Consider the following 114230-nt stretch of genomic DNA (forward strand, 5'->3'; position numbering starts at 1 on the left):
TTCGGCGACTGGGATGGTCCGCCTCAGCCGGCAGAGAGACCTGCTTCGCGGAACCAGGTCTGGGCATCGGCGCCGGCGGCAATCCGCATCGGCGCATCAGGTTCCGTCACCGCACGCCAGACAGCCTGCGCCACATCTCCTGGCGTCGTTACCTCGCTTCCGGAGCGCAACTCCTGGAGATAGTCGTGAACAAATGCCCTGTAAGGCTCGGGAATATCCATTCCCATGCGCGCCACGGCATTCTTCCCGAACCCTGTCGTCGGCGCCGAACCGGGCAACACAAGCCGCGCACGCACACCGAACAGTGCGGCCTCCAATGCCAGGCTCTCGGTAAAGGCGTTCAATGCAGCCTTGCTGGCGCTGTAGACGGAAAGCGCCGGCAGCGGTCTGATGGTGACGCTGGAACTGACATTGACGATGACGCCTGAGCCGCGGGCGCGAAGCTGCGGCAGGACGGCCTTCGTCATGGCGATCGCGCCGAAGACGTTCGTCTCGAACAGCTCGCGGACTTTCCCCATGTCGGCACCCTCCAGGACGTTCAGCATGCCGACCCCGGCATTGTTGACCAGAGCGTCGATGGCGCCCGCCGCCTCCACGGCCTTCGCGATGCTATCCGCGTCCGTGACGTCCAGGGGAAGGATGTTAAGCCGGTCGTGGCTCGGCAGCAGGTCTTCGCGCGGTCTCCGCATGGTCGCGACGACCTCCCATCCCCCAGCAAGAAAGGTCTCCGCGATGGCGAGACCAAAACCGGAGGAGCATCCTGTAATGAGTATCTTGGACATCTGTTCTTGTTTCCCGATGATGTGTGCCCTGAAGAGATGGACCGATCGACATGGACTTTCTATATTCAATGATCCGACATTGATTAGTGAAAGTCCGAATTATGTCCGACCCTCTCGCTGAAGTGGTTTCCCTGCTGAAGCCGAGCCCGTCGATATCGAAGCTGGTGACCGGAGGCGGTCGTTGGATCGTCGAACGTACCGAGCTCGGAAGTCCCTTCTACTGCGCCGTCGTCGAAGGACGTTGCCGCCTCAGCGTCGCCGACCGCCAGCCGATCCTGCTCACCGCGGGCGATTTCGTCCTGGTGCCGGATATCCACTCGTTCACGATGAGCAGCATGGACCTGCCATCTCGCGCTGCACCCCCGCAGCGTCTCGAGACAAGTCCGGGCGTATTCCGACTGGGGGATCCCGAGGCTCCGGTCGAGGTCAGGGCCATGGTGGGGCATTGTGCATTCGTCGCTCGCGAGCGAACTCTGCTCGTCTCGCTGCTGCCGGAGGTAATCCATGTTCACGGCGAGGATCGGCTGACCACGCTGGTCGGTTTGATTCACGATGAAACACGCAGCGGCCGCGTCGCCCGCGACATGGTGCTCGGTCGGCTGCTCGAAGTACTGCTGATCGAAGCTCTTCGCTCGGTCGGCGGTGAAACGGCTCCGCCGGGCTTGTTGCGCGGACTTGCCGATCCGCAACTGGCAGCCGCATTGCGTCGTCTTCACGACGATCCGGGCGGCAACATAACAGTGGCGGCCCTGGCGCGGGATGCGGCCATGTCGCGGTCCACTTTTTTTGACCGATTCCGATGCGAGATCGGTGTAGCACCGATGGAATATGTAACGACCTGGCGCATGGCGCTGGCAAAGAAACTTCTTCGCCGCGATATTGCCCTGGCCGACATCGCCCGACGCGTCGGCTACGGCTCGGCAAGCGCGTTCAGCGTGGCGTTCAGCCGGCATGTCGGCACGTCGCCCGGAGCCTATTCGCGATACGCTCCGGATGAATGAAGGCGGCGGTACCTGGCATTAATCGCGCGCTCCGGGAGCCTGCTTCCAGCCATCGACCGCCCTTTTCATCAGTTCCGGATGCAAATCGTTGCCCTCCGCCGGAACCCGAACCTGGTGGCAGGGTAAAAGACAGCAACCGAGCGAAGCCGGCTCCTTCGGCGGCCACCAGCGGCGGGCTTTCACTAGCGTCAGCTAATCCCGAGCCCGGCGTCCCTTCGGGGCAAGGAGTTGCCTTGTGTGGTCTTTCGGGACTAAACACAGCCGGATGTCATACGAATGGACATACGAACTCAAATCCAAGCGCCGGTCCCATGAAAGAAAAATACAGCACTGCTACGGTCATCAAGCGGGTTCTCGCAGAAAATGCCCGGGAATATGCAGGCCGCTATCTGCTTGCTGTCGCGTGCCTTGCAACGCTTTCATTATCGACAGCGTTTACCGCTTGGATAATGAAGTGGGTGGTCAATGGAGCCTTCGTTGACCGCCGTCCCGATCTCGTATGGGCGACCTGTATCGCCATCTTTTTTGCGTTCTTTCTCCGGGGCCTTGCGAATTACGGCCAAGCCGTAATCTTGTCGAAGATTAGCAATAACATTTCCGCTCGCTATCAAATGCTCGCTTATAGCCATTTGATGAGTTGCTCCGTTGAGTACTTTAATCAGATACGCTCTGGTCAAATCGTATCGCGGATAAATTATAGTATACTCGGCGTCCGCAATATTATGAATATTGCCGTAACTTCATCCGTCCGGGACATTCTTACGTTCTTATCCTTGATCGGAGTAATGTTTCTTCAAGAACCGTTACTCACACTTTCCGTTTTCATAGGCTCTCCACCCCTGATTTTTGGCCTGCGCTACCTTTCCAAACGGATTCGGAGCGCAACTCGAGATGCCGTGCAGACTGGGGGTCATATCTTCAGCGCCATGCAAGAGACAATGCAGGGCATATCTGTGGTCAAAGCCTTCACTATGGAAAATGCTCTGGAGAAAAAGGTCGGGGACCTGATTGAGACGGCTGAGCGCCGTAACAACCGCATCGTCCGCATATCCGAGCGCACCGCACCGCTGATCGAAATATTCGCGGGCTTGGTTGTGGCGAGCATCGTGGCCTTTGCCGCATACCGTTCCATTTATTACGACGTTCCTCCCGGTGGATTCATGTCGTTCTTGACGGCACTTCTGCTCGCGTATGATCCCGCAAAGCGAATTGCGCGCCTGCCGACTCAGCTGCAGAATGCTGTGACCAGCGCAGAGATGATCTATGAATTTCTAGACATGGAACCCCGGCAGCTGGATAAGCCGGAAGCGAAGCCCCTTATCGTGACACAAGGGCAGATTGAGTTCAGAAACGTTACTTTTGGCTACGGCAACGATAAAGTCCTGCGAGACATCAATTTTATAGCCGAAGGCGGCAAAGCAACTGCGCTCATCGGTCCGTCCGGGGCGGGAAAGTCGACGATTATTACGCTAATTCCTCGCTTTTTTGATCCCGAGGCAGGCTGCATATTGATCGACGGCCAAGATATCGCAGGAGTGACCAAACAATCTCTACGGGAGCAACTGGCCTATGTGTCGCAGCAGGCTTACATGTTTGCGGGCACGATCAGAGATAATATCCGCTATGGCCGACCTGAAGCAACTGATGCGGAGGTGGAGCAGGCGGCTCGCTTAGCCTTCGCACACGACTTCATCCTCGCACAATCAGAGGGTTATGAGACGCAGGTCGGCGAGAACGGCGTCACTTTATCGGGCGGTCAAAGGCAGCGGCTTTCGATTGCTCGCGCGCTTGTGCGCAATGCGCCTATTTTACTTCTCGATGAAGCGACATCGGCGCTCGATTCTGAATCAGAGGCATCTGTGCAGAGGGCGTTGGATCATGTGATGATCGGCCGCACCGTGATTGTGATAGCGCATCGACTGTCTACGATTAGAAGCGCAGACAAGATCATCGTCGTTCAACAAGGCCGCGTGCTGCAGGTCGGAAATCACGAGAGCCTGTCAAAAGAGGAAGACGGGCTTTATGCGCGGCTGCAGAATATTGGCAAGGAAGCCGTATAGCTGCGAAGTCGCTACGTTCGTAAATGCAGGATGGGCGCCGTTAATTGGCCGAGGCCCGTAGAGGCTGGCTGTCAGTTTCTGAAAACGAAAATTGCAATGGGAACTACGCCGTTATCCAATGCGCCGATCATTTTCCTGGACGCAGTCGGTGGAACCTCTGGTCGTACTTGAATGCGAAAATGATGAGCTATAAGAACGTTCCGTAGCGAGGGTCGCGGACAACGGCGACTGATATTAGCGACCGAAAGGCCACAAGATCATGAATAAGGTGCTCGTGACGGGGGCGGATGGCTTCATCGGCTCCCATCTGGTCGAGACGCTCGTAAAGGCCGGCGTTCACGTTCGCGCTCTCTGTCAATACAATTCGTTCTCAAGCTGGGGATGGCTGGATCACTCCGCCCATATCGGCGATTTTGAAGTTGTTCTTGGCGATGTCCGTGACCCCGCTCAGATGCGTGCCGTTACAAAGGGAATCGATACGGTATTTCATCTAGCTGCGCTGATTGCGATACCCTATTCTTACCAAGCGCCCTCAAGCTACGTGGAGACCAACGTCCAAGGCACATTAAACGTGCTGCAGGGAGCCCTCGACGCGGGAGTGGAGCATTTCGTTCAGACTTCGACCAGCGAAGTTTACGGAACGGCGCGCTCTGTGCCGATCAGCGAAAGCCATCCTCTGCAAGCGCAATCACCGTATTCTGCGAGCAAGATAGCTGCCGATGCAATGGCATACAGCTTCCATTCTAGCTTCGATATGCCCGTGGTCATTGCCCGTCCGTTCAATACGTTTGGACCGCGGCAGTCTGCGAGAGCGGTGATTCCAACAGTGATAACCCAGCTTTTGAGCGGTAAAAAGTCGATAAAATTAGGCTCGGTATCTCCGACGCGAGATTTTAATTACGTTCAGGACACCTGCGATGGATTTATAGCCTTGGCCCAATGCAAGGATGCGATCGGGAAGACCGTGAACATCGGATCCGGCCAGGAAATTTCGGTTCTGGACACTGTTAATATGATTGCTCGACTGATTGGCACCGACGTAAGTATTGAGTGTGACGAACAAAGACTTCGGCCGACCAATAGTGAAGTCGAACGGTTGTTGTGCGACAATAGTCTCATCCGCAGCCTCTCGGGCTTCGTGCCACGCTTTTCGCTCGAAGAGGGATTAAATGCGACTATCGAATGGATGCGCGATCCCAAAAATTTGAGCAGATACAAGGCTGATCGATACAATGTCTAGGCGGGCAGTAATTCTGGCGGGCGGACAAGGGACGCGGCTGAGGCCGTACACTATTGTTCTGCCGAAGCCATTGATGCCGATCGGGGAATATCCGATCCTCGAAGTCATCGTTCGGCAACTCATCGCAGCCGGCTTCGGCCACATCACCATGGCGGTGAACCACCAAGCGGAGATCATCAAGGCATTCTTTCAGGATGGAGCGAAATGGGGCGTCCGTATCGATTATTCGCTCGAAGACCGCCCTTTGGGTACAATGGGGGCTCTCACGCTCATTCCTGATCTGCCTGAGAACTTCCTCGTGATGAACGGCGACATTCTGACGGATCTGGATTTCGCCGATTTTCACGACGCTCACGTGCAGAAAGGCGACATATTCACGATCTCCGCCAAGACTAGGGAACATCGCATCGATTACGGGGTGCTCGACACGGATGAGCAGGGTATGCTGTCGGGGTTCCGCGAAAAACCGAAGGCGACTTATCAGGTAAGTATGGGGGTTTACATGCTCGCGTCGAGAGCGCTTTCGCACTTCCCACCCGCAGGCGCGTACGGTTTCGATCAGCTGATGCTCGATCTCCTCGCCGCCGAAGACCCTGCATACGTTCGAAACTTCGATGGGTACTGGTTGGATATTGGCCGGCCCGACGATTACGCGCTTGCTATTGAGGAATTCGAAGCGATGCGGCATAGATTCTTGAATGATTGACGCGGTCGTTACAGGCGCGGGCGGGTTTATAGGTCAAAGGCTGATCCGCGGGCTTAAAGCCGCAGGCATCAATGCTTTTGCCGTCGAACGCATAAGCGACATCTGCGACGCGGACATGTGGCGTGGCCTGCCCTCCGCTCCCGTCCTTTTCCATCTCGCCGGTAAAAGCTACGTCCCGGAAAGCTGGAGCAACTCTTCGGCCTTCATGGCTACCAATGTCGTAGGGACGCAGAATGCGCTGGATTGGTGCAAGCGTCACGGCGCGCGCATGATATTTGCCAGCGCCTACGTTTATGGTGCTCCCACCCGCCTTCCAATCCAGGAAAGCGACCCGGTCAACCCGAACAATCCTTATGCAGTCTCTAAAAGGCTCGCCGAACAGTTGTGCGAGTTCGCAGCCGCTCACGAGCATGTACCTGTTACCGCTCTTAGGATATTCAATGTTTATGGTGCGGGGCAAAGACCTGAGTTCTTGATCCCTACGCTAATCTCGCAGGTCGGATCACGATCGCCAATCAATGTGATGGACCTGACGCCTCGACGGGACTTCGTCTACGTCGATGATGTCGTCGCTGCGTTCATCGGCGCCCTCCGAGCCCCGGACGGCTATAATTGTCTCAATATCGGGTCCGGTATATCCTTGTCGGTGCAAGATATTATCGATGTCATTCAGGAGGTATGCGGGACGAGCCTTCCCGTAGGTTCGTCTTGCGTGGCTAGGCGGAATGAGATACTTGACGTTCGCGCTGACATAGGGCGCGCAGAGAAGCTGATCGCATGGCGTCCGAAATGGAATTTTTCAGCGGGCATCAGAGCTATGATAACGGAGCTTTAGATTGACGGAGCGCAACGTCCCGATCAACAAAGGCAACTATTCCATGGATACCGAAGAGCGCGAAGCCGCGTTCGAGAAGTATCGAGGTGAAGGTTGGGAAACTGAATACGCTATCTATCGCAAAAGATGGGCCGAGTACGCCAAGAATCAGGAGGTTTCCGAATATCCCCTTCTGGTTGATCTGGAGCTTGCGTCGATCTGCAATCTTCGCTGCCCGATGTGCTATACAATCAGCGACGAATTCAAGAAAAGCGTCAACACGACGCGTATGGACTGGGATCTGTATCGTCGCATTATCGATGAGATAGGCGGCAAGGTTCCGGCGATCCGTCTCTCATTGCGCGGCGAAGCGACCCTTCACCCGCGGTTTGCGGACTGTGTCCGCTATGCCAAAGACCACGGAATCAAGGAAGTCTCGACGCTTACTCACGGCTTTAAGCTGAATCGCAAGTACTTCGAGCAGATCGTCGATGCCGGAATCGACTGGATCACGATTTCCATCGACGGAACCGGGCAGACTTATGAGAACATCCGCAAGCCGATCAAGTTCAACGATCTGCTCGAAAAGGTCAAAGGCATCAAGGCCTACAAGGAAGAGCGCGGTCTTAATCGGCCGGTGATCAAGGTGCAGGGCATATGGCCTGCTATCAGGGAAAATCCAGACCTCTACTATGAGACTTTTGCACCTTACGTCGATCTCGTAGCCTTTAATCCGTTGATTGATTATCTCGGAAACGATACTGACGTCGAATACCTCGATAATTTCACGTGCCCTCAGCAGTATCAGCGCCTCGTCATCGGTGCCGATGGTCTTGTCATGAAGTGCTCGAACGACGAGGAAAACCGGGAGGTCATTGGTGACGCCAAAGATCAGACCGTGCATGAAATTTGGCATGGAGAGAAGATGAATGCAGTGCGGGCGCTTCACAAGGAGCCACAAGGTTTCCTAAAGAGCGAAGTCTGCAGACGTTGCTATCTTCCGCGCCTCACGAACGACGAATCTGCCGAAATTGGCGGACGTAAGGTAATTGTCCACAACTACGTAAATCGCAGCCAAGAAATCGGGATGTAAAGTGTTGGCCATGACCGATCGCGCCTCGTACCGAAACAGGGGCGGTCTCTTTCAGAAGATAGTTTCCTTCTACAAAGAGAAGCGCTATCTTTCAAAGTGCGGTGCTGACTTTGTCTGCAAGTCTAGCGCGGAGTTCCGGATGGTCGGTCACGCCCTACTTGAAGTAGGCGACGGAGTCACAATCCAAGATTATTGCTTCTTCCAGCTGACGATGCCCCACCCGCATGTCGTCATCGGAAGCAATACGGTTATCGGCCGCAGGAATATTATAACGGCCAAGAACCGCATCGAGATTGGCAGCAACGTTCTCATTGGATCGGATGTGCAAATCATTGATCACAGCCACGGAGTTGCGCGCGATCGCCTCGTTCGCGAACAACAGGCGGAGATTGGGCAGGTCGTCATAGGAGACGACGTGTGGATCGGCGCGGGGGCCAAGATACTGATGAACAGCCGTGTCGGCAAAGGTGCCGTCATCGGGGCAAACGCGGTGGTAAGAGGGGAGATTCCTGACTATGCGATCGCAGTTGGCGTTCCCGCTAAGGTCGTAAAATACAGGGAGTAGTCGATGTTCCGCAACTATCGCGCCGATCGAGCATACATCATTGCTGAAATTGGGGGGAATTTTACAACCGTAGATCAGGCCATCCGTCTGATTGACGAGGCTAAGGCCACAGGTGTGGATGCAGTTAAACTCCAGACCTATCGGGCCGAGACGCTATCGACGCGTGGCGCTATCTTTGACATGGAGAACACAGGAGTGACGTCCCAGTTCGAGTTGTTCCAGCGCTACGAGGTCGATGAAAGCGTTCATGAAGAAGTCTTCAAATATGCCGAAGCACAGGGGCTGGATTGGTTCTCCTCTCCCTCTCATCAGTCTGACGTCGATCTGCTAGAGAGATGTGGCGTCGGCGCGCACAAGGTAGGTTCCGACGATGCCGTGAATCTTCCACTCCTCCGCTACCTTGCCAATACCGGAAAGCCGATCATTCTATCGACAGGCATGTGTACCCTGGATGAAGTTCGCGAATCGGTTGGCGCCATCCAAGAACAAAGCGATAGCCGGATTATTCTACTGCATGCTGTTACGAGCTATCCGACTCATCCTGAGAACGTCAACCTTGGCGCTATGCAGTCGCTCATGCGGGAGTTTCCGGGCTTGGACGTTGGCTATTCTGACCACACGCTGACGCCTGTTGCCTGCCTGTGTGCCGTTGCCATGGGTGCTCGCGCCATCGAACGCCATTTCACCTACGATAAGAATGCCGACGGGCCTGACCATATGCTCTCGGCGGATCCAGATGAGATGAAATGGCTGGTAGATGCCATTCGCGCCTTTGAAATCATGCGTGGATCAGGTGTGAAAGAACCCGCCGCGAGCGAGCGAGTGACCCGTATCAACAACAGGAAGAGCATCGTGTTGGAACGCGATATGAAGGCCGGCGATGTGATTTCTGAAGCGGACATCGCGGTCAAGCGTCCAGGCACTGGTATATATCCGAAACACCTTGAAGATGTGATCGGCCGCAAGGCAGCCTCCGACCTCAAGGCAGATACGGTATTGCAGTGGAGTAATCTTGCTTGAAATTGGGAGTAATAATCCAAGCGCGGATGGGGTCAACGAGGCTGCCTGGGAAGGTTTTGACTAACATCGGAGGGAAACCCCTGCTCTCTCATACCGTTGGGCGGCTTGCAATGATGCGCAATAGAGCGGAGATCGTTGTTGCGACCTCAACTGCTTCCGAAAATGATTCCATCCAAACTTGGTGCGCAGATAAGGAAGTGGCGGTTTTTCGCGGGGATGAACTGGATGTTCTCGATCGTTACTATCAATGCGCAACCGCTTTCAGTTTCGACAATATTGTCCGCTTGACCGCCGACAACCCTTTTACGGATATTGAGGAACTCGACCGCTTAATCGACTTCCATGTTGATGGAGCCTATGATTACACTCATGCGTTCGGTCAGCTCCCTGTAGGAGTCGGGGCGGAAATCTTTACTTTCGAGGCTCTTGCCCTGAGCCATCGCGACGGGCATCTGCCGCACCAGCGAGAGCATGTGAACGAATACTTCACCGACCATCCGAGGCATTTTAGGATTGCAGAGCTTCCGATACCGGAGGCAAAGAGAGCGCCGGGCCTTCGTCTCACCGTTGACACTTATGAAGACTGGGAACGTGCTGACAACCTTGTGAAACTGGCTTCCCAGGAATGGTTGGGCACCGAAGAAGCGATCCGCTTATGTTCGTATTCTGCATAGAGAGTTCACATACGCGAGGCTTAGGACATCTCTATCGGTCGCTAACTTTGGCTGATGAGTTGGCGCGTAGAGGCCGGAGTGTCTGTTTCGCTGTGAACCGCCACCAAGCCTCACACGATATCATCAAAGCGCGCGGCTTCGCCGTTTATGGCTATGATATGTCCGCCGAAGCCGGAAGCTGGGAACTCGAACTTATTCGATCTCTCGGTTCCGCTAAAATCTGGATCAATGACCGCTTGAACACGCAGCCAGCACACGCCAAGGCTGTAGTAGCGGCAGGGCTAAAGCTTGTGACGTTTGACGACAGGGGGGACGGCGCGGCGCTTGCCGATCTAAACATATCAGCGTTGGTATTCGAGGATATTGCCGAACTGAAGGGTAAGGATGTCCGAAGCGGCGTCGAGTTCATGATCCTCAACCCCGAGATCGAGTTGTATAGACGGCACCGCGACAACTTAACCTCGGTATTGGTTACCATGGGCGGCGCCGACACTTATGGCGTTACGATAAAGGTGGCCCAGTGGCTTCGTGATAATTCAATGTGCGCCACGATCGTCACTGGGCCGGCCTTTCAACATAAAGGTGAACTTGACGCCATCCTCACTGACAAAACCGAAGGAGTTCTAACTCATTTAGGCGCTGTTGCCTCCCTTGCACAGGAAATGGCTCGCCACGATCTTGCTATAACGGGCGGCGGAGTGACACCATTCGAGGCCTGCGCAGGCGGCCTTCCCTGCATTGTCATAGCCAATGAGGATTTTGAGATCCCCGTCGGATGGGCTTTAGAAAAGCTCGGCTGCGCGCGATTTGCAGGACACCACCGCACCTTTGATCTCGCCCCTGTTTTCGAGGACCTACCTATAAGAACGATGAGTCTGGCTGCTCTCGATGCCGTCGATTTGGAAGGCGTTCGTCGCGTTGGCGGCTTGATCAGAAGGTTAGAGATTTGATGCGGACAGCCGTCATTCATCAGCCGGACTTTGCGCCATATCTCGGCTTCTTCCAACGATTTCAGCATGCTGATCTTTATATTGTGCTCGATCACGTCCAGTTTGTTCATGGTACCAGCAAAAGCTGGACGCACCGTGACAAAATCAAGACGAGTGAGGGAGAGCGTTGGCTGACGCTCGGAATTCGCAAGCCGAAGTTAGGCACCCCGATCAATCAGGTGGAACTCATGCCTGATTCCGAATGGGTAGAGAAAAATCTGGCGCTGCTAAGGGAAAACTATCGGAAATGTCCGGGTTGGAATGAGGTTTTTCCAATAGTCGAAAGCCTCTATTCTGAGCGTTGCGATCTCCTCGTCGATTTTAATCTCCATTTTCTCAAAGCGATTATGAAGATGCTCGACATTCAAACCCCAATGGTTCGCTCCAGTTCGCTAAAAGTGGATGGTAGCAAAAACGAGTTGCTGATCAATCTTTTGCAGGAGGTTGGCGCAAACTGCTACTTGTCGGGCACTGGCGCGAAGGATTACATGCGGCCCGACCTATTTCAAGCTGCCGGTATAGAGGTGGTCTGGCAGAAGTTCACTCACCCTATTTATCGACAACCATTCGGCGACTTCATGCCCTATCTCAGCATCCTGGACCTGCTGTTGAATTGTGGTATTTCGGAAGCGCGCGATGTGCTGAGGAGTTGCAAATGAATATTCTGGCGATTGGTGCGCATTTTGATGACGTCGAACTGGGCTGCGGCGGGGCGCTCGCTCGTCACACCGCGAGCGGCGATACTGTTTTTGTCTACGTAGCCACTGTGTCGGGGTTCTCCAATCAGTACGATCAGTCGGTTCGCAGTAGCCAGGTCGCTCGTGCGGAAGCCGATGCAGCAATGGAAATTCTCGGCGTCGAAAAGATGTACTGCGGTGACTTTAAGACGCTGGAAATCGAATTTGTCGACAAACTCAACATCGAGATCCTCAAACTTGTCCAGGATTTGAAGATCGAGCTGGTTTACACCCACTGGAGTGGGGATATTCATCACGATCACCAGGCTTTGTCGCGTGCATCGCTTCATAGTTGCCGCCACGTTCCCCGGCTCCTGATGTATCGCAGCAACTGGTATCATTCGACGGTCGATTTCCGAGGCAATTTTTACGTCGACATCACACCTCACTGGTCCCAGAAGGAACGCGCGATCCTTGCGCATGAATCTGAAATGGAGAGGACCGGACGCAAATGGGTGAGTTTCTTCCGCAACGAAGCCGAAAATGCTGGTCAGCGTATAGGTGTCCAATATGCCGAGGTATTTGAGATCGTGAAATGGCTTCAGCGCTGAAAAAGATAGGTTTTCTTTTTTCCCTTTTCGTGCCGAGCGGTGTTGATGTTTTTAAACAATGGCGCAAAGACCGGGCGGCTTCGTCTGCGGAAATCGTGGGTCTGTTAAAGGCCAATCGAGACCTTGCAAACAGACATCAAGGCGAGCGCTGCTTTATCCTCGGCAATGGCCCAAGCGCGAAAAAACTTGATCTCTCCAAGCTGAAGGGGGAGACAGTATTCAGCGTGTCAAATGGCTATCTGTTTCCAGGCTATGGTGAATTCTCACCTAGATATCATTGCGTTCCCCAAATTACCTATGGACTGATGACCGAGGAGGACACGGTCAGGTGGTTCAATGAGATGCATGAAGGCTTGGGGAACGCCGAGCTGTTTCTAAGTTCGAATGAGGCAGCTCTCGTGCGGAATCAACATCTGTTTCCGGGGCGCAACGTGCGGTACCTGAGCCTGAGCGGAAGCTTTGATGAATGGCCGGACGAAGATCTCGTCGATATCTCAAAAGCGGTACCCGCCGTCTATTCGGTGCCGGTTATGGTGTTGATGATCGCACTGTATATGGGCTTTAAGGAGATCATCCTGCTGGGTGTCGATCATGATCAATTTCTGACATCGAGATATGATTATGCCTTTGATCTCAAAATCCAAAAGGGCAAGGACATCACGTTGAATAAAGACGGGAGCTCCAGCTTTAGTCGATATGAAGAATTCCGTGGTCTCTTTCGGTTGTGGCATCAATATCGGAGCATAGATAAGATCGCCCGGAAAAATGGCGTTAAAATCTTCAATTCAACCCCAGGCGGGGCATTGGACGAGTTTCCCAGGAAAGATTTTAACGAATGGTTTGCGGTGAAGTAGAAGCCTATCCAATGCCGAGCGAACGTCCAAAGGACCAATGGCTTGTATTTTGCCGCGCCTTCCGACAGATAGATAATCGACTACGGCGGCTGTAGGTGCCGTTTATCGTGCGTGAATCGTGTGGCGGTGGAGCAGGAATACACCAATGTCCTTATTTAGACGACTGAACCCAAAGGCCCAGCCAAAGACCAAAACGCACTCGATTGGCAGCGTCGAAATCACTTTGAATGAAGGCCATCAACTGCCAAAATATGAGGCGAAACACCCTCTGTACGATCGCTTTCTCCCGGTACTCGCAAGCGTACTTCCCGACGACGGAAGCTGGATCGTCGACGTTGGCGCCAATGTCGGCGACACTGCCGTGGCACTCTACCAAAACTGTAAAAATCCCATCCTTTCGATCGAGGGGGACGCTGAGTTTTATTCGCTACTCCAGCGCAACGTTCAGCAGCTCGGCGGCCGAGTTACCCCCATTCAGGCCCTGGTCGGCACAGGCTCGGTCACAGGCGATCTCGTACGAGACGGAACGACGGCGACAAGAAAAGGCGACGGACAGGGCTCGACAGTCACGCTCGACAACGTATTGATGCAATATACCGTTGAAAAGGTAAGCCTACTCAAAACCGACACCGACGGATTCGATGCCGATATTATTAAATCGGCGCCAAATTTGCTGAAAAGCTGCCGCCCACTTCTCTTTTGGGGAAAACGATTTTCAGTCGAAGGAACAACGCGACGACCTGGAGAGTGGGTACGATTTCCTAAGAGATCTCGGATACTCCAGAGTTTGGATTTTCGACAATTTCGGCTTTCCGATACTGTCGGACATCGATTTTTCCGCACTCACACAAATCAATGACTATATCCATTCCACGGCAGCAATGGGAAAGCCCAAGACGATCTTTTACACGGATGTGCTTGCGGCAACCCCGGAGAACGAAGGCCTAGCCCGCAAGGCGCTCGCTAAATATCGCGAACTGATCCCCGCCGCCTGATGATTGGGCTGCGCGCGTGAGGTCGGCGAAGCCTCGATTGGGGACCGACGCTGGGTGAAATTAGCGGCAGATCACCGTCGAACAATCGACAGAGAAATCGACGGCTGAGCGGCTATCGCTACCGCCGAGCGCGTCCCTAGAAATGTGACGGCGGAACAACCTGTCGAAGGACGGATGCAGTAACCCGCATGATCGCACGCGAAGTCGAGGGCGCGATCTGCAGGCAAAGTCTGAGGCGCAGGCCGTGCATGGAGGTCTTCAGCCGGATCGGCGGCGTTCGCAGCAAACCCATCCAGGCTTCGCCGGGATAGGGGGCAAGTGTCCCCTCCCCGAGATCGAAGGGCGCCAGCGCCCGGGCAGTCAGCCCTTCCGGCGCCTGGTCTTGAAGCTCCAGCGAAATCTCGCGCCAGCCGTCATGCGCGTCGACGTCCACGAGGACGCTTGCCTGAACCCAGGCGCCGGCCGGTAGTGGGTTGCGGTCGTCACGATCGAGAATATCGATGGAGGCCTGGCCTTCGGAAAGCGAAACATGCCAACCGTCCTGGCCGTCCGTTGATCCGGCCAGTCGGTCGACCACCACATTGGATCCGGAAACGCTGACCCCGTCGCGAAGCGATCCGATGCTGCAGACAGAAGGGTTGGACAGAAGATTGCCCAATGGATTGTTGACCGGATCGAACCGGTCGTCCGGTGCCGGGCGTCCGGCGCTTGGCGGAGGGAGGAAACCCGCCAGATAGGCGGCCAGCGCCTTGCCGACGGCGTAACCGCCGGGCACCGAGAAATGCGTCCCATCGTCGGAGAACCCGGTCTGCGGAACCCCGTCGACCGAACTCCAGTCGACCCATGGCTCGTTCCAATCGAAGACATGGCAGCCTGCCCGTTGCGCCGCAAACGTCAGGGTCTTCTGGTTGATCCAATGCGCCTTTGCCCGTTCCGGACCACCGGCGGCCCATTTCTGCGTGCCGCGGGCGAGAATAGGCAGAAGGACGACCAGCTTGCCGGCGCAGAGCAGCCGGTCGACGATCATCTCGCGGGTTGCCTGGATCACTTCCTTGGTTTCGACCATCATGTCGTTCGTGCCGGCATCGACGATGATGAGGTCGAAGTCGAGCTTGAGCACGTCGTCCAGTCGAAGGGCGATGTCGCGGGCCTTCTGGCCCGAAACGCCCGCGTTCAATCCACCGAAACCGCGGGTGGCGCCGACCCTGCCGCTCGGTTCCCAGCCCGGATGCACGAGAGGATCGTGAAACACGCCGATGTCGAGCCGGCCCGCCAAAAGCACCTCTGCCCAGGTGGCCCAGCCGCGTGCCGACGACCAGATGTGTCGTTCGCCGGCATGGTGGTTCTGCTGGACGAGCGATGTTCCAAGCAACGCGATGCGGCGGCCGTTGATCGGGCCATTGATCGGGAATGTGGGCATGTTTGCCGGCCTCACGAGAACAGGGTGCCGCCGTTGACGTCGTAGCAGGCGCCGGTAATGAAGGCTGCATCATCCGACACCAGGAAGGCGACGAGGCTTGCGACCTCTTGCGAACTGCCTTCGCGTTTCAAAGGCGTTGCGGCAGCGACGCGCTCACGCACTTCGGGCTTGGTGAACGTATCGTGGAAGGTTGTGGAGATCATGCCGGGGCAAACCGAATTGACCCGGATCTTTGGACCGAGTTCCTTTGCGAGTGCCCGCGTGTAGGTCATCACCGCGCCTTTCGAGGTCGCGTAGGCCAGCGCGCCGGGGCCGCCGCCGTCGCGCCCTGCCTGCGAGGCAAGGGTCACGATCGCGCCGTGGCCTCCCATCGCGGCCGTGGCCGCCTTCGTGGCGTTGAACAGCGAGGTGAGATTGAGGTCGATGACCTCCTGGAAAAAGGCTTGATCCATGTCTGCCAATGTCTTGCGCGCGACGATGCCCCCAGTGACGTGGACCAGCCCGTCGAGCCTGCCGAAATCCGACAGCGCCTTGTCGACGGCAGCCTGCGCATCCGCAGCCTTGGTCATGTCCGCCTTGACTGCGACGGCCTTGCCGCCTGCGGCAGCAATGGCCGCGATGCTGGCCTGTGCCCCGGCGGCCGAGCCGAAATAGGTGACCACCACCTGCGCGCCCTCCTCGGCCAGCCGTTCGGCACAGGCCCTGCCGATGTCGCGTCCGCCGCCGGTCACCAGGATGACCTTGTCTTTCAATCCGTTCATGGGAAATTCCTTGCGCAATCAGAAGTTCTTCGGGATGACGATCCGCAGCTGGTTGTCGTCGACATCGGTGAAATAGATGTCGGCGCTGAAGCCCTGGTCGTCGATGAAGTGGAAGACCCGCCTCGGTTCGTTCAGCGAATAAGGGACGAGTAGGGTCACGAGCGTGTGCTTGGTGGACGGGGGAAGGCTTGCCTCGATATGGAATTGCGTTGCCAGCCCCTCGACTTCGACCGGATCGACGCCCTTGAAGCCTTCCACCAGCCGAACTTCGGGCGCTCCGGACGTGGAATGGACGAACTGTCCGTAGAGCCCGGCGCGTTCTCCGGTCAGCCGGAAGCTGTTCGATCCGACATCCATGGATCGGGTGGCATGGAACAGCCACTGTATCGACTTGGCCGTCGCGCATTCGACGCGGTCGACGATCACCAGGAAATCGCTGTGCGAGAAATAGATATCTCGCTCGGCGCGCAGGACATCCGGATCGGCGGCCTGGTAGGCGGCCGTCGCATCGCCGCTGATGAAGACATGTGTCTTTTCTTCCCGGACCGCGAGGATCCGGCCGCCGGCCTTCTTGGCGATCGTCTTGTCGCCGTCCGCATACTGGCCCCTGCCTTCGATCAGGACGGCGTTCTTGGAGATCGTCTGGCGCCGCCAGTTGCGGTGCATGGTGGAGTTGAAGGCGACATAATAGCCGCTCTGGATCGCCAGGTCCTCGCCGAAGGCATAAAGAAGGAAGGCGTTCTGGTCGCCGTGGCTGTGACTGAGGGAGCCGAAGGAACTGCTCTTGAACAGGAACTGGATATGTCGAGCAGGGTCGTCCATGTGTTTTTGGACGGCGACCCAGCCGATGTCCTTGAACCACTTGACCGGCGGCAGGTCGGATGGCGCCCTGGCTTCGACCGGCGGATAATCGTGGCGATAGACGAGATCGTCGAAATTGAGATCCCACCAGCCATAATTATAGAATTCCATCGCGGTGCCGGCCGCCCCCGCGTTCAGGCGTTCGTAATACCATTGGTAATAGGGAATTGCCCGTGACCCCGGCGAACTGACGGACATTGTATCCGACCTTGAGACCCGGCGGATCGCCAAGTGTCGAGTCATCTCCGAAACAGGCGCGGCGCGTCCCCGGCGCCTTTGTGTAAAGCGGAAAATCGCCGGTCTTCTGGAAGAACGGCCGCTGGTAGAGATCGACCTTGAGAAAGGCGCGGATCAGATTGGCCGCCTCGGTCAGATAGGCGATCCCGGTCATCCAGTAATGCGGCCCCTCGGCCCAGCCGCCATCCTTGCCGCCCCAGGGGGAATAAAGGGTGAAGAGGAATTCGACCGTATAGTCCAGCCAGTCCTCCGCCTCCTTCTCCTCGCCGGCCAGCGCGATGCAGGCGGCCGTCAATGCCGCCGAAAGGGAGCGTACCGCATGGCTGTCATAGGGAAAGACATGGATGCGCGCGCGCCACAGGACATGGTCGGCCACTTCGCGGGTGCGGGCAAACAGCACATTTCGGACCTGTTGGCGCTCATCCTCATCCAGATGGTCGTGTAGCCAGTCGTAACCCCAGGCGAGCGCGGTGACGACGCGGAAGGCCGCCTCGTCGTTGTAGGAGCGGCTCGTCGCGCCTTTCGGATCCCATGCGGCAACGGACAGAAGCCAGGTCTTGGCCATGGCAATCAGGGCGGGGTCATTCAGGATCACGCCGCCAATGGCCAGATGGCGGATGGCATAGATGACCTCCTGGCAGTCGATATACATCTGCCGCCACAGCGTTGCGATGCGGATATTGTCCGGATAGGGGGAAGGCTCGGAAATTATCGCGCGCGATAGCCAGGGTTCGACGGAATTGTTGAAGAAATTCTGCCAGCCGCAGTGATCGGGTGCCGACTTGAGCTTCTCCCGAAAGGCGATCACCCCATCGGGATTGAGCCATAGACGGGGATGGCGAAGGTCTCTCGCCTGAAGCCGGGCTTCGGCGCGCGGCAGCTGCGTTTGCGGCAGGTCGGGAGTGATGTCGAACGACCGGACGCTGCTCCACGCTGAGGCGACGCGTTTTGCTTTGTCGTCCCAGAGCGCGAACGCCCAGGAATAGGAGCCGGGCTCGAATATCACGTCGGGCGTGAAGAAGTTCCAGGTCAGATTTTCAAAGACGTGCGTGACCCCGGGCGCGAAGTCCGGATCGGGCGAGACCTTCAGAACGTAACGGGCATCATCGTCAAGCGCCGGCAGCCAGCTGAAGCGCGGCGGGTTCTCCTGGATGGGGGCGCCGTCCGGCTGGTATGTGATCGTCAGCGTGCCGGGCTTCGGCTCGTCGAGATACTGCAAACGGGGGGCTTCGGCGATTTTGGGCATCGCAGTGAGATCCTTTAAATCTATGGAGAAGAGGGGCGCGGGCCGGCCGCGCCCGGAGGTGTCAGTTCTTGCCGTACTGGCGGTCGTAAGCCGTCTGCATGACCTTGATCACCTTGGAGAGGCCAAGCTGTTCGAGACGGGCCTGGTAGGCGTCCCAGGATGCCGCGACATCTTGTGCACCCAGCACCCAGGTCTGCTGCATCTCGGTCATGTAGGTAAGCAGGCTCGGCCAGTACTTGTCGTAGGTGGCACGCTCCTTGGCATCCATGGAGACGCCGGTGAATTCCGGCTGCAGGAGGCCAGGCTCCTTTTTGTACATGGCGATGCCGTCGAGGGCCATCTTGTTGGTCCACTGCTCCTCCGACGGATAGGAGGCCCAGTAACCGCGCGGTACGCCGGCGCCGATCTCCCACATCTGGGCGTTTACGGGCTTCGGATTGTGCAGCACGCTGTCCTTGTAGAGCGGCTTGCCGTCCTTCATGTCGTAATTGACGCCCTCGATACCCCAGTTGGACAGGATGCGGCCCTTCTCGGAGAACCAGAAGTCGAAATATTTGATCGTCTCGACCGGATGCTTGTTGCTGTAGGAGATCGCCCATCCGGCCGGCTGCACGGTGGCGCGGCGGCTGTCTTCGAACCGCTTGCCGGAAACCGTTTTCGGCGGCAGCATCGGCGCAAAATTGATGCCGGGAACGCTGTCCTTCAGAGCTTCGGTATAGTTCGAGGTGCTGGCGAACCAGTCATGCGTCATGCCGCCGATATTGTTGCCGAGCATGTATTCCCGGTCACGCGCGCCGCGCGTGAAGATCTCGGTATCGATGAGGCCTTCCTTGAACCACTGGGCGACTTTGGAAATCCCTGTCTTGTAGTTCGGCGTCGTCCACGGATGGACGATCTTCCCGTTCTCGACCATGAAATCGCCATAACGCTCCGACCCCGAGACGCGGGCATCCCACATGTTGATCAACCGCACCGCCTCGATCGGCTCGCGGGCGAAATACGGTACCTCGTCCTTCTTGCCGTTGCCGTTCGGGTCCTTCTCGCGAAACGCCTTGAGCACCGTGTAGAGCTCGTCGACATTGCCGGGCTCCTTGAGGCCCAGCTTCTCCAGCCAGTCCTTGCGGATGAACCAGGCGCGCGAATATTCGCCCTCCGGGACGTAGGGAATGAAATAGATATGGCCATCCGGCGCGCTGATCGTCTGGCGCACGACAGGATGTTCGTCGAAGAACTTCTTCAGATTGGGGGCATGTTCCGCGATGAGGTCGTCGAGCGGCTGGAATGCTCCTTCCATCCCGTAACGGATGAAATCGTCCTTCAGGCCGCCGGTGACGTCGCCGCCGACGATGTCCGGCAGGTTCCCGGACGCCATCAACAGGTTGAACGCGTCGCGGCTGTTGCTGGTGGCGAGGGACGCCACGTTCTTGACATGGATGCCGGTCCATTCGGCCGCCTTCTTCTCCACCGGCCAATTTTCCGTGTAGACGTATTTGTCACGAAAATGAAAGTGGATCGTCAGCTCGAGTGGATTGGTAACAATCTTGGTCGAGGCGTCCTGCGCATGGGCTCCGCCGACCTGCAGCAAGGCGCATGTGGCCAGCAGGGTAAGGCTTTTTCGAAAGTGTCTCATCCATTTCTCCTCCTTAAACAGAATTGGCTTTGACGGCGTTATTCCTTCACTCCACCAAGGGTGATGCCCTTGTTGAAGTACTTCTGGATGCTCGGATAAATGAGCAGGACCGGGATGATCGAGGCGATCATGATCGCCGCCGTCACCGTCTCGAACGAGTAGCGCGACGTCATCAGACTGCTGGCGAACTCGTCGTTGGCGCTCAGGTCGACGATGATGCGCTTCAGGTAGAGCTGCAGCGGGATCTTCTCTTCGCCGCGCAGGAGCACCATGGCCCAGAAATAACTGTTCCAGCGCGACACGATGCAGAACAGGCCGACCGTGATGATCGCCGGCTTGGAGAGCGGAATGAAAACCTTCCAGAGCAGCTGGAACTCGCTTGCGCCGTCCATCTTGGCGGCTTCCTCGAAGGATTTCGGGACGGCCTCGAAAAAATTGCGCAGCAGAATGACGTTGAAGGCGTTGCAGGCAAAGCCGATGATCAGCCCGAAGCGCGAGTCCAGCAGGCCGAGATCGCGCATGTTCAGGAAGAACGGGATCATTCCCGCATTGAACCAGAGCGTGAACGCCACCATCAGGTTCAGGAACTTGCGGCCGCGCAGCCGTGAGCGGGACAGGGCATAGGCGCCGGGGATCATGATCGCGAGGCTGACCGCCGTGCCGCCGAACGTGTAGATGAAAGTATTGCCGTAGGCGATCCAGAACAGCCGGTCCGACAGCACGAACTCGTAGGCCGCAAGTGTCAGGTCCTTCGGGAAAAGGATGACCTGCCCCGAGGTGACCGCGGCGCCCGAGGAGATCGATACCGCCAGAATGTAAATGAACGGATAGAGCGTCGACAGGACGAAGATGCCGATCAGCGCCGCATTGGCATATCCGAAGATCCGGTCACCCCGGGAATAGAGGTTGAAATGGGCCATGACATCACCAGAGCGAGGTTGACGAGACCTTCCGGCTGATCCGGTTGGCCGTGAAGACGAGAGCGAAGGCGATGACGGCGTTGAACAGGCCGGCCGCGGTTGCGAGATCGTATTGGGTTCCCTGCAGGCCGGTCCGGTAGACGTAGGTCGAGACGACGTCGGCGGTGCTATAGGTGGCCGGCTGATAGAGAAGGATGATATATTCGAATCCGACCTCGACGAGATTGCCGATGCGGATAATCAGCATGATGATGATCGTCGGCAGGATGCAGGGCAGCGTGATCCGCCATATCATCTGCCACCGCGAGGCGCCGTCCACCCGCGCCGACTCGTAGAGCGTCGGGCTGACGCCGGCGATCGCGGCCAGGTAGACGATCGATTCGAAGCCCGCCTCTTTCCAGATGTTGGAGCCGATGAACACCGACCGGAACCATTCCGGCTGGGTGAGGAAATAGACCGGTTCGAACCCCAGGCTGGATATGATGAGATTGATCACACCCGTCGTCGGAGACAGAAGATTGATGACGATGCCGGCGACGATCACCACCGAGATAAAGTGCGGCAGGTAAACGATCGTCTGGGAGAACCGTCGGCCGAACTCGTTCTGCAGTTCGTTGAACATCAGCGCCAGGATGATCGGCACCGGGAAAGCGAAGATCAGCCCGAGCCCGCTGATGGTGATCGTGTTGATGAAGGCGCGGATGAAGATCTGGTCTTCGAGAAGGGTGCGGAAGTTCTCAAGCCCGACCCAGGGACTGCCGGCGATGCCCCGGAAGGGGCTGAAGTCCTTGAAGGCTATCTGCAGCCCTTCCATCGGCTTGTAGAGAAACAGCAGAAACCAGACGATCATTGGCAGGGCGAGCAGATAGAGCTGCCAGTCCCGGCGAAGATCTTCGCCTATGCCTTTCAGATAGTGGGTCACCCTCGAAGTCATCATCCACCTCACGAACGGCCGTTGACGGCACGGCCGGTTTCCAGGTCGAAAATGTGAAGCCTGTCGGTCGGCATCAGCAACTGCCGGACCTCGGCGAGCTTCTGGACATCGGACGGCGTGTCGACCTTGGCGACGACCGGCTGGCCGGCGATCCGGCAATGCAGCAGGGCTTCGGAACCAAGCGGCTCGACGAGATCGACTGTCGTCGGGATGTTCTGGACATCCGCGACCGTGCCCGTCCCGATCTCCAGATGCTCCGGCCGCAGACCGACGAGAATGCGCTGGCCCGCGTCGAGGGCGCCGCCGCTCCAGGCGGGGAGCGTGAGTTGCGCCGGATTGTCATCGGTCCCGTCGATTCGTGCGACGGCCACGCCGTTCGCAGCGGTCACGGTTGCTTTCAGCAGGTTCATGGGCGGCGAGCCGAGGAAGCTCGCGACGAAGGCATTCGCAGGATTGAGAAAAAGCTCCATGGGAGAGCCCACCTGCTCGACGCGCCCGCTGTTCATCACCACGATGCGGTCGGCGAGCGTCATGGCCTCCACCTGATCGTGGGTCACGTAGATGCTGGTGACGCCCATGCGGTTGTGCAGCCGGCGGATTTCGGCGCGCATCTGGGTGCGCAACTTGGCGTCGAGGTTCGAAAGCGGCTCGTCGAAAAGAAAGACCCTCGGCTTGCGCACGATCGCCCGTCCCATCGCCACCCGCTGTCTTTGACCGCCGGAAAGGTCCGCCGGCTTGCGCTTCAGGTAGGGCGTGAGATCGAGAATCGTCGCCGCCTCGCTGACGGCCGCCTCGACGACTGCGTTCTTCTCGCCGCGGACGCGCAGGCCGAAGGCGATATTTTCCGCGACATTGAGATGCGGGTAGAGCGCATAATTCTGGAAGACCATCGCGACATCGCGATCCTTGGGCGCCATGCGGTTGACGACGCGCCCACCGATGGAGATCGTGCCGCCGGAGATATCCTCAAGCCCGGCGACCATGCGCAGCGTCGTCGACTTGCCGCAGCCCGACGGGCCGACCAGGACGACGAATTCTCCCTGCACCACCGACAGATCGATAGAATGCACGACTTCAAGTGCGCCGTAGCGTTTCACTACGTCGTTCAATTCCACTGCAGACATTTCAGTTTCCTCCCGCTGCGTCCGCCTTCAGGTCAGACTGCGCCGCGGCCTCCGTTTTTCCGTCGTTGTTGCATTGATGGATTCGATGTAGCTCCACAGCTTCGGATCTTTTGAAAGCTCCGTGATCTTGCTTTCCAACGAACCCAGATGCCGGGTCATCGCCGCCACCGCCGCATCCGGGGACGCAGCCCCGATGGCCTCGACAATGGCACGATGTTCGTCGATGACCTCGCCGGTGCGGCGCACCCCGAACACCATCTTCAGATGACGCATGCGGTCGATTTCACCCTTCGCCTGATTGACGAAAGACCAGACGCCGCTAAGGCGCGCCGCCGCAAAGATCGCCTTGTGAAAGCTCTCGTCCAGTTCGAAGAAGCTGGTGTAGTCCTCGCTCTCGACGGCCTCGATCTGCTGGTTGAGCAGGAGTTCCAGGCGGCCGAGATCCTCGAATGTATGGCGCTTGGCCGCTTCGGCTGCAGCTCCCGCCTCCAGACGGAACCGGATAAAGCAGGCCTCGATGTAACGCTGTACCTCGATCGTTGCGACGAAGGTGCCCCCTTGCGGGACGACCTTGATCAGGCCCTCTTCCGAAAGACGAATGATCGCCTCACGCACCGGCGTCTTGCTGACATGCAGGATCGCCGCAACCTCCTTTTCGGGAAGGGCGCGGCCGGGAAGCAGCCTGATTTCGACGATAAGCTGCCGCAGCAGGCGATAAACCTTGTTGGTCGTATTGCCCGTGCCTTCCATCAGGAACGGCCGGAGCAATTCCTCAAGGGGAAGAGCAGGAATCTGCACCACTTCAGACATATCTATTCACCAACTGATATCTTAGTTGTCAGATTGATGTCCTAACTGAGAATTGTCAAGTCCGTATCTTAAAGATTCTCCAGCGCCAAAAAGACCGTAAGCGCTGTTTTGGTCCCACCTTCCGGATTGACGTTTGATCGTTGATGTTGTGCTCAAACAGGGCTTCGACATATGACGATTACAGGGTTTACGCATAGCACCAAGGCCGATGAGGGTGTGCAGCGGTTTGAGGTTTTCACTGGCGCGGGCCGCCGTCGTGATTGGAGCGACGAGGAGAAGCACCAGATTGTCGCGGAGAGTTATAGCGGCGAGGTGTCGGTGAGTGCTGTTGCTCGACGGCATGGTTTATTCACCTGGCGTCGACAGTTGCGAGAGCAGCCGGAGCGTTGAAGACATCTTCCAAGCTCTCCGCTGACGAGACAACGGCACCCGTGCTTGATCCGGGACGCGGCAAGACCAAGACCGGGCAACTCTGGACCTATGCGCGTGATGACCGACCGTGGCAGGGGAACGATCCACCGGGTGTCGTTTATGTCTACGCACCGGATCGCAAGGCCGAGCGCCCGATGGCGCATCTCGAAGGCTTCGTCGGCATTCTCCAGGTCGACGGGTACAGCGGCTATCGCCCGTTGGCTGCTAAGAACACCGTCTCTCTGGCTTTCTGCTGGTCGCATGTTCGTCGGCGCTTTTACGAACTGGCCGCCGCCGGTCCCGCACCCATTGCCACCGAGGCGCTACGGCGCATTGCCGAACTCTACAGAAACGAAGACGAGATGCGCGACCGGACGCAAGATGATCGTCGTGCCATCAGACAAGAGAAGAGCCGTCCGATCACCGACAGCCTTGCCCCCTGGCTCACCGAACAGCTCGGCCTCATCAGCCAGAAGACAAAGCTGGCCGAAGCAATCCGGTACGCTTTGTCACGCTGGGATGGGCTGACCAGGTTCATCGACGACAGTCGTATCGAGATCGACTCCAACACCGTCGAGCGATCCATCAGGCCAATTGCTCTAAATCGAAAGAACGCGTTATTTGCAGGCTCTGATGCCGGAGCCGAACACTGGGCGACCATCGCGTCGCTCATCGAGACCCCCAAGCTCAATCATGTCGAACCACTTGGCTATCTCGCCGACGTGCTTACCAGGATCGTCAACGGCCATCCAAACAGCCAAATTGATGACCTTTTACCCAGGGCCTATCCCTCTGAGCTCAACCTGAGAGCCTTAAAATGAAAGCACCGCGACAAACCGCTAAGCTTTCGTTCCACTGTACACGATGATACCAATGGGAAACGAGCTAGGTTTGACTATGCTGCTGTTGGGGTTCTAGGGATTAGATGGCGGGACTTTTTAAATCGTTGAAGAGAGTGCTGACTGGAAAGATAATCCGGCAATCCGACGTTCACATTATGAACGGCAGTTGCGTTATGTCCTTACGTATTAAACGCGATAGCGGAAGCGGTGGCGTCTATGTAGTGTTAGCCTCTAAAGCATCGGGCAACTATCAATATTACCCTTTCGATGAAGAAGAGTTCGACAGGTTCGTTGATGCTGCTATCGAGATCAAGAAAGCCTTACGGGCCGATGGATTGGCTAGTATCGGTGAAGCCTAAGCCAGCGTAAAGCCGGTATCGGCGAAACCGACCACGTCGGAAATCCAGCTCTTTTCCCGGCAAGGCGCCTCGTCCAGCGCCCGCAGCGTGAACCAGGCATCGCCCTCGCGCGGCAAAAAGGCGGCGCGGTACATGGTTTCGGAGACGGTGTAGCCGGTCAGCCAGGCCAGCAGCTCGCCGCTATCGACGAGCAGCAGATCGACGCCGGCGGATGCCATGGCGTCCCGGGCGCATGCGATACGGCGATCGAATTCCGCCCGGGAGAACATGATCAGGCAACCTCGCAGATATCGAGGATGGTCAGCATGTAGACGCGGATCATGTCGAGATAGTCGATGATGTCGACACGCTCGTCGGGCATGGTGTTGTAACGGCCGCCGGGGCCGCACACGATGCCTTCCATGCCGAGTTCCTTGTAGAGATGGCCGGCATCGGTGCCATAGAAGCGGGTCGGCGTGATCGCGCCGGTCGGCTGTTTTTCGCCGCGCACGGCTTCATAGGCCGCGTTGATCGACTTGACGATACGCGATGTCGGCGAGACCTCGAAGGGCGGCATCAGTGGGCGGCCCTCGATCAATTCCGGAACCAGCTTTGCCTTGAGGCCGGGGAAGCGGCCTTCAAGGGCCACCAGTTCCTTTTCGAGATCGGCCAGCACGCCCTCCTGCGTCTGCCCCGGCGCATACCGGCACGAGCCCTTGAGGCGGACGAAATCCGCGACCTGCGGCGGGCGCCATTCTTCGAGACCGCGCCCGAGCGCACCATGGACGACGCCGACATGGCCGCGGTTGATCGACCGGTGCACGTCGCTCCTGGCGCCGCTGAAGGTCATGGCGTTGATGCGTGGGATGATGTCGCAAGCTGCGGCGATCGCGTCGACGGATTCCTCGCGCTTGGAGAGATGGCGCGTGTCGCCGGTCAGCTCGATGACATAGCTCAGAGCTGCCGCGTGCATGGTGACGGCGACGAGATCGCTCGGCTCGCTGTTGATGAAATAGTCCGCCTTGACGCCGTGCCTGATCGCCGCAAGCGTGCCCACGCCGCCCTGCAGTTCGCCGACCACGAAGGTCAGGATAACGTCACCCTTGAGCCTGATGCCGGCATCGAGCAGCGTCTTGACCGCGCAGAAATAGGCGGCATCGCCGGCCTTCATGTTCGACACGCCGATACCGTAGATGAACTTGTCATCGACAAGGCCGGCATAGGGATCGACTGTCCAGCCTTCGGTAACGGGGTTGGTGTCGAGATGGCCGTTGAACAGCAGGCTTTTGCCGCCGCCGGTACCCTTGAGGCGTCCGATCGTGTTGAAGCGGCGGCCTTCGTCGAACGGCTGTAATTCGGCTTCGACCCCGATCTTTTCCAGTTCGCCGGCCATGTAACGCGCAAGATCACGCTCACCATCGGTTTCCGAATGGCTCTTGTGCTGGACCATCTTCGACAGGAAATCGAGGCAGGCCTTTTCGTCGATCCGATCCACCAGGGATTTCGGGTCCATTGTCATACTCCTTGATGCATTGTCATAGGTATTGGCCGGCCGCGCGCGGCACCGCCTCGATCAGGCGGCGGGTATATTCGGCGCGATCCTGGCTATCGATGTCTGCTGCGGGTGCGATCTCGACGAGATTGCCGCGATACATCACAGCGATCCGGTGGGCGATCTGGCGGATGAGGTTGAGGTCGTGGGTAATGAACAGGTAGGCGGTGCCGCTGGCCTTCTGCAGTTCCAGCAGCAGCTGGACGATGGACGCCTGCACCGACACGTCGAGCGCCGAAGTGATCTCGTCGCAGATCACCAATTTCGGCTTGGAGGCAAATGCACGGGCGATCGCCACCCTCTGTTTCTCGCCGCCCGACAGCTGATGCGGATACCGCTGGGCATGGGTGCGCGGCAGGCGCACCTGCTCCAGCATGTCGCCGACCTTCTGGTCGAGATGAGACGCGTCCCCGAACAGCTTCAGCGGCCGCGACAGGATCTCGCTGATCTTCTGGCGGGGATTGAGCGAGGCGTCGGGGTGCTGGAAGATGATCTGCACGTCCTTGCGATAGGCATTGTCCATGTCGCCAAGGTTCCTGATCTCGCGGCCGTCGAACCAGATCTTGCCCTCGAAGCGGTTGAGACCGGTCATCGCTTTTGCCAGGGTCGATTTACCGGAGCCGGATTCACCGACGATGCCGAGAATTTCCCCCGGATTGATGCTGAGGCTGATGGCATTGTTGCCGGCGACACGTTCGGTGGCGCGGCCGGTCAGTGCTGCCAGAAACGGCTTGCGCCCATAATGGACACTGACGTTTTCGATACGCACCAGCGGCTTGTCCGCGTCAACGACGATGTCGCCGACCAGCCTGCGGGCCGGATCGGGAACCGCCGCAATCAGCTCGCGGGTATAATCCTGCTGCGGCTTGGCAAAAATATCGCGCACCGGGCCCTGCTCGACGATGTCGCCGCGCCGGATGACCGCTACACGGCTGGCGGTGCGCGACACCAGCGCCAGGTCGTGGGAAATGTAGAGCGAGGCGACACCGGTCTCGGCCTGCAGTTCCACGAACAGGTCGAGGATTTGGCACGAGGTGATGACGTCGAGCGCCGTCGTCGGTTCGTCGAAGATGATACATTCCGGATTGCACGCAAACGCCGATGCGATGACGACACGCTGCTTCTCGCCGCCCGATGCCTCGTGCGGCATGCGGTTCATCATCGCGGCCGGCGTCTTCAGGCCGACGCGGTCCAGCATCGCCTCGCCTTCCTTCCAGGCCTGCTGTCGTGTCAGCCCGCGGTGACGGACCAGCACCTCGGCGAGCTGGGTGCCGAGCGACAGGGTCGGGTTGAGCGACGTGCTCGGATCCTGGAACACCATGCTGATCCGCCGGCCGCGAAAGGCCTCGATCTGGGCATCGGTCTTTTCGAGCAGGTTCTCGCCGCTCAGCAGGATGCGGCCGCCCGGTTCGCGGGCGTTCTTGGGCAGATAGCGCATGATCGACCAGGCAAGCGAGGTCTTGCCGGAACCGGATTCGCCCACCAGGCCGAGGATCTCGCCGCGGTGGACGGAAAGGTCGATGTTCTTGAGCGCATGGAAGACGCCGGAGGCCGTGTCATAATCCAACGAGTAGTTCTCGATCGCGAGAACCGGAGTAGCGGGTTTTGTCGTCATGGTGGTGGCCTCAGGTTCGCGGATTGAGGGCATCGCGAAGACCGTCGCCCAGGAGGTTGAAGCCGACGGCGACGACGGCGATCGCCACGCTCGGCCAGATCAGGATGCCGGCACTCAGGTGCATGTAGCGGCGTGCTTCCGAGACCATCAGGCCCCATTCGGCCGCCGGCGGCTGCGCGCCGAGGCCGAGAAAACTGAGCGTCGCAAACAGCATGACCGCAAAGGAGATGCGGATGGTCATCTCGACGATGATCGGCGCGATGACGTTCGGCAGCATTTCCCGCAGGATGATGTAGGCGGAGCTTTCGCCGCGGGCGACCGCCGCATTGACGTAATCCTGCTTGCGAACCGACAACGCGACGCTGCGGGTGATGCGGGCCATGCCCGGCGCGAACGCGATGGCAACGGCGATCAGCGCGTTGACCGTGCTGGAGCCCAGGAGGTTGACCACCAGAAGTGCAAACAGCAGGCTCGGGATCGACATGACGGCATCGATGGTGCGCATGATCAATTCATCCGCCCGGCCGCCGAGGAAGGCGGAGGTGGTACCGACGAAGGCGCCGAGCAGCGTGCCGGCGATGGTTGCGAGCACGGCCATGACCACGGTGGCGCGGGCGCCGATCAGCAGGCGGCTGAAGATGTCGCGGCCGTATTGATCCGTTCCCAGCCAATAGGCAGCGCTCGGTCCCTTGTATCGCGTAAGCGGCGCAAGAGTTTCCGGGTCGTGCGGCGCGAGCATTGGTCCGAACAGCACTATGACCAGCACCAGCAGGACAAGCAACATGCCGATCGCGCCCTGCGGCGTGCGCAGCAGGCGTTTGATGAAATCAGTCATACTGGATCCTCTTGTCGAGCCAGGCATAGAGGATGTCGGCGATGAAATTGACGATCGAATAGGTGGCCGCCATGATCAGCACGCCCGCCTGGATGGCCGGCAGGTCACGCGCCTGGATCGCCACGATCAGCTGGCGGCCAATGCCGGGAATGGCGAAGATCTCTTCGACGACGATGACGCCACCGAGCAGGTAACCGACATCGAGCGCAACGATGGTGATGGTCGGCAACAGCGCATTGCGCAGTGCGTGGCGACGAAGGACTTGCCCGCGCGAAATCCCCTTCAGCCGGGCGGCACGGATATAATCGGTGTGCAGCACGTCGACGAGTTCCGAGCGTACCATCCGCGAGACGTGGGCGATCAGGATCACCGAAATGACGCAGACCGGCAGGACCAGATGCGCGATGCCGCTCGAGAAATTCTCAGTGAGCGGCACATAACCGGTCGGCGGCAACCATTTCATCAGGTCGGCGAAGACGAGGACGGCGACCGTCGCCGTGACGAATTCGGGAAGCGCCACGCCGGCATAGGAGATCAGGCTGACGACCATGTCGGCGATCTTGCCGCGACGGACGGCGGCGATGATGCCGAGCGGAATGGCGAGAACCAGCATCAGGCCGATCGACAGGAAGGCCAAAAGCAGCGAACGCCCGAGCGCCTCGAACATCACCGGGCCGACAGGCTGGCCGGTGCGTAGCGAGGTGCCGAGATCGCCCCGCAGCACGTGGCCGAGCCATATGGCATATTGCTGCCACACGGGAGCGTTGAGCCCCATGTTTTGACGCAGCGCAGCGAGGGCGTCCTGTGTCGCATTCTCACCCAGCATCATGACGGCCGCATCGGCCGGCAGGATCTGGGTGATGGCGAAGACGATGAGCGATACGATGAAGAGCGTATAGACGATCATCACCAGCCGCTTGGCTATATAGTTCGGGGACACGGTCGTGTTCCTTGTTCCACCAGCCGGACGCTCAATGAGCGTCCGGCATTGTTCGGGATCAGCCGCGCTTGGGCGCCTTGTCGGTCAGGGAGGCGTAGTCGAGGCGGAAGACCGAGGCGCGCGGATGCGCTTCGTAACCCTTCACCCAGCTGCGCTTGGCCGACAGCACGTCGAAGAAGGACGGGATGATCGAGGGTACTTCCTCGTTCATCAGTTCCTGCGCCTTGGTGTAAAGCTCGGTGCGCTTGGCTGCGTCGATCGTGCCGCGAGCTTCGGCGACCAGGGCGTCGAAGGCCTTGTTGTTCCAGCGCGTCTCGTTCCAGGAGGCATCCGAGGTATAGAGAAGCTTGAAGATTCCGTCCGGGGTCGGCTGCATGTTGTAGAAGCCGACGTAGAAGCTGCCCTTCTTCCACACCTGCTCCAGATAGGTGGCGTGCGGCATCGTCTGGACGTTGATGGTAATGCCGGCCTCCTTGGCCATTTCCTTGAGGGCGACGGCAAGCTGGGTGCGCACCGCCGGGCGGTCGGAAGCGATGAGCGTCGCTTGCAGGCCATTCGGGAAACCGGCTTCCGCAAGCAGCTTCTTGGCTTCCGCGATATTCTTCTGGCGCTGTTTGGCGGCCTTGAAGAACTGATAGGACGGGTTCAGCGGCGTGTCGTTGCCCGGCGTGCCAAAACCTTCGGTAACGAAGTTGACCATCGCCTCGCGATCGACCGTGAGCGCGATCGCACGGCGGACGCGCGCGTCGTTGAACGGTGCGGTGTCGCAACCGAAGTTGATGTTGCAGAACTGGCCGGACGGTGTGCGCAGGACCTCGACGCCGTCATTGCCGTCAAGCCGCAGGTATTCGGTCGGCTGCAGCGTCGAGATGATGTCGACGTTGCCGGCGATCATCGCCGAACCTTCGGCGGAGATATCCGGGAATACCTGGACCTCGATACGATCGAGATAAGGGCGTGCCGGGTCGTAATAGTTCGGGTTGCGTTCGACGACGATCAGGCGGTCCGGCTCGTAGGATACCAGCTTGAACGGGCCGGTACCCACAGCCTTGGTGGCAAGACTCTTGAGGTCGCCGGTGGCGATCGAGGCGGGAATGATGCGAGCGTTGGTGTAGGCCATGGCGACCGGCAGGTCGGCATAGGCGCCGGAGAGCTTGAACAGCACCGTCGTATCGTCGACGGCGACGATGTCGGAGATCGGGCCGACATTGTTGCGGCCGGGCGACGCGGTTGCCGGATCGAGGATTGCCTTGAAGGTGGCGACGACGTCCTTTGCCGTGAACGGCGAGCCGTCATGGAAGGTCACGCCCTTGCGCAGCTTGAACGTCCATTCGGTCAGGCCATCGTTGGGCGTCCAGCTTTCGGCCAGATCCGGCTCTACCGACATGTCGACCTTCAGGCGTGTCAGGTTGCTATAGAGCAGTTCGGTCACCAGGTATTCCGGGTTGACGCGGGTCAAAAGCGGATGGATGACGCTTGCGGCCTGGTCGACGGAGATGCGCAGCGTGCCGCCCTTGGCCGGCTTTGCGGTCTGCGCCAGGCCAAGCGCCGGTGCAGCAAAGACGGCGGCGGTGCCGGCGAGGAAGAGGCGACGTTTCATTTCCAGCATTTTTCAGTTCCCTTATGGTTCAGGCGCGGTTTTCAGGAATGGCGTCGGCGGCAAAGTCCGCCGCGAGATAGGCCAGTATGCTTTTCGCCAGGGCGATGATGTCCTGGCGGGTGGTATGCTCTTCAGGACTGTGGATGCAGCTTTCCGGGCGGCCGAGCCCGCCCAGCAGCACCTCCTGGGCAAAACCGGACTTCTGCACGTAGCCGAAATCGGAGCAGCTTGCGGCGCCCCATTTTTGAAAATCTTCCGGCTTGTAACCGAAGCCCAGCGACAGCGCTTTTTGCCAGCGTGGCCAATGCGGACCTTCCGGATCGCCCGTCGGGATGAGGTGTCCGACCAGATCAATTTCGAGCTTCAGCCCGGTGCCGGCAACGCTGTCGCGGATCACTCTTTCGATCTCGGCGCGCGCATCCTCATAGTTTTCTTCCGGAGCGTAACGGCGGCTCACGAGAATCTTGATCTCCGCCGGCACCTGTCCGCCGGCGGTGCCGCCATTCACGGCCGAAATCGAAAGCTGCGGTCGCAGCGGACCTGACGCGTGCGGCGGCGGCGCCAGCGCGGATGCCCGGCTGGCCACGTCCGGCTTCAAGACCATCAAGGCATTGAGCAAGGGCAAGGCGCCTTCGATAGCATTGATGCCAGCGCCGGTGCGATTGCCTTCGCCTGCATGAACGGCGTGCCCCCTGATCGTCACCTGCAGATGGAAGACACCGAAGCATCCAGCCCAGATGCGCGGCGCCGCGGACCCGTTGAAATTGAGGATATGACCTTTCAACTTGCCCTGCTCCGCCAGATAGCGAATGCCGGGATATAGGCCCCCTTCCTCATCGGTGCACAGCAGCAGCATCGGATCGTAATAGAGAGGCAGCCCGCATTTTTTGGCGGCGCGCAATGCCAGCAGAGTGGCTGCGATCGTGCCCTTCATGTCCGCTGCGCCGAGCCCGAACAGATCGTCACCCTCGACCGTCAGCTTCAAAGGATCGCGTGCCCAGCCAGGCGCGACCGGGACCGTGTCGACATGATAATAAAGACCGCAGACGGGCTTTCCCGTTTCGCGGGTGGCAATCAGGTTGGTCCGCTCGCCGGATGCCGGCCCACCGGCCACGTGCCAAAGATCACGCGGCACGACCACCCGCTCGAACTCGAACCCCAGGGGCGAAAGGAGTTCGGCCATCAGATCGGCAAAAGCATCATAGCCCAGACCCGGCGGGAATGAGGTGTCAACTTCGATCATCCGGGCCAGATCATCGACAGCAACCTCGACATCCCGCTCAATCGCTGCCATGGCAGATCCAAGGACCTGTTGCGAAGAAGCTGGCTGCGGCGTGTTCATGGCAGTGTCCTCGGTACCCGTCGCGCCAGCCTCCCCAGCTTGCGCTTTAATATAAACTATATAGTAATACTGCGTAGATCGAGACCCTGAGTCAACTCCAAAGAAGAGGCAAATCATTGCCGGAACTGCCCAATAATTCATCAGGAGTGATCAAGCTGACGGAATTGTCGTTGCCGCTCTATGAAGTGGTCAAACGACAGATCACCGAAGCGATCATGCTCGGCAAACTGGAACCGGGTGCGGTTCTGCCGAGCGAAGTGGCGCTGTCGCAAACCTATGGCGTTGCCGTGGGCACCATCCGGCGGGCGCTGATGGATCTCACCAATGATGGCCTTCTCAGCCGCCGTCGCAAGACCGGCACCGTCGTGACCGGCCGCAAGCCGCAGCACAGCCTGCGTCTGTTTTTTCAGTATTTTCGACTGCACGGTCTGGATGGTTCGCTCAGCAAATCGGTCACCAAGGTGACTTCGCTCGACAGGAGCACTGCTTGCGCGGCCGATGCGCGAAAACTTCAGATCGACGAGGGATCGCCGATCGTCACCTTCCACCGGGTGCGTTACGTCGACGAGCGGCCAATCATGCATGAGACGCTGACGCTTTCCCGCGAACGGGTCCCCGACTTCCCCGAAAGGCCGGAGGAAATCCCTCAGCTCTTCTACCTGCATCTGCTGGAAAATTATGGGATCCGCATCTCGGCCATACGCGAGCAGATCGGTGCCGATCTTGCGAACGATTCCGATGCCCGGTGGCTGGATCTGGCTCTACCCGCTGCCGTTCTGACGATCGACGAGGTCGCCTATGATCAACTGGCGGTTCCGGTTCTCATCTCCGCCCATCGCGCGACGACCGCGCACCATCGGTATGTCAACGAGGTTCAATGAGAATGTGGCCGTTGACGGTGGTGGACGACTATCCTGAACGGGAAGGTCGTCCATCCTGCCGACGTCAGTTCTCCAACGCCTGCATGACGAGATGGCTGTCGACATATTGGACCATGGTGGCGATCTTGCCATCGGATACGCGGTAGAGATGGGCAAAGCTCGCGGTCATGGACTTGCCCGTGGCCTTGTAAGTGCCGGAATAGACGCCGAAGGCGGCTACGCGATCGCCGTCTTCCAGATAGGTGTGGACTTTGGCGCTGTATCCGATCCATTCGGTGGCGAGCCTGTGGAAGACACCGGCGATGATGGCGTCGGTTCCGACATAGGTGCCGGCATAAGGAAAACCTTCGGCTTCCGTCCAGGTCGCATCGGGCGCCAGGGCCGCAACTAAGTTGCGGCCATTATCTTCCGAGGTGCCCTCATACGTGGCACGGATGAGATCGAGATTTGCACCCATGACCGGTCAGCCCCACTTCATCTCGCCCGTGGCGACCTTGGAGCCGATGTCCAGAGCAATGCCCATGCCGAGGCCCGGGAAGCGCGCTTCCATCGCCGCCTTGAGCCCGGCTGAGCCCTTGGCCTTGGCCAGTTCTTCCTCGAACGCCTTCAGATAGGCAAGGGTATGCGCGACACCTGAAAGGTCAGTCGACGCTTCCAGGGTCATATGGCCGGCGACCACGATTGCCGGTTTGCGGGCTGCGATCTTCTCGAGATTGGCGATCCAGGCGGCCCGCAGTTCGGCACTGTTGGTGTCAGCCGTCCAGACATGGACGCCATTGAAGATCAGCACGCCGCCGAATACGGCGTTCAGCGACGGAACGAAGAGATAGCGCCGGTTGGACAAGCCTTCGGCTTCGACGATCTCGATCGTTTCGCCGTCAACCGTCAGCGTCTTGCCATCAAAGGTTTCCGGAAGAACGACGTCGGCCAGTGTCTGCGGGCCATCTTCCTTGAGCTGCGGCCCCCAGACTGCAAGCTTCTTCTCGACACTGCCCTTGATGGCAGCGACGGTTGCCGAGGCGGCAATCACTTTCGCATCTGGGAAAGCCGCCTTGATCGGCCCAAGGCTGAAATAATAATCCGGATCGGACTGGCTGATGTAGATCGTAGTGAGCGTCTTGCCAGTCGCCTTGATCGCGTCCGCCAGCGCCTTGCCGTCTGGGAGCGTGAAGCCGCCGTCGATCAGTACGGCTTCCGTCGCACCGGAAACCAGAACGGGAGCGCGGAAAAAGCCGTTCTGCCCGGCGGGGAAATGCTTCCAGGTCAGGGTTCCGGCTGCATGGCCAAGTCCTGCAGGCGCAAAAACGGCGGTGGCGCCGGCGGCGAGAGTGGTTTTCATGATCGTTCTCCTTGTAAACATGGAATGTCTCCGGGGGCTTCGTTCGCTATCTGGGACTGAGAGATGGCTGCCTTGCAGGTTTCGCCTCTCCTGCCTCGCTCCTTGTGAAGCCAAAGATGACACGGCGAGATAGAACGAAGAAGACCAACAAATACGACAGAATGTATGCTATAAGTTGACAGTCACGCGGGGGCTTTCATGCAAGAAGCGAGAAATCTCAACCGGCTCGCCTATTTTGTCGCTGTCGTCGACGCGGGATCTTTCACCCGGGCGGCGGAGTATCTCGGCATTACCAAGGCAGTCGTCAGCCAGCAGGTTGCCAGGCTCGAACAGGAGGTCGGCACCACGTTGCTGATGCGCACGACGCGGCGGGTCCAGCCTACCGAGGCAGGACAGATGTTTCACGCCCGTTGCGTGTCGATCCTCAGAGAGGCCGAGGATGCGCTGGGGGAACTGGCTCAAGCCAGGTCGGAACCCAAGGGCCTGTTGAGGATCACCGCACCCTACGACTATGGCACGTCGGTAGTCGTGCCTTTGGTCACCGCCTTCACGTCCCGCTATCCGGATTGCAGGGTGGAACTCAATCTCAGCGACAGGATGGTCGATCTGGTCTCTGAGAACATGGACCTCGCCGTTCGCGTCGGGTGGCTGGCCGACTCAAGCCTCCAGGCCAGACGGATCGGCTTCTTTCGACAATATCTTGTCGGCCCGCCTCAGTTTGCCGCACGACTAGCGGAATTAAACGGGCTCGCCGATTTGCCCGCCCTGCCCTTCGTTGCCAATAACGCGCTGCGAGAACCTTTGGAATGGACGTTTACGCGCGGTGATCAGGAGGCACTCACGGTGCGGTTCAAGGCGTCTATAGCCATCAATACCACGCCGGCGGTCATGGAAGCGGTAAGGCAAGGTGGCGGATTGTCCGTCCTGCCGGATTTCCTCGCGACTGCTGACTTGGCCGATGGACGCCTTGTTCACGTCCTGCCTGAATGGCAGCTGCCGTCGGGCGGCGTGTTCACGGTCTATCCGGCTGCACGTTTTCGCCCGCCTAAGGTTTCCGCATTCGTGGACATGCTGATAGCGGCGTTGAGAACGGAAACACCGCGCGCGGAATAGGCAGATGGACACTTGACAGATTTTTCAATTAACCCATAGTAGAAATTGGTCAGACAATCTGACCGCTTGCGCATCATAGGAGTGATGCGCTCGGAGGAGTTCGATGTTCGTGGCCTTGGAGCCGCGCCGGCTTTATCGCCAGGTTGCGGAGCAGATTCGTACGCTGATCGATACGGGGGAGTTGAAGCCGGGTTCGAGGCTTCCGCCCGAACGAGAGCTTGCCGAGCGATTTTCCGTTTCACGGCCGACGGTTCGCGAGGCTCTGATCGTGCTCGAGGTCGAAGGCCGGATCCAGATCCGGATGGGATCCGGCGTCTATATCAGCAGTACTCCGCGACAGCCCGCCAGCGTCCTGCCGAACGACGAAGGAGGCGGCCCCCTGGAAATCCTTCAGGCGCGCTGTCTGATCGAAAGCAGCATCGCGGAAGAGGCCGCGCGTCTCGTGACGCCCGACGGCATCGCCCGCATCGATCTGCTTTTGGAGCGCATGGAGCAGTCGCTGGACGACGGCCCGGTCGCTCTTGCCTGCGACCGCGATTTTCACACGGCGATTGCCGACATTATCGGCAATTCGGCCCTTAAGCACTTCACCGGGCTGATCTACGATACGCGGATGTCGCCCTATTTCACGAAGCTCGCCAGCTATTTCGAAGGGCCGCACACATGGAAGCTGGCGCTTGAGGAGCACCGCATCATTCGTGACGCCATTGCAGCGGGAGACCCTGCCGCGGCACGCGAGGCCATGCGCCGTCATCTGACGCTGGCGCAAAAGAGATTCTCGGAAAGCTTCGAGGAGGAGCAGACCAGAGAAGACTGACCTCCACCACTGCGGTGGGGTCGACCATACAGTTCCGTTTCACTGGGAGGAAAGAATGAAACACCGATTGAAGACATTGCTTGGCGCCGCCGCAGTCATCATTGCATCGACGCTTTCGGCGCATGCCGAAACCGTGCTGAAATGGGCTCATGTCTATGAGACATCCGAGCCTTTCCACACCGACTCCGTCTGGGCCGCCGGCGAAATCGCCAAGCGGACCAATGGCCGCTATAAGATCGACGTATATCCGGCTTCACAGCTTGGAAAAGAAGCCGACATCAACCAGGGCCTCAAGCTCGGCACCGTCGATATCATCATCTCCGGCTCCAGTTTTGCGGCGCGCGATTACAAGCCGATCGGCGTCACCTATTATCCCTATATCTTCCGCGATGCGAGCCACCTGATCGCCTATACCAAGAGCGACATCTTCAAGCGTCTTGCCAAGGGCTATGAAGACAAGACCGGCAACCATATCGCCGCCGTAACCTATTACGGAACGCGCCACACCACATCCAACAAGCCGATTTCCAAGTGCGCCGACCTGCAGGGCGTGAAGATGCGCGTGCCGGATGTTCCGGCCTATCTCGCCATGCCGCGAGCCTGCGGCGCCAATACAACGCCGATCGCCTTTGCCGAAGTTTACCTCGCCCTGCAGAATGGCACGGTCGACGCGCAGGAAAATCCGCTGACCACGATCGAGGCGAAGAAGTTTTATGAGGTGCAGAAGAATATCGTCCTGACCGGCCATATCGTCGACCACCTCAACACGCTGTTCTCGAAGAAGCTCTGGACCAGCCTGTCAGACGAGGACAAGAAGATCTTCTCCGACGTCGCGCAGGAAGCCAGCGTGCGTTCGTCGAAAACGATCGACGCCCGTGAAAAGGAACTGGTCGACGAGTTCAAGAAGAAGGGCCTGACCGTGACGGAAGTCGACAAGGCGGACTTCCTGAAGAACGTCGTCGAAAAGGTCAAGCTCGAAGAATTCGGCTATGAAAAGGCCGACTGGGAAGCAATCCGCGCAATCAAGTAAGCCCGTGGCGCGGTCTGCGGACCGCGCCTGTTCGACAATTCCTTCCATTGCGCATGGGACCTGCCGTGTTGGCTGGTTATCGGGCACGCTCGCCGCACCTTCCTGAAGGCTGCGGCGGCTCGCCCGGCCGACGAACGTTTTCCCGGCGCAGTGAGGTTCATATCCGGACAGGATGCTATCGATGTCAGCGTCGCAGGAAATTCATACCAAGGTCACGCCTGAAGAACTTGCCCATACATTTGACGAGGCGCCAACCGAGGCCAATCTCAGCGCCTATGCGTTCGAGGACTGGATCACCCTGGCCCTTTTCTGGCTGATGACGGGTTGCGTCTTCCTCCAGTTCTTCACCCGCTACGTCCTCAACAACAGTTATGCCTGGACAGAGGAAATCGCCGTCAACTGCCTGATCGGCGTGGTGTTCCTGGGTGCTGTGATGTGTGTGCGCACATCACGCCATATCCAGGTGGATGTCCTCTATCATTACCTGCCCGCCCGCGTGACCCGCGTGATGGCGACCGCGGTGGATCTCATCCGCATCGGCTTCTTCCTCTACGGATCATGGCTGATGTGGCGTTACATGGAGATCGTGGCGGACGAGGAGATGGTGACGGTGCAACTGCCGCGCAACATCGTCTTCTATTCCGTGCTTGCCGCCTTCGTGCTGATGCTGATGCGCTCGATCCAGGTCTTCATCGCCAACATGCGCCGGGGTTACTCCGTTCTGGAGCGACCGGAAGCTTTCCAGAGCGTGGAGGATTGACGCCATGTTGCTGCTCATAGGCTCGTTTCTTGTCCTGATGCTGATCGGACTTCCGGTCGCCGTCTCCATGGCCGTGTCGTCGGTCCTGTACATTGTCATCTATGACGTCGCGCCCGACATCATTGCCGCGCAGCGGCTGATTGCCGGCGTCGAAAGCTTTCCGCTTCTGGCGGTTCCCTTCTTCATCCTCGCCGGCAACCTGATGAATATCGCCGGCGTCACCGGCCGCATCTACGCCTTCGCCGTTGCCCTTGTCGGCTGGATGAAGGGGGGCCTTGCGCAGGTGAACATCATCGGCTCGGTGGTGTTTTCCGGCATGTCGGGCACGGCACTGGCAGATGCCGCGGGCATCGGCACCATCGAGATCAAGGCCATGCGCGATCACGGCTATCCGGTGGAAGCGGCCGTCGGCGTTACCGCGGCCTCTGCCACGCTCGGGCCGATCTTTCCGCCATCGCTGCCCTTCGTCATCTACGGCATGATGGCGAATGTCTCGATCGGCGCCCTCTTCATGGCCGGCATCGTGCCCGGCGTCGTCATGACGGTGCTGATGATGGTCACCGTGGCGATCTTTGCCTATGTCAAACGCTGGGGCTCGGATGCCCCATTCAGCATCAAGGGCCTGATCGGCGCGTCGTCGGAGATCCTCGTCGTCATGTTGGTCCCGGCCACCATCTGGGTTCTGCTGACGCTCGGCCTATCGCTCAACTTTGCCATTTTCATTGCACTGGCCGTGCTGCTGATATGCGACTGGTATTTCAACTTTTCCGCGGTGATGGCGCTGATGACCCCGGTCATCCTGATCGGCGGCATGACCATGGGCTGGTTTACGCCGACGGAAGCAGCCGTCGCGGCCGTTCTCTGGTCGCTGTTCCTCGGCATGGTGCGCTACCGGACCATGACGTTGAGGACGATCGCAAAGGCGACCTTCGACACGATTGAAACGACGGCATCGGTCCTGTTCATCGTAGCCGCAGCCTCCGTGTTTGCCTGGCTGTTGACCGTCAGCCAGACGGCGCAACTTCTGTCGGATGCGATCCTCTCCATCACCAGCAACAAATGGCTCTTCCTCATCCTGGTGAACCTGCTGATGCTGTTTGTCGGCTGCTTCCTCGATACGATTGCGGCGATCACCATCCTCGTCCCGATCCTGCTGCCGCTGGTCAAGCAGTTCGGTATCGATCCTGTGCATTTCGGATTGATAATGACGCTGAACCTGATGATCGGCCTCCTGCATCCGCCGCTCGGCATGGTGCTCTTCGTTCTGTCGCGTGTGGCGCGACTGTCCGTCGAGCGTACGACGATGGCGATCATTCCCTGGCTGGTGCCGCTCATCATCGCCTTGCTGCTGATCACCTTCATCCCGGCCATCACCCTCTGGCTGCCGACGGAGATGGGACTGATCCGCTGAAACCCGGTCCCGTACGGCTTTCTGACGCGTACGGGGCACGATCTCTCTGAAAGAGAAAGGCATCGCATGAAGACGCGCGTCGCTCGTCTCCACGGTATCCGTGACATCAGGATCGAAGATCTTGATTACCGCAAGCCCGGTCCGGGCGAGGTGCTGCTGGCCATGGCGGCGGGCGGCATCTGCGGCTCGGACCTGCATTATTATCAGGATGGCGGCTTCGGGCCGGTGCGGGTTCGCGAACCCATCATCGCCGGCCACGAGGCCTCCGGCTTCGTCGAAGCCTTGGGCGCAGGGGTTTTAGGGCTCGAGCTCGGGCAACTGGTTGCGGTCAATCCATCGCAGCCCTGCGGCGATTGCCAATACTGCCGGACCGGCCAGCCGATCCATTGCCTCGACATGCGTTTCATGGGCTCGGCGATGCGCCTGCCGCACGAAAACGGCATGTTTCGTGAAAGGCTGGTCGTCCCTGCGATCCAGTGCCATCCGGTGGGACGTGACGTGTCGCCGGGCGAGGCTGCCTGTGCGGAGCCGCTTGCGGTGTGCCTGCATGCCGTCGCCCAGGCCGGAGACCTGTCGGGTCGCAACGTGCTGGTCACGGGGGCAGGCCCGATCGGGCTTCTGACGGTTGCCGCAGCCCGGCATGCGGGCGCCGCGAGGATCGTGGTGACGGATCTGGCTGACGCAGCCCTGTCGCGGGCGCCGTCGATGGGAGCGACCGAGACGATCAACGTGGCCTCCGATCCGGACGGGCTTCTCCCCTTCCAGGAGAACAAGGGCAGCTTCGATGTGGTGTTCGAATGCTCGGCCTCGGGGCCGGCTCTGCGATCGGCATTTGCCGCGATCAAGCCGCGCGGAACCCTCGTCCAGGTTGGCGTGACCGGTGACATGACCATCCCGCTCAATGCGCTGGTCGGCAAGGAGATCGTCTGGCGCGGCTCGCAGCGTTTCCATGCGGAATTCGCCGAGGCGGTCGATCTGATCGCCACGCGGCGCATCGACGTGCGGCCGATCATCTCGCACAGTTTCCCGCTTGATGCGGCGACCGCGGCTTTCGAACAGGCCGAGGACCGTTCCAGGGCCTGCAAGGTGCAGATCACATTTAAACAAACTGACAAAGCGTGAAGGACGAGACATGAGACATACGTGGCGCTGGTTCGGCCCGGTCGACAAAGTGAGCGTAAGAGACGCGGCGCAGGCCGGCGCGGAAGGCATCGTTTCGGCGCTCCACCACATTGCGACCGGCGAGGTCTGGCCGGTCGACGAGATTTCCAGGCGACACGAGGAGATCAAGGCCGGCGGCCTGGTGTGGGATGTCGTGGAGAGTGTTCCGGTTTCCGAAGACATCAAGACGCAGACCGGCGACTGGAAGCGCCATATCGCCAACTGGCAGGAAACGCTGCGGCGTCTTTCGGCCTCCGGCATCCGCACGGTCTGTTACAATTTTATGCCGATCCTCGATTGGACACGCACGGACCTGCGCTGGGACATGCGCCATGGCGCCAAGGCCATGCGGTTCGACCTGACGGATTTTGCCGCCTTCGATATCCATATCCTCAAGCGTCCCGAGGCTTACAGTGATTACCCGGAATGGCTGCAGGAGGGTGCGGCAGAGCGGTTTTCCGAGATGGCAGATGCGAAGATCGCCGCCTTGGGCAAAAACATCGGGGCGGGGCTGCCGGGCTCGGCGGACGGCTATACGCTCGACCAGCTGCTGGAAAAGCTTCGCTCCTACCAGGGTATCGACCGGGAACGGCTGCAGCAGAACCTCGTCGATTTTCTGACTGAAGTCACGCCCGTGGCGGAAGAGGTCGGCATCAATATCTGCGCTCACGGCGACGATCCGCCCTGGCCGTTGCTTGGCCTTCCGCGCATCCTGTCGACCGAGGCTGATTACGCACATATGCTGGATCAGGTCGGTGCGCGCGCCAATGGCGTGACGCTCTGCACCGGCTCGCTCGGCGCCAGGCCCGATAACGATCTGCCCTTCATCGCCTCGCGCTTTGCCGACCGCATCCATTTCGTGCACCTGCGGAATGTGACGCGGGACACCGACACGGTCCCCTGCTCTTTCTTCGAGGACGAACATCTGGAAGGCGGAACGGACATGGTTGCGGTGATCGCCGCGCTGCTTGCGGAAGAGGCTCGTCGGCGCGGGGAAGGCCGTGAGGATCACCGCATCCCGATGCGGCCGGATCACGGGCAGGAAATCCTCGACGACCTGACGCGCGGAGCTCAGCCGGGCTATCCCGCCATCGGACGTCTCAAGGGGCTGGCGGAGCTTCGCGGCATCGAGAGAACTCTGATACATGCCCGCTACGGCTTGCGGGCATGATCATGAGCCACTGGTTCGGCATCGCATGTTTGCGGCCGATCTCCGGCGGTTTTCACGGATAGGCCGTCGAGCCGTCCGGCTTGCGGGTGATCTTGCGCTCCCAGTGGATGTAATCGTCCTTGGCCAGCACTTTTTCGTCGATCTCGATGCCCCAGCCGGGGCGGTCCGGGCGCAGGTTCATATATCCGTCCACCGGCATATAGGGGTCGAGCGCCCAGGGCGCGTGCACATGCGGCTTGAACTCCAGGATCTTGAAGTTCGGCTGGGCGGCGGAGAAGTGGATGTTCACCGCGGTTGCGAGCGGCCCCATCGGGTTATGTGGTGCGACGGTGACATAGTGGGCTTCCGCGATCGCCGCGATGCGGCGCATTTCGCTGACGCCGCCGACGACGCAGATGTCCGGCTGGATGATGTCGGCGCCGCGGGCGGAAAGCAGCGCCAGGAACTCGAAGCGGTTGTAGAGAGATTCGCCGGTCGCCAGCGGCACCGTTACCTTCGACTTCAATTCCGTCCATGCGGGAATATGTTCAGGCCGTATCGGCTCTTCGTAGAAAAGCGGATCATAGGGTGCGATCGCCGCAGCCAGCTGGACGGCCTGGTAAGGTTCGTAGATCTTCGCATGCGCATCGAAGGCAAATTCGAAATGTGAAGGGGTGATCTCGCGGATCTTGCCGAAATAATCGCCCGTTTCCTTCACCAGTTCGCCCCAGCGGCTGTTGTGAAGATCGCGGCGATAGGGGCTCAGCTTGAACGCGGTATAACCGTAGTCTTCATGGAGCTTGAGCGTCTGATCGAGCGCGTCCTGCGGATCCGGTGCGGTATAGACGCCGCAATAGACGCGGACGCGGTCACGCACATTGCCGCCGAGCAGCATGTAGACCGGCAGACCCGCAGCCTTGCCGGCGATATCCCACAATGCGTGATCGATTGCGGAAATCGCGGCAAGGCCGAGCGCCCCGGGAGGAAACCGGCACTGTTGGTTGAGCTTCAGGACGAGGAATTCCACGCGGCGCGGGTCTTCGCCCTCGATCTGGTGGAAGAAGTAATCGAGAAGCGGCGGAAGCGCCCAGTCGGGGCCGTGATTGTAGCATTCGCCCCAGCCGGAAATGCCTTCGCTGGTCTCGATCTTGAGCAGCAGGCGAGGACGGTCGTCGACGCGCTGCATGTATGTCTTTATTCCGGTAATATGCACCTTGGTTTCCTCCTCAGGCGGCAAGCGTTTCGGTTTTGACGCGATCGACAATGGCGCGCAGGATCCGCCGCTCATCCTCGTTGAGAGCGACGACGCCCGGAATGCGCACCGGTCCGACATCGGTGCCGAGCATGCCGAGCGCTTCCTTCACAACCGTCACGTTGGCGCCGTTATTGTATTTCGTGCGCAGCGTTTCGAAGCCGGCGATGCCGTCGATCAATTCTCGCGCCGTCGCATAATTGCCCGCCTCCAGCGCCCGATGGATGGCGTGCGAGCGCTCGGGGAAGACGTTGACGAGACCCGAGGTAAAGCCCTTGGCGCCCATGGCGTAAAATGCCGGCGCCCAGCCTTCGGCCAGGCCGCAGACCCAGATCGCCGGAGCATCACGGGTGGCTCGAATGACTTCCGCCAGCAGCATCAGGTTCGACGAGGCGAACTTGATGCCGGCAATGTTCGGATGCAGTGCGAGTTTGCGAAAATCCTCGACCGAAAAGCTGTCGCTGCGCACATAGGCGATAACCGGTACGGTGCAGAACTCCGCCAGTTCCAGGAAATAGCCGGCCTGATAGGACGGCCCGGCAAACGGATCCATGGGATGATGGCCCATGATCGCATCCGCACCTTCGGCAATCGCGCCCTTGGCGAGCGCCTTTGCTTCGCTCAGCGAGCGACCGACGGCGGCGCTCACCAGCGACATGCCGTCGGCCGCCTTGATCGTGGCGGCATGCACGATGCGAACTTCGTCCACAGTGAGCGTGAAGAACTCGCCGGTATTGCCGGCCGCCATCAAGTTGTGGACCTTGGCAACCGCCAGGCGCCTGATCAGCTCTCCCAGCTTTTCGACGTCGACAGTCCCGTCTTGCCGGTAAGGCGTCACCGGAACACCGGAAATACCGGTCAGCGCCTTTCTTACAGTCTGAAGCCTGTCATTCACGTCCGATATCCTTTTTGCTGCCGAAAACGATGTTCAAATAGGTTTCGCCGGAGCGCACGACGTGGTTGCGCATCTGCCGCTCGGCGAGATCCGCATCACCGGTGACGATAGCCTTGGCGATGGCGGTGTGTTCTTCGAGGGCTTTTTGCCGCTCGGCGGGATCCATGTGGATGACGCGGCGGATGCTGGCGTCATAAAATTGCTGCCGCTCGATCAGTTTCGCCAGATAACTGCAGCGCGAACTGCGGTGAATGTGCTCGTGGAATTGCTCGTTGAGGGAAATGAGGCTGTCCGCATCCGCCGAGGTCGTCGCCTTTGCCATCAGGTCGGCTATTGCCGTCAGCTCGGCGCCGGCAGGCTTGCCGATGCGCTTGGCGGCCAGGTGCGCAATCATCGATTCGAGCGCCGCGCGGGCAAGAATCATCTCCTCCGCCCATCCCATATCGAACCGGATGATGACGCCGCGCCGGGGCAGAGCCTCGACCAGGCCTTCCGTCTCGAGTTGCCGCAGCGCCTCCTTGATCGGCGTGGTACTGACGCCGAATTGTTCGGCCAGGCTGCGCTCGTTGACCTTCTCCCCCGTCGCGAACCGCCCCGCGAGGATGGCAGCCCGCAAGCTGCGATGGACGTGATCGCGCACCGTCATCTGAAATTTCGGGTCTATCTTCGCAAACACTTCGGACCGTGGGCTTCCAGTGGGCTCAGGAATCATTTTTTGCGAGATCCGTTGACGAGGCGGTGAGAGTACAGCGTCTGATATACCAGATTTCAGATCTATGTCGATACGGGTCGCGTTCTGCTTCGCGGGCCGCTGTGTGCGCCGTCGATCATCATCCGCCCGACCCTCAACATGTCGGGCATCATCCTGACGGCCGCCGATCTCGGCTTCCTCGGCCTCAGCGCCCAGCCGCCCATGGCCGAATTGGGGGCCATGGGCGCCGCCGGTCGCAAATATGCCACCAGGGCGCAACTGGTCGTGGGAACCACGCCGACATCAACGACAATCTTCGGCAACATCATATAACAACTATAAACAATCATTCGCGCCGAAGTCGCTTAGACCGTCTCCAGATTATCGATGGAGCGGCATGTTGGTTACGATTGTTTGCATGAAATGGGGCACGGCTTTCACCGCCAGCCATGTCAATGCTCTTTATGCCGGTGTGCTGCGCAACATGGAGGAGCCGTTCGAGTTTGTCTGCCTGACCGACGATCGTCGCGGCCTTGCTTCCGGCATTCTCACTCGTCATATCCCGAATCTCGGCTTGCCTGAGCAGGCGTGGAGACGAGGGTGCTGGCCCAAGATCGGCGTGTTTGCCCCGGGTCTTTTCCCGCCCGGAGACGTCGTGCTTTTCCTCGATCTCGACGTCATAATCCAACAATCACTCGCCCCGCTGGTCGGCGTGCTTCGGGAGCGCCGTCATTTTGTGATCCAACGGGAATGGAATCCGGATCTCTGGAGCCTTCTCCCAAATAGCTTCAGGCCGGACAGGGGTGCCCAGTCATCTGTCTTTGGATTTCATGCAGGACATGTCGATGGAATTTACCACGACTTCGTAGGCAAAGCTGAGGCGATCATCGCGCAATTCAAAAACGACCAGTCCTACCTGACGCAGGCGGTGCCGCAAAAAAGTTACTGGCCGACAGGTTTCTGCGTCAGCTTCAAGAGAAGCTGCACAAAATACTTTCCGATCAATCTGCTCCTGCCGAGGATCAGGCAGCCGCGGAACGCAAAAATCATCGTCTTCCACGGGAAGCCGAGGCCTTGGGATACGATGGTCGAAAAAGGCCAGCGGTGGGGATCGAAAAGGCGATTTGGCGTCGGCCCCGTCCCATGGATCAAACAATATTTCAACCAGGCGGACGCGATGTTGGCTTCCCTCACCAATGCTGCAGACAATTTCGACGCGGGCGCCCATGCCTCCGCAGCAAATGCCGGCCCAGAGCGGGCAAACCCGCCGAGTTATAGCCATAGCTGAGGTGGTCACCGCGCAGATAGGCGAAGCAAGAAGGATGCCCGCAGGCGGATTAAGGCCATACGCGCAAGCCTTCACCGCACCTGTGCGGTAATGCCGTCAGCCTGGAGATCTGCTGGAAACGTTAACCGCGCCAAGAGGCCGGATGGCTCCCCGTCCAACAGTTCCAGCGTTCCTCGGTGAGCTTGCACGATTTCTCCAACGATGGACAATCCCAGCCCGAACCCGGCGTTGCCATCAGTCCTCGCCGCATTCAGCTTGAAGAATGGCTCCAACACCTGCGCACGTGATTGCTTCGGTATCCCGGGGCCATTGTCCGATACGTCGACAACGACCTTGTCTCCGCTTCGCTTCAGCTCGATTGCGACCTTGTCGCCAAATTTCACAGCGTTTTCGCAAAGGTTGGTCACTGCACGCGTTATCGCGAGAGGCTTGCAATTGGCGGACAGATGATTGGGGCCGATATAGTCGACCTTGTGGCCCACATCGTCAAACTCGCTGCAGATCGTCTGCAGCGTCGTTGCCAGGTCAATCGTTTCTACCTGCTCACGATGATGGTCGTCACGCAGATAGCTGAGGCTCTCTTTGAGGAGACTATCGATGCGAGAGATATCCGCCAGCAACATATCGCGCAATTGCCCGTCGCCGACCCGCTCTATTCGAAGTCTTAGTCTCGTCAATGGCGTGCGCAGATCGTGGCTCACCCCACGCAGCATCCGCGTCCTGCCGTGGATCATATCGGTGATACGATCGCTCATCCCGTTCAAGGAGCGCGCAACAGCGACGATCTCCACGCTGCCTTCCTCTTCGAAGATTACCCGACCAGACGTGATGTCAGCGTTCGCAGCCGCGGAAGCAATCTTCCGTAGCGGCCGCGTGATTGCCCAGACCCCGAACGAAGAAAACAGCACGATCAAAGTAATAACCGCCACCAGATAATCGAGGACCTCGCTCCAGAACGCCGTGTTGGGAAGGCCGCCCAAAACGAGGATTGTTTTATCGTCAATCTCGGCTGAGACGACGCGCTTGTCATCAAGAAAGGTTTTCCAGCCGCCGAGTGGCGTCTGCCTCCCATCGGGCGAAAAAAGCCAGTCTATCGTAGCGTCCAGGACGCTTTCCTCCGGCGATGAGCTCTTGAACGTTTCCGCCAAGGCGCGAGGTCGCAGAGTGAAGTGCCAACCGGCACGATTGGCTGCTTGAAGAACGATGTCGCGCTCTTCGGGCGTGGCCGTTTTGAGGATGGAGCTTATCGTGAACACACTGTCGGCGAGTTCCTCAACATCAACTAGCGAGTATCCGGTTTCAACCCGCTGCTTGAGAAAAGAGCCGCCTAAAACGGTGATGGCGAGGCTGAGAAGAATGACGCCCGTGATCTGACTATGGATCGTCGATAGGCCTGGAAGCCGGCGAAAGAACATGAGCACCCTTTTGGAATTGAGAAGCGCGCTTGAGCCGAGGCCGCTCGGCGAACCGGAAACATAGTCGAACTCCCTCACAAGATCCCGTGTTTCCTGCTGCGCGATTATTACGTTTTGTTACGGCGGGGCCGCCTCGTTGCCGATCGCGGCGGGCTGCAACAAAGTGCAACAAAAAAACACGCAACCGAGGGCTCCAGCATGAAACACAAGCCATCGCAGGCTCCTCTGTTGGGGGGACTGATAACCTGTTCTGGAGCCCTTATGCTACATCTTAAAAAAGCCAAGCGGCGTCTTTCGCCCCTCGCCTTATGCGCCGCATTCAGCGTTGCGGGATTTTCTCCAAACGCCTATGGCGCCGACCAGACCGCCACCGAGCAGACGCCGGAGCCACCTTTCGACAAGCAGCGTTTCGACAAACGCCAACCGGAGCGCAATTGGAGCCTGATCCTTGGCGCAGGCGCTTCTTACGAGCCTAAATACGAAGGGAGCGACGAATTTGAAGTCAGCCCCATTCCCTTCGTCGTGTTTACCTACGGCAAATGGTTGGAAATCGATCCAGGTGGGATCAGCGTCACTGTCCTGGATCAAGGCGGATTTTCCATTTCCGCTGCGGTTGGCTACGAATCAGGGCGGGATGAGGGTGACGGTGATCGCCTCCGCGGCCTCGGCGACATCGACTTCGCCGCAACAGTCGGCGCAAAAGTCGGCTATGATTGGGGTCCGGTCAAAATCTATGCGAGCGTCGACCAGACCATCAATGGCAGTGAAAGCCTGATCGGAAAGTTTGGGGTAGAGTACTCGGCCCCGGTCACGGAGCGTCTCATTCTGGGCGCACGCGCCGAAGCCACCGTGGCCAATGACAAACATATGCAGGCTTATTTTGGCGTCGATGCCGCTCAGTCGGCACGTTCAGGCCTGCCTGAATATAAAGCAGAAGCAGGCTTGAAGCGTGTCGATTTTTCTGCCTCCGCCACATACGCACTGAGCGATCATTGGTTGGTGCGTGGTGAAGCAGGCATCGGAGTGCTCACCGGAGATGCCGCGGATAGCCCGATCGTCGAGAAGAAGATCCAGCCTTCCGTTTCTGCTTTTGTCGGCTACAAGTTCTAAAGCCGGCGAGCGAAAATAAATGGCGTGTCGCCTGCACGGATCGCATCCGATCCGCAGGCGACATGCGTTGCCGTGCGCAATATGGCAGTTGCGGCGCCGGAGAAAGATTGGGGCCTCTGTTTCAGACTTCCTCTACCGACGCGGTAAAAGTATATCCTCCCAGCCTGACCGTCTGCAGGAGCGTTGGCTCGCGAGGATCAGCCTCGATCTTTTGACGGAGGCGGCTGATATGCACATCGATACTGCGCTCGATCGGCCCAGCCAGCCCGGAATGGGTAAACAAGAGCAGCTCCTCGCGGGTGATGACCCTGCCCGGATTTCTGCAGAACGCCAGCAGAAGATCGAATTCCGTTGTTGTCAAAGCGATGCGAGCGTTGCCGGGGTCGTGAAGCCGGCGCCGCATCGGGTCAATCACCCATCCGTCAAACCGCAGCTTCCTTTGAGCAGAGCTACTTGTCAGGCCGTAAGAGGCGCGACGCAGGAGACTGCGAATCCGAGCGACCACTTCTCTTGGGCTGAAGGGTTTCGTAATGTAGTCATCGGCGCCGACTTCCAGTCCCACGATCCGGTCGACTTCCTCTCCGAGTGCCGTCAACAGGATTATCGGGATCGTTCTTTCCGAACGGATGCGTTTGCAAATGCTTAGGCCATCTTCGCCCGGCAGCATGACATCGAGGATGATCAGATCATAGGAATTGCTGCGAAGCAGGGACTGCATCACGTTTCCGTCCTCAGCCACAGTCGGCAGCATCCCGCTTTCCTGAATTGTCGACGCCAGAAGATTGCCGATTTCGAAGTCGTCTTCCACGATCAATATCTTCGCGGATGCTGAATTGGGCTGCATAGGTCTTTTCCTGTTTAAGGACCTGACAATGGGCCGGCTGCTGGTCCTCGAATATTTCGCTTTATTAAGTTTTGTTACGGTCGCTGCTCGCAGTGTACAGGATACCGAACGCACCCTGCTATGGCGATAAGCGCTGCAGCCGCTCGCATCGCGACGCAGAATTGACGTGACCGGCAAAGTGGCGGCGCTGCGGAAAAAACGCTCGGCAACATACGGCAGGGCCGGCCAGGTGGTTGGCCGGCCCTCCATTGGTAGTGCAAGCGTCCTTGCGGCGCCTGCAACCTTCAGATCTCGGCCGACTGGAGGAAGGGCTTGAAGATCCGAGCGGTACGATCGCCAAAGTCGGAAACGATCAGGTGGAGCGACGGGATGACGATCAACGATAGAACCGTGGACACGAGCAGACCGCCAATCACCGCGATCGCCATCGGCGCCCTGAATTCGCCTCCGTCCCCTACCCCGAGCGCGGAGGGGGCCATTCCCCCGATCATAGCGAACGTGGTCATGATGATGGGGCGAACTCGCTCCGAGCAGGCTTCAACGATCGCATCGACCCGAGACAGCCCATGGGCTTCGCGTTCAATGGCGAAGTCCAGGAGCATGATGGCGTTTTTCGTCACGATCCCCATCAGCATCAGGATACCGATGACGACGGGAAGCGAGACGGCGTTGCCGCTCAGCATGAGGCCGGCTGCAACGCCGCCGATGGACAGGGGAAGGGAGGCCAGAATGGTCCAGGGCGCCAGCACGCTTCCGAAGAGGAGGATGAGAACGACAAGTACAAGCATGACGCCCGATCCCATCGCCACCGCAAAGCTTGAGAACACCTCGCCTTCGGTATCGGAATCCCCGGTCGCCTGAATGCGCACGCCCGCCGGCAGGCTCTTGACGCTGTCGAGCTGTGCCAGCCTGTCGAGACCTTGGCCCGACGTCATGCCGTCAGCCATGTCCGCTGAGATTTCGATGCGACGCTGGCGATCAAATCGCTCGATGGTGGCGACCCTCTCATCGAAGCTGACGTCGGCGACGGAAGACAACGGAACCGACGTCCCTCTCGTCGTCGGTACCGACAGCATTTCAAGGGTTGGCAAATCGTCGCGAGCATGCGTCTGGAGCAGCACGCGGATTGGGATCTGTCGGCCGCCGTCGATGAAGTTGGGCAGTCGGCTGTCGACGTCACCCACCGTCGATACGCGGATCGTGCGCGCAAGCTCTGCCGGAGATACACCGATCGTTGAGGCCTTGTCGGGGTCGACTTTCACTCGCAGTTCTGGTCGCGTTGCCGCGTTGTCAGCGGTCGGGTTGACGAAATTTCTGTCAGCGGCGAGCTCCTGCAGTATGTTATCTGCGGCCTGCTGAGCAAGAGCGCCATCCGCGGACAGGACAGCGAAAGATACGTCCCGCCCTCCGCGCGTATTGAGAAAGCGCAGCCTGACGTCCGAAATGGAGGAAAGTGCCTTTTCAAGATCGGCTTGTATCGAGAACGATGAACGGTCGCGTTCGGATTTATGGAGCAGATCGATCAGGACGGCCGCATAGCGTACGTCTTCCTGTCCGGCCGTACTCGACCCCGCCCTGACGAATACGCCTTCCACCGCGGGATCCCGCCGGATCATGGCGGCAATTTCATCCGTCGCTGTTCTTGTTTCCTGCAAAGCCGCCCCAGGGGGCAGTTCCACCGAAAGGGTCAACCGCCCCGTATCCTCTTCCGGCAAAAAGGCGGTCGGCAAGGAGGTCAGGGCGTATAAAGCCAGTGCGAAAGCCGCAAATGCGGATCCGACTGTCATCCATCGCCACCGCAGGCTGACCTTCAGCAGTCCCTCATAGGCCGACACCAGGCGCCCTCTCAGAATGTGGGACGGAGGAGCGTTCGTCATGATGTATGCAGCCATGATTGGGGTGATCAATCGGGCCACTAGAAGTGAAAAGAACACCGCTATCGCAACGGTCAGCCCGAATTCTCGAAAGTACAGCCCGACCACGCCGCTCATGAAGCCCACGGGTGTGAAGACAGCCATGATCGTTGCGGATATGGCTATGACAGCAAGCCCTATTTCGTCAGAGGCGTCCAACGCAGCCCGGTAGGCGGATTTGCCCATGTCGCGGTGACGCACCACGTTTTCAATTTCAACGATCGCATCGTCCACGAGAATTCCTGTCACCAGGGTGATCGCAAGCAAACTGAGGATGTTGAGGGAAAAGCCCAGGAGATCGATGGCAAAAAAGGTCGGGATGATCGAAAGCGGAAGCGCGATTGCCGCCACGACCGTGGCCCGCCAGTCGCGCAGGAATAGAAATACGACGACGATTGACAATGCCGCGCCCTCATAGAGGGTATGCATGGCCGAGTTGTAGTTGCCCGCCGTGTAGGACATATTGTCGTCGACCAGCTTGAAGCGGATCGACGGCTGTTCGAGATGTAGCTTCTCCAGTGCGACGGCCACTTCCTCCGCAACAGCTAGCTCGCTCGAACCCTTTGAGCGATAGACCGCGAAACCTACAACGTCCTCCTGATCCAAAGTCGCAAAGGCGCGGGCCTCCGTGATCGTATCCTGGACGCTGCCGACATCTTCCAGTTTCACACTGGCGTCGTCCGACAGGAGGATGCGAGAACCACCCAGTTCTGCAATCGTCTGCGCCGCCGCGGCGGTCGTCAGCGTCCGTTCTCGGCCATTCAGGTTGCTGCGGCCGCCAGAACGATCCAACTGGCTTGCGATGAGGCTTTCGTTAACGGCATTCGCCGTCAGGGAGAGCGCCTGCAATCGCGAAGGATCGAGTTCGACATGGATTTCCCTGTCAGCACCTCCGACACGATCAATGCGGCCAACGCCCTTCAGACCCTGCAACTGCCGGGCAACAACATCGTCGACGAACCACGAAAGCTCAGCAACGGTCATGTCCTGGCTTGTCACGGCATAAGTCACCACCGCCTGCGCTTCCTCTTCAGCCCGTTCGATGACAGGCTCATCTATTCCATCGGGAAGATCGCTGCGGATTTTCGCAACCGCGTCGCGGACGTCACCCATGGCGCGGTCTGGCGAAATCACGCCCAACTCAAATTCGACAGCGGTAACAGAACGGCCTTGAGTGACCGTCGACTTGATCTCTTCCACGCCTGCAAGAGACGCTACCGTGTCTTCAACAAGACGAGTGACTTCAGTCTCCAACTCGCTCGGCGCGCCGCCGGGTTGGTCGATAGTCACATTCACCGCCGGCTCGTCGATGGTCGGGAAGTAAGTAACGGGCAGCCGTGAAAAGCTGTAAAGACCCGCGGTGACAAGGAGTAGGAATAGGAGGATCGAGGGAAGCGGGTTGCGAATTGCCCAGGCCGATATGTTCATTGAAGTCGAGCTCCGAGCCGATTTGACGTAGATGTGGAGGCGTCGGCACGCGTTGCCGGTGTCGCGGCCAATACGGGCCTCACCCGCTCCTGTGCCTTCAGGAAGGCACCTGATTTCAGGACGACCTCCTCTCCCTCCCGGATGCCGTCGACGATTTCCACGAAGCCGCCTTGCTGTGATCCGATGTGGACCGGGCGGATATCCACGAGCCCGTCTGAAACGACGTAGACGTTGTGGCCAGCCGCCGTGCTTTTGACGGCCGTTCCCGGAAGGAGAACATTCTGCCGGTTTTCGACACTGATGTTACCGCGCGCAAAGACGCCTGGGATAAGTCCGGCCTTGTCTGCAAGTTCGATCCGCACTGTCCCGCTTCTTGTCTTGGGATCGAGTTGCGCGGCATTCAACCGGACGGTTCCCGCGATGGCTCGGTCGCGTCCTGGCAAGGTAATTTCGGCGCTCATGCCTTCGCGCAGCCGAACGAAGCTTGTCTCCGTCACCTGCGCCACGAACTCGATATCATCATCGTCAGCAATGACAAAAAGAGGGTCGGCGGAACTCGATGTCATCCCCCCGACACGCGCTTTCCGGCTCAAGATCCGACCCGAGCTGGGGGCCCGCAGGGTGCTTCTCTGAACAGTCAGTTCGATTTGCCGCCGCTCGCTGGCGATCAACTGTTGATCTGCGTTGGCGAGCTCCAACGATTGGCGCGCCAGTCGCAATTCCGCGACGGCTCGGGCGTGAGCATTCAGGTCTTCCTCGAGGACATTGTCGGCGATCGCTCCTTTTGGCTGTAGCGAGCGGCTGCGTTCCAGCTTCTTGCGCGCTTCGGCTTCGGTGACCGTTGCCACATCTATCTTGCTGCTCTCAACCGCCACGGCAGCACGCGCGCGAAGGAGGCTCACCGCATTCTTGTCCAGCAACATCAGTGCTTCGGTCGTGTCCAGGACCGCGAGCGCCTGGCCGCGCTCAACATGTTGCCCGGCCTCTACCAGAATCTGCCTGACCTCCTTGCCGACGACGGCGGGATAGACCTCGATCTCTTCCCGCGCCGCGAGCGAACCAACCACCTCGATCCTTTCCGTCAGCGCGCCTCGCTTGGCGACGATCGTCGTCACCGGCATTTGGGCGTCTGCGGACGCCACTGTCGAAAACGCACATGCGAGCATCGCTGCTTTACCGAAAAGCGCGCAGCAGCGTCGAAGCGTGGATGATACGGTCGATAACGCGATCATGGAGTGGACCTTTTAACTGGGCCGGCGAGCGCCCTGGCGTGTTTGGTCACACGATAGCGATGGGGAGGAGCCGCACTGTGTAGTCGCATTAAGAAATGTTGCGGCCCGCTCGTGCCTCGGATTCTCAAGAGGCGCGGCCCGCTAAACTCCGCGTCTGGAAGTAGGACTAAAGGCTGGCCTGCTGCGGGGCTAAAGTCTGAATCGCGGTGGTGGCCACAGTTTGGTCGGATTTTGCCTGAACTTTTCGGGCTGCAAAAATAGGTTTTCGGGGTTCCAAACAAAGCACGGCGGCAAAATACAAGCGAAGCGGGAGTTATCACAAGTTCTGCTCAACTGGGGGCTCCATGCTTCATGCACGCGACCGACAATTGGATGGTCTTAGAACTCTTGCCATCTCAATGGTTCTATACGCGCATTTTTTCGCGGCCGACGGGTCGCATTGGGGCCATATCGGCGTACGCCTGTTCTTCGTTCTCAGCGGCTTCCTGATAACGCGAGTTTTGCTGGAAGCGCGCTCTACCGCCCAGTACGAACCACGCACCGCGATAGGATCGTTCTATATTCGCCGGGCGCTGCGCATATTTCCGCCGTACTTTGCGGTGCTGAGCTTCGTCTGGCTGGTCAACCTCGAGCAGGCGCGCGGCAGCATCAAATGGCATGCCCTTTACCTCTCGAATTTCTGGTATGCCCTTCGCGATGAATGGACGCCCTGGGTACTTTGTCACACCTGGAGCCTGAGCATAGAAGAGCAGTTCTATGTCGTGTGGCCGCTCGTCATCCTGCTCGCCCCGCGCCGCTGGCTTGAGCCGATCTGCATTGCTCTCATCGCATGCTCGCTTGCCTATCGGTTCTATTGGCCGTTCACGGGGACGCCTTCGCTCGCGCGGGATCTCCTTCCTCCGGCGTCGATGGACGCTCTGGTGGCCGGCGCGCTCCTTGCGCTCCATCGAGCGCGATCTCAGACATTGCCGCACTGGATGCGGCTAAGCTCGGCACCCTTGCTTGTTGCAACGGCCATTTTGATGTGGCTGAAACCGCTCCCACTGTCACCGACGCTCGCCTGGATGAATTGGATCGGCTTGGAGGTCCTTCCTCTTGTTCCGCTCACGGCCTTGGTCGGATACTGTTCGTCGGGCCTGCGGGGAACTCCCGGCCGTCTATTGGAATCCGCTCCGATTAACGCTGTCGGACGTGTCAGCTACGGGGTCTACCTGTTCCATCCGATCGTCCTGTCCTTCGTCGTAGGCGCACAACCCTGGATTCCGTTCAACGTCTCGGAACAGGGTTTCGGTCGCCTCATCTTAGGAACCACCGGAACATTGGTATTGGCCGCGATCTCGTGGCTGGCGTTCGAAAAACCACTCAACCAGTTCAAGCGCTATTTCCCATACGTCCCCCAAAGAAGGCTTGACCCGACGTATGACGCGCCGTCTGCCGCAGCCATTTCGAAGGCTGGGCAAGTACAGGAACCTCAAATTGCCACGCCATTGCGAGTCGAACGATGTCCTCCCCGCTGATCTCCGTCGTATTGCCCGTCTACAACGGCGAACCTTATCTCGCTGCGGCGGTCGAGAGCATTCTGCGCCAGGACTACAAGCGCTTTGAGATCGTCGCCATCGACGACGGCTCGAACGATCTCTCGCTGGATATTCTGCGCCGATATCAGAAGCTTGACGATCGCGTTCGCATTGTCTCACGCGAGAACCGCGGGCTGATCGCGACCTTGAACGAGGGCATCGCCCTGGCTAGAGGTGACCTGGTCGCCCGAATGGACGCGGATGATATCTCCTATCCAACCCGCTTTTCCCGTCAGGTCTCGCTCTTTGAACAGCAGCCCCAGCTTGCGATCTGCGGAACGGAAGTCGATCGGCTTCTCGGCAACCGCGTTGTGCGCAGCACGCCAAATCCCATTTATCAGTCAGGAGATTGGCACATACTGTCGCTGTTCTTCACGATCTTCCTGCATTCGACGGTGATGTACAATCGCAAGATCATTCCGGAAGACATGCTGGTTTATGACGCAAGCTATGTCCATGCGGAGGACTTCGATCTCTTCAGGCGCATTACACGCGCGTTTCCGGCGGCGATGATCGACGAGAGCCTGATCGCCTATCGTATCCACAGCGACAGCGTTACCAACAGGCACAGGCGCCAAATGCGCCGAACCCATCTGAAGATCGTCGCCGAGAACCTCGAACGGCAGGCTCTTAACGATGATCCCGGTGCTCTTCTTGCTATCGGCGCGGCCGTTACGCCGGAAACGGTGCGCCGAGCCGCCGATTGCGTGCTCGCGATCGAAGGAAAGGTCGCCGAGCAAGTTGGTGCGAGCGCTCGCAGCTACGCAGAGGGCGCCCTGTGCTTCTTCTATTTCCTCTACCAATTCATTGCCGATGAGCAACGTCCTGAGTTGACCCACGCATTTCTTATGCGAACGGGAAAATGGGACGTCATCCGGCGGCGGGAGCGTTATGGCCTTCGAGCCGCCGTCGCTGCGCCCTGGTTGAGCCGCATGTCGGAAGAGGCGATCCGGCGGCTCGATGGGGTGGCACGGTACTATCAATCGGTGCCGGCCAAGACGGTGTTACCGCTTCGAGGGCTCGCCTGATGCCCAGAGAGCGTCCCCCTCTGTCCCCCGATGGGGGTCACCCCATCGATGCAAGCTTTATCGTCTGCACCCGCAACAGGGCGGCCGCGCTCGAGGCATGTATCAGCTCGATCGAAGCCGCCTGCCAAGCCGGTTCCCTAAACTGCGAGCTCGTGGTGGTCGACAATGGATCCACCGACGATACAGCCACGCGTTTATCCCGCATCGCGGCGAAATCCGCTGTTCCCGTCAGATGGATGGTGGAGCCGCGGCCTGGCCTTGCTGCCGCGCGCAATACGGGAATGGAGCGAGCGCGAGGCAGGCTTCTGATCTTTGTCGATGATGACTGCGTCGTCGACGGTTCCTACCTCCAGGATCTGAACCGGCATTATTCGGCAGGCGAGCGATGCATCGTCCGGGGCGGCCGCGTCGATCTCGGCAGCCCGCACGATCTGCCTTTTACAATCAAGCGGTCGCGATTCCGGGCCCGTTTCACGCCGGATGTTCATCCGGGCGGGTTCGTGCTTGGCTGCAACATGACCATGCATCGAGAAGCGGCAGCCTGCATCGGGCGCTTTGACGAGCGGTTCGGGGCCGGCGGCCCGCTGCGGTCCGCAGAAGACACGGATTACCTCGTCCGTGCCTATCAACTCGGCATTCCAATCGAATATGTTCCCGACATGACGGTCCAGCATTTTCACGGGCGAACCACACGCGATGCAATCGAACAACTTCACCGGGATTACAGCCTTGGAAACGGCGGTCTTTGCATCAAGCATGCGTTCAAGGCTCCCTGGCTGCTTCGTCATTTCTGCTGGACGACCCGATCGGCCTGGCGGGAGCTGTTCGGCGGCTACCGTTTCGATCCGGAAATTTCCCTCTCCCACCTGACGATCGTGGGCATGAACCTGGTCGGAGCAGCCAAGTTTGCCTTGCTTGCCATTCGGTGGCCCAAACAGGCGGATCCTGGGACGACCAGCCATCTGCCCCGTCCGCAACGGGAATCGCCGCCATGCTAGATGTCCTCACATCGAGTTCTCACCTCCTGCGCAACGCTCTGGGGAAAAACACCGGTCTGTTGGCTATCGTCGTCATCCTGGGACTGAGCAGCGCCGTTCTCGAAGGCACCGGCATTGGTCTTGTCATCCCCATGCTCAGCATCATTGCCGGTGAAAATAATGCTTCGGGAATGGCCGGCCTTTCCGCCGTTTTTCAGCGGGTGGGAACCGGATTGGACGATCAGACCCGGCTGATCGTCATCGCGGCCGCCATTCTCGGATTGATCACCGTGAAGAACGTGCTGGCTTTTGCGAACGCGGTGCTTGCCAATTTCATATACGGCAAGGCCGGCCATTCGATCCGGAACCGTCTCGCCGACCAGCTTTTGACGATCGGCTACCCGTTCTTCCTGCAGCAAAGCCCGGGGCGGTTGCTGAACATCATCTCCAACGAGTCCTGGCGGGCCTCGGATGCGGTCCAGACCATCCTTGCAGCGATCGTGAATGCGTCAGCGGCCATTATCCTGCTCGCATTTTTGCTGCTTCTTTCGTGGCAGATGTCGCTGTGTGTCACACTTGGGCTTGTCCTGATCCAGGCCATCCATGCTTTGCTATCGGCAGGCCTGAAGGGCCCGAGCCGCAACGTCACGTCGTTCAACAGTGAGCTTGCCGCGAGGATGCTTCACCTTGTTCACGCCGGGCGCCTCATCCGCGCATTCGGACAGGAACAACGTGAAGGAACGATCTTCGACGCGGCTTCGAATGCCGTGCGAAAGGCGGGTTTCGTTCTTAACAGCCGCCAGGCAGCTCTCCCCCCGCTAACCGAAGTCCTGCATTCCGCCCTCTTTCTGGGTGTGGTTGTCAGCGCATGGCGGATTGGGGTCGGTTTCCCGGTCATCGTGGCTTTTGTCGTCCTGCTCTATAGGCTGCAACCGCATGTCCGCGCGCTGCAGATGGCCTGGAGCCAGATTCAGGGATGGAGTGGGGCGTTGGAAGAGGTTGGATGGCTACTGGATTCCTCCGACAAACCAGCGGCGCCCCAGGGAAGTCGTCCGATCCAGGGGCTCCGCCGGCAGATCAAGTTCGACCAGGTGACCTTCAGGTATCCGGGTTCCAGCACACGGCCCGTGGTCCTGCGTTCGGTAAGCTTTGATATTCGCCAGGGCCGCTCGACGGCAATTATCGGACGGTCGGGCGCCGGCAAGAGCACGATCGTCAATCTCCTATGCCGGTTTGTGGAGCCGGATCAGGGGAATATTCTTGTCGACGGCATTCCACTCGACCAAATCGATCCCGCCGAGTGGCGCCGACAGATTGCGCTTGCCAGCCAGGATCTTGAACTGGTGGATGGCACCATTTTCGAGAATATCGTCTACGGCCACGAGACCTCCCTTCTCGCGGCGGAAAACGCGGCCAGACTTGCCGAGGCGCATGAATTTATCGAGAAGCTGCCTGACGGATATGAAACTGTCGTCGGCTACCGGGGAGCGAGCCTGTCTGCCGGTCAACGACAGCGGATCGCCCTGGCAAGAGCTCTGGTCCGCGATCCGGAAATTCTGATCCTCGACGAGGCTACGAATGCCATGGACGGCCTGTCCGAGGCATCGATCGTGGAGACGTTGAAATTAAGAGCCGGGCGCCGCACCACGATCGTTGTCAGCCATCATCACAGCACCATTTCCTTCTGCGACGAGGTTGTCATTCTCGGTGCCGGCCGCGTCCGCAATCAGACGCCCTTTGCCGAAGTTGCAACCTTGAGCATGGAACAGCTTTACGAACATGAGATGTCGCATGGCAGCCAATCGTGAAACCCTGTTCGAACCCGCAAAGTTGCTGCGTTCTCACAATCAACTGCCAGGCGACAATCGACGCTGCCCCTGATGATCCGACGATCGGGGTGTGTCGGCAGCGGCCTCGCTCTGAAGCATTCGGACATCTGAGCGAAGGCCACCGTTCGTTTTGAAGGACAAACCCTTTAGTCGCCGCGCGGATTTCTCATCACGCGCAGCCTCCGAGCTCATCCTCGATGTGGACCCGGATGATCTCGTCGAAATTTTTCTCCGCGGTAAAGCCGAGGGCGGTGGCGCGTTTTGCCTCGAAACCTGGCGCCCAGCCCGCAACCATTTTCATGATCATCTCGTCCGGTACCCGACGAATGAGGTTTACCGCTCTTTCGCCCCCCACCCGGCGGAGCGCGTCGATCTGCTCGCCGACGGTCGCACTGACGCCCGGCATGGAAAGATTGCGGTGCGGGCCGACCTGATCGAGATCCATATTCGCCGCATGGACGAGGTATCCGACGGCCGAGCGAGGCGATGTATGCCAGTGGCGCACGTCATCCGACACGGGCAGGATCGCCTCCTGCCCGATCAGCGGCTCCCGCAGGATGTTGGAGAAGAAGCCGGATGCGGCCTTGTTCGGTTTGCCGGGCCTGATGCACACGGTCGGCAGCCGGATGCCGATGCCCTCGAAGAAACCGCGGCGGGTGTAGTCCGAAAGAAGCAGCTCTGAAATGGCCTTCTGTGTGCCATAGCTGGTAAGCGGCGTCAGGTGGAAATCATCGGGAATGGGGAATGGCAGCGGGGCACCCGCGACAGCGATGGACGACGTGAAGACGACCCGCGGCCTGTAGCCGTCCTCGCCGTTTGCAAGGCGGATCGCATCGAACAGGTAGCGGGTGCCATCCAGGTTGACCCGGTAGCCCTTTTCGAAATCGAGTTCAGCCTCCGCCGAGACGATCGCGGCAAGGTGGAAGATCACGTCGGGGCGGGTCCTGATGAGTTTTTCGGCCTCGCCCGGCATCGAGAGGTCGGCGTCGCTCGTCACCACGGACCCGGAAAAACTCTGCGGGTGCTCGGGCTTCACGACGTCGACGAGGGTCAGCTTGTCGATCGGCTTGCCGAGAATGCCGCCCTCCGCAATGAGACGCGCCGTCAGTTTGCGGCCTACCATCCCGGCCGCGCCTATGATCAGAATATGCATGCTTCCTCCCGTCTCGACCCGAGGCGACGACTGCCCGGATACGCTAATATTTATATTATACGGTTGTCTGATAACCTTATATGCTTCGGTTGAAAACAGGATAGTTGTGCGCCGAGACAAGGCGCAGAGCAAATCAAACTATCCAGCCAAGGGACGGATCTTCCGAAGGAACCACCGAGAATGACGAGCCTGCAAACTGACCCGTCCGGAGAGCATCGCCTCCTCCTGCGATCGATGCTTGGCGAAGACCTTGTCTTGACGGATGCGGATGCGATGGCGCGATATTGTCGCGACTGGCACGGGGACGTTACCAGTTCGGCGGTTGCCGTCCTCAGGCCGCGGTCGACGGAAGACGTGGCCGCTTGCGTCAAAGCCTGCCGTGAGTTCGGCCTCGCCGTTGTTCCGCAGGGAGGCAATACCGGCCTTGTGCTGGGCGCTATTCCGGATATGCCGGAGCGGCAGGTCGTTCTCAGCCTCGAACGCATGAACCGCATCCGCAAGATCGACGCCGACGACTTCTCCGCCGTCGTCGAGGCGGGCTGCATCCTGTGGGAGCTGAAGGAAGCTATCGCCGCGGAGGGGATGTTCTTTCCGCTGGCCCTCGGTGCGCAGGGAAGCTGCCGGATCGGCGGCAATATCTCGACCAATGCCGGCGGCATCAACGTGCTCCGATACGGCATGACGCGCGAACTGGTGCTGGGCCTGGAGGTCGTGCTGCCGGACGGCACGATTTTCGACGGGCTTTCAACGCTCCGGAAGGACAATCGCGGCATAGATCTAAAGCAGCTCTTCATCGGCGCCGAGGGAACGCTCGGCATCGTCACCGCCGCATCGATCAAGCTGACGCCCTATCCGGATCAGGTTGCGACCGCCCTTGTCGGTCTCGCATCCCTGGAGGATGCGATCACCCTCTATCGCCGTGCCCGGCGCGACTGCAGCGACCTGATGTCCGCTTTCGAATTCATGCCGCCACTCGCCTTCACGCTCGCCCGGGAGGCCATTCCGGATCTGCCGATCCCGATGGCCGCCGATTATCCCTGCTATGTCCTCATGGAAGTATCCGGCTCGGGCCTCGTCGATATCGACAACCTGATGCAGCGCTTCCTTGAAGGGGTCATGGAAGATGGCATCGTCGTCGACGGCGCGATTGCCTCGTCACAGGCGCAGGCGAGAAACCTTTGGCTGATTCGTGAAGGAATGAACGAGGGTCAGGCGAAACGTGGGGTTCATATGCGCAGCGACGTTTCGGTTCCGCTCTCCAAGGTACCTTCCTTTGTCGCCGAGGCCGAAAAGGCGATCCACGAAGCGCTGCCCGATTGCGTCTGTGTCTCCTACGGTCATGTCGGAGATGGAAATGTTCATCTCAACGTCCTGCCGTCCGTGGAACTGCCCCATCAGCAGCGGCTCGAAAGGATCTATCAGTCGAAAACGATCCTGAACCAGGTGCTTGACCGTTTCCACGGCAGCCTCAGCGCCGAACATGGCATCGGCCGGCTCAAGCGGGCGGATTTCGATGCACGCCTCCCCGAAACCAAGCGCCGACTGCTGACGGCTATCAAGAATGCCATCGATCCTGACATGGTGATGAACCCGGGCTGCCAGTTGAATTTTACCGGGAAGTCGTAGAAGAGCGTCACAAGGGGAGAGCCGGCGCCGTGGTAATGGACTTCAGCCAGATCAGACGAAACGAACACCTGCCCGCCCGGATCGCGTCGCAGATCGGACGCGAGATCAGCGACGGCCGGATAACGGCCGGCGAAAAATTGCCCACCGAACATATTCTGGCAAAGACCTTTGGCGTCAGCCGGTCTGTCGTGCGCGAGGCGATCGCGCAGCTTCGCAATGAGGGCCTGGTCGAGACCCGGCAGGGTGTCGGAGCGTTTGCCACCGATATCGAGCACCGCCATTCGATTCGCATCGAACAGGGCAATCTCGCCCACCGAGCCAGTTTTCAAAGCCTGTTTCAGCTGAGGCTGCCACTGGAGATCGAAGCTGCCGGTCTCGCCGCGGTCAATCACACGGACGAAGACCTTGTGAGGCTCGACGACGCGCTCGAGCAGATGACGGGCGGAGAGAAGTGGACCGAAAAAGGCATTCTCGCCGACCTCGCCTTTCATCGCCAGATCGCGGCTTCCACGCATAACGAATACTTCCTGCTATTCATCGGTTTCATCGCGGAGCGAATTCATCTTGCCATCAATACAGCTCGGGAGGCAGCCGTATTGACGGAAATCGTCGAGGTGACGATCGCCGAACATGTCGCGATCCGCGACGCCCTCGCCAGCCGCGATCCGGTCTGTGCCCGGGAAGCGATGCGCCATCATCTCCACGGCGCGGCAAGCCGCCTCGACCTTCAATTGGAGGTTTATTGGGGTGTCGGCCGGGGCTCAAGTTAGATCGATCCAGCGATTTCCTGAAACAGGCCAAGGGCCGCTGGACAGCGGGTAAAACTGTCTTTAGAGATACCGCAGGTGGAGGGTTGTCAGACATCCTGACAATTGAGGGAGCGCTGGAGAGGTCTTTGCGATGGAGGAGAGGCTGATCGCATATCAAATAGGAAACCGCATCGTGACGTCCAGCCTGCCGCTTGAGCCGCTGGTCGATGAAGCGGATCATCGGGGCAAATGCCCGGAGCGGAACTTGAGGTTGTCGACGGTGACGAAGACGCTCGCCCGGCGCGGGCGTTTGTAGGAATTCGGGAGGGGAATATGCAAAAGGCAATCGATCTATTTTTTAAGGCATTGGAAGTCCTATTGATCCTGCTGCTTTCAGCAATGGCGATCATGGTGTTTGCCAATGTGGTTCTTCGCTACGCCTTCAATTCCGGCATGTCCGTCTCTGAGGAATTGTCCCGCTACTTCTTCGTCTGGCTGAGCTTCGTCGGCGCAGTCGTCGCCTTTCGCGAACATGGTCACCTCGGCGTCGAAAGCGTCGTGGCGCTTTTCGGGCGCAAGGGCCGGCTCGTCTGCATGATCCTGTCTAACCTCGTCATCCTCGCTTGCTCGATGATCTTTTTCTGGGGGACTTGGCAGCAGTTCGAGATCAACGCCAGCATGAGCGCGCCGGTGACCGGGATTTCGATGATCTGGGTCTACGGCATCGGCCTGTTTACCGGCGCCGGCTTGTCGCTAATCGCGCTGGAGCGGCTGTTCCGCTATGTCACCGGCCGGGCGACGGCCGACGAGATCAGCATCTTTGCCGGTGAAAACCTGACGATCGAGCAGATGGCGGAGCGTACCTGATGACACTTATCGTATTCATCGTATCGCTTCTCGGAGCCATGGCGATTGGCGTGCCCGTCGCGTTCTCACTGATGTTCTGCGGCGTCGTGCTCATGTGGTACATGGACATGTTCAACACCCAGATCATCGCCCAGAACATGATCGCCGGTGTCGACACCTTTACCCTGCTTGCCATTCCATTCTTCATCCTGGCCGGTGAGCTGATGAACTCCGGCGGCCTGTCGCGCCGCATCATCGATTTCGCGATTGCCTGTGTCGGCCATATCCGCGGCGGCCTCGGCATTGTCGCGATCATGGCAGCCGTCATCATGGCCAGCATTTCGGGCTCGGCCGCTGCCGATACGGCAGCCCTTGCCGCCATCCTTATCCCGATGATGGCGAAGGCTGGGTACAACGTGCCCCGTTCCGGCGGTCTTATAGCGGCGGGCGGCATTATCGCGCCGATCATTCCGCCGTCCATGGCCTTCATCGTATTCGGCGTCGCGGCCAACGTGTCGATTACCCAACTTTTCCTCGCCGGCATCTTTCCCGGCATCCTGATGGGCGTCGCGCTGGTCATCGCTTGGTTGATCACCGTGCGCCGGGATAAGGTCCAGCCGTTACCGAAAGCGCCGATGAGCGAGCGGCTGCATGTGACCGGCAGGGCCGCCTGGGCGCTCGGCATGCCGGTGATCATTCTTGGCGGCATCAAGGCCGGCATCATGACGCCGACCGAAGCTGCGGTGGTTGCCGCCGCCTATGCGCTCTTCGTCGGCATGGTCATCTATCGGGAGCTTAAACCGAGCGAACTGCCGCACGTCATCCTGCAGGCTGCCAAGACCACATCGGTCATCATGTTCCTGGTGGCTTCGGCACTGGTGTCCTCATGGCTGATCACCGCCGCCAATATTCCGTCCGAGATCGTCGGTTATATCGAGCCGCTGATCGACCGTCCGATGCTGCTGATGTTCGCCATCATGATCCTGGTGCTGATCGTCGGCACGGCGCTCGATCTGACACCGACCATCCTGATCCTGACGCCGGTCCTGATGCCGATCGTCAAGCAGGCTGGCATCGACCCGGTCTATTTCGGCGTGCTGTTCATCATGAACAATTCCATCGGCCTCATCACTCCGCCGGTCGGCGTCGTATTGAACGTGGTCAGCGGCGTAGCACGCATTCCGCTTGGCAAGGTGACGGCAGGCGTATGGCCGTTCCTGATTGCCGAAACGATTGTGCTGTTCCTGCTGGTCCTGTTTCCAGGCCTCGTGCTCGTGCCTGCACGCTGGCTCCATTAAACCTGTCTCAAGCTCATCCATGGGAGGATAATATGAGAAAACTGTTACTGACGACCACCGCCCTTGCCATCGCATGCGCGTCGGCCGTACCGGCCTTCGCCGAATTCAAGGCGCGTAACATCCGCGTCTCGAACGGCATCAATGCCGACCATCCGGTTGGAAACGGCATCAATGCGATGCAGAAATGCCTGGACGAGAAGTCTGGCGGCAAGATGAAGTTGACCGCCTTCTGGGGCGGCGCACTCGGCGGCGACCTGCAGGCCACCCAGGCGCTGCGTTCCGGCGTCCAGGAAGCCGTGGTGACGTCGTCGTCGCCGCTGGTCGGCATCGTCCCCGCCCTCGGCGTTTTCGATCTGCCCTTCCTCTTCGGCAACGCCCAGGAAGCCTACAAGGTCCTCGACGGCAAGTTCGGCGACATGATGAACCAGAAGCTCGACGCTGCCGGCCTCGTCAACCTCGCCTATTGGGAAAACGGCTTCCGCAACCTGTCGAACTCGGTTCGCCCCGTCACCAAGTGGGAAGACTTCTCGGGGATGAAGGTTCGCGTCATGCAGAACAACATCTTCCTCGATACCTTCCAGAACCTCGGCGCCAACGCCACCCCGATGGCTTTCGGCGAAGTCTTCTCGGCTCTCGAAACCAAGGCGATCGACGCGCAGGAAAATCCCTACGTGACGATCGACACGTCGAAGTTCTTCGAAGTGCAGAAATATGTCACGGAGACGAACCACGCCTACACACCATTCCTCTTCCTGTTCTCCAAGGCGATATTCAACACCTATGCGCCGGACGAGCAGGCAGCCTTGCGCGCCTGCGCAGTCGTCGGACGCGACGTGGAGCGCCAGGTGATCGGCGATTTGAACAAGAAGTCGCTCGAGAAGATCAAGGCGGCCGGCCTGCAGGTCAACACGCTGTCGCCGGAAGAGCAGCAGCGCATCCGCGAAAAGTCCGCGGTCGTCTATGAGAAGCACAAGGCCGAAATCGGCGCCGAGGTGGTCGACAACATTGTCGCCGAGCTCAAGGAAGTCCGCAAGAAGTAAGCCGAAGGCTTTGCGCGACAGCGACCATTTGGGAAAGCCCGCGAGCGATCGCGGGCTTTCTCTATTCGGGAATGGCGGGAAGCACGCTCTGCCGCTTCTTGAGCATCTGTTCGCGGATGAAGATGAAGAGGCCGGACGCAACGATCAGGGCTGCCCCGACCATCATGCCGAGCCGCGGCATATCGTCGAAAAACATCCAGCCGAAGATCACCGCCCAGAGCAGCAACGTATATTGAAGCGGCGCGACGGTCGCCGCATCGGAGATCTTGAGGGCGCGGTTGACCAGCATATGCGCCGCCATGGCGACGATGCCGAGCAGTCCGAGCAGAAGAAGGTCGCGGTTCGACGCGATCGGCGACCAGTTCATCGGCGCGAAGGCGAGGCCGGCGAGGCCGGCGCCAACGACCTGGAAAAAGACCAGCGCACTATCCGGCGTACCGCGCAGGAAGCGGCCGGAAATCAGCATGAAGGCAAACGCGGCGCTGCCGACGATCGAAATGACCGCCGGCATGCTGAACATGGCGCTCGAAGGTTCGAGCGTGATGATGACGCCGACGAAGCCGACGGCAATCGCCGTCCAGCGCCGCCAGCCGACCTTTTCGCCGAGCAGGAAGGGCGAACACGCCGCAACGTAGATCGGCGCCGCCAGCCAATAGGTCATGACGTCGGCGAGCGGCAGGTACATGACCGCATAATAGAAGCAGAACACTTCAGCCGTCGAAAACGCCACGCGGAAGAACTGCATGCCGGGCCGTTCGACGGTCAGCAGGTTGCTGAAACCTGCCTTCCAGACCATCGGCACCAGGATGATCAGCGCCGCAAGGCTGCGGATCAGGACAACCTGACCCAGCCCATAATTCGCGACGAGCCATTTGCCCATGGCGTCGTTCAAGGCGAACATCAACATGCCGAGAAGCATCAGCATCGGGCCGGTCATGCTCGCGGTTCTGAGCATGGTCGCCGAGGATATCGTCATTTCAGTAGCACCTTAGAAAATGGAGGCGTCGGACATCCGCCGGCTGACGGTGAAGGCGCGATCGAGCTCAGGGTTGAGCTCCAGCCCAAGACCCGGACCTGGCGGAACAGTAATCATGCCGTTCTTCACCTCCGGCAGCGCCGTCACCAGATCGCGATACCACGTCCTGTAGAACGCGCGCACGCTTTCCTGCACCAGTGCGTTCGGTGCATTGAGGGACAGGTGCGTCGATGCGCAGAGAACCACCGGGCCGGTGCAGTCGTGCGGCGCGACCGGCAGATGCCAGGCTTCCGCCATGGACGCGATCTTGCGGGCTTCCGAAAGGCCGCCGCACCAGGAAATGTCGAGCATGACGATGCCGGCGACGCCGGTTTCCAGGTAATCGCGAAAACCCCAGCGGGTCGCGAGCGTCTCCGAGGCCGAGATCGGCGCCGGCGATACTTCCGCATAACGCTTGAGGCTCGACAGGCTGTCCATCTTGATCGGATCTTCATGCCAGAAGGTCTGGTAAGGGGTCAGGGCCTTGGCGATCTGCATGGCCGGCAGGAGCTGCCACATGGAATGGAACTCGACCATGATATCCATCCGGTCGCCGACGGCCTTGCGGATCTTCTCGAAAGGCTGAAGCGCAAGCTTCAGGTCCGGCATCGAGATATACTGGCCCTTCGTCCTCTCTGCAGCCGCGTCGAACGGCCAGATCTTCATCGCCGTGATGCCCTCCTCGAGCAGCGACAAGGCCAGTTCGTCGGCACGATGCAGAAAGCCGTTCAAATCGTCGTAAGCTGTGCCGCCGGTCAGACCGTAGTTGGCGGTCGCCTGGCCGGTGGCCTTCTTGATATATTCCGTGCCGGCGCAGGTATTGTAGGTGCGGATTTCCCGGCGGCTGAAGCCTCCCAGCAGCTGGGCGATGGGCTGGTTGGTGACCTTGCCGAAAATATCCCAGAGGGCGATATCGAACGCCGAATTGCCCCGCACTTCCGCTCCTGAGGAGCGAAACCCGATATAACCGACCAGCTCCTGCGCCAGGAGGTCGATCTGGAGCGGGTCGCGGCCGATGACCCGCGGAGCGACATATTCGTGGATGTAGCTCTCCACGGTCTCGGCGCCGAAAAAGGTTTCGCCGAGGCCGGTAATTCCCTCGTCGGTGTGGACAAGCACCCACAACAGGTTCGCACGCTCTGCGACGCGCACAGTTTCAAGCTTGGTGATTTTCATGTTTCCTCCCTTGGCGAAATTCAACCACAGGCCGCGGTCTTTGGTAAGGCAGGATTTGCATTTTCCCGCTCCCTGAACACCGTCACCTAGACCGGCCAAAATCAGCCTATTGCGCCGTTGACAAAATGTCGACAAAGTGATGACATATTCTTATCAAGGCAAGGGTGAGGCAGGTGACGGAAAAACCGAAAGAAATTCGGGCCCGCCATATATGGGAGAGCAGGCAGATGACGGTGAGCGTGGCTGCCAACAACTGCCGTGCCGAAGGTCATGCGCATCTTGTGGGTCCCCCTGTCGACGCCCTCATCCGGGCGGCCTGCGCCGCCACTATCCGGCAGGAGCTCCCCGAGTGACGCCAACCGCCCCCACCCCGCTTCTGGCCGTGGATGACCTTTCGGTCGAGTTCGGCGCCTCCCGCGTCATCGAGAATTTGAGCTTTTCCGTTTCGGCCGGCCAGACCGTCGCGATCGTCGGCGAATCCGGTTCGGGCAAGTCGGTCACCTCGCTGTCGATCATGCGACTTGCGGACATGCTCGGCGCCAACTACCCGACCGGCCGCATCCTGTTCCAGACATCAGGCGGCGAGATCGATCTCCTGAAATTCGACCAGAAGAAGATGCGCAGCATTCGCGGCAAGGAGATCTCGATGATCTTCCAGGAGCCGATGACCTCGCTCAACCCGGTCTTCACGATCGGCGATCAGGTGGCCGAAATCCTGAAGCTGCACGAGGGCAAGTCGAACAGCGCAGCACTTGCCGAGGCGAAGCGGCTTCTCGACATGGTGCGGCTGCCGGATGCGGCGGAACTGCTGACCCGTTATCCGCACCAGCTTTCCGGCGGCATGCGCCAGCGCGTGATGATCGCCATGGCACTTGCCTGCCGGCCAAGGCTGCTGATCGCCGACGAGCCGACCACCGCGCTCGACGTCACCATCCAGGCGCAGATCCTCAATATCCTGCGCGACCTGCAGAAAGAACTTGGTGCCGCCGTCATCTTCATCACCCATGACATGGGCGTTGTCGCCGAGATGGCCGACGACGTGGTGGTGATGTGGAAGGGCAAGGCGGTGGAGAAGGGCAAGGCGCTCGATATTTTCGAGAAGCCGACCAATGCCTATACGCGCACGCTGCTCGCAGCAGTGCCGAAGCTCGGCAGCATGACCGGCGAGGAATTCCCCAAGCGCCTGCCGCTGACCGTGCTCGAAGATGGCGAACCGAAGCTTTCAGGCGTCGAACGCATCCAGGATACGGCCCGCTACGATGCCGACCCTCTGCTGTCGGTACGCGATCTCGTGGTTCGTTTCGACATCAAGAAGGGGCTGCTCGGCAAGGTCACCCACCGCGTCCACGCTGTGGAAAAGGTCTCCTTCGACATCCATCCGGGCGAGACGCTGGCGCTGGTCGGCGAATCCGGATCGGGCAAGTCGACGATCGGCCGCACCATCCAGCAGCTTCAGAAGGCAACGGCCGGCAATATCACCTTTTCGGGCAAGCCGCTCTCGGCAATGACCATGGCGGAACGGCACAACCTGCGCCGGGACGTGCAATATATCTTTCAGGACCCGTTCGCCTCGCTCGATCCGCGCAAGACGGTCGGTTTCTCGATCGCCGAACCGATCCGCACCCACGGCCTACTCGACAGCGAGAAGGAGATCGCAAAAACCGTCGATGCCCTGCTCGAACGGGTCGGCCTCACCTCCGCGCATGCGCGCCGTTATCCGCACGAGTTCTCCGGCGGCCAGCGCCAGCGCGTCTGTATCGCTCGCGCGCTCGCCTCGAAACCGAAGCTGATCATCGCCGACGAGGCGCTTTCCGCACTCGATGTCTCGATCCAGGCGCAGATCATCAACCTGTTCATGGACCTGCAGGAAGAGCGCGGCCTCGCCTACCTCTTCATTAGCCATGACATGGCCGTGGTCGAAAAGATGAGCCACCGGGTGGCGGTGCTCTATCTCGGGCAGATCATGGAATTCGGCAATCGCCGCCAGATCTTCGAAACGCCGTCTCACGACTATACGCGCCGGCTTCTTTCAGCCGTGCCGGTCGCCGATCCGCGCCGCCGCAAGCCGCTGGCGATGATCGAGGGCGATATTCCAAGCCCGGTCCGGGCTGTCGGCAACGAACCGGTGCTTCTCGCCCGGGAGGAGATCGCGCCAGGACATTACGTGGCGCGCAGCGCGTGACGATTTGACATTCGGTTTTTCAACAGGAGCAAAAACGATGATAAAAATGCAGAGGGGTTTGCGGACGGCATTCGTGGCGATGGCGCTCGCAGGCACGGCGTTCGCGCCGGTCTCGGCGCTCGCCGCCGGCAAGCTGACGGTGTCTTCGCCGCAGGATCCGGGCAGCTGGGATCCGATCGACACTTTCCTGGTCAACTGGGCCTCGGTCTCGACCAACATCTTTGACGGCCTCACCTATCGCGGCCCTGACCTCAAGCTCGTCCCGGGCCTTGCGACCTCCTGGGAAGTGCTCGACAATGGTATGCGCATCCGCTTCAAGCTGCGTGAAGGCGTGAAATTCCACAATGGCGAAGCCTTCAATGCCGAAGCGGTAAAATTCACCTTCGACCGCCTGCTCGGCCCGGAAGGCGCCAAAGGGCCGCAGCAGTCCAACTACAATTCGATCGGCAGCGTCGACGTTATCGATGCCACCACGATCGACATGAAGCTGAAGGTGGCCGATCCGGTCATCCTGACGAAGCTCGCCGGTTACGGCGCGATGATCGTGCCGCCGAAATATATCGCCGAAAAGGGCGACGCCTATTTCAACGCCCATCCAGTCGGCACCGGCGCCTTCAAGTTCGTTTCCTACGAGCCGAAGGTGAACATCGTTCTCGCCGCCAACCCGGACTATTTCGGCGGCGCGCCGAAAATTTCGGATCTGGAATACAAGTTCATTTCCGAGCCGGCGACAGCGGTTGCCGAACTGCAGGCCGGCCGTGTCGATCTGGTTATCCCGCCGACCATTCCGATCGGCATGATCCCGACCATCCAGGGCAATTCCAAGCTCGCCGTGGTCACCTCGCCGGGCCCGACAGTCTACGCACTGCGCTTCAACACCCGCGATGGCATCACCAAGGATCCGAAGGTTCGCCAGGCGCTGATCATGGGCGTCGATCGCGACGCGATCATCAAGTCGATCCTCGGCGGCCAGGCACAGCCGATCGCCAGCTTCCAGGGGCCGCTATCCTTCGGCTTCGACAAGGCCATGAAGCCGCTTCCCTACGATCCGGTCAAGGCACAGGCTCTGCTGAAAGAAGCCGGCGTCGCGCCGGGCGCTGCCGTACAAATCGACCTTCGCGGCAACGAAGCGACCTTCATCGAAGTCGCCCAGGCGATCTCCGCCTATCTGCAGACGATCGGCATCACCGCGACGATCAAGCCCTATGAGACCAACGTTCTCCTGAACGACATCATTCCGGGCGGCAAGACCGGCGCGATGTTCCAGCAGTCCTGGGGCGGCTGGACGCTCGACTACGACAACACGGCCGTCGCCATGTACCATACCGGCGAAAAGTGGAACCCCTACGACAGCGACCCGAAGATGGACGAACTGCTTGCCAAGCAGCGCACCATCACCAATGTCGCCGAGCGCGAGAAGGTTCTGCAGGAAATCGCCCATTACGCAGCCGACCGGGCGCTGGAAATGCCGCTCTACAACTTGAACGCCATCTTCGGCATCAACAAGCGCGTAAAGAATTTTACGCCGGTGCCGGATAGCCGTTTGAAGTTCACCGACGTCACCGTCGACTAAGACTTCGCGGAGCCGCCGCCTTCCAATCGGAGGCGGCGGCTCCGACAAGAAAACAAGGGAACGAGAGATTGGCCGCATTCCTGGTAAAACGCCTTCTGCAGGCGATTTTCGTCGTGATTGCCGTGACGCTGACGGTCGCTTTCGCGATCCGCCTCACCGGTGACCCGGCGCTGATGCTGACGCAAGGCGCCGGCAGCGTCACCGAGGCCGATCTCGTGCGCATCCGCGAGGGTCTCGGCCTCAACGAACCGTTCTTCGTACAATACCTGAATTTCCTGAAGGGCATCTTCACGCTCGATTTCGGCAAGAGTTTTCTGGGCGGCACGCCGGTATCGCTGCTGATCGGCAAGGCGCTGCCGGCGACGCTGGCGCTCGCCTTCACCTCGCTGATCGTCTCGATCGTGATTTCCATTCCGCTCGGCATCAAGGCCGCCACCGCCCGCGGCAAATGGGCCGACCAGCTGATCCGCATCCTGTCGCTCGTCGGCCTGTCGTTTCCAAATTTCTGGCTGGCGACGATGCTCGTCCTGCTGTTCGCGATCGCGCTGCCGCTGTTGCCGCCGAGCGGTATGGACGGATTTGAAAGCTTCATCCTGCCGGCCGTCACCATGGGCATCATCCTGACGGCGACCAATGTCCGCCTGGTACGCACCACCATGCTGGAGACGCTGCGCTCGCAATATATCATGGTCGCCCGCGCCAAGGGGCTCAGCGAAAACGCCGTGCTTTATAAACATGCACTCCGCAACTGCGCCATTCCGCTGATCACCTATTTCGGCTTGCAGTTCGGGGGCCTGCTGGGCGGCATCGTCGTCGTCGAGCGGGTGTTCAACTGGCCGGGCCTCGGCACGCTCGCCTTCGACGCCGTCGGCGCCCGCGACTATCCGGTGCTGCAGGCGGTCATCACCGTCCTGTCGCTGATGATCATCGGCATCAACCTCCTCGTCGACATTGCCTACGGCCTCGTCGATCCCCGCATCCGGACGGAGTGAGAGCCATGGCCTCGCGCACTGCTTCCTCGAATTTCCTGAAGCTCGAATTCGTCCTCGGCGCCCTGCTGGTCGGCGTCATCGGTCTTGCCGTCATCTTCTCCGGCGTGATCTTTCCCGGCGGCGCCGAAAAGATCGACCTGATGTCGCGCCTCGTTCCGCCGTTCGTCAGGCCAGCGCATGTCTTCGGCACCGATCCGCTCGGGCGCGACGTCCTCGCCCGTGTCATGGCCGGCGGCAAGATCTCGCTGCTGGTCGGTTTCGTCTCTGTCGCGGGCGGCGTCGTTTTCGGCGTCTTCATGGGCCTGATCGCCGGTTATTACCGCGGCATCTGGGACATGCTGGTGATGCGGTTTGCCGATATCCAGCTGGCGCTCCCCTTCATCCTGCTCGCCATCACCTTCATCGCCATCGTCGGCGGTGGGCTGACCAACACCATCATTCTGCTGATCGTCTCACAATGGGTGCAATATGCCCGCCTGGTGCGCGGTTCGGTGCTGACGCTGCGCGAGCGAGAGTTCATCCTTTCGGCCCGCGCCATCGGGGTCAAGAACTGGCGCATCATCGTCCAGCACCTGCTGCCCAACCTGATCGGCCCGGTCATCGTGCTGATGACGCTCAACGTCGCCACCAACATCCTGCTCGAATCGAGCCTCACCTTCCTCGGCCTCGGCATCGACCCGACCATCCCGAGCTGGGGCGGCATGCTCGCCGAGGGCCGCACCTATCTGCAGACGGCCTGGTGGGTCAGCGTTTTCCCCGGCCTTGCCATCCTCCTCACCGTCCTTGGCCTCAACCTCCTCGGCGACTGGCTGCGCGACAGTCTCGATCCCACAGGCAGAACCTCCGCATGACACTGATCCACGAACAGCAGGTCGAGCGCACGCTCGATGCCCTCGTCGCACGTTTTTCCGGCGCCCGAGGCACGAAGATCGAGGCCTGGGTTTTCGACGACGAGAAGACCCGCAGGCAGGCCGAAGCGAAGCTCGCCGCCACCGGCGTCGAGGCAAAGTTCCGCAGCGCCTATAAGCCCCTGTTGCATTTCCTCCTCGAAGAGGTCGATCTCGACAACCTCTCTGCCCTGCACATTGTTTATCCGGTTCACACGGCCTGCCCGAAAAACCGTTTCCTGCTCGAGGCCTATCCTCTGGCCGGTCTTGTAAACGAAGCGCGGCTGACCTTCGAAGCGGGGGTCGAAGATGCCTTTTACGCTTTGACGCTGACCGCAAAGGTCGGCAGTACGGAAACCCATAAAATTTTCGCGCCGAACCGGCTCCACACGGATTTCATCGGCGAAACATTGCTGTCGCCGACCGGCTGGCTGTGCCTCGACGGCGGCGTCGGCGAACGGCTGGAGACCGACTACGAACTGCTGTTCTCCTCAGCCGTCGAAGCCGTCGCGGCCCATGATTGGGGGGCGACGGAGCCTTATTTCGACGAGCTCAACATCGCTGTCACCCTGCCGGCCGAAGACCGGCGTTTGGCCGTGGGCGAAGAGGTCGTCAGCCTGCGCGAGGCGCTGCACGAGGATTTCTATTTCTCGCTTCTCGAAGTCTTCCAGAAGAAAGCCGGCCGGCCGATCGGTGACCGTGGCCTGCAGCCGGGCCAGATCATCCCGGAAATCCGCGACGGTGAGACCCTCTCCGTCCGCGTCGAAACGCGGCCGCTGTGGGCTTCCGAGGCGGTGACCGAGCCGCAGCGTCTCGCTTCAGCCGTGTCGCCGGTCTCCGTGGCCCAGATCCGCAAGGAACTCGCGGCAATCGATGGCGTCGCCTTCGAAGCCCGCTCGCGGAGCGGCCGCGCTGTCGAAGCTCGTTATCACTCAGGCGCTGACAAGCCGGTCATCATCAGCGGTGGCCAGCATGCAAACGAGACGACCGGCATCGTCGGCGCACTGCGCGCGGCGCAGACGCTTCACTCACGGCCAAATTCGCATTTCGTCATATCCCCGCTCGAAAATCCCGACGGTTACCAGGTGCATTGGCGGCTGCGCACTGACAACCCGCTGCACATGCACCATGCTGCACGCTACACCGCGCTTGGCGACGATCTCGAATATCGCTCCGGCAAGGACCTGTTCGAAAAGGCGATCCGCATCGAGGCGGAACGGCTGAGCGGCGCCAGGCTGCACGTCAACCTGCACGGCTATCCCTCGCATGAATGGACGCGGCCGCTTTCCGGCTACGTGCCGCGCACCTTCGCCATGTGGACGGTCCCGAAGGGCTTCTTCCTGATCATGCGCCATCACGCCGAATGGACGGAACAGGCGGAAATCCTGATCGACCGCGTCAGCCGCCACCTCGCCGCCATTCCCGGCCTCGTCGCCTATAACGCCGCACAGATCAGGCTTTTCGAAACCCACGCCGGTGAAACCGGCTTCCGCATCATCAACGGCTTCCCCTGCCTGATCTCGATCGACGACCGCCACATGGTTCCACTGACACTGATCACCGAATATCCGGACGAAACCATCTATGGTCCGGCTTTCATTCAGGGTCACACGGCGCAGATGGAGACCGTGCTTGCCGCCTATGATGCGATCCAGGCGATCGAGGAACCGGCCGCGAGCCCGCAATCTTTGGCATAATTATTTCCGGCAGACACCCGGCACGCATTTTCTCTTGCTTATCCGACGGGACCTGTTAAACGTTTAACGGTAAAACGTTTAACAGTGAGGCTGCGGTGTCCCGCAAACGTGCAACGCTCAAGGAAGTCGCCGAACGTGCAGGCGTTTCGATCGCCACCGTGTCGAACGTCTTCAGCGGCCGCAAGCCGGTGAACGACGATCTGCGCGAGAAGGTCGAGCAGGCTGCCAAGGACCTTTCCTTCCAGATCGACCGCGCCGCTTCGCAGCTGAAATCCGGCAAGGCCCGGGTGGTCGGCGTCCTCGTGCCGGATCTGGACGACACGTTCTTCACCTCGCTCATCTCGCGCATCGAGGTGATGGCGCTGAAGGACGGTTACGACGTCATCGTCGCGAGCTCGCGAGACGACCGGCAACTGGAGGAATCCAGGCTGCAGACGCTGCTCGGCTGGCGGCCTTCGGGCATTATCGCGGTGCCCTGCTCCGATACGATACCGGCAGCACTTGCCCGCGAAGTCGGGCATCTGCCGACCGTGCTCGTCGACCGTGTGATCCCGCAATCGGCCACCGCCGATACGGTGACGATCGACAATTTCGAGGCGGGAGAAATCGCCGGCCGTTATCTCGTCGAGATGGGGCATACTGATATCGTGCTGGCGGCATCGCATCTCGATATCGCGCCGATTCGCGAGCGTGTCCGCGGCGCCACGTCGATCATGCGCGAGATGATCGGCCGCGAGCCCGTTGCGATCGCGCTCGGCTCCAATGCCGAACGGGGCGCCGAGATTTTTGCGCATTGGCTCGAACGCCATCCGCTGCCTTCGGCGGTTTTTGCCCTGACCAACGTCACCACGCTTGCCGTACTCACCGCGCTCGCCAGACAGCGGATCGACATTCCCGACCAGGTCTCGATCATCGGCTTCGACGACTACACATGGATGAGCGCCCGCAAGACGGCGCTCACCGCGATCCGCCAGCCGGTCGACGAGATCGCTCGCCTTGCCTGGGAACGGCTGCAGAAGCGCATGCGGGGCGATGCCTCGGCGCCGTCGCCGAGCATTCTCAACACCAGCCTTCAGGTCCGGGATTCGACCCGCCGCCTCGTGTCACCGCCCGTGGAGGGGCTTCTGAAAGTTGTGGAGGAACAGGCGGCCGATACGCCGGACAAGGTCAAGGAGCGACCGAACCGCATTCACTAGGCGTCGGGCAAGAACGCCAGTCAAAGACTACGCTCGCATGGGAGGAGCATTTTGCGTTTGAACAAGATCACCGAGGTCGTGCCATTCCTCGCGCCGGTACAGATACTGATCCTCAGTGTCATCGTCATACCGTCGTTTTATGTCGTTTGGCTCAGCCTGCATGCCTCCAGTTTCGGGCAGTCCGCGACCTTCGTGGGCCTTCAGAACTATATCAAGGTGCTGACCGATCCGGCCTTCCTGCTGGCGCTCGGCAACACCGTCCTCATCGTCATCTTCGCAGTCCATCTGGAACTGGCTCTCGGGCTTGGAATGGCGCTGCTGTTTGCAAGCGGCCTGCCGTGCCGGCGTGTTCTCCTCGTTGCGGTCCTGGCGCCCTATGCCGTCAGCGAAGTCATCGCCGTCGCCATGTGGCGTTTCCTGTTCGATCCGGATGTCGGCCCGGTCACCGCCATGCTCACATGGCTCGGCCTGCCGATGCTCGACTGGTCCTTCGAGCCGTCTCACGCCCTGATCATGATCGGCCTGCTGACCATCTGGCTGCACCTGCCCTTCACCTTCATCATTCTTTATGCGGCGCGCCTGGCGATCCCGAAGGATCTCTACGAGGCGGCCCGCATCGACGGCGCCAAGCCTTTCGATGCCTTCCGCCGCGTGACGATACCGCTGCTCGGGCCGGCAATCGTCGTGGCGCTGCTGTTCCGCTACATCTTTGCCTTCCGCATCTTCTCGGAAGTCTGGCTTATGACCCAGGGCGGGCCGGCCCGCTCGACGGAAGTGGTCGCGGTCTATCTCTATCAGGAGGCGTTCAGCTTCAACGCCTTCGGCACGGCGGCCGCCACGGCCTGGATCATGGTGCTCGCCTCGCTGCTTCTGGCGACCGGTTATGTCTTCCTCCTTCGCAAGCAGGTGGCCGGCAATGCGCACTGACAAGCTCGCCATCGGCCTTGGAAAAACAGTCGCGGTCGCGGTCATCCTCGTCTGGTCGCTGTTTCCGATCGCCTTCCTCGTCATGTCGTCGTTCAAGCCCGGCCAGGACATTTTTGCGGTACCGCCGAAACTCGTCTTCTCGCCGACAGTGCAGCACTATGTCGAACTCTGGAACGGCTGGGGCGTGTTCTTTTCCGGACTTCTGAACAGCACCATCATCACCGCCGGTGCGACCATCATCGCGATCACCACCAGCACGGCGGCGGGTTACGTCTATTCGCGCTACAGCAGCCGGATGCTGGATGCGAGCGTGATGTTCCTGATCATCGTGCGCCTCATTCCGCCGATCGTGGTGACGCTGCCGCTGTTTCCGATCATCAACGCGATCGGCCTCAACGACACGCATATCGTGCTGATGGTGCTTTACGCGACCTTCTTCGTGTCGCTCGGCACGGTGCTGATGCGCACCTTCATCGACCAGATTCCGCGTGAACTCGACGAAGCGGCCCAGATCGATGGCGCCAAGCGGCTGACGATCTTAAGGCGCGTCATCGTGCCGCTCGCGGCACCCGGCATTCTCGCGGTCGCCGTCTTCGTGGTGGTCTTTGCCTGGAACGAGTTCCTGTTCGCCTTCATCTTCACCGCGACCAAGGCCAAGACCGCGCCGCTGGTGATCTCCGAAATGATCGGATCGATCGACGGCGTCGACTGGGGCGTGCTGTTTGCGGCGTCCACCGTCCAGCTCATACCGGTTCTGCTCTTCGTCATCTTCATGAACCGCTATCTCGTGGCCGGCCTCACCGCCGGCGCGACCAAGGGTTAGTCACCCGGGTTATTCAACTGTCTGCAAGGGAGGGAAATCATGTCAGACAAATTGCTTACCAACATCACACGGCGCGGCTTCTTAGGCACCGCTATGGGAGGAGCGGCGATGCTCGCCGCTGGGCCGTCGTTTGCGGCGGGCAAGACGCTCAACGTCCTGAGCCACAAGGTGCACCAGACAGTGCTCGGCACCGGCGACGGTGACCTGCTCAAGGACTGGCGCGCGACAAACGATGCCGACGTCGTCTGGACGACGTTTGATTCCAATCCGCTCCAGGACCGCCTGTTCCGCGAGGCGAGCCTCAGCTCGACCGATTTCAACGTCGGTTACATCGTCGACAACCGCCCGACCAAGCAGATCGCCGCGATGTTCGAGCCGCTCGATGCCTATCTCAAGAAGGATGCCATCGAGGACTTCGGCGATATCGCACCGGGCCTCGTGCAAGGCATGACCGTCGACGGCAGACTGATCGGCATTCCGGTCCGCCACGCGACCCAAGGCCTCTTCTATAACGAAGCGCTCCTCGAAGAGCAGGGCATCACCGCGCCGCCGACGACGCTCGAAGAACTGGTGGAGCAGGCCCAGAAGCTTACCTTCACCTCCAAGGCCGGCACGCCGGTCGCCGGCATGGTGCTGGCAAGCGACCTCGCCGTCTTCCCGGTCATGTTCGCCCGCGCCTTCGGCGGCGATTTCATCAACGCCAAGTTCGAACTGCTGCCGAATCCAGAGGCCATGGAAAAGGGCCTGACCATCCTTCGCAAGATGTTCGAGGGCGGCGCCCTGCCGCGCAGCTACGCGACCACCAAAAACGACGACCAGGTGACCTGGCTGCAGCAGGGCCGCGCCGCCTTCACCGTGCTGCCCTTCGCGCGCTTCGCTCAACTCAACAACAAGGAACAGAGCAAGTACCCCGGCAAGATCAAGGCGATCGAATTCCCGATCTCGGCGGGCCTCAAGGGCAAGATGCCGATGTCCTCGATCGTCGAGGCCTGGGGCATGGTCATCCCCGCGAACTCCAAGGACAAGGACCTGTCCTGGAAGTTCATCAAGGAAGTCTCCAGCAAGCGCGCCACGCTCGGCATGGCCAAGAATGGCAATGGCCCGGTCCGCGTCTCCACCTATGCAGACCAGTCCTTCGCCGCGAACAGCCCGGTCGCCGCCGTCGAGGCCGCGGTGCTGAAGAATGCTCGCGGCGCCTTCCCGCCCTTCCCCGAAGCGGCACGTGCCCAGTCGATCTTCCTGGAGGAAGTCCAGCTCGCCGTCCTCGGCCGCAAGGAGGTCAAGGAAGCCGTGGCCTCGATCGCCACGCGCGTGAAGCCCCTGCTTCAGGCCTGAACATTTGTGAAGACCGTCCGGGCGCGAGCCGCCCGGACGTCGGATATCGCCGAAATTAGCATGATTGATGCGGGACCCTGAAGGTCCATCCACGAAAGAGACAAGGACAATGTTGAACACCACCAGTCGATCGATCCAGGAGCCCGCCCGGGCAACCCCTGTCATGGCGGAATATGACGTGCTCGTTATCGGCGGCGGACCGGCCGGCCTGACGTCGGCGCTCGCCGCCGCGGAAGACGGGCTTCGGGTGGGACTTGTCGAAAGCCGCAGCTTCGTCGGCGGCAACATGACCATCGGCCTTCCGGTCCTCGGTTTCCTCGGCCAGAAGGGCAACCAGATCATCGAAGGCCTGCCACAAAAATTCATCGACCGCCTCAAGGCGCGCGACGGCGCCAGCGAACACCGGCCCTGCCCGCTCCACATGGGGATCACGCTCGTCGAACCGGAAGCAGTGAAGACCGTGGCGCTCGAAATGCTGACGGAAGCGGGCGTCGAGGTGCTGTTTTACACCTTCTGCGCCGGCGTCGTGATGGACGGCGACATGATCCGCGGGGTCATCACCGAGAGCAAGAGCGGCCGCGGCGCGATCCTCGGCAAGGTCGTCATCGACTGCACCGGTGACGCGGACGTCGCCTATCGCGCCGGCGTCCCCTGCGAGAAGGGCAACGAAAATGGCGGCATGCAGCCGCCAACGCTGATGTTCTGCATAGCCGGCGTCGATACCGAAAAGCTGCGCCTCAGCATCGCCAACCAGCCGCCACAGGCACGCACCTATCTCACCGACTTCATCCCGGCGGAGTATTTCGGTCAGAACAACCAATTCATCGTGGTTGGCCTGCGCGAGCTGATCATCAAGGCGGAGGCCGAGATGGGCCTGAAGATCGCCAATGAACGCACGATCATCATCACCGGCCTGAAGGCCGGCGAAGTCTGGATCAACATGACCCGCGTCAAGGGCGTCGATGGGACGGATGCATCCAGCCTCACGATGGGCGAAATCGAGGCCCGCGGCCAGATCGACGACATCGTCACCTATCTCATCAACTACGTTCCGGGTTTCGAGAAGGCCTATTTCACCAAGACGGCACCTTTCCTCGGCATCCGCGAAACACGCCGGATCATCGGCGAATATGTGATGAACCAGGAGGACGTGCTCGGCTGCCGCCATTTCGACGACTCGATTGCCGTTGCCAGCTATCCGATCGACATCCACCGCCCCGCAGACGACGGCTGCACGCTGATCTGGTGCGGCGACTGCTACGACATCCCCTATCGATCGCTGATCCCGACCAAGGTCAGCAACCTGATCGTCGCCGGCCGGGCGATTTCCACCACCCATGAGGCGATGGGCGCGATCCGCGTCATGGCGACCTGCATGGCGATGGGCGAAGCGGCAGGACGGGCGGCAAAGATCTCGGTGCGCAGTAACCGCCCGCCCGCCGATATCGATGTCAGGGAACTTCGCCGCCAGCTGATCGCCAGGGGGGCTTATCTGCGCGTCAAGGACAGCACCGAGCGCGCAAGGGAACTGGAAGACGCCTGACCGCGAACCGGCAGGCCCGGCGGTGCACGCTGCCGGGATGGGATGGTCTAGAACGTTTGTTTTGCCCACAGGCGGACCGTGGGCGACGGGTGCGGTCCGGTGGTTTGTCCAACGGTGCCGCGCCCGAAGACTTCAAGGAAAGTGAGGAAGCATGGCAAGTTTGCGTCTGGCCGGGCTCAAGAAGAGTTTTGGTGCCGTGGATATCATCAAGGGCGTCGACCTCGATATCAAGGACGGCGAATTCGTGGTGTTTGTCGGGCCTTCCGGCTGCGGCAAGTCCACGCTGCTGCGGATGATCGCGGGGCTCGAAGACATATCCGGCGGCGAGCTTTATATCGGCGACCGGCTTTGCAATGAGGTGCAGCCGCGCGAGCGCGGGATCGCCATGGTGTTCCAGTCCTATGCGCTTTATCCGCATATGACCGTCTATGACAACATGGGCTTCGGGCTTTCCCTGAACAAGACACCAAAACCCGAGCTCGATGCGCGGGTGCGCGAGGCGGCCCGTATCCTGAAGATGGAGCATCTGCTCGAGCGCAAGCCGAGCCAGCTCTCCGGTGGCCAGCGCCAGCGCGTCGCCATCGGCCGGGCGATCGTGCGCAAGCCCGGCGTCTTCCTGTTCGACGAACCGCTTTCGAACCTTGACGCCGCGCTTCGCGTGGATATGCGCATGGAGCTTGCCAAGCTGCATCGCGACCTGGGGGCGACGATGATCTACGTCACCCACGACCAGATCGAAGCGATGACGCTTGCCGACAAGATCGTCGTGCTCGACGGCGGCCTGGTGCAGCAGGTCGGCTCGCCGATGGAACTCTACAAGAACCCGGCAAACAAGTTCGTGGCAGGCTTCATCGGTGCGCCGAAGATGAATTTCCTGCCCGTGAAGGTGCAGTCCGTCGCCGGCGATACTGCGATAGTCGCCTCCGATACGATGTCCCCGATCCCGGTCAAGGGAAGAGGCTTTTCGGTTGGTGATCCGGCTTGGCTCGGGATCAGGCCGCAATTCCTGAAACCCGGCCCGCCGACAGACGGCGAAGGAGCTCTTCGCGGGCGCATTGCGCTGGTCGAGCGTCTGGGAACCGAGACGATCATCGCGGTCGATACCGCCGAAAACGAGCGCGTGGTCGCCGCAATCCCGGTGGATGTGGAACTGGCGTTCGGGGATGCCGCCGAGTTTCAGTTCAACCCGCAGGCTGCGCATCTGTTTCACTGATCGGGGCACAAGCCGGGCCGGGCCACTGCAATCGGCTCCAACGCGGCTCCCATACTGATTGTTATAATATTGAAGCAAGGAACGACATGAGACAGGATCTTTCCGGAAAGGTGGCCGCAGTGACCGGTGCGGCGTCGGGCATCGGCCTCGAATGCGCCCGAGCCCTGTTGGCCGAAGGCGTCAGCGTCGCTCTGGTCGACAGGGCCGGCGATACGCTCCAAACACTCTGCTCGGAACTGGGGCCGAACGCTTTTCCGCTGGCGATCGATCTCACCGATTCCGCAAGCGTCGCAACGATGATGCCCCGCATCCTCGACCGGTTCGGCAAGCTCGATATCTTCCACGCCAATGCCGGCGCCTATATCGGCGGAGAGGTGGTCGAGGGCGACCCGGATGCCTGGGATCGCATGCTCAACCTCAATATCAACGCCGCCTTCCGTTCCGTCCAGGCCGTGCTGCCGCATATGGTCGAGCGCAAGACCGGCGATATCATCATGACCAGCTCGATTGCCGGCCTGGTGCCGGTCGTCTGGGAGCCGATCTACACTGCCTCGAAACATGCGGTGCAGGCGTTCGTTCACACCGTGCGGCGCCAGGTCGCCAAACACGGCATCCGCGTCGGCGCGGTCGCACCCGGGCCTGTCATCACCGCATTGATCAGCGATTGGCCCCAGGCGAAACTCGATGAGGCGATCGCGGCGGGAGGTTTGATGGAGGCGACGGAAGTCGCCGAAGCCGTGATGTTCATGCTCTCGAGACCCCGCAACATCACTATTCGCGATCTCGTCATTTTGCCTCTCAGCACGGATCTCTAGTCATGACCCGCTTCTTTATCGGCATCGATGTGGGAACAGGCAGCGCGCGGGCCGGCGTGTTCGATGAAGCGGGCACCCTGCTGGCCTCCGCCAAACGCCCGATCACCATCTGGCACGAGCCCGGCAATATCGTCGAGCAATCCGGCGAGCAGATATGGCAGGCGGTCTGCGAGAGCGTTCGCGAAGCCGTCAGTTCCGGCGGTATTCCGCTGTCGGCGGTTGCGGGAATAGGTGTCGACGCGACCTGCTCGCTGGTCGTCGTCAACGCTGACGGGATGCCGGTCTCGGTCAGCCCCTCGGGAGAGGCCGACCGCAATGTCATCGTCTGGATGGATCATCGCGCCGCCGGCGAGGCGGCCGAGATCAACGCCGGAGAGCACGAAGTCCTGCGTTATGTCGGCGGGAAAATCTCGCCGGAGATGGAAACGCCAAAGCTTCTCTGGCTGAAGCGCAACCTGCCACGATCGTTTTCCGATGCCGGACATTTCTTCGATCTCGCCGACTATCTGACCTTTCGCGCGACGGGATCGCTCAGCCGTTCGGCCTGCACCGTCACCTGTAAATGGACCTATCTCGCCCATGAGAAGCGCTGGGACGGCCGGTACTTCAGGGCGATTGGCCTTGGAGAACTCGCCGACGAAGGCTTCAAGCGGATCGGAACCGACATCGTCGATCCGGGAACGCCGGTTGCAGACGGCCTGACGGAACAGGCCGCTGCCGATCTCGGCCTGAGGCCGGGAACCCCTGTCGGTGCAGGCCTGATCGACGCCCATGCGGGCGGCATCGGCACGCTCGGCGGTCAAGATCCAGAAGGCCGCGCAGACGTTCGAAACAGGCTCGCCTATATTTTCGGGACATCCGCCTGTTCCATGGCCTCCAGCGACAATCCCGTGTTTGTCGATGGTGTATGGGGCCCCTATTATTCGTCGATGGTCCCTGGACTGTGGTTGACCGAAGGTGGCCAGTCGGCAGCCGGCGCTGCCATCGATCACCTGGTCACGATGCACCCGGCATCCGCTGAAGCGCGCTCCAGGGCCGAAGCCGACGGGATATCGCTCGTAAGCTGGCTCGACCGCGAAGCGACGAGACTGTGTCCAGATCTCGCCCAGGCCGTTGAACTTGCCGGCACTGTCCACGTCCTGCCCGAATTCATGGGCAACCGATCGCCGCATGCGGACCCCGATGCGCGCGCCGTCATTGCGGGGCTCGGGCTGGAAACCGATATCGCCAGCCTGGTTTCGCTGTTTGTCGCCGGGCTCTGCGGCATCGGCTATGGCCTCAGGCAGTTGCTGGACAAGCTGTCGCAGAACGGCATGGCCTTCGACCTGATCATCGCCAGCGGCGGTGCGGCGCAAAGTCACCTCGTGCGTCAGATTCTGGCGGACACCACAAATCTGCCGGTGGCTGTCGCCGATACGGAGGAACCGGTTCTGCTCGGCAGCGCGATGCTTGGAGCCGCTGCCGCGGGCCGATACGGATCGCTGCAGGAAGCCATGAGCGCGATGTCGCGTCTCTCGACGCTCTACAGCCCCGCCGGAGGCACGATCCGTCAAATGCACGATCACCGATACCGCACTTTTGGTCGGCTTCAGGAGGTGGAAAGGCAGATACGGTCAGATCGCAGAACGCTATCGTCTTGAGAGATCTGGACTGGGCCACATGACATGGGTAAGCACGGTCGCGTCGCCTAGTTCTCTCCGCCCGGCGTGAAGCGGGCGACCAGCGCGTGCCGGTCGCCCGGATAGGTGAAGCGCACGAATGTTACCGGACCGGTGCTGCCCCAGGTCCGCCGTTCGATGACCAGACAGGCTGCGTTCCTGGAAATGTCGAGCCTCTTTGCGACCTCCGCGCTGGCCGACTGGGCATAGATCCGATGTTCCGCAGTGCTCCACGGGATCTGGCTGATGAGCCAGGTCCCCGGCGCCGACTTCGAAAAATCCTCGCTTTCCGCTTCGGGCACCGTCGTCAGGTTGATCAGCCGCTCCTCAAGGCAAAACGGTCGTTCGCCGGCATGATGAAGGCAGACGAGATCGAGGACCGGCGCCGTTTCCGAAAGCTCCAGGTGCTGCCGGTCCAAGGGAGTGGCCTCGCGTCGAACCTGCGTTTCCAGCCGGTAGGAATAGGCAAGCTTGAGGGAGTGGACCTCCGCCTCGATACTATGGATTTCGAGCACCGCGGCCTGCGTCACCGGTTGCGCCACGAAACTGCCGGACTTCTTGCGCCGCTCGATCAACCCGGTCCTCGCCAGATGCGTCAGCACCTTGTTGGCGGTCATCCGCGAGCAGCCGTATTGTACGGCAAGGTCGACCTCGAAAGGCAGGCGATACCCGGGAGGCCATTCGCCGGAGACGATCCGTCCCTCTATGTCGCTCAAAATGCGATGATGGAGGGTGGCTTCCTTGCCATTCGTCATAGTGTCAGCAATTCCTGCATTACCATCCTGAACCGCCGGCCGATCGCGTCCCGCCGGACATGTCGCCCGCCTTCGACCTGCTTGCGGCCAAGCGACCAGACGCAATCCACGGCAATGCCGCCCGCAAATATCCAATGATCGAGAATCTGATCGGCAGCAAGATAGGGAACTTCATTGACGTCGAGCGAGACGATATCCGCGTAATTGCCGGGAGCCAAGCCGGCGGCGGCGTGGAGCGCCGTTCCGCCACCCGAAAGCGCTGTCTCGAACAGCCGCCGTCCTGTCGAACCTTCCGGCTTTGCCACGACGTTGCGCCTCTTCAGGCCGAGGCGCTGGGAATATTCGAGCTGACGCAACTCCTGCGCCACGGAAATCAGTATGTTCGAATCCGAACCGATGCCGAAGCCGCCGGTCCGTCCGAGAAAGAGATCTCCGGGAAAGATGCCGTCGCCGAGATTGGCTTCGGTGATTGGGCAAAGCCCGGCAATAGCGCCGCTGTCCGCCACGCGACAGGTTTCATCCTCGGTCATGTGCGTCGCGTGGACGAGACACCAACGTTCGGTCACCGGCATGTTTGCAAGCAGCCAGTCGACGGGCCGGGCGCCGGACCAGGCAAGGCAGTCCTCGACCTCCTTCACCTGTTCGGCGATGTGGATATGCACAGGCCCTTCGCCTGCCATCTGCACGACCTCATGGAGTTCCTGCGGAATTACTGCGCGGAGGCTATGGGGCGCGACGCCAAGTTTGGCGCCGGGCATGGCCGCAGTCAGGCGACGGCAACCTTCCATCGTCTTGGCGAAATCCTCGACAGAATGGATGAAACGGCGCTGGCCTTCGATCGGCGAAACGCCGCCGAAGCCGGAATGCGCATAGAAGACCGGCAGGAGGGTCAGGCCGATTCCCGCCTCCGCACTCGCCGCGCCGATGCGCTCGGCCATCTCGGCGATATTGGCGTAGTGGCCGCCATCCCTGTCGTGGTGGAGATAGTGGAATTCCCCCACCCGCGAAAAGCCGGCTTCCAGCATTTCCATATAGAGCTGTGAGGCAACGGCCTCGACCTGTTCCGGCGTTATCGAGAGCGCGAACTTGTACATCAGCGTCCGCCAGCTCCAGAAACTGTCGTCGCCGGGACCGCGAATTTCCGTAAGGCCCGCCATGGCGCGCTGGAAGGCATGGCTGTGCAGGTTCGGCATCGCAGGCACGACAACCTTGTGACACTCGTCTTCCGCCGTCGCCTCGATGCCGACCTCCACTCCCGCAAGTCGGTCCGCCTCGATCGTCAACCTTACATTCTGCTGCCATCCATCCGGCAGGAGAGCCAATTGCGCATGAAGCGTGGCCATGGACGCCTTCCCTTTTCCTCGCGGAGACCAAAATTCTTCTTGTCACTCGGGTTATTATGTATATACATGTTCTTCCATAAGGAAAGGCGAAAAGCTTATGGATGGGGAAGATTCTTCAAAATCTGCAGCAGGCTCCGCATCGCTTTGGCACAATGCGCGGATCGCCACTTTTGCTCCCTCGGCATCCGGTTTCGGCATAATCGAAGCCGGTGCGATCGCCGTGCGCGATGGGCGGATAGCTTTCGTCGGCGCACTCGCCGACCTGCCTGCCGATTTTGAGAAATCTGAACACAAAACCGATTGCGGCGGGCGGTGGATCACCCCGGCCCTGATCGACTGCCATACCCATCTGGTATTCGGCGGCGACCGCGCGATGGAATTCGAAATGCGCCTGGCGGGATCGACCTACGAGGAGATCGCACGGGCCGGCGGCGGCATCATCTCCTCTGTGAAGGCAACCAATGCCCTCTCGGAAGACGAGCTCCTTGAGCAAGCGCTCCGCAGGCTGGACACGCTTCTGGCCGAGGGCCTCTGCACGGTCGAGATCAAATCCGGCTATGCGCTGAATATCGAAGGTGAACTCAAGATGCTGCGGGTCGCCCGCCGGCTCGGCGAAGTCCGGCCGGTGCGTATCGTTACCAGCTGGCTTGCCGCGCACGCGACACCGCCAGACTACAAGGGCCGCAACGGCGATTATATTGCCGACGTGGTTCTGCCGGGCCTTGAGGCTGCGCATTCGCAAGGGCTCGTCGATGCGGTCGACGGTTTCTGCGAAGGCATCGCCTTCTCGCCGGCCGAAATCGCCCGGGTTTTCGACAGGGCGAAAGCGTTTGGCCTTCCCGTCAAGCTGCATGCTGAACAGCTGTCCGATCTCGGCGGCGCGCGCCTTGCTTCCTCCTATGGCGCGCTGTCGGCCGACCACCTCGAATATCTTTCCGCGGCGGATGCCGGGGCGATGGCGCAGGCAGGCACAGTCGCCGTGCTGCTGCCGGGCGCCTTCTATACGCTTCGCGAAAAGCAGGCGCCGCCTGTCCAGGCACTGCGCGACGCCGGCACCCGTATCGCGCTGGCGACCGACAGCAATCCCGGCACCTCGCCGCTGACCTCGCTGCTCATGATCATGAACATGGGCGCGACACTGTTCGGCCTGACGGTCGAGGAATGCCTTGCCGGCGTCACGCGGGAGGCTGCACGCGCACTCGGCCTTCAGGCCGAAACCGGCACGCTCGAAGTCGGCAAATCCGCCGACTTCGCGATCTGGGATATCGAGCGGCCGGCGGAGCTCGTCTATCGCATCGGCTTCAATCCGCTGGCAGCGCGCATCTTCAAGGGCAAGAGGGTTTCCGCATGAGCATCGTTCTGACACCCGGCTCGGTGAGCCTTCGCGAGCTTCAGGACATCTACTGGAACGGCACGCCGGTTCGGATCGATCCTTTGTTCGACGCGGGGATAGAGAAGGCTGCGGCGCGGATCGCCCAGATTGCGGCCGGCAACGAGCCGGTATACGGCATCAATACCGGCTTCGGAAAACTGGCCTCGATCAAGATCGACAGCGCCGATGTCGCGACGCTCCAGCGCAATCTGATCCTGTCGCATTGCTGCGGCGTCGGCGCTCCGCTTGCCGAGAATATCGTCCGCCTGATCATGGCGCTGAAGCTCGTCTCGCTCGGCCGTGGCGCCTCTGGCGTCCGGCTCGAACTGGTGCGCCTGATCGAGGCGATGCTGGAAAAGGGCGTGATCCCGCTCATCCCGGAAAAAGGCTCGGTCGGCGCGTCTGGCGATCTCGCGCCGCTTGCGCATATGGCGGCCGTGATGATGGGCGAAGGCGAGGCCTTCTATCGAGGCAGTCTGCTGCCGGCTGCCGAGGCCTTCGCGAAGGCCGGACTGAAGCCGGTCGTGCTCGCCGCCAAGGAAGGTCTTGCCCTGATCAACGGTACCCAGACCTCCACGGCCCTGGCATTGGCCGGTCTGTTCCGTGCCCATCGCGCCGCCCAGACAGCACTGGTGACCGGCGCGATGTCGACGGATGCCGCGATGGGCTCCTCCGCACCTTTCCATCCGGATATCCACACACTTCGCGGCCACAAGGGCCAGATCGATGCGGCCGCGGCTCTGCGTGCGTTGTTGTCGGGTTCGGTCATCCGCGAAAGCCATCTTCAGGGCGACGAACGGGTGCAGGATCCCTATTGCATCCGCTGCCAGCCGCAGGTGGATGGCGCCTGCCTCGACCTCCTGCGCTCCGTCGCCCGCACGCTCGAGATCGAGGCCAATGCGGTGACCGACAATCCGCTGGTGCTTTCGGATGACACCGTCGTTTCCGGCGGCAATTTCCACGCCGAACCGGTGGCCTTTGCTGCCGATCAGATCGCGCTTGCCGTCTGCGAAATTGGTGCGATCTCCCAGCGCCGCATTGCGCTTTTGGTTGACCCGGCCCTCTCCTACGGACTGCCGGCGTTTCTTGCGAAAAAGCCGGGGCTCAATTCCGGGCTGATGATCGCGGAAGTCACGTCCGCCGCCCTGATGTCGGAAAACAAGCAGATGTCGCATCCGGCCTCGGTCGATTCGACGCCGACCTCCGCCAACCAGGAAGACCATGTTTCGATGGCCTGCCACGGGGCACGCCGGCTTCTGCAGATGACCGACAATCTCGCGACCATCATCGGCATCGAGGCACTGACGGCAGCGCAGGGCGTGGAACTGCGCAAGCCGCTGACGACCAGTCCCGAACTCCAGAAGGTGATCGCCACCATCCGCTCCGTTGTTCCTAGCCTGGAAGAGGACCGCTACATGGCAAACGACCTCAAGGCGGCGACAGATCTCGTTGCTTCAAGCGCGCTCGCCGCGTCCGTTTCCGCGGATATCCTGCCGGTCCTGGAGGCGTGAAATGGCTGTCTTTGAAGTGAGACAGGGCACGTCTCCCGTCATTCTCGGCTTTCCGCATACGGGAACCGATGTGCCCCCAGTGATCTGGGACCGTCTGAACGACAACGGTCGCCTGCTTGCCGATACGGACTGGCACATCCATGAACTCTATGATGGCCTTCTGGCGGATGCAACGACGGTGCGCGCCACGTTCCACCGCTACGTGATCGACGCCAACCGCGATCCGCAGGGTGCCAGCCTCTATCCTGGCCAGAACACAACAGGCCTGATCCCGGAGACGGATTTCGACGGCAAGAGCATCTGGAAGCCTGGCGCCGCGCCGACCGGGGCCGACACCAGAGAGCGGCTGCGGGATTTCCATGCGCCCTATCATGCCGCACTTGCGGCCGAGATCGAACGGGTCAAATCCATTCACGGCATTGCCGTGCTCTACGATTGTCACTCGATCCGCTCGCATATCCCGTTCCTGTTCGAGGGCACCCTGCCTGACTTCAACATCGGCACGGATATGGGCCAAACCTGCGCGCCGGAAATCGAACAGGCGGCGCTCGATGTGACAACTGCAGCTTCGGGCTACACCGGCATCCTCAACGGCCGCTTCAAGGGCGGCTGGACGACACGGTTTTACGGCAGGCCGGAAACCGGCGTCCACGCTATCCAGATGGAACTTGCCCAGTCCACCCACCTTGCGGCGGAGGCCCTGCCCTTTGCCTACCATCCGGGCAAGGCAGAGCAGCTGCGCGTCCATCTGAAAGATATCCTGACGCGGATCGAGCGGATCGCCCTCGGCCTCGCGTCACAGAAAAACAACAACCGATAAAGGGAACGTTCCGATGACCAATCCCCGCCACAATATCCGCGAAATCCGCGCCCCGCGCGGCAACCAGCTCAACACCAAAAGCTGGATGACGGAAGCGCCGTTGCGCATGTTGATGAACAATCTCGATCCGGACGTGGCGGAAAACCCCAACGAGTTGGTCGTTTATGGCGGCATCGGACGCGCCGCCCGCACCTGGGACGATTTCGACCGGATCGTTGCGACGCTGAAGACGCTCACGGAGGAGGAAACGCTGCTGGTGCAATCGGGCAAGCCGGTCGGCGTGTTCCGCACTCACAAGCACGCGCCTCGCGTGCTGATCGCCAACTCCAACCTCGTGCCCCATTGGGCCACCTGGGACCATTTCAACGAGCTCGATAGGAAAGGGCTGGCCATGTACGGCCAGATGACCGCCGGTTCGTGGATCTATATCGGCACCCAGGGCATCGTGCAGGGCACCTATGAGACGTTCGTGGAAGCCGGCCGCCAGCATTATGGCGGCAATCTCAAGGGAAAATGGATCCTGACCGGCGGCCTCGGCGGCATGGGCGGCGCCCAGCCGCTCGCCGCCGTCATGGCCGGCGCCTGCTGCCTGGCGGTCGAATGCAACCCGGACAGCATCGATTTTCGCCTCCGCACCCGCTATGTCGACGCGAAAGCGGAAACGCTTGACGAAGCCATGGAGATGATCACCCGCTGGACGGCAGCCGGCGAGGCAACATCCGTCGGCCTGCTCGGCAATGCCGCGGAAATCCTTCCCGAAATGGTTCGTCGCGGCATCCGTCCGGACATGGTCACCGACCAGACGTCGGCCCATGACCCGATCAACGGCTACCTGCCGAAGGGCTGGACGATCGCCGAATGGAAAGCCAGGCGCGAAAGCGATCCGAAGGCGGTGGAAAAAGCCGCCCGCGCCTCAATGCGCGAACATGTGGAGGCGATGATCGCCTTCTGGAACGCTGGCATCCCGACGCTCGACTACGGCAACAACATCCGCCAGGTCGCCAAGGACGAGGGGCTGGAAAACGCCTTCGCCTTCCCGGGCTTCGTGCCGGCCTATATCCGTCCGCTGTTCTGCCGCGGCATCGGCCCGTTCCGCTGGGCGGCGCTTTCCGGCGATCCGGAAGACATCTACCGCACCGACGCAAAGGTGAAGGAACTGCTGCCGGACGACGCGCATCTCCACAACTGGCTCGACATGGCGCGCGAACGGATTTCCTTCCAGGGCCTGCCGGCGCGCATCTGCTGGGTGGGCCTCGGCGTGCGCCACAAGCTCGGCCTCGCCTTCAACGAGATGGTCCGCAATGGCGAGCTGAAGGCGCCGATCGTGATCGGCCGCGACCACCTCGACTCCGGATCGGTCGCCTCTCCCAACCGGGAGACGGAAGCGATGAAGGACGGCTCGGATGCGGTATCCGACTGGCCGCTCCTGAATGCGCTTTTGAACACGGCGTCCGGTGCGACCTGGGTGTCACTGCATCACGGCGGCGGCGTCGGCATGGGGTATTCACAGCATTCCGGCATGGTCATCTGCTGCGACGGCAGCGAGGATGCCGACCGCCGCATTGAACGGGTTCTCTGGAACGACCCCGCCACCGGCGTCATGCGCCATGCGGATGCGGGTTACGAGATCGCCGTGGATTGCGCCAGGGAAAACGGACTTCGCCTGCCCGGCATTCTCGGGAACTGAGTCCCATGAAAATCCTGCGCGCATCCGACCACAAGCGAATGCCGTGGAAGAACGGCGGTGGCGAGACGGTGGAGATCGCCGTCTTTCCCGCCGGCGCATCGATCGAGGATTTCGACTGGCGCATCAGCATGGCGACCGTCGCCTCCGACGGACCGTTCTCGATCTTTCCCGGGGTCGACCGAACCCTGTCGATCCTGTCCGGCGCCGGAATGGAGCTGACGATCGATGGCTGTGAGCCCCTGATCCTCGATCTCGGTTCCGAGCCTTACCCATTTCCGGCCGACAAGCCGGTTTTGGCAAGGCTTGTAAATGGCGTCGTAACCGACCTCAACGTCATGACGCGGCGCAGCCGGTTTTCACACCGTGTCAGCCGGCAGCCGGCTCCCTTCTTGCTGTCGCCGTCCGCCTCCTTGAGGTTCGTTCTTGCGACCGGAAACCACACGATCGCCTTCGGTTCGGAGGCAGCTGAACTCGGGCCACTTGATTGTCTGGCCTTAGAGGGCGAAGCGGCCAGCGACCTCGTTATCTCAGGGGGCACAGGTGTTTTCCTGATAGAGCTGGATCCCGACGGCGGGGACAATTTACGCTGACACTCCCAGTTGGGGTTGTCAGGCGCGGTCCTGCCGATGTCGTTTGCCTCGACAGTCGAAGGGAACGACCATGCTTCGCCTCGTCAAGCGCGGGCCGGGCCATTGACCGCCCGCTGGCAGACCACAGGAACGGCGACCACGGGCTCTTTTTGGTTGTCGCCATTTTCTGGACGGGCAGGCTTTAGAATGAGGAGACCGCGACCAGAAGGCCGGCCAAGGCCGAAGGCTCCAGTGAGGTTACGTCGTATATGCAGGGTGTCGCGAATACGGCTGCTCCGAGGAGGTAGATAATCACCAGTTTCATTGGGTTCTCCAAGGACGAGGCCTCAGCCTCGTCCAGTGCGCATTTCATCCCTGTCGTTGCGATCCTCAGGCAAGGATCAGCTCGACGTTGATGTTGCCGCGGGTCGCCTTCGAATAGGGGCAGGTCTGGTGGGCTTCTTCGACAAGCGCCCTGGCAAGATCCGGATCGATGCCCGGCAGGCTGATGTTGAGGCGGGCCTGCAGGAAATATGCGCCCTCGGTGGTTCCGAGATCGACCTCGGCATCGACCGCCGTCTCAGTGGGGAGCTTGATCTTCCGCTTGCCCGCTGCAATCCCCATGGCGCCGATGAAACAGGCCGACCATCCGGCTGCAAAGAGCTGCTCGGGATTGGTACCGGCATGGGGGCTGCCGGGAGGCGAAAGCTTGACGTCCAGCTGCGCATCGTCACTGCGCGAGAACCCATCGCGCCCGCCGGTGGTATGCGTCTTGCCGGTATAGAGAACCTTGTCGATCGTGGTCATGGAACACTCCTTTGTTCGTGTCGCCGATTGCGGCATCCGTTGACGGGGAGTGGTTTGACGGGTCGATATATCCGGCATGTTTCTAAAATCACCGGAAATGTATCGAAGCGTAATGCCGGCCTCGCCGGACATTCTCTCATACAAAACGCTTCGAGAATTTCGGCCGCTCTCCGAGATCAGCGGATGGTGATTTCAGCGGCCAGCCCGCCGCCGGCGCGATTGTAGAGCCTGACCGAACCGCCGATCGCTGCGGCCAGTTGCTGGGCGATGGCAAGGCCAAGTCCCGTACCGCCGGTCTCGCGGTTGCGGGATTGCTCCAGCCTGAAGAACGGCTGCATCGCAGCCTCCAGCATATCTTCCGGAATTCCCGGCCCCCGATCGAGGACCGTAATTGCGAGGTCGCCCTCGCCTCGTCGCTCAACGCCGATCTCGGCCGCGCCGGCAAATTTCACGGCGTTGTCGATAAAGTTCGACAGGATGCGGCGCAGGGCATACGGCTTGGTGGACGCAGTCCCCTGGACAACGCCCAGCACGGTCACCGCCTTGCCGGTGTCCTGATAGTCATAGGCAATGCTGTCGATGAACGAGGCAAGGTCGATGCGGGAAATTTTCTCGCCATTGCCATGCGCGCTGCGCGCATAGGCTATGCCGTCCTGCACCAGCCGCTCGATCTCGCCGAGGTCATGCACCAGTTTATCCCGCTCGGGCGAATCGTCCGCCATGTCGGCGCGCAGCCGCATGCGGGTGATCGGCGTCTGCAGATCATGGGCGATGGCGGCGAGAATCTGCACCCGTTCCTCGAGATAGTGGGCGATCCTGTCGCGCATGGCGTTGAAGGCCCGTGCAGCATGGGCGACTTCGCTCGGGCCGGTCTCGCTCAAGGGCGGGCCCTTCCTGTTGGGATCGAGCGCATCGGCGGCGGCCGCAAGGTCTCCGAGCGGACGGATCGCCTGCCGGACCGCAAGCCAGGTGCAGACCACCAGAAGCGCCATCTGGATGGCGAACACGTAAGGAAGCCATTCGGCGATCGGCATGACACCGGTCGGGGTAACGTCGATGGTGAGTGGAGAGCCGTCGGAAAGGGTGAGATGACCCTGCAGCCGTCTGCCGTCACCGGGAATGGACTCCACCCGCAGCGGAAACCGATGCCCGACCGCCTCCTCGATCTTGCCGGTAATCTCCGCGCCCCGGCCCGACACATCCGGCACGCCGGCAATCCCCGGGCCGAGCACCAGGCGGTAGTTGCCGCGGCTCAGCCGATCCAGCCAATCGGCCCGCTCGCCGGCCGGCAGCCGGTCGAGGATGGCGATCGATGTCGCAAGATCGTTTTCAAGCGTGCCGAGCATGACGGCCTTTGCCGACATGTAACGTTCGATGAAGAGGATGCCGAAGGAGAGCCCATAGGCGATCGCGAGGCCTGCAAACAGGATGAGGAAAAGCCGGGCACGCAGGGTGCTCGGCCATAATTTTCCCAAATAACGGGAGACGCTAGCGCTCACGGCTTCGGCTCCGAGATCGCAACGGGGACCGAGAAGACGTAACCTTCGCTGCGCACGGTCTTGATATAGGTCGGCTCGCGCGCATCGTCGCCGAGCCGCTGGCGAAGCCGGCTCACCAGAAGGTCGATCGACCGGTCGAAAAGATCGGCATCACGGCCTTGCGTGAGGTTGAGGATCTGGTCGCGGTTGAGCACGCGCTGCGGATGGTCGATGAAGACCCGCAGCAGCCGGTATTCGGCGCCGCTCAGCGCGATTTCCGTGCCCTGTTTGTCGAGCAGATGGCGGCCGATCGTATCGAGCCGCCAGTCACCGAAGCTCAGCAACTGGCCTGCTTCGCTGATCTGCAGGTTGGGCGGCAGCATGCGCGTCCGGCGCAGGACGGCCTTGATGCGCGCCAGCAATTCGCGCGCGGCAAACGGTTTCGGCAGATAATCGTCGGCACCCATTTCGAGCCCGATGATCCGGTCCATCTCGTCGCTGCGGGCGGTCAACATCAGGATCGGCGTCGTCTTGTGCTTGCCGGCCCTGAGTTCGCGGCAGAGCACCAGACCATCATCACCCGGCATCATCACGTCGAGCACGATCAGATCGACCGAATTGGCCTCGAGAAAACTGCGCATCTGGCGGCCATCCGCGGCCACCGTCGCGCGAAGCCCGTTCTTCTTCAGATAGCTCGATACCAGTTCGCGGATTTCGCGGTCGTCATCGACGATCAGGATATGGTCGATATGATCCATTTTCGGGCTTCAAATCCTTGTCCGATGAGACGGTATCGCACCGCCCATCCTTCTTTAAACCGCAGGATGGCTGCCGCGAAGCCCAGAAATATCTCCGCGGCAGCCTTGGAGATTTAGAACCGGTCAACGTCGAGTATCGCTTGCGTAAAGGCCCGCGGGGCTTCCTGCGGAAGATTGTGACCGATCCCGCCGCTAATGGTGCGATGCTCGTATTTTCCGGAGAACTTGCCCGCATAGGCCGAAGGTTCGGCATGCGGCGCGCCGTTGGCATCGCCCTCCATGGTGATGGTCGGCACCGAGATCATTGGCCCCGTGGCGAGCTGTTTTTCCAGGGCATCGAACTGGGCCTCGCCTTCGACAAGGCCCAGCCGCCAGCGGTAGTTATGGACGACGATCTCGACGTGGTCTGGATTGTCGAATGCGGCGGCGGATCTTTCAAAGGTCGCGTTGTCGAATTTCCAGGTGGGCGAGGCCGTCTGCCAGATGAGCTTATTGAAGTCGCGCCGGTTCTGCTCATAGCCAAGCCGGCCGCGTTCGCTGGCGAAATAGAACTGGTACCACCAGGCAAGCTCGGCTTTCGGCGGCAAGGGCTTCTTGTTGATTTCCGGGCTGCCGATCAGGTAGCCGCTGACCGATACCATCGCCTTGCAGCGTTCCGGCCAGAGCGTCGCTATGATGTTGGCGGTCCTGGCGCCCCAGTCGAAAGCGGCAACGACCGCCTTGTCGATTCCGAGCGCATCCAGGAGCGCGATCATATCGGCCGCGATGGCCGACTGTTGGCCGTTGCGCGGCGTATCCTTCGACAAAAAGCGTGTCGTGCCGTAACCCCTGAGATAGGGCACGATGACCCGGTAACCGGCTGAGGCTAGCAGCGGTGCGACATCCACGAAGCTATAGATGTCGTAGGGCCAGCCATGCAGCAGCAGGACGACGGGCCCGTTGGCCGGACCGACCTCCGCATACCCCACATCTAGCACCCCGGCCTTGACCTGCTTCAGCGTTTCGAAGGACGTGTTGGTGCCGGCCTCGGCCGGAGTCAGTGACGTTACGGGAGCCTGAGCTCCGGCAGTACCGGTCATTCCGAATTCGACCGCTGCAACGGTCATGGCGGCAACACCGAAGAAGCGGCGACGCTGGTGGTTGATTGGGTCGGACATCGATCTCTCCAATTCGTGTTGAACACGATCGGAAAAGAGCCCTGGCCATGTATCCCCGATGTGTCCCGAGCCGCGGGTTTTGAATGCGGATGTAGCATCCGGCCGTCGAGATACGTTCTGATACAATTCAGGCACTGCCGATCTGGGCACCTTCCGCCGCGCCTGGCGATTTGTGTCGCTCTGTAGCGCGCCGGGCGAATTTCTACATTTCGGTACATTTCCCCACGAACCCGGACACATCCGGGATACGTCGCGCCGACCAGATTGGCACCGTTGCTGGTCGAGCCGCATCGCCGCCCAGAACCCGAACATCCGGTTTCAAAGGAAACGATGATGACGCTTCTTATCATTGCCTATCTCGGAGGGGCGCTGACGATCCTCAGCCCGTGTATTCTCCCTATTCTTCCCTTCGTCTTTGCGCGCGCCGGACAGCCGTTCGTCCGCAGCACATTGCCGATGCTCATTGGCATGGCCGCCACGTTTGCGCTCGTCGCCACGCTTGCAGCCGTCGGCGGCAGCTGGGCCGTCCACGCCAACGAATACGGCCGGCTCGCCGCCATCATCCTGCTTGCAATTTTCGGCGTCAGTCTCCTCTCGCCGCGCGTCGCAAGCTTCGTCACCCGGCCGGTCGTCGATTTCGGCAACAAGCTCATGAATGCCTCGGGCAAACCCGGTTCGGTGCCGACCGCAGCGAGTTCATTCGTCCTCGGCATGGCGACCGGCCTGCTCTGGGCGCCTTGCGCCGGCCCCATTCTCGGACTCGTCCTGACCGGTGCCGCGCTGCAGGGCGCGAACCTTGAAACGACATTCCTGCTCGCTGCCTATGCGGCCGGCGCGGCAACTTCCCTCGCCGTTGCGCTCATCGTCGGCGGAAACATCTTTGCCGGGATGAAGCGTTCGCTCGGTGTCAGCGAACGGATCCGCCAGGTCTTGGGTGCCGCCGTGCTTGCCGGCGTCGCGGCCATCGCGCTCGGCCTCGATACCGGCCTGCTCGCCCGTCTCTCCTATGCCAGCACCGCCTCCTTCGAACAGGCCGTACTCGACAGGCTCCACGCAAAGCCATCGGCCGGTTCGCCATCGGAAATCGCCAGCAATGGCATGATGATCACGGCAGCCGATACCACCCGGCCGTTCCGCAGTAACCTGCCGGTCGAAGGCCGTGCGCCTTCGCTCGACGGCGCGGTCGAGTGGCTGAACTCTGCCCCGCTGACGGCTGAACAGCTCCGCGGCAAGGTCGTGCTCGTCGATTTCTGGACCTATTCCTGCATCAACTGCATCCGCACCGTGCCTTACGTCCGCGCCTGGGCCGAAAAGTACAAGGATCAAGGCCTCGTGGTGATCGGCGTGCATGCCCCGGAATTCGCCTTCGAGAAGAAGATCGACAATGTCAAAAAGGCCGTCGGCGACTTCAAGATCGGCTACCCGATCGCAATCGACAACGACTACAAGATCTGGCGCGCCTTCGAAAACAGCTATTGGCCCGCCCAATATCTGATCGATGCCAGGGGCCAGATCCGCTACCATCACTTCGGCGAAGGCAATTACCGGCAGTCCGAGCAGGCCATCCAGGACCTGCTGCGCGAAGCCGGCAGCGAGACGGCTGCCACCGCACCGGTGGTGCCGGACGCCAAAGGCGCCGAAACAAGCCCGGACCTGCGCAATGTCCGTTCCGGCGAAACCTATCTCGGCTACAAGCGCGCGACCAACTTCGCCTCCCGGGAAACCCTGCTCGCCGACGCCGCCCGCGACTATTCGATCGAGGAGCCCAGCCTCAACGAATGGGGCCTCTCCGGCACCTGGACCGTCGGCGCGGAACAGGCAACGCTCGGCCAGCCGGGCGGCGGCATCGCCTACCGGTTCAGCGCCCGCGACCTGCATCTCGTGCTCGGTCCCGCCACCGCCGGCAAGCCGGTCCGCTTCCAGGTGACGATCGACGGCAAAGTTCCGGGAACAGACCACGGCGCTGATATCGACGCGGATGGCAACGGCACGGTGACCACGACCAAACTCTACCAACTCGTCCGCCAGGCCGGCGATGTCGAGGCGCGCAATTTCGAGATCCGCTTCCTCGATCCCGGCGTCGAAGCCTACGCCTTCACCTTCGGCTGAAACCTCATCCCAACCCAATCCTATATCAACCAACAGGAATTAAGCTCATGAAAAGACGTATCTCCACCTTCGCACTTGCCCTCGCCATCAGCGTCATCGCCTTCGCCGCACAGGCCGCCGAGGTCAAGAACATCGTTATCGTCCACGGCGCGCTGGCTGACGGCTCGACCTGGCGCAAGGCGACCGAAATCCTCGAAAAGCGCGGCTTCAACGTCACGATCGTCCAGCAGCCGATCACCTCGCTTGCCGACGATATCGCCGCGACGAACCGGGTGCTGGACCTGCAGGACGGCCCGACCCTGCTCGTCGGCCACAGCTATGGCGGCATGGTGATCACCGAAGCCGGCCACAGCCCGCATGTCGCAGGCCTCGTCTACGTGGCGGCGTTCCAGCCCGACAAGGGCGAAAGCCTGCTCGGCCTCGCAAGCTCCAAGCCGGCCGGCGGCATGAACATCCGCGAGACGAAGGACGGCAAATATCTCTATATCGACTCCGCCGCATTCCCCGGCGATTTCGCCGCGGACCTGCCGAAGGACGAAGCACGGTTCCTTGCGAGATCCCAGGTGTTTGCCGCCAAGGAGGCTTTCTCGGCCAAGGTCGGCGATCCGGCCTGGCACGCCAAGGAGAGCTGGTCGATCGTCGCCACCGAAGACCGCTCCATCAACCCGGAACTGGAAAGGGACATGGCGCGGCGAGCCGGCAGCGACATCATCGAAATCAAAGCAAGCCATGCCGTCTTCGCCTCCCAGCCGGAGAAGGTCGCCGACGTCATCGAACGTGCGGCCAGGCAGGCGGGCGAATAAGTCCTGAGAGACGACAGCCCGGCGCAGAAAAACCTCCCGCGCCGGGCCTGCCTCAAACTCCGGGATATCGGACCTCAGGTCCGGCCTATCTCTCGATCTGCGAGACGTGGTTGAGCGCGATCACCCATTTGCCGTCGCGCTTGCGCATCAGCCGGGTGTTGACACCGGTCTGGTTGCCGGCCGGCCGGACCAGCTTGTAGTCGCTGATCAGCTGGGCCGCATCCGGCGCCAGCATTTCGATGCGGATGTTGGTGAAGGCGAGCTCGCCTTGCGAGCCCGGAGACCCGCCGTAATCGGCGATATAATGCTCGAGCGTCGCCTGCCAGTCCTTTTGTATACGACCGCGCGAGACGAAGATGACGTCGGGATTGGCGAACCCGGCCATGTAGCCATGGAAATCGGCCCGGTTCCAGGCCGCCTGCATGTCGGCAATGACGGTGCGGATGACGTCTTGATCTGTATTGGACATTCGGTAATTCATGCCTTTCCAAGAAGATTGATCTTGGCGACGGCGTCGTCTTCCTGCCGCTGCCGTTTGACGAGAACTTCCTGTGCCGCCGAGACGAGATGCCGGCGAAGCGCGTTTTCCACCGCCTTGGCATCTTGATCGAGGATCGCGTCGACGATCTGCTGGTGCTCGCTGCAGGAACGCTTCAGGCGTCCCTTGTCTTTCAGCTGGTATTTGCGGAACGGCGCGAGCTTCAGCCGCAATGTCTGTGCCGCGGCGATCAGGTCGCTGTTGTGGCTGCCCTGGAACAGAAGGCTGTGGAAACGGGTATTGATCTCGTTGTAGCCAGCGTGATCGCCCTCTTCGGCAAGCGCATTCATCTCCCGGTGTAGGCTTTCGAGCTCGGCGCGCTCGCTCATCGTCATCCGATGGGAGGCAAGGCGCCCGCAGGTGGCTTCGAGTTCGGCCATGGCCTCGAACATCTCGTCGATCCGCTCGGCCGAGATCTGCGTCACGATCACGCCCTTGTAAGGCTCGCGCTCGGCAAGCCCGCGCCCGCACAGAATATGCAACGCTTCCCGCACCGGCGTGCGCGAGACGTTGAACTGGGCGGCGATGGAGGTTTCGTCGAGGCGCGATCCCGCGGCGATCTCGCCGTTGATCACCGCCTCTTCAAGCTGTTCGGCAATCGCGTCGCTGCGAATTTTCTTTCCCGGGGCAGGTGTGTCCAGCATCTCTTTGTTTTCCCAAGCAGCGCCCCTCAGAGCCAGGCGCCTTTCAATTATGCGAGCATGAGTAGGTTACACAATGCACTTGCATTGTGGGCAGAGAATATACAATATGTCCACAGGGAGTGGCCACATGTTGGCGCCTGCGGCTGACTGCAGCGTTGGCATGTACATAATCCAGCCTCTATGACTTTGACTTGTCGACAAGTCTCCAGCATGGAGGCGGTTTGCGCGCAGGTCGTGCTGGATGAGAGATTGGGAATCGATATGACCTTCACGACGCGACCGGAACTCAGAGGCACATTTGGCGCCGTGTCGTCCACCCATTGGTTGGCCTCGGCCGTCGGCATGTCCATTCTCGAAAGGGGCTTCACGGCTTTCGACGCGGCGGTCGCCACCGGTTTCGTCCTGCAGGTCGTCGAACCGCATTTGAACGGCCCTGCCGGTGAAGTCCCGATCATCGTCACGCCGGCCGGCGCCGAGGCGCCGACCGTGATTTCCGGCCAAGGCCCCTCGCCTGCCAAAGCGACGGTCCGGTATTTCAAGGATCTCGGCCTCGACATCATTCCCGGCACCGGCCTGCTGCCGGCCTGCATTCCCGGCGCCTTCGGTGCCTGGCTGACGCTGCTGCGCGACTACGGCACGGCCGAACTCGAAGACGTGCTAGCGCCGGCGATCTATTATGCCCGCACTGGCCACCCGCTGGTGCCGCGCATCGCCAATACGATCGCTTCCATGCGCGAACTCTTCGAAACCCACTGGCCGAGCTCGGCGGAAGTCTACCTGCCCGGCGGCGTAGCACCGCAATCCGGCAAGCTGTTCCGCAATCCGCAGATCGCCGACGTCTATCAGCGCATCATCGACCAGACCAAGTCTGCCAAGAACCGCGAAGCGCGCATCGATGCGGCGCTCAATTTCTGGTATCGCGGCCCGATCACCGAGCGGATCGAGGAATTCTGCGCCACCGAAAACGTCTGGGACGTTTCGGGCCGCCACCACAAGGGCCTGATCACAGCCCAGGACATGGCCGACTACAAGCCGCTGATCGAAAAGCCCGTCTCGGTGACCTATGGCGACTACGAGGTCTTCAAATGCGGACCGTGGTCGCAAGGCCCGGTGCTCCTGCAGATGCTGCAGATCCTGAAAGGCACCAACATCGCCGATCTCGACACGATGAGCCCGGATTTCATCCATCTCATCGTCGAAACGACCAAGCTTGCCATGGCCGATCGCGACAGCTGGTACGGTGACAATCCGGACGTACCGATGAAGACCCTCCTGTCTTCCGGTTACGCCGATATCCGCCGTGCGCTGATCGGCAGCACCGCCTCGATGGAAATCCGCCCCGGAGCGCCCGATGGGCGCAATCCCAATGTGCCGCCGCTTCGCGCCGTCGGTACCATCACGCAGCCGGGTCTCGGCGGCGGCGAGCCAACCGTGGCGCGCGAACACAAACTGCCGAACGATCGTGAAGGCGAGCCGACGCTGACCCGCGAAGGCGCCCAGCGCGGCGATACCGTGCAGGTCAGCGCCGTCGACAGATGGGGCAACATGGTTTCGGCGACGCCGTCCGGCGGCTGGTTCCAGTCGAGCCCGGTCATTCCGGGCTTGGGATTCAGCCTGACGACCCGCGGCCAGATGTTCTGGCTCGAGGAGGGTTTCAACTCCACGATGATGCCGTCGGTGCGCCCGCGCACCACATTGACACCGTCGACGGCCTTCCGCAACGGCAAGCCCTACATGGCCTTCGGCACGCCCGGCGGCGACCAGCAGGATCAGTGGCAGCTGATCATGTTCCTGCGCCACGTCCACAAGGGCATGAACCTTCAGGAGGCGATCGACGCGCCGTCCTTCCATACTGACCACCTGCCGAGCTCCTTCTGGCCGCGCGAGATCAGCTTCGGGGCGGTGACGCTCGAAGCGCGCTTCCCGGAAGCGGTGCGCGAGGAACTGGCGGCACGGGGCCACAAGATCACCATCAGCGATGCCTGGTCGGAAGGCCGGCTGGCCGCCGTCGCCCGCGAGATGGATGGAGATACCCAGCTGATCAAGGCCGGCTCCAATCCGCGCGGTGTGCAGGGATACGCGGTCGCGCGCTGATCTTCGAATTCGAGTTTAAAACAAGAGAGGGAATGTTGATGAAACCACTTTATCTCGCACTCGCAGCCGGCCTGGCGCTGAGCGGCATGACGGCACTCGCCGCCCCCGCCGCTGCCCAGTCCGTCCTCAAGATCGGCCTGCAGGACGATCCCGATACGCTCGACCCGGTTTCCAACTGGAGCTTCGTTGGCCGCCACGTGCTTCAGTCGCTCTGCGACAAGATCGTCGACATCGACACCGAAGGCAAGATCGTCCCCATGCTGGCGACCAGCTGGGAATGGAACGCCGACAGCACCGCGCTAACGCTCAAGCTGCGCAACGACGTGGTTTTCCACGACGGCACCAAGATGGATGCCGCCGCGATCAAGTACAATCTTGACCGCGAACTCACCATGAAGATCTCCCGCCGCAAGGCGGAAATCAGCGCCGTCAGCAGCGTCGACGTGGTCGATCCTTTGACCGTCAAGATCAACCTCAAGGAACCGTCGGTTCCGCTTCTGGCCGCCCTCAGCGACCGCGCCGGCATGATCGTGAGCCCCAAGGCCGCTGAAGCGCTCGGCGAAAAGTTCACCGACGCCCCGGTCTGCTCCGGCCCGTACAAGTTCGTCGAACGTGTTACCCAGGACCGTATCGTGCTGGCCAAGTTCGACAAGTACTACAATGCCGACCAGTACCATTTCGACCAGCTCGTCTATCGTGGCATGCCGGACTCCAACGTCCGCCTTCTCAACCTGCGTTCGGGCCAGCTCGACCTGATCGAACGTCTCGCCGCCACCGACGTCGAAGCCGTCAAGGCCGACAAGGCCCTCGCCGTCGCTCCGGTCGTCGGTCTCGGTTACTACGGCATCACCTTCGACATCACCGGCGAAGGCGCCGACCTCGACGCCGGCAAGAAGGCCGCGATCCGCGAAGCCTTCAGCCTGGCGATCGACCGCGACGCGATCAACAACGTCGTGTTCGAGGGCCAGTTCACCACCGGCAACCAGCCCTTCCCGCCCGCCAGCCCCTATTACGACAAGAACTTCCCGGTTCCGGCCCGTGACCTCGGCGCCGCCAAGAAGAAGATGGCCGAAGCCGGCGTCAAGGCGGTCGATCTGGAACTCCTGGTTCCGACCGATGCCGAGCGCCAGCAGGTCGCCCAGCTCATCCAGGCCATGGTCGCCGAAATCGGCATCAAGGTGTCGATCAAGCCGACCGAACTGATGACGCTGCTCGACATTGCCCGCCAGGGCAAGTTCGAGTCCCATCTCGTCGGCTGGAGCGGCCGTGTAGACCCGGATCTCAACATCACGCCGATGCTTGCCTGCGGCGCAGCCGGCAACGATGCGCATTACTGCAACAAGGAGCTGGATACGATCCTCACCAAGGCGCGCGCCATCGGAGATATGAATGCCCGCAAGGTCGAGTACAGCAAGGCGATCGCGATCCTTCTCAAGGACCTACCGCTCGTCTATCTCTATCACTCGCAGTGGATCTTCGCGCACAATTCCAACATCACCGGCCTGAAGCCTGCCCCGGACGGCATCATCCGTCTGACCGGCGTCAGCCGTAAGAAATAAGTTGGCAATCGAGCTTCGATGAGCACGTCTCAAGATATCCTCAGCAACCCGTCAGCCCGATCCGTTCGGGCTGACGATGCCGTTACGCCCGTATTGGAAGTCACAGACCTGCGTGTCGCCTTCGAAGGCGACGCGCGGACCGTCACCGCGGTCGACGGCGTCAGTTTCACCGTCCGGAAGGGCCGCACCCTTGCGATCGTCGGCGAGTCCGGCTCCGGCAAGAGCGTCACCTCGCTTGCCGTCATGCGGCTTCTGCCCGAACACTCCGCGCGCATTTCCGGCAAGGTCAATTTCGACGGGCGCCAACTGCTCGACGAGACTAAGAGCGCGATGCGGTCCTTGCGCGGCAACCGGCTGGCGATGATCTTCCAGGAGCCGATGACCTCGCTCAACCCGTCCTATACGGTCGGCGAGCAGATCAACGAAGTCATCCTGCGCCACCGCCCGATTTCCAAGAAGGAGGCGACCGAACGCGCCATCGCCATGCTCCGGCTGGTGCGCATTCCCTCGCCCGAGACCCGCTATCACCAATATCCGCACAATCTTTCCGGTGGCATGCGCCAGCGCGTGATGATCGCCATGGCGCTCGCCTGCGATCCGGAACTGCTGATCGCCGACGAGCCGACCACGGCGCTGGATGTCACCATCCAGGCGCAGGTACTCGAGCTGATGCGCGAGCTGCAGGAAAAGACCGGAACCGCCATCGTCCTCATCACCCACGATCTCGGCGTCGTCGCCGAAGCCTGCGACGACGTGATCGTCATGTATGCCGGCCAAGTGGTCGAACAGTGTTCGGTCGAACAGCTCTTCACATTTCCCGAGCACCCCTACACGATCGGCCTGCTCGGCTCGTTGCCGCGTCTTGATGAAAAGCGAGAGAGCCTGGTGGCGATCACCGGCACCGTGCCAGACATGGCCAACCCGCCCAAGGGCTGTCGTTTCCAGGCCCGCTGTCCCTTCCGCATCACCAAATGCGCCGAAATGCCCGACCTGATGGAAGTGTCTCCGGGGCATTTCAGCCGCTGTTGGCGCGCGCCCATGGAGGACCTCGTCCCATGATCAAGCCGGTTTCCTCCTCTCCCGCCGGCACGCCGATCATCGAGGTCCGTGGTCTTGGAAAGAAATTCGTCGTCAAGCGCACCGTCTTCGGGCGGCCGCTGGCTGAGGTCGGCGCAGTGGACGACGTGACTTTTTCCCTGATGCCCGGTGAAACCCTTGCCGTCGTCGGCGAGTCGGGCTGCGGCAAATCCACCCTTGGCCGCATGCTGATCCGGCTGATCAAGCCGACTTCCGGCGAAGTCTTCATCGACGGTCACAACGTCACCAATGTCAGCCATGCCGTGATGCGCGAGCAGCGCCGCCATGTGCAGCTGATCTTCCAGGATCCCTATGCATCGCTCAATCCGCGCATGACGATCGCCCAGACGATTGCCGAGCCGCTGATGCTGCACAACATCGTACCCGCCGGCCAGCGCCCCAAACGCGTCGCCGAGCTCCTGGAAATGGTCGGCCTGCGTCCGGAACAGGCGAACCGTTATCCGCACGAATTTTCCGGCGGCCAGCGCCAGCGCGTGGTGATCGCACGTGCGCTTGCCTCCGAGCCGAAAGCGATCATCTGCGACGAGGCGGTGTCCGCGCTCGACGTATCGATCCAGGCGCAGGTCCTCAATCTTCTGAAGGATCTGCAGAAGCGGCTTGGTCTCGCTTTCGTGTTCATCAGCCATGATCTCGGCGTAGTGAAGCACATCGCCGACCGCGTCGCGGTCATGTATCTCGGCAAGGTGGTCGAGCTCGGCACCGCCGAGATGATCTTCTCGACGCCCCGCCATCCCTATACGCGCGCGCTGCTGTCGGCCATTCCGGTCGCCGCACCGCCGAGCCAGCACCGGTCCCGCGCCGCACGCCTACACGGCGACCTGCCAAGCCCGATCGCTCCGCCGCCAGGCTGTCGGCTGCACACGCGCTGTCCGCATGCGCGTCCGGAATGCCAGACAGTCAGCATGGCGCTCGATATCGAGCCGAACGGCCACGCCAATGCCTGCGCCTTCTGGCACGAGCTGCCGGCGCAGGATGCCGACCATATCCGCGAGCCGCGCAATCCGAAACTCGAAAAGCTGTTCGCAGCCTTCGAGGCGATGGCCGCGCGTCCGGCACTAACGGCAACGGAGAGCTAAGCCATGTCCTCGCTTCTCGCCCGCCGCCTGCTGCAGCTCATCCCGACGGTCATTCTCCTGTCGCTGATCATCTTTTCGCTCCAACATCTCCTGCCGGGCGATCCGGCGCTGGTGCTTGCCGGCGACAACCCGGACGAGGCAACGCTTGCCGCCATCCGGGAACAGTACCATCTCGATCAGCCGGTCTTCGTCCAGTACATCTTCTGGGTCAAAGGTGTGCTGACCGGCGATCTCGGCGAATCCATGCGCCATAACCGGCCGGTCCTCGACCTCATCCTCCTCAAGCTGCCGGTGACCCTGCAGCTCGCCGTGATGGGCATCGTCGTAGCGCTTGTGCTGGGCATTGCCGGCGGCGTCATCTCGGCGCTGCGCCAGAATACCACCATCGACTACATGACCAATGTCGTGTCGCTCGCCGGCATTTCGGTGCCGAACTTCTGGCTCGGCATCATGCTGATCATGTTCTTCTCGGTCTATCTCGGCTGGCTGCCCGCATCCGGCTTCGTCAGTCCCTGGGAAGACTGGAGGATGAACCTCTCGACGACGATCATGCCGGCCTTCGTGCTGGGATCGGCGATTGCCGGCGTCATCATGCGCCATACCCGCAGCGCCATGCTGCAGGCGCTGGAAAGCGATTATGTCCGCACCGCCCGCGCCAAGGGCCTCAGCGAGTGGGTCGTGGTGTTCAAGCATGCCATGCGCAACGCGCTGACGCCGATCATCACGCTCGGCGCGCTGGAATTCGGCGCTCTGCTCTCCGGTGCGGTGCTGACCGAACAGATCTTCACGATCCCCGGCTTCGGCAAGCTGATTGTCGATGCGGTTTTCACCCGCGATTATCCCGTGGTGCAAGGCGTCGTGCTGGTCACGTCGATCTTCTACATCATCCTCAACCTGCTGGCTGACATCGGATACATCCTCGTCAACCCCCGACTGAGAAGCTGACCGTGCTGACGATTTCCGAACCCAAGACATCGATCAATCTCGTCTCGGCCTTCTTCCGGGGACGGTTGTGGCGGCGGCTCTCGAAGCGCAAGAGCGCCCTCGTCGGCCTGATCGTGGTGCTGATCATGGTGTTCGTGGCGGCCTTCGCGCCGCTTCTGGCACCCTATGATCCGGCCGCCCAGAGCTGGACGGCGGTCCGCAAGGCGCCGTCCGCCCTCCACTGGATGGGCACGGACGAGGCCGGCCGCGACATGCTTTCGCGCATCATCTGGGGCGCACGCGCCTCGCTGATGGCCGGCCTCACCTCGGTCGGCATCGCCATGGCGATCGGCGTGCCGCTCGGACTTGCAGCAGGTTTCCTCGGTGGCCTCATCGACGGGCTGATCAGCCGTTTCACCGACGCCATGCTCGCCTGCCCGTTCCTGATCCTGGCGATCGCATTCGCCGCCTTTCTCGGCCCAAGCCTCACCAATGCGATGCTGGCGATTGGTATCACGGCCATGCCGCTGTTCATTCGCCTGACGCGCGGCCAGGTTTTGTCGATCAAGGCGGAGGAATATGTGGAAGCGGCAAGTGCTGTCGGCAATCCGCAATGGCGCATCGCGGTCCGGCATATCCTGCCGAACATCCTGCCGCAGCTGATGGTTCAGGCGACGCTGACCATCGCATCCGCGATCATCGCGGAGGCCAGCATGTCCTTCCTCGGCCTCGGCCTGCAGCCGCCCGCCCCCTCCTGGGGCTCGATGCTCAACTCGGCGCAGCGCTTCCTCACCAACGCACCGTGGATGGCGCTCTGGCCTGGCATGGCGATCTTCATGACGGTGCTGTCCTTCAACCTCCTCGGCGACGGTCTCCGCGACGCTCTCGATCCGCGCTTCCGTTAAGGAGTAGGATAGTCGTCTTCCGAAAGCTCCAGCCAATTCAGTCCTCGGGATGAGGCAAAGCTTCGCACTGCGGAAAACGCCGTCGCAATCGATCGTCAAACTTTCGCAGATGACTGATTTATGTTTGGGCCATCATCAGCGCGTCAGCGGATAGATCAACTGGCCATCCTCCTCGCCTCTTGGGAAAGCACCCTCGCGGCTGCGCTTTTCGGACTGCTGATAACCCTGCGGGCTGATGCCGATATAGCGCTTGAACATGCGGGAGAAATAATAGGCGTCCGTATAGCCTGAAAGCTCGGCAGCGCGTTTCACCGTGCAGCCGCCGGCCATCAGGCCCATCGCTCGCTCCATCCGTTTGAATTCCTGGAACTTGTCGGGCGTCCAGCCGACCCGCTTCTTGAACTCCCGCTTGAAATAATCCGGATTGTAGGGCGCCGAACTGATCGTTCTTTCGACGATCTCCTCGCCCAGCGGATCGGCGGCGATCTGGCTGGCGGCCACCATGACCGAAAAGGACAGCGCATCCGGATTGTTGACATTGCCGACCGACTGCTCCTTCCAGCCAATATGGGCCTGTTCGATGAATTCGATCAACAGGAACATGAAAAGATGGTGCTGGAGGAGCGTCGTCGAATAGGGCGGCGCGTTGTCGTGGTAGTAGCGCGTCAGCGGCTCCATCATCTCCCACCGGGCGAGCGTGACGGCATGTTTCAGGTTCATCTGAGCGATCAGGTCGAGCCGCCCGAAGAGGTCGAGGGTAAAATGCTGGGCGATGCCGGTATAGGCCTCCATCGAGGTCGAATGGCCGGAAAACCAGGTATTCGCCGGCAGCAGCATTGCCCTGCCCGGCGCCATGTCGATCGTCTCGCTCCCGACCTCATAACGAGCCGAGCCCGTCAGGCAGATGATCAGGTCGTGCACGCTGTTCGATTTGTCCACGCCCCAGGTATGCGAGTGCTGCATCCTTATGGTTGAACGCGTCAGCGTCAACGCCATCGCATTCATCGGAATGGCAGACAGAATGCTACCTTCGGTTTTCTCCATCCTTTTCCCCGAATTCGTCGATTTGATCTGACTGGCAAAGTGAGAATATCAGCCAGGGAGCTGAGAACTCAACACGCCTGAGACATTAATGGGAGGAAATGGCGCTTCAATTGCGGAAGCCTGATGGATCAGGCGTGTCCGCAGATAGAAGAGCCAGAGGTCGCGATGCACAATATAGCAAGTGTCTCTTCGTTCAACGTCGCCTCTATCGGCGGCGGTTCGCTCAACTGCGCGACGAAATCCATGGGCGACTTTGCCTGTGAGGGAACCGTCACCGTGCATGCCGGCCAGATGCTGCGCCTGCCGGAAGCGCCGGCCGGACTGGGGCAGCCGGCATGAGCGGCGACAACAAGTTTCTGGGGCTGTTCTACCTGTCGCCCTTCATCATTGGACTGCTGGTGTTCACGGCGCTCCCCTTCCTCGCGTCGCTTTATCTGAGCTTCACCAACTACAATCTGATGAACGAGCCGGTCTTCACCGGCCTGCAGAACTATATAAGGCTGTTCACCAACGACCGGACGTTCCGCAAATCGCTGTGGGTGACGCTGGTCTACGTGTTCACGACGGTGCCGCTGAAGCTCGTCTTCGCGCTCTTCATGGCCGTGATCCTCAATTACAAGCTGAAGTTCATCAACGTGTTCCGGACGGCCTATTACGTGCCGTCGATCCTCGGCGGCTCGATCGCCATCGCCGTCCTGTGGCGCTACATCTTCGCCGATGTCGGCCTCGTCAACATGGGCCTGCAGCTCATCGGCTTCGAGCCGGTCAACTGGTTCGGCGATCCCACCAATGCGCTGTTCACGATCACGCTGCTGCGCCTCTGGCAGTTCGGCTCGGCCATGGTGATCTTCCTCGCGGCCCTGCAGAGCATCGACAAGACGCTCTACGAGGCGGCCTCGATCGACGGCGCCGGCAAATGGACAAGCTTCGTCTACATCACCCTGCCGCTGATCACGCCGGTGATCTTCTTCAACCTGATCATGCAGATGGTCCAGGCCTTCCAGGAGTTCAACGGACCCTACATCATCACCCAAGGGGGGCCTTTGAAATCCACCTATCTCCTGCCGATCTACATCTATGACGAGGCCTTCAAGCGCTTCGACATGGGTTATGCCTCGGCGATCGCCTGGGTCCTGTTCCTGATCATCATGGCCCTCACCCTCATCGCCTTCTGGTCTTCGCGCCACTGGGTCTATTACGCCGGCGACAAGAGGAGCTGACCATGACCGATCACATCCTCTCCCAGGACTCCGCAGCCGCCCGCGACGTCGACGTCGTCCGCAGCCGCGAAACGCGCCGCCACCGCTTCAATGCCGTGCTGCGTTACGCCCTGCTGACCGTGGTCGGGTTGCTTATGCTCTATCCGCTGATCTGGCTGATCGGCGCATCGTTCAAGACCAATTCGGAGATCTTCTCCAATCCCGGCTTCTGGCCGGAACACCCGACGCTCGATGGTTATATCAGGGGCTGGAAGACCTCGACGCCCTATTCCTTTGGCACGTTCTTCATCAACACGCTGTGGATCGTCATCCCGAAGGTGATCGGCACGGCGATTTCCTGCACGGCGGTCGCCTACGGCTTCGCCCGCTTCGATTTCCCGTTCAAGAAAGTGCTGTTTTCCGCGCTGATCGCGACGCTGCTTTTGCCGAACGTCGTCACCCGCATACCGCAATACCTGATCTTCCGCGATCTCGGCTGGCTCGACAGCTATCTGCCGCTCTGGGTGCCTTCCGCGCTGGCGGGCGATGCCTTCTTCGTCTTCATGCTGGTGCAGTTCCTGCGCGCCATCCCGCGCGACATGGAGGAGGCTGCCCGCGTCGACGGGGCCAATACCATCCAGACGCTGATCTTCATCGTCGTGCCGCTTCTGATGCCGGCGCTGATCTCGGTCTGCCTGTTCCAGTTCATGTGGACGATGAACGACTTCCTTGGTCCGTTGATCTACATCTCCTCGGTCGAAAAATACCCGATCTCGCTGGCACTGAAACTGTCGATCGACACGACGGAAGCCTTCGAATGGAACCGGGTTCTGGCAATGTCGGTGCTGTCGCTGGCGCCGGCTCTCGCGGTCTTCTTCCTCGCCCAGAAATATTTCATCGACGGCATCTCCTCCGGCGGGATCAAAGGATAGTCACATGGCGCGTCTTCAACTGAGAAACCTCGAAAAAGACTATGGTACCTTCCGCGCCGTGCATGGCATCAATCTCGATGTCGAGGATGGCGAGTTCATGGTGCTGGTCGGCCCCTCCGGCTGCGCCAAGTCCACAACGCTCCGGATGATCGCCGGGCTGGAACGGATCACCGGCGGCGAGATCCGCATCGGCGGCGAACTGGTCAACGACAAGACGCCGGGTGACCGTGGCATTTCCATGGTGTTCCAGAACTACGCGCTCTATCCGCATATGAAGGTGCGCAAGAACCTCTCCTTCAGCATGCGGCTGAAGCGCCGGCCCAGCGCCGAGATCGAGCAGGCGACGAGCCATGTCGCCGGCCTGCTGGAGATCGACCCCTTGCTCGACCGGCTGCCGAAACAGCTGTCCGGCGGCCAGGCGCAGCGCGTCGCGGTCGGCCGGGCGCTGATCAAGAAACCGCAGGTCTTCCTGTTCGACGAACCGCTCTCCAATCTCGATGCCAAGCTGCGCGCCTCGATGCGGGTGCGCATCACCGACCTGCACAAGCGGCTGAAGGCGGAAAACCAGCAGGCGACCGTCATCTACGTCACCCATGACCAGACCGAAGCCATGACCATGGGCGACCGGATCTGCGTCATGAAGGACGGCCACATCATGCAGGTC

At 60.5% G+C, this 114230-nt stretch carries 104 protein-coding genes and 2 pseudogenes (1 of these 106 running past the window's edge); 67 read left to right on the forward strand and 39 right to left on the reverse strand.

Translation table 11 applies throughout. From position 1 onward, the window contains the following. Window positions 1–23 precede the first annotated feature (23 nt). Complete coding sequence (locus tag ACZ9IU_RS28900; protein WP_040124439.1) at window positions 24–782, reverse strand: SDR family oxidoreductase; 759 nt, start codon at window positions 780–782, stop codon at window positions 24–26. A 101-nt stretch (window positions 783–883) separates the two neighbouring features. Between ACZ9IU_RS28900 and ACZ9IU_RS28905 the strand changes: the two genes are divergently transcribed. The 14 genes from ACZ9IU_RS28905 (at window position 884) to ACZ9IU_RS28970 (ending at window position 13945) form a co-directional block, all read left to right on the forward strand. Further along, entirely contained in the window at window positions 884–1783 is a 900-nt protein-coding gene (locus ACZ9IU_RS28905) for an AraC family transcriptional regulator (RefSeq protein WP_040124438.1), read from the forward strand. Between the two features lie 311 nt (window positions 1784–2094). Then, window positions 2095–3843, forward strand: a complete 1749-nt coding sequence (locus ACZ9IU_RS28910) for an ABC transporter ATP-binding protein (protein ID WP_040124436.1) — start codon at window positions 2095–2097, stop codon at window positions 3841–3843. A gap of 259 nt (window positions 3844–4102) precedes the next feature. Next, window positions 4103–5083: an NAD-dependent 4,6-dehydratase LegB gene (locus ACZ9IU_RS28915; protein WP_040124435.1), complete on the forward strand. Its 981-nt coding sequence runs from the start codon at window positions 4103–4105 to the stop codon at window positions 5081–5083. After that, the gene (locus ACZ9IU_RS28920; RefSeq protein WP_040124434.1) at window positions 5076–5789 is read left to right on the forward strand and encodes a nucleotidyltransferase family protein; all 714 of its coding nucleotides are present in this window, start codon (window positions 5076–5078) and stop codon (window positions 5787–5789) included. The genes ACZ9IU_RS28915 and ACZ9IU_RS28920 overlap by 8 nt, the downstream gene beginning before the upstream one ends. Beyond that, window positions 5782–6624 carry an NAD-dependent epimerase/dehydratase family protein gene (locus tag ACZ9IU_RS28925; protein ID WP_040124433.1) on the forward strand — a complete coding sequence of 281 codons (843 nt, stop codon included), beginning with the start codon at window positions 5782–5784 and terminating at the stop codon, window positions 6622–6624. Before ACZ9IU_RS28920 ends, ACZ9IU_RS28925 begins: the two co-directional genes overlap by 8 nt. Before the next feature lies 1 nt (window position 6625). Continuing rightward, the gene (locus ACZ9IU_RS28930; protein WP_040124432.1) at window positions 6626–7696 is read left to right on the forward strand and encodes a radical SAM/SPASM domain-containing protein; all 1071 of its coding nucleotides are present in this window, start codon (window positions 6626–6628) and stop codon (window positions 7694–7696) included. Between the two features lie 10 nt (window positions 7697–7706). Beyond that, entirely contained in the window at window positions 7707–8261 is a 555-nt protein-coding gene (locus ACZ9IU_RS28935; protein WP_173426785.1) for an acyltransferase, read from the forward strand. Between the two features lie 3 nt (window positions 8262–8264). Then, window positions 8265–9281 carry an N-acetylneuraminate synthase family protein gene (locus ACZ9IU_RS28940; RefSeq protein ID WP_040124430.1) on the forward strand — a complete coding sequence of 339 codons (1017 nt, stop codon included), beginning with the start codon at window positions 8265–8267 and terminating at the stop codon, window positions 9279–9281. Between the two features lie 26 nt (window positions 9282–9307). Then, window positions 9308–9955 (forward strand): cytidylyltransferase domain-containing protein, encoded by a 648-nt coding sequence (locus ACZ9IU_RS28945; RefSeq protein WP_244447617.1) that lies wholly within the window; start codon window positions 9308–9310, stop codon window positions 9953–9955. 92 nt (window positions 9956–10047) lie between these two features. Next, window positions 10048–10905, forward strand: coding sequence for a glycosyl transferase (locus tag ACZ9IU_RS28950; protein WP_244447599.1), 858 nt, complete (start codon window positions 10048–10050; stop codon window positions 10903–10905). Further along, a complete protein-coding gene (locus tag ACZ9IU_RS28955) occupies window positions 10905–11603 on the forward strand; it encodes a WbqC family protein (protein WP_040124426.1) in 699 nt (232 codons plus the stop codon). Before ACZ9IU_RS28950 ends, ACZ9IU_RS28955 begins: the two co-directional genes overlap by 1 nt. Next, complete coding sequence (locus tag ACZ9IU_RS28960; RefSeq protein WP_040124424.1) at window positions 11600–12232, forward strand: PIG-L deacetylase family protein; 633 nt, start codon at window positions 11600–11602, stop codon at window positions 12230–12232. Before ACZ9IU_RS28955 ends, ACZ9IU_RS28960 begins: the two co-directional genes overlap by 4 nt. Then, window positions 12217–13086 (forward strand): motility associated factor glycosyltransferase family protein, encoded by an 870-nt coding sequence (locus ACZ9IU_RS28965; RefSeq protein ID WP_040124423.1) that lies wholly within the window; start codon window positions 12217–12219, stop codon window positions 13084–13086. The genes ACZ9IU_RS28960 and ACZ9IU_RS28965 overlap by 16 nt, the downstream gene beginning before the upstream one ends. A gap of 145 nt (window positions 13087–13231) precedes the next feature. Further along, window positions 13232–13945, forward strand: coding sequence for an FkbM family methyltransferase (locus tag ACZ9IU_RS28970; protein WP_498957836.1), 714 nt, complete (start codon window positions 13232–13234; stop codon window positions 13943–13945). A 272-nt stretch (window positions 13946–14217) separates the two neighbouring features. On the opposite strand, the gene ACZ9IU_RS28975 is transcribed toward ACZ9IU_RS28970, so the two are convergent. The 9 genes from ACZ9IU_RS28975 to ACZ9IU_RS29015 form a co-directional block, all read right to left on the reverse strand. Beyond that, window positions 14218–15501, reverse strand: coding sequence for an SGNH/GDSL hydrolase family protein (locus tag ACZ9IU_RS28975; protein WP_051900363.1), 1284 nt, complete (start codon window positions 15499–15501; stop codon window positions 14218–14220). A gap of 11 nt (window positions 15502–15512) precedes the next feature. After that, window positions 15513–16262, reverse strand: coding sequence for an SDR family NAD(P)-dependent oxidoreductase (locus ACZ9IU_RS28980; RefSeq protein WP_040125719.1), 750 nt, complete (start codon window positions 16260–16262; stop codon window positions 15513–15515). A gap of 18 nt (window positions 16263–16280) precedes the next feature. Beyond that, window positions 16281–17234 carry a heparinase II/III family protein gene (locus tag ACZ9IU_RS28985; protein ID WP_498957837.1) on the reverse strand — a complete coding sequence of 318 codons (954 nt, stop codon included), beginning with the start codon at window positions 17232–17234 and terminating at the stop codon, window positions 16281–16283. Next, window positions 17221–18606 carry a DUF4962 domain-containing protein gene (locus ACZ9IU_RS28990; RefSeq protein WP_498957838.1) on the reverse strand — a complete coding sequence of 462 codons (1386 nt, stop codon included), beginning with the start codon at window positions 18604–18606 and terminating at the stop codon, window positions 17221–17223. The genes ACZ9IU_RS28985 and ACZ9IU_RS28990 overlap by 14 nt, the downstream gene beginning before the upstream one ends. Window positions 18607–18667: 61 nt before the next feature. Further along, complete coding sequence (locus tag ACZ9IU_RS28995) at window positions 18668–20236, reverse strand: extracellular solute-binding protein (protein WP_040124421.1); 1569 nt, start codon at window positions 20234–20236, stop codon at window positions 18668–18670. Between the two features lie 38 nt (window positions 20237–20274). Beyond that, a complete protein-coding gene (locus tag ACZ9IU_RS29000) occupies window positions 20275–21156 on the reverse strand; it encodes a carbohydrate ABC transporter permease (RefSeq protein WP_040124419.1) in 882 nt (293 codons plus the stop codon). Window positions 21157–21160: 4 nt separating this feature from the next. After that, window positions 21161–22090 carry an ABC transporter permease gene (locus ACZ9IU_RS29005; protein WP_040124418.1) on the reverse strand — a complete coding sequence of 310 codons (930 nt, stop codon included), beginning with the start codon at window positions 22088–22090 and terminating at the stop codon, window positions 21161–21163. Window positions 22091–22098: 8 nt separating this feature from the next. Further along, on the reverse strand, window positions 22099–23214 hold the full coding sequence (locus ACZ9IU_RS29010) for an ABC transporter ATP-binding protein (protein ID WP_040124417.1): 1116 nt from the start codon (window positions 23212–23214) through the stop codon (window positions 22099–22101). A 27-nt stretch (window positions 23215–23241) separates the two neighbouring features. Continuing rightward, window positions 23242–24024 carry a GntR family transcriptional regulator gene (locus ACZ9IU_RS29015; protein WP_040124415.1) on the reverse strand — a complete coding sequence of 261 codons (783 nt, stop codon included), beginning with the start codon at window positions 24022–24024 and terminating at the stop codon, window positions 23242–23244. A gap of 171 nt (window positions 24025–24195) precedes the next feature. Here ACZ9IU_RS29015 and ACZ9IU_RS29020 point away from each other — a divergent pair, with 171 nt between their 5' ends. The 3 genes and pseudogenes from ACZ9IU_RS29020 to ACZ9IU_RS29030 all read left to right on the forward strand — a co-directional run bounded on the left by ACZ9IU_RS29020 (window position 24196) and on the right by ACZ9IU_RS29030 (window position 25636). Next, the gene (locus ACZ9IU_RS29020) at window positions 24196–24414 is read left to right on the forward strand and encodes a transposase (protein WP_157885290.1); all 219 of its coding nucleotides are present in this window, start codon (window positions 24196–24198) and stop codon (window positions 24412–24414) included. Further along, window positions 24396–25256, forward strand: a pseudogene (gene tnpC / locus ACZ9IU_RS29025) (IS66 family transposase); the annotation flags it as partial. The gene ACZ9IU_RS29020 and the pseudogene tnpC, both read left to right, overlap by 19 nt. A gap of 104 nt (window positions 25257–25360) precedes the next feature. After that, entirely contained in the window at window positions 25361–25636 is a 276-nt protein-coding gene (locus ACZ9IU_RS29030) for a hypothetical protein (protein WP_040124412.1), read from the forward strand. Here ACZ9IU_RS29030 and ACZ9IU_RS29035 read toward each other — a convergent pair. From ACZ9IU_RS29035 to ACZ9IU_RS29065, 7 genes are read right to left on the reverse strand one after another with little or no spacing between them, the layout of a single operon-like run. Next, a complete protein-coding gene (locus tag ACZ9IU_RS29035; RefSeq protein WP_040124410.1) occupies window positions 25633–25905 on the reverse strand; it encodes an aminopeptidase P family N-terminal domain-containing protein in 273 nt (90 codons plus the stop codon). The two genes, ACZ9IU_RS29030 and ACZ9IU_RS29035, sit on opposite strands and share 4 nt — an antisense overlap. A 2-nt stretch (window positions 25906–25907) precedes the next feature. Then, a complete protein-coding gene (locus tag ACZ9IU_RS29040) occupies window positions 25908–27128 on the reverse strand; it encodes a M20 family metallopeptidase (protein WP_040124409.1) in 1221 nt (406 codons plus the stop codon). A 22-nt stretch (window positions 27129–27150) separates the two neighbouring features. Beyond that, the gene (locus ACZ9IU_RS29045; protein ID WP_040124408.1) at window positions 27151–28782 is read right to left on the reverse strand and encodes a dipeptide ABC transporter ATP-binding protein; all 1632 of its coding nucleotides are present in this window, start codon (window positions 28780–28782) and stop codon (window positions 27151–27153) included. 10 nt (window positions 28783–28792) lie between these two features. Beyond that, on the reverse strand, window positions 28793–29617 hold the full coding sequence (locus tag ACZ9IU_RS29050; RefSeq protein ID WP_040124407.1) for an ABC transporter permease: 825 nt from the start codon (window positions 29615–29617) through the stop codon (window positions 28793–28795). Continuing rightward, window positions 29610–30557 (reverse strand): ABC transporter permease, encoded by a 948-nt coding sequence (locus ACZ9IU_RS29055; protein ID WP_040124406.1) that lies wholly within the window; start codon window positions 30555–30557, stop codon window positions 29610–29612. Before ACZ9IU_RS29055 ends, ACZ9IU_RS29050 begins: the two co-directional genes overlap by 8 nt. Window positions 30558–30615: 58 nt before the next feature. After that, window positions 30616–32166 carry an ABC transporter substrate-binding protein gene (locus tag ACZ9IU_RS29060; RefSeq protein WP_040124405.1) on the reverse strand — a complete coding sequence of 517 codons (1551 nt, stop codon included), beginning with the start codon at window positions 32164–32166 and terminating at the stop codon, window positions 30616–30618. Window positions 32167–32185: 19 nt separating this feature from the next. Beyond that, complete coding sequence (locus ACZ9IU_RS29065) at window positions 32186–33499, reverse strand: M20 family metallopeptidase (RefSeq protein WP_040124404.1); 1314 nt, start codon at window positions 33497–33499, stop codon at window positions 32186–32188. 146 nt (window positions 33500–33645) lie between these two features. Here ACZ9IU_RS29065 and ACZ9IU_RS29070 point away from each other — a divergent pair, with 146 nt between their 5' ends. Further along, window positions 33646–34380 carry a GntR family transcriptional regulator gene (locus ACZ9IU_RS29070; protein ID WP_244447598.1) on the forward strand — a complete coding sequence of 245 codons (735 nt, stop codon included), beginning with the start codon at window positions 33646–33648 and terminating at the stop codon, window positions 34378–34380. A gap of 64 nt (window positions 34381–34444) precedes the next feature. On the opposite strand, the gene ACZ9IU_RS29075 is transcribed toward ACZ9IU_RS29070, so the two are convergent. Next, window positions 34445–34837 carry a nuclear transport factor 2 family protein gene (locus ACZ9IU_RS29075; protein ID WP_040124401.1) on the reverse strand — a complete coding sequence of 131 codons (393 nt, stop codon included), beginning with the start codon at window positions 34835–34837 and terminating at the stop codon, window positions 34445–34447. Window positions 34838–34843: 6 nt separating this feature from the next. After that, entirely contained in the window at window positions 34844–35740 is an 897-nt protein-coding gene (locus ACZ9IU_RS29080; protein ID WP_173426775.1) for an MBL fold metallo-hydrolase, read from the reverse strand. Between the two features lie 177 nt (window positions 35741–35917). Between ACZ9IU_RS29080 and ACZ9IU_RS29085 the strand changes: the two genes are divergently transcribed. From ACZ9IU_RS29085 to uxuA, 7 genes are all read left to right on the forward strand, one after another. Continuing rightward, window positions 35918–36832, forward strand: coding sequence for a LysR family transcriptional regulator (locus tag ACZ9IU_RS29085; protein ID WP_040124397.1), 915 nt, complete (start codon window positions 35918–35920; stop codon window positions 36830–36832). 103 nt (window positions 36833–36935) lie between these two features. Further along, entirely contained in the window at window positions 36936–37649 is a 714-nt protein-coding gene (locus ACZ9IU_RS29090) for a FadR/GntR family transcriptional regulator (protein WP_040124396.1), read from the forward strand. Window positions 37650–37704: 55 nt separating this feature from the next. Beyond that, window positions 37705–38679, forward strand: a complete 975-nt coding sequence (locus ACZ9IU_RS29095; protein ID WP_040124394.1) for a sialic acid TRAP transporter substrate-binding protein SiaP — start codon at window positions 37705–37707, stop codon at window positions 38677–38679. A 181-nt stretch (window positions 38680–38860) separates the two neighbouring features. After that, window positions 38861–39439 (forward strand): TRAP transporter small permease, encoded by a 579-nt coding sequence (locus ACZ9IU_RS29100; protein WP_040124391.1) that lies wholly within the window; start codon window positions 38861–38863, stop codon window positions 39437–39439. A 4-nt stretch (window positions 39440–39443) separates the two neighbouring features. Further along, window positions 39444–40850, forward strand: a complete 1407-nt coding sequence (locus ACZ9IU_RS29105) for a TRAP transporter large permease (protein WP_040124389.1) — start codon at window positions 39444–39446, stop codon at window positions 40848–40850. 66 nt (window positions 40851–40916) lie between these two features. Beyond that, window positions 40917–41972: an L-idonate 5-dehydrogenase gene (locus tag ACZ9IU_RS29110; RefSeq protein WP_040124387.1), complete on the forward strand. Its 1056-nt coding sequence runs from the start codon at window positions 40917–40919 to the stop codon at window positions 41970–41972. A 10-nt stretch (window positions 41973–41982) separates the two neighbouring features. Continuing rightward, window positions 41983–43182, forward strand: coding sequence for a mannonate dehydratase (uxuA, locus tag ACZ9IU_RS29115; protein ID WP_040124386.1), 1200 nt, complete (start codon window positions 41983–41985; stop codon window positions 43180–43182). 52 nt (window positions 43183–43234) lie between these two features. Here uxuA and ACZ9IU_RS29120 read toward each other — a convergent pair whose 3' ends face one another. The 3 genes from ACZ9IU_RS29120 to ACZ9IU_RS29130 are packed head-to-tail and all read right to left on the reverse strand — an operon-like array spanning window position 43235 to window position 46020. After that, entirely contained in the window at window positions 43235–44374 is a 1140-nt protein-coding gene (locus tag ACZ9IU_RS29120; protein ID WP_040125716.1) for a mandelate racemase/muconate lactonizing enzyme family protein, read from the reverse strand. A gap of 13 nt (window positions 44375–44387) precedes the next feature. Next, window positions 44388–45308, reverse strand: a complete 921-nt coding sequence (locus ACZ9IU_RS29125; protein WP_040124385.1) for a dihydrodipicolinate synthase family protein — start codon at window positions 45306–45308, stop codon at window positions 44388–44390. Next, window positions 45301–46020 carry a GntR family transcriptional regulator gene (locus tag ACZ9IU_RS29130; RefSeq protein ID WP_040124384.1) on the reverse strand — a complete coding sequence of 240 codons (720 nt, stop codon included), beginning with the start codon at window positions 46018–46020 and terminating at the stop codon, window positions 45301–45303. Before ACZ9IU_RS29130 ends, ACZ9IU_RS29125 begins: the two co-directional genes overlap by 8 nt. Before the next feature lie 96 nt (window positions 46021–46116). Between ACZ9IU_RS29130 and ACZ9IU_RS29135 the strand changes: the two are divergent. Continuing rightward, window positions 46117–46263: pseudogene (locus tag ACZ9IU_RS29135) on the forward strand (D,D-dipeptide ABC transporter permease); the annotation flags it as partial. 154 nt (window positions 46264–46417) lie between these two features. After that, window positions 46418–47287 carry a hypothetical protein gene (locus tag ACZ9IU_RS29140; protein WP_051900359.1) on the forward strand — a complete coding sequence of 290 codons (870 nt, stop codon included), beginning with the start codon at window positions 46418–46420 and terminating at the stop codon, window positions 47285–47287. Between the two features lie 71 nt (window positions 47288–47358). Here the strand turns inward: ACZ9IU_RS29140 and ACZ9IU_RS29145 are convergent, their stop codons facing one another. After that, window positions 47359–48780: an ATP-binding protein gene (locus ACZ9IU_RS29145; RefSeq protein WP_244447597.1), complete on the reverse strand. Its 1422-nt coding sequence runs from the start codon at window positions 48778–48780 to the stop codon at window positions 47359–47361. A gap of 183 nt (window positions 48781–48963) precedes the next feature. On the opposite strand from ACZ9IU_RS29145, the gene ACZ9IU_RS29150 reads away from it, so the two are divergent. After that, window positions 48964–49812: a MipA/OmpV family protein gene (locus ACZ9IU_RS29150; protein WP_040124383.1), complete on the forward strand. Its 849-nt coding sequence runs from the start codon at window positions 48964–48966 to the stop codon at window positions 49810–49812. A gap of 121 nt (window positions 49813–49933) precedes the next feature. Here ACZ9IU_RS29150 and ACZ9IU_RS29155 read toward each other — a convergent pair whose 3' ends face one another. From ACZ9IU_RS29155 to ACZ9IU_RS29165, 3 genes are all read right to left on the reverse strand, one after another. Further along, window positions 49934–50656, reverse strand: coding sequence for a response regulator transcription factor (locus tag ACZ9IU_RS29155; RefSeq protein ID WP_040124382.1), 723 nt, complete (start codon window positions 50654–50656; stop codon window positions 49934–49936). Between the two features lie 284 nt (window positions 50657–50940). After that, window positions 50941–53997 carry an efflux RND transporter permease subunit gene (locus ACZ9IU_RS29160; protein ID WP_040124381.1) on the reverse strand — a complete coding sequence of 1019 codons (3057 nt, stop codon included), beginning with the start codon at window positions 53995–53997 and terminating at the stop codon, window positions 50941–50943. Further along, window positions 53994–55118, reverse strand: coding sequence for an efflux RND transporter periplasmic adaptor subunit (locus tag ACZ9IU_RS29165; RefSeq protein WP_040124380.1), 1125 nt, complete (start codon window positions 55116–55118; stop codon window positions 53994–53996). The genes ACZ9IU_RS29160 and ACZ9IU_RS29165 overlap by 4 nt, the downstream gene beginning before the upstream one ends. A 455-nt stretch (window positions 55119–55573) precedes the next feature. Between ACZ9IU_RS29165 and ACZ9IU_RS29170 the strand changes: the two genes are divergently transcribed. Genes ACZ9IU_RS29170 through ACZ9IU_RS29185 form a run of 4 tightly spaced genes read left to right on the forward strand, consistent with a single transcriptional unit; the run spans window position 55574 to window position 60619 of the window. Next, window positions 55574–56746, forward strand: coding sequence for an acyltransferase family protein (locus ACZ9IU_RS29170; protein WP_080719322.1), 1173 nt, complete (start codon window positions 55574–55576; stop codon window positions 56744–56746). Further along, window positions 56731–57834, forward strand: a complete 1104-nt coding sequence (locus tag ACZ9IU_RS29175; RefSeq protein WP_040124378.1) for a glycosyltransferase family 2 protein — start codon at window positions 56731–56733, stop codon at window positions 57832–57834. The genes ACZ9IU_RS29170 and ACZ9IU_RS29175 overlap by 16 nt, the downstream gene beginning before the upstream one ends. Beyond that, the gene (locus tag ACZ9IU_RS29180) at window positions 57834–58832 is read left to right on the forward strand and encodes a glycosyltransferase family 2 protein (RefSeq protein WP_051900357.1); all 999 of its coding nucleotides are present in this window, start codon (window positions 57834–57836) and stop codon (window positions 58830–58832) included. The genes ACZ9IU_RS29175 and ACZ9IU_RS29180 overlap by 1 nt, the downstream gene beginning before the upstream one ends. Then, window positions 58826–60619: an ABC transporter ATP-binding protein gene (locus ACZ9IU_RS29185; RefSeq protein ID WP_040124376.1), complete on the forward strand. Its 1794-nt coding sequence runs from the start codon at window positions 58826–58828 to the stop codon at window positions 60617–60619. The genes ACZ9IU_RS29180 and ACZ9IU_RS29185 overlap by 7 nt, the downstream gene beginning before the upstream one ends. Window positions 60620–60809: 190 nt before the next feature. Here the strand turns inward: ACZ9IU_RS29185 and denD are convergent, their stop codons facing one another. Continuing rightward, window positions 60810–61793 carry a D-erythronate dehydrogenase gene (gene denD, locus ACZ9IU_RS29190; protein WP_040124375.1) on the reverse strand — a complete coding sequence of 328 codons (984 nt, stop codon included), beginning with the start codon at window positions 61791–61793 and terminating at the stop codon, window positions 60810–60812. Window positions 61794–61973: 180 nt separating this feature from the next. On the opposite strand from denD, the gene ACZ9IU_RS29195 reads away from it, so the two are divergent. The 5 genes from ACZ9IU_RS29195 to ACZ9IU_RS29215 all read left to right on the forward strand — a co-directional run bounded on the left by ACZ9IU_RS29195 (window position 61974) and on the right by ACZ9IU_RS29215 (window position 67352). Further along, window positions 61974–63419 carry an FAD-binding oxidoreductase gene (locus tag ACZ9IU_RS29195; RefSeq protein WP_040124373.1) on the forward strand — a complete coding sequence of 482 codons (1446 nt, stop codon included), beginning with the start codon at window positions 61974–61976 and terminating at the stop codon, window positions 63417–63419. 35 nt (window positions 63420–63454) lie between these two features. Continuing rightward, window positions 63455–64189 carry a FadR/GntR family transcriptional regulator gene (locus tag ACZ9IU_RS29200; RefSeq protein WP_040124372.1) on the forward strand — a complete coding sequence of 245 codons (735 nt, stop codon included), beginning with the start codon at window positions 63455–63457 and terminating at the stop codon, window positions 64187–64189. A 312-nt stretch (window positions 64190–64501) separates the two neighbouring features. Further along, window positions 64502–65035: a TRAP transporter small permease gene (locus ACZ9IU_RS29205; protein ID WP_040124371.1), complete on the forward strand. Its 534-nt coding sequence runs from the start codon at window positions 64502–64504 to the stop codon at window positions 65033–65035. Then, complete coding sequence (locus ACZ9IU_RS29210) at window positions 65035–66312, forward strand: TRAP transporter large permease (RefSeq protein WP_040124370.1); 1278 nt, start codon at window positions 65035–65037, stop codon at window positions 66310–66312. The genes ACZ9IU_RS29205 and ACZ9IU_RS29210 overlap by 1 nt, the downstream gene beginning before the upstream one ends. Before the next feature lie 32 nt (window positions 66313–66344). Continuing rightward, a complete protein-coding gene (locus ACZ9IU_RS29215) occupies window positions 66345–67352 on the forward strand; it encodes a TRAP transporter substrate-binding protein (protein WP_040124369.1) in 1008 nt (335 codons plus the stop codon). Window positions 67353–67413: 61 nt separating this feature from the next. On the opposite strand, the gene ACZ9IU_RS29220 is transcribed toward ACZ9IU_RS29215, so the two are convergent. Together ACZ9IU_RS29220 and ACZ9IU_RS29225 are read right to left on the reverse strand one after the other, a co-directional pair. Next, on the reverse strand, window positions 67414–68307 hold the full coding sequence (locus ACZ9IU_RS29220) for a DMT family transporter (protein ID WP_040125711.1): 894 nt from the start codon (window positions 68305–68307) through the stop codon (window positions 67414–67416). A 33-nt stretch (window positions 68308–68340) separates the two neighbouring features. Beyond that, window positions 68341–69543, reverse strand: coding sequence for a mandelate racemase/muconate lactonizing enzyme family protein (locus tag ACZ9IU_RS29225; RefSeq protein ID WP_040124367.1), 1203 nt, complete (start codon window positions 69541–69543; stop codon window positions 68341–68343). 349 nt (window positions 69544–69892) lie between these two features. On the opposite strand from ACZ9IU_RS29225, the gene ACZ9IU_RS29230 reads away from it, so the two are divergent. From ACZ9IU_RS29230 to ACZ9IU_RS29290, 13 genes are all read left to right on the forward strand, one after another. Beyond that, entirely contained in the window at window positions 69893–71725 is a 1833-nt protein-coding gene (locus ACZ9IU_RS29230; protein ID WP_040124366.1) for an ABC transporter ATP-binding protein, read from the forward strand. Window positions 71726–71762: 37 nt separating this feature from the next. After that, window positions 71763–73298: an ABC transporter substrate-binding protein gene (locus ACZ9IU_RS29235; RefSeq protein WP_040124365.1), complete on the forward strand. Its 1536-nt coding sequence runs from the start codon at window positions 71763–71765 to the stop codon at window positions 73296–73298. Between the two features lie 68 nt (window positions 73299–73366). After that, entirely contained in the window at window positions 73367–74290 is a 924-nt protein-coding gene (locus ACZ9IU_RS29240) for an ABC transporter permease (protein ID WP_040124364.1), read from the forward strand. Between the two features lie 5 nt (window positions 74291–74295). Beyond that, complete coding sequence (locus tag ACZ9IU_RS29245) at window positions 74296–75141, forward strand: ABC transporter permease (RefSeq protein ID WP_040124362.1); 846 nt, start codon at window positions 74296–74298, stop codon at window positions 75139–75141. Beyond that, a complete protein-coding gene (locus tag ACZ9IU_RS29250; RefSeq protein WP_040124361.1) occupies window positions 75138–76874 on the forward strand; it encodes a M14 family zinc carboxypeptidase in 1737 nt (578 codons plus the stop codon). The genes ACZ9IU_RS29245 and ACZ9IU_RS29250 overlap by 4 nt, the downstream gene beginning before the upstream one ends. A gap of 95 nt (window positions 76875–76969) precedes the next feature. Beyond that, window positions 76970–78070 carry a LacI family DNA-binding transcriptional regulator gene (locus tag ACZ9IU_RS29255; RefSeq protein ID WP_040124360.1) on the forward strand — a complete coding sequence of 367 codons (1101 nt, stop codon included), beginning with the start codon at window positions 76970–76972 and terminating at the stop codon, window positions 78068–78070. A gap of 57 nt (window positions 78071–78127) precedes the next feature. Then, complete coding sequence (locus ACZ9IU_RS29260) at window positions 78128–78997, forward strand: carbohydrate ABC transporter permease (protein ID WP_244447595.1); 870 nt, start codon at window positions 78128–78130, stop codon at window positions 78995–78997. Next, window positions 78987–79820: a carbohydrate ABC transporter permease gene (locus ACZ9IU_RS29265; protein ID WP_040124357.1), complete on the forward strand. Its 834-nt coding sequence runs from the start codon at window positions 78987–78989 to the stop codon at window positions 79818–79820. Before ACZ9IU_RS29260 ends, ACZ9IU_RS29265 begins: the two co-directional genes overlap by 11 nt. A 39-nt stretch (window positions 79821–79859) precedes the next feature. Next, complete coding sequence (locus ACZ9IU_RS29270) at window positions 79860–81155, forward strand: ABC transporter substrate-binding protein (protein WP_040124355.1); 1296 nt, start codon at window positions 79860–79862, stop codon at window positions 81153–81155. Between the two features lie 109 nt (window positions 81156–81264). Continuing rightward, entirely contained in the window at window positions 81265–82698 is a 1434-nt protein-coding gene (locus tag ACZ9IU_RS29275; RefSeq protein WP_051900352.1) for an FAD-dependent oxidoreductase, read from the forward strand. 151 nt (window positions 82699–82849) lie between these two features. Next, window positions 82850–83911 (forward strand): ABC transporter ATP-binding protein, encoded by a 1062-nt coding sequence (locus ACZ9IU_RS29280; RefSeq protein WP_040124353.1) that lies wholly within the window; start codon window positions 82850–82852, stop codon window positions 83909–83911. Between the two features lie 86 nt (window positions 83912–83997). After that, the gene (locus ACZ9IU_RS29285) at window positions 83998–84726 is read left to right on the forward strand and encodes an SDR family oxidoreductase (RefSeq protein WP_040124351.1); all 729 of its coding nucleotides are present in this window, start codon (window positions 83998–84000) and stop codon (window positions 84724–84726) included. A gap of 2 nt (window positions 84727–84728) precedes the next feature. Next, entirely contained in the window at window positions 84729–86366 is a 1638-nt protein-coding gene (locus tag ACZ9IU_RS29290) for an FGGY-family carbohydrate kinase (RefSeq protein WP_040124350.1), read from the forward strand. A gap of 47 nt (window positions 86367–86413) precedes the next feature. Here the strand turns inward: ACZ9IU_RS29290 and hutC are convergent, their stop codons facing one another. Beyond that, a complete protein-coding gene (gene hutC / locus ACZ9IU_RS29295; RefSeq protein WP_040124348.1) occupies window positions 86414–87139 on the reverse strand; it encodes a histidine utilization transcriptional repressor HutC in 726 nt (241 codons plus the stop codon). After that, on the reverse strand, window positions 87136–88482 hold the full coding sequence (locus ACZ9IU_RS29300) for a formimidoylglutamate deiminase (RefSeq protein ID WP_040124346.1): 1347 nt from the start codon (window positions 88480–88482) through the stop codon (window positions 87136–87138). Before ACZ9IU_RS29300 ends, hutC begins: the two co-directional genes overlap by 4 nt. A gap of 97 nt (window positions 88483–88579) precedes the next feature. On the opposite strand from ACZ9IU_RS29300, the gene hutI reads away from it, so the two are divergent. The 5 genes from hutI to ACZ9IU_RS29325 are packed head-to-tail and all read left to right on the forward strand — an operon-like array spanning window position 88580 to window position 94462. Further along, window positions 88580–89833: an imidazolonepropionase gene (gene hutI, locus ACZ9IU_RS29305; RefSeq protein ID WP_040124344.1), complete on the forward strand. Its 1254-nt coding sequence runs from the start codon at window positions 88580–88582 to the stop codon at window positions 89831–89833. Then, window positions 89830–91365 (forward strand): histidine ammonia-lyase, encoded by a 1536-nt coding sequence (gene hutH, locus ACZ9IU_RS29310; protein WP_040124342.1) that lies wholly within the window; start codon window positions 89830–89832, stop codon window positions 91363–91365. Before hutI ends, hutH begins: the two co-directional genes overlap by 4 nt. Window position 91366: 1 nt before the next feature. Next, window positions 91367–92185, forward strand: coding sequence for an N-formylglutamate deformylase (gene hutG / locus ACZ9IU_RS29315; protein WP_040124341.1), 819 nt, complete (start codon window positions 91367–91369; stop codon window positions 92183–92185). A gap of 13 nt (window positions 92186–92198) precedes the next feature. Beyond that, window positions 92199–93872 carry a urocanate hydratase gene (gene hutU / locus ACZ9IU_RS29320; protein ID WP_040124340.1) on the forward strand — a complete coding sequence of 558 codons (1674 nt, stop codon included), beginning with the start codon at window positions 92199–92201 and terminating at the stop codon, window positions 93870–93872. Between the two features lie 5 nt (window positions 93873–93877). After that, a complete protein-coding gene (locus ACZ9IU_RS29325) occupies window positions 93878–94462 on the forward strand; it encodes a HutD/Ves family protein (RefSeq protein ID WP_040124339.1) in 585 nt (194 codons plus the stop codon). Window positions 94463–94643: 181 nt separating this feature from the next. Here ACZ9IU_RS29325 and ACZ9IU_RS29330 read toward each other — a convergent pair whose 3' ends face one another. The 5 genes from ACZ9IU_RS29330 to ACZ9IU_RS29350 form a co-directional block, all read right to left on the reverse strand. Further along, window positions 94644–94766: a hypothetical protein gene (locus tag ACZ9IU_RS29330; protein ID WP_040125710.1), complete on the reverse strand. Its 123-nt coding sequence runs from the start codon at window positions 94764–94766 to the stop codon at window positions 94644–94646. A gap of 65 nt (window positions 94767–94831) precedes the next feature. Next, window positions 94832–95248, reverse strand: a complete 417-nt coding sequence (locus tag ACZ9IU_RS29335; RefSeq protein WP_040124338.1) for an organic hydroperoxide resistance protein — start codon at window positions 95246–95248, stop codon at window positions 94832–94834. A 176-nt stretch (window positions 95249–95424) separates the two neighbouring features. Beyond that, window positions 95425–96747 carry an ATP-binding protein gene (locus ACZ9IU_RS29340; protein ID WP_040124337.1) on the reverse strand — a complete coding sequence of 441 codons (1323 nt, stop codon included), beginning with the start codon at window positions 96745–96747 and terminating at the stop codon, window positions 95425–95427. Next, window positions 96744–97484 carry a response regulator gene (locus ACZ9IU_RS29345; protein ID WP_040124336.1) on the reverse strand — a complete coding sequence of 247 codons (741 nt, stop codon included), beginning with the start codon at window positions 97482–97484 and terminating at the stop codon, window positions 96744–96746. Before ACZ9IU_RS29345 ends, ACZ9IU_RS29340 begins: the two co-directional genes overlap by 4 nt. Window positions 97485–97597: 113 nt before the next feature. Then, window positions 97598–98641: an alpha/beta fold hydrolase gene (locus ACZ9IU_RS29350; RefSeq protein WP_040124334.1), complete on the reverse strand. Its 1044-nt coding sequence runs from the start codon at window positions 98639–98641 to the stop codon at window positions 97598–97600. Between the two features lie 333 nt (window positions 98642–98974). On the opposite strand from ACZ9IU_RS29350, the gene ACZ9IU_RS29355 reads away from it, so the two are divergent. Both ACZ9IU_RS29355 and ACZ9IU_RS29360 read left to right on the forward strand, forming a co-directional pair. Continuing rightward, a complete protein-coding gene (locus ACZ9IU_RS29355) occupies window positions 98975–100750 on the forward strand; it encodes a cytochrome c biogenesis protein DipZ (protein ID WP_040125709.1) in 1776 nt (591 codons plus the stop codon). 47 nt (window positions 100751–100797) lie between these two features. Continuing rightward, window positions 100798–101553, forward strand: coding sequence for an alpha/beta fold hydrolase (locus ACZ9IU_RS29360; protein ID WP_040124333.1), 756 nt, complete (start codon window positions 100798–100800; stop codon window positions 101551–101553). An 85-nt stretch (window positions 101554–101638) separates the two neighbouring features. On the opposite strand, the gene ACZ9IU_RS29365 is transcribed toward ACZ9IU_RS29360, so the two are convergent. Next, window positions 101639–102022 (reverse strand): YybH family protein, encoded by a 384-nt coding sequence (locus tag ACZ9IU_RS29365; protein WP_244447594.1) that lies wholly within the window; start codon window positions 102020–102022, stop codon window positions 101639–101641. A gap of 8 nt (window positions 102023–102030) precedes the next feature. Next, window positions 102031–102735, reverse strand: a complete 705-nt coding sequence (locus ACZ9IU_RS29370) for a GntR family transcriptional regulator (RefSeq protein WP_051900350.1) — start codon at window positions 102733–102735, stop codon at window positions 102031–102033. Between the two features lie 261 nt (window positions 102736–102996). Here ACZ9IU_RS29370 and ACZ9IU_RS29375 point away from each other — a divergent pair, with 261 nt between their 5' ends. Genes ACZ9IU_RS29375 through ACZ9IU_RS29400 form a run of 6 tightly spaced genes read left to right on the forward strand, consistent with a single transcriptional unit; the run spans window position 102997 to window position 110391 of the window. Next, complete coding sequence (locus tag ACZ9IU_RS29375; RefSeq protein ID WP_040125707.1) at window positions 102997–104829, forward strand: gamma-glutamyltransferase family protein; 1833 nt, start codon at window positions 102997–102999, stop codon at window positions 104827–104829. 38 nt (window positions 104830–104867) lie between these two features. Beyond that, entirely contained in the window at window positions 104868–106388 is a 1521-nt protein-coding gene (locus ACZ9IU_RS29380) for an ABC transporter substrate-binding protein (protein ID WP_040125706.1), read from the forward strand. 18 nt (window positions 106389–106406) lie between these two features. After that, the gene (locus ACZ9IU_RS29385; RefSeq protein WP_051900348.1) at window positions 106407–107447 is read left to right on the forward strand and encodes an ABC transporter ATP-binding protein; all 1041 of its coding nucleotides are present in this window, start codon (window positions 106407–106409) and stop codon (window positions 107445–107447) included. Then, window positions 107444–108562: an ABC transporter ATP-binding protein gene (locus ACZ9IU_RS29390; protein ID WP_040124328.1), complete on the forward strand. Its 1119-nt coding sequence runs from the start codon at window positions 107444–107446 to the stop codon at window positions 108560–108562. Before ACZ9IU_RS29385 ends, ACZ9IU_RS29390 begins: the two co-directional genes overlap by 4 nt. Before the next feature lie 3 nt (window positions 108563–108565). Continuing rightward, window positions 108566–109507: an ABC transporter permease gene (locus tag ACZ9IU_RS29395; RefSeq protein ID WP_040124327.1), complete on the forward strand. Its 942-nt coding sequence runs from the start codon at window positions 108566–108568 to the stop codon at window positions 109505–109507. Window positions 109508–109509: 2 nt separating this feature from the next. After that, entirely contained in the window at window positions 109510–110391 is an 882-nt protein-coding gene (locus ACZ9IU_RS29400) for an ABC transporter permease (RefSeq protein ID WP_051900324.1), read from the forward strand. Between the two features lie 135 nt (window positions 110392–110526). On the opposite strand, the gene ACZ9IU_RS29405 is transcribed toward ACZ9IU_RS29400, so the two are convergent. Continuing rightward, a complete protein-coding gene (locus tag ACZ9IU_RS29405; RefSeq protein ID WP_040124326.1) occupies window positions 110527–111435 on the reverse strand; it encodes a helix-turn-helix domain-containing protein in 909 nt (302 codons plus the stop codon). A gap of 165 nt (window positions 111436–111600) precedes the next feature. Here ACZ9IU_RS29405 and ACZ9IU_RS29410 point away from each other — a divergent pair, with 165 nt between their 5' ends. The 4 genes in view from ACZ9IU_RS29410 to ACZ9IU_RS29425 are tightly spaced (at most 4 nt apart) and all read left to right on the forward strand, a layout consistent with a single transcriptional unit that may run on beyond the window. Next, window positions 111601–111774: a hypothetical protein gene (locus ACZ9IU_RS29410; RefSeq protein ID WP_157885288.1), complete on the forward strand. Its 174-nt coding sequence runs from the start codon at window positions 111601–111603 to the stop codon at window positions 111772–111774. After that, a complete protein-coding gene (locus tag ACZ9IU_RS29415; protein ID WP_040124324.1) occupies window positions 111771–112655 on the forward strand; it encodes a carbohydrate ABC transporter permease in 885 nt (294 codons plus the stop codon). Before ACZ9IU_RS29410 ends, ACZ9IU_RS29415 begins: the two co-directional genes overlap by 4 nt. 2 nt (window positions 112656–112657) lie before the next feature. Next, a complete protein-coding gene (locus tag ACZ9IU_RS29420) occupies window positions 112658–113566 on the forward strand; it encodes a carbohydrate ABC transporter permease (RefSeq protein ID WP_040124323.1) in 909 nt (302 codons plus the stop codon). A 4-nt stretch (window positions 113567–113570) separates the two neighbouring features. Next, window positions 113571–114230, forward strand: partial view of an ABC transporter ATP-binding protein gene (locus tag ACZ9IU_RS29425; RefSeq protein WP_040124321.1) — the 5' portion only. Its footprint extends 450 nt past the window's final position; 660 of the gene's 1110 nt are visible here — the first part of the coding sequence; its start codon is at window positions 113571–113573; its stop codon lies off the right edge, out of view.

Source organism: Mesorhizobium sp. USDA 4132, from assembly GCF_056279545.1.

Excerpts from the sequence above, each read along its gene's own strand:
- ACZ9IU_RS28900 (WP_040124439.1), bottom strand. The coding sequence starts at position 782 with ATGTCCAAGATACTCATTACAGGATGCTCCTCCGGTTTTGGTCTCGCC.
- ACZ9IU_RS28905 (WP_040124438.1), top strand. The coding sequence starts at position 884 with ATGTCCGACCCTCTCGCTGAAGTGGTTTCCCTGCTGAAGCCGAGCCCG.
- ACZ9IU_RS28910 (WP_040124436.1), top strand. The coding sequence starts at position 2,095 with ATGAAAGAAAAATACAGCACTGCTACGGTCATCAAGCGGGTTCTCGCA.
- ACZ9IU_RS28915 (WP_040124435.1), top strand. The coding sequence starts at position 4,103 with ATGAATAAGGTGCTCGTGACGGGGGCGGATGGCTTCATCGGCTCCCAT.
- ACZ9IU_RS28920 (WP_040124434.1), top strand. The coding sequence starts at position 5,076 with ATGTCTAGGCGGGCAGTAATTCTGGCGGGCGGACAAGGGACGCGGCTG.
- ACZ9IU_RS28925 (WP_040124433.1), top strand. The coding sequence starts at position 5,782 with ATGATTGACGCGGTCGTTACAGGCGCGGGCGGGTTTATAGGTCAAAGG.
- ACZ9IU_RS28935 (WP_173426785.1), top strand. The coding sequence starts at position 7,707 with ATGACCGATCGCGCCTCGTACCGAAACAGGGGCGGTCTCTTTCAGAAG.
- ACZ9IU_RS28940 (WP_040124430.1), top strand. The coding sequence starts at position 8,265 with ATGTTCCGCAACTATCGCGCCGATCGAGCATACATCATTGCTGAAATT.
- ACZ9IU_RS28945 (WP_244447617.1), top strand. The coding sequence starts at position 9,308 with ATGGGGTCAACGAGGCTGCCTGGGAAGGTTTTGACTAACATCGGAGGG.
- ACZ9IU_RS28955 (WP_040124426.1), top strand. The coding sequence starts at position 10,905 with ATGCGGACAGCCGTCATTCATCAGCCGGACTTTGCGCCATATCTCGGC.
- ACZ9IU_RS28960 (WP_040124424.1), top strand. The coding sequence starts at position 11,600 with ATGAATATTCTGGCGATTGGTGCGCATTTTGATGACGTCGAACTGGGC.
- ACZ9IU_RS28965 (WP_040124423.1), top strand. The coding sequence starts at position 12,217 with ATGGCTTCAGCGCTGAAAAAGATAGGTTTTCTTTTTTCCCTTTTCGTG.
- ACZ9IU_RS28970 (WP_498957836.1), top strand. The coding sequence starts at position 13,232 with ATGTCCTTATTTAGACGACTGAACCCAAAGGCCCAGCCAAAGACCAAA.
- ACZ9IU_RS28975 (WP_051900363.1), bottom strand. The coding sequence starts at position 15,501 with ATGCCCACATTCCCGATCAATGGCCCGATCAACGGCCGCCGCATCGCG.
- ACZ9IU_RS28980 (WP_040125719.1), bottom strand. The coding sequence starts at position 16,262 with ATGAACGGATTGAAAGACAAGGTCATCCTGGTGACCGGCGGCGGACGC.
- ACZ9IU_RS28985 (WP_498957837.1), bottom strand. The coding sequence starts at position 17,234 with ATGGAATTCTATAATTATGGCTGGTGGGATCTCAATTTCGACGATCTC.
- ACZ9IU_RS28990 (WP_498957838.1), bottom strand. The coding sequence starts at position 18,606 with ATGCCCAAAATCGCCGAAGCCCCCCGTTTGCAGTATCTCGACGAGCCG.
- ACZ9IU_RS28995 (WP_040124421.1), bottom strand. The coding sequence starts at position 20,236 with ATGAGACACTTTCGAAAAAGCCTTACCCTGCTGGCCACATGCGCCTTG.
- ACZ9IU_RS29000 (WP_040124419.1), bottom strand. The coding sequence starts at position 21,156 with ATGGCCCATTTCAACCTCTATTCCCGGGGTGACCGGATCTTCGGATAT.
- ACZ9IU_RS29005 (WP_040124418.1), bottom strand. The coding sequence starts at position 22,090 with ATGACTTCGAGGGTGACCCACTATCTGAAAGGCATAGGCGAAGATCTT.
- ACZ9IU_RS29010 (WP_040124417.1), bottom strand. The coding sequence starts at position 23,214 with ATGTCTGCAGTGGAATTGAACGACGTAGTGAAACGCTACGGCGCACTT.
- ACZ9IU_RS29015 (WP_040124415.1), bottom strand. The coding sequence starts at position 24,024 with ATGTCTGAAGTGGTGCAGATTCCTGCTCTTCCCCTTGAGGAATTGCTC.
- ACZ9IU_RS29020 (WP_157885290.1), top strand. The coding sequence starts at position 24,196 with ATGACGATTACAGGGTTTACGCATAGCACCAAGGCCGATGAGGGTGTG.
- ACZ9IU_RS29030 (WP_040124412.1), top strand. The coding sequence starts at position 25,361 with ATGGCGGGACTTTTTAAATCGTTGAAGAGAGTGCTGACTGGAAAGATA.
- ACZ9IU_RS29035 (WP_040124410.1), bottom strand. The coding sequence starts at position 25,905 with ATGTTCTCCCGGGCGGAATTCGATCGCCGTATCGCATGCGCCCGGGAC.
- ACZ9IU_RS29040 (WP_040124409.1), bottom strand. The coding sequence starts at position 27,128 with ATGGACCCGAAATCCCTGGTGGATCGGATCGACGAAAAGGCCTGCCTC.
- ACZ9IU_RS29045 (WP_040124408.1), bottom strand. The coding sequence starts at position 28,782 with ATGACGACAAAACCCGCTACTCCGGTTCTCGCGATCGAGAACTACTCG.
- ACZ9IU_RS29050 (WP_040124407.1), bottom strand. The coding sequence starts at position 29,617 with ATGACTGATTTCATCAAACGCCTGCTGCGCACGCCGCAGGGCGCGATC.
- ACZ9IU_RS29060 (WP_040124405.1), bottom strand. The coding sequence starts at position 32,166 with ATGCTGGAAATGAAACGTCGCCTCTTCCTCGCCGGCACCGCCGCCGTC.
- ACZ9IU_RS29065 (WP_040124404.1), bottom strand. The coding sequence starts at position 33,499 with ATGAACACGCCGCAGCCAGCTTCTTCGCAACAGGTCCTTGGATCTGCC.
- ACZ9IU_RS29075 (WP_040124401.1), bottom strand. The coding sequence starts at position 34,837 with ATGGGTGCAAATCTCGATCTCATCCGTGCCACGTATGAGGGCACCTCG.
- ACZ9IU_RS29080 (WP_173426775.1), bottom strand. The coding sequence starts at position 35,740 with ATGTTTACAAGGAGAACGATCATGAAAACCACTCTCGCCGCCGGCGCC.
- ACZ9IU_RS29085 (WP_040124397.1), top strand. The coding sequence starts at position 35,918 with ATGCAAGAAGCGAGAAATCTCAACCGGCTCGCCTATTTTGTCGCTGTC.
- ACZ9IU_RS29090 (WP_040124396.1), top strand. The coding sequence starts at position 36,936 with ATGTTCGTGGCCTTGGAGCCGCGCCGGCTTTATCGCCAGGTTGCGGAG.
- ACZ9IU_RS29095 (WP_040124394.1), top strand. The coding sequence starts at position 37,705 with ATGAAACACCGATTGAAGACATTGCTTGGCGCCGCCGCAGTCATCATT.
- ACZ9IU_RS29100 (WP_040124391.1), top strand. The coding sequence starts at position 38,861 with ATGTCAGCGTCGCAGGAAATTCATACCAAGGTCACGCCTGAAGAACTT.
- ACZ9IU_RS29105 (WP_040124389.1), top strand. The coding sequence starts at position 39,444 with ATGTTGCTGCTCATAGGCTCGTTTCTTGTCCTGATGCTGATCGGACTT.
- ACZ9IU_RS29110 (WP_040124387.1), top strand. The coding sequence starts at position 40,917 with ATGAAGACGCGCGTCGCTCGTCTCCACGGTATCCGTGACATCAGGATC.
- uxuA (WP_040124386.1), top strand. The coding sequence starts at position 41,983 with ATGAGACATACGTGGCGCTGGTTCGGCCCGGTCGACAAAGTGAGCGTA.
- ACZ9IU_RS29130 (WP_040124384.1), bottom strand. The coding sequence starts at position 46,020 with ATGATTCCTGAGCCCACTGGAAGCCCACGGTCCGAAGTGTTTGCGAAG.
- ACZ9IU_RS29140 (WP_051900359.1), top strand. The coding sequence starts at position 46,418 with ATGAAATGGGGCACGGCTTTCACCGCCAGCCATGTCAATGCTCTTTAT.
- ACZ9IU_RS29150 (WP_040124383.1), top strand. The coding sequence starts at position 48,964 with ATGCTACATCTTAAAAAAGCCAAGCGGCGTCTTTCGCCCCTCGCCTTA.
- ACZ9IU_RS29155 (WP_040124382.1), bottom strand. The coding sequence starts at position 50,656 with ATGCAGCCCAATTCAGCATCCGCGAAGATATTGATCGTGGAAGACGAC.
- ACZ9IU_RS29160 (WP_040124381.1), bottom strand. The coding sequence starts at position 53,997 with ATGAACATATCGGCCTGGGCAATTCGCAACCCGCTTCCCTCGATCCTC.
- ACZ9IU_RS29165 (WP_040124380.1), bottom strand. The coding sequence starts at position 55,118 with ATGCCGGTGACGACGATCGTCGCCAAGCGAGGCGCGCTGACGGAAAGG.
- ACZ9IU_RS29170 (WP_080719322.1), top strand. The coding sequence starts at position 55,574 with ATGCTTCATGCACGCGACCGACAATTGGATGGTCTTAGAACTCTTGCC.
- ACZ9IU_RS29175 (WP_040124378.1), top strand. The coding sequence starts at position 56,731 with ATGTCCTCCCCGCTGATCTCCGTCGTATTGCCCGTCTACAACGGCGAA.
- ACZ9IU_RS29180 (WP_051900357.1), top strand. The coding sequence starts at position 57,834 with ATGCCCAGAGAGCGTCCCCCTCTGTCCCCCGATGGGGGTCACCCCATC.
- ACZ9IU_RS29185 (WP_040124376.1), top strand. The coding sequence starts at position 58,826 with ATGCTAGATGTCCTCACATCGAGTTCTCACCTCCTGCGCAACGCTCTG.
- denD (WP_040124375.1), bottom strand. The coding sequence starts at position 61,793 with ATGCATATTCTGATCATAGGCGCGGCCGGGATGGTAGGCCGCAAACTG.
- ACZ9IU_RS29195 (WP_040124373.1), top strand. The coding sequence starts at position 61,974 with ATGACGAGCCTGCAAACTGACCCGTCCGGAGAGCATCGCCTCCTCCTG.
- ACZ9IU_RS29200 (WP_040124372.1), top strand. The coding sequence starts at position 63,455 with ATGGACTTCAGCCAGATCAGACGAAACGAACACCTGCCCGCCCGGATC.
- ACZ9IU_RS29205 (WP_040124371.1), top strand. The coding sequence starts at position 64,502 with ATGCAAAAGGCAATCGATCTATTTTTTAAGGCATTGGAAGTCCTATTG.
- ACZ9IU_RS29210 (WP_040124370.1), top strand. The coding sequence starts at position 65,035 with ATGACACTTATCGTATTCATCGTATCGCTTCTCGGAGCCATGGCGATT.
- ACZ9IU_RS29215 (WP_040124369.1), top strand. The coding sequence starts at position 66,345 with ATGAGAAAACTGTTACTGACGACCACCGCCCTTGCCATCGCATGCGCG.
- ACZ9IU_RS29220 (WP_040125711.1), bottom strand. The coding sequence starts at position 68,307 with ATGCTCAGAACCGCGAGCATGACCGGCCCGATGCTGATGCTTCTCGGC.
- ACZ9IU_RS29225 (WP_040124367.1), bottom strand. The coding sequence starts at position 69,543 with ATGAAAATCACCAAGCTTGAAACTGTGCGCGTCGCAGAGCGTGCGAAC.
- ACZ9IU_RS29235 (WP_040124365.1), top strand. The coding sequence starts at position 71,763 with ATGATAAAAATGCAGAGGGGTTTGCGGACGGCATTCGTGGCGATGGCG.
- ACZ9IU_RS29245 (WP_040124362.1), top strand. The coding sequence starts at position 74,296 with ATGGCCTCGCGCACTGCTTCCTCGAATTTCCTGAAGCTCGAATTCGTC.
- ACZ9IU_RS29250 (WP_040124361.1), top strand. The coding sequence starts at position 75,138 with ATGACACTGATCCACGAACAGCAGGTCGAGCGCACGCTCGATGCCCTC.
- ACZ9IU_RS29265 (WP_040124357.1), top strand. The coding sequence starts at position 78,987 with ATGCGCACTGACAAGCTCGCCATCGGCCTTGGAAAAACAGTCGCGGTC.
- ACZ9IU_RS29270 (WP_040124355.1), top strand. The coding sequence starts at position 79,860 with ATGTCAGACAAATTGCTTACCAACATCACACGGCGCGGCTTCTTAGGC.
- ACZ9IU_RS29275 (WP_051900352.1), top strand. The coding sequence starts at position 81,265 with ATGTTGAACACCACCAGTCGATCGATCCAGGAGCCCGCCCGGGCAACC.
- ACZ9IU_RS29280 (WP_040124353.1), top strand. The coding sequence starts at position 82,850 with ATGGCAAGTTTGCGTCTGGCCGGGCTCAAGAAGAGTTTTGGTGCCGTG.
- ACZ9IU_RS29285 (WP_040124351.1), top strand. The coding sequence starts at position 83,998 with ATGAGACAGGATCTTTCCGGAAAGGTGGCCGCAGTGACCGGTGCGGCG.
- ACZ9IU_RS29290 (WP_040124350.1), top strand. The coding sequence starts at position 84,729 with ATGACCCGCTTCTTTATCGGCATCGATGTGGGAACAGGCAGCGCGCGG.
- hutC (WP_040124348.1), bottom strand. The coding sequence starts at position 87,139 with ATGACGAATGGCAAGGAAGCCACCCTCCATCATCGCATTTTGAGCGAC.
- ACZ9IU_RS29300 (WP_040124346.1), bottom strand. The coding sequence starts at position 88,482 with ATGGCCACGCTTCATGCGCAATTGGCTCTCCTGCCGGATGGATGGCAG.
- hutI (WP_040124344.1), top strand. The coding sequence starts at position 88,580 with ATGGATGGGGAAGATTCTTCAAAATCTGCAGCAGGCTCCGCATCGCTT.
- hutH (WP_040124342.1), top strand. The coding sequence starts at position 89,830 with ATGAGCATCGTTCTGACACCCGGCTCGGTGAGCCTTCGCGAGCTTCAG.
- hutG (WP_040124341.1), top strand. The coding sequence starts at position 91,367 with ATGGCTGTCTTTGAAGTGAGACAGGGCACGTCTCCCGTCATTCTCGGC.
- hutU (WP_040124340.1), top strand. The coding sequence starts at position 92,199 with ATGACCAATCCCCGCCACAATATCCGCGAAATCCGCGCCCCGCGCGGC.
- ACZ9IU_RS29325 (WP_040124339.1), top strand. The coding sequence starts at position 93,878 with ATGAAAATCCTGCGCGCATCCGACCACAAGCGAATGCCGTGGAAGAAC.
- ACZ9IU_RS29330 (WP_040125710.1), bottom strand. The coding sequence starts at position 94,766 with ATGAAACTGGTGATTATCTACCTCCTCGGAGCAGCCGTATTCGCGACA.
- ACZ9IU_RS29335 (WP_040124338.1), bottom strand. The coding sequence starts at position 95,248 with ATGACCACGATCGACAAGGTTCTCTATACCGGCAAGACGCATACCACC.
- ACZ9IU_RS29345 (WP_040124336.1), bottom strand. The coding sequence starts at position 97,484 with ATGGATCATATCGACCATATCCTGATCGTCGATGACGACCGCGAAATC.
- ACZ9IU_RS29350 (WP_040124334.1), bottom strand. The coding sequence starts at position 98,641 with ATGTCCGACCCAATCAACCACCAGCGTCGCCGCTTCTTCGGTGTTGCC.
- ACZ9IU_RS29355 (WP_040125709.1), top strand. The coding sequence starts at position 98,975 with ATGACGCTTCTTATCATTGCCTATCTCGGAGGGGCGCTGACGATCCTC.
- ACZ9IU_RS29360 (WP_040124333.1), top strand. The coding sequence starts at position 100,798 with ATGAAAAGACGTATCTCCACCTTCGCACTTGCCCTCGCCATCAGCGTC.
- ACZ9IU_RS29365 (WP_244447594.1), bottom strand. The coding sequence starts at position 102,022 with ATGTCCAATACAGATCAAGACGTCATCCGCACCGTCATTGCCGACATG.
- ACZ9IU_RS29370 (WP_051900350.1), bottom strand. The coding sequence starts at position 102,735 with ATGCTGGACACACCTGCCCCGGGAAAGAAAATTCGCAGCGACGCGATT.
- ACZ9IU_RS29375 (WP_040125707.1), top strand. The coding sequence starts at position 102,997 with ATGACCTTCACGACGCGACCGGAACTCAGAGGCACATTTGGCGCCGTG.
- ACZ9IU_RS29380 (WP_040125706.1), top strand. The coding sequence starts at position 104,868 with ATGAAACCACTTTATCTCGCACTCGCAGCCGGCCTGGCGCTGAGCGGC.
- ACZ9IU_RS29385 (WP_051900348.1), top strand. The coding sequence starts at position 106,407 with ATGAGCACGTCTCAAGATATCCTCAGCAACCCGTCAGCCCGATCCGTT.
- ACZ9IU_RS29390 (WP_040124328.1), top strand. The coding sequence starts at position 107,444 with ATGATCAAGCCGGTTTCCTCCTCTCCCGCCGGCACGCCGATCATCGAG.
- ACZ9IU_RS29395 (WP_040124327.1), top strand. The coding sequence starts at position 108,566 with ATGTCCTCGCTTCTCGCCCGCCGCCTGCTGCAGCTCATCCCGACGGTC.
- ACZ9IU_RS29405 (WP_040124326.1), bottom strand. The coding sequence starts at position 111,435 with ATGGAGAAAACCGAAGGTAGCATTCTGTCTGCCATTCCGATGAATGCG.
- ACZ9IU_RS29410 (WP_157885288.1), top strand. The coding sequence starts at position 111,601 with ATGCACAATATAGCAAGTGTCTCTTCGTTCAACGTCGCCTCTATCGGC.
- ACZ9IU_RS29415 (WP_040124324.1), top strand. The coding sequence starts at position 111,771 with ATGAGCGGCGACAACAAGTTTCTGGGGCTGTTCTACCTGTCGCCCTTC.
- ACZ9IU_RS29420 (WP_040124323.1), top strand. The coding sequence starts at position 112,658 with ATGACCGATCACATCCTCTCCCAGGACTCCGCAGCCGCCCGCGACGTC.